Raw genomic sequence first — 115,343 nt, forward strand, 5'->3', positions numbered from 1 at the left:
CCATGCAGCTCTGTGCGCTTATGCGGTATTAGCAGCCGTTTCCAGCTGTTATCCCCCGGTATGGGGCAGGTCACCCACGCGTTACTCACCCGTCCGCCGCTCAGTCAGTTAAAAATCATCCGAAGAATCTTCTTAACTGCTTCGCTCGACTTGCATGTGTTAAGCACGCCGCCAGCGTTCATCCTGAGCCAGGATCAAACTCTCTGATAAAATGTTTGTTCCAAGTTCAAAATCAACATACTAGCTAATTTATCCTTTTTACTGTTTTAAAGGATCTTTCGATCGTTTTGAATTACTTATTCAGAACTTTCGAGGATGTGTTTCATTGTTTAATTATCAAGGATCTTTGCTGTTCTCTCGATCAGCAACTCGTTTATTTTATCAAACTCATTTGCATTTGTCAAGAACTTTTTTCAACTTTTTTTCAAAGCCGAGCGGAGAAGGAGGGATTTGAACCCTCGCGCCGCTATTAACGACCTACTCCCTTTCCAGGGGAGCCCCTTCAGCCAGCTTGGGTACTTCTCCATAGTTTGCCTGATTCATAATCAGATATTCAATTAACTGAGTTTTGAGCGGAGAGGGTGGGATTCGAACCCACGCGCCCTTTCGGACAAACGGTTTTCAAGACCGCCTCGTTATGACCGCTTCGATACCTCTCCGTGTGTGAATTCAAATCTCGGTAACTCCCGAAATCATCTCAGTTTTTAGCTTGTCAGCTTTGCGTTTTTATCTCTCTCGCTCAGCGACATTCGTTATTATATCAGCAGTGTTTCAGAATGTCAACCACTTTTTTGAATTTTTTTACATTTTTTTCAATTTCTTTTTCGTTTTCGCTGTTTTTCCCTGTTTTGCAATTCACACATTTGTTTTTATCCATTTATAGTTTGCTTTCTGTATTTTGCTTTTTTCTATTTTTCTGCCAGAAAGCTCTCTGCAACGAGCAGATCCTCCGGTGTTGTGATTTTTATATTTTCATAGCCGCCTTTTACCATCACTGATGCGATTCCCATCTCCTGCTCCACAACCATGGCATCGTCGGTGATTCCTTCTGTGGAATGCTGCATCAGTTTTTCGAATGCCGGAAACAGAAGCTCTGCTGCAAAGGCCTGCGGGGTCTGTGCCTGCCATACGAGATCTCTTCGCGGGCTTTCCCTGATTTTTCCGTTTTCATCGGTAAACTTGATGGTATCCTTGACCGGCATGCCAAGGACACAGGCTTTTTCTTCTTTTACACATGCGCAGAGACGTTCCAGCATTTCCTGGTTTAAAAACGGGCGGGCGCCATCGTGAATCAGAACGTAATCGGTCTTCTGATCCTGTTCGCTTTCCAGGCTTTTCAGCGTCTGCAATGCTTTCCAGACAGATTCATACCGTTCCCTTCCGCCTGCGCATACGGAAACAGTTTTCTTAATTCCATATTTTTCGATAATCTCTTTCTGACAGTATTCTATTTTATCCGCACCTGTCACAAGAATGATCTGGTCAATCTCCGGCGAATGTTCAAAAACCTCCAGCGCGTAAACCACGACTGGTTTTCCTCCGATTTCCAGAAACTGTTTTGCTACGCTTCCGCCCATCCGGGTTCCCTTTCCGGCTGCCAGGACAACCGCAGTGTATTTTTCTTTCTTCTCGCTCATCTTTTCCTCCGTTTTCTACAAATACAAAAACTCCGCAGCAGATCTCTCTTCTCCGTTCTGCTGCGGAAGTTTCTTTTTCTTATCGTTCTCCAAGCTTCAGGTTCGGTACGGCATTCAGGTCCCAGCCGTGGCGGGTTCCCTTCTGGTACTCGTAGTAAGCTGCCACACCGATCATGGCCGCATTGTCGGTACAGAAGATCGGGGACGGACGGTAAAAGCGGATGCCCTCTTTTTCACATGCTGCTTCCATCGCCGCGCGGAGTGCCCCGTTCGATGCAACGCCGCCGGCGATCGCCAGACGGTCCATATGGTAATCTTTGGCCGCACGGATGGCATTATCCACCAGAACATCCACAACGGCCTGCTGGAAGGACGCAGCGATGTCTGCTTCGACAATTGGTTCGCCTGTCATCCGGCATTTGTTCAGATGGTTTAAAACGGCAGATTTTACGCCGCTGAAGCTGAAGTCATACGGCGCATCCTCCATGTGGGCACGCGGGAAGTCGATGGCGTGCGGGTTTCCTTCTTTTGCCAGCTTGTCGATCTTCGGTCCGCCCGGATAGCCGAGTCCGATGGCACGGGCTACCTTGTCAAAGGCTTCTCCGGCTGCATCGTCTCTCGTTCTTCCGAGGATTTCGAAAGAACCGTAATCTTTTACAATGACAAGATGGGTATGGCCTCCGGAGATGATTTCACACAGGAACGGCGGCTCCAGATCCGGGTGTTCGATATAGTTCGCCGAGACGTGGCCTTCAATATGGTGAACGCCGACCAGCGGTTTCTTTTTTGCATAGGCGATCGCTTTTGCCTCTGCCACGCCGACGAGAAGTGCGCCGACAAGACCAGGGCCGTACGTAACACCGATCGCATCGATATCATCCAGAGTGACATCGGCTTCTTTTAAGGCCGCTTCTACAACCTGGTTGATTTTTTCGATATGTTTTCTGGATGCAATTTCCGGCACAACACCGCCATACAGGGTATGGATGGCGATCTGGGATGAAATAATGTTAGACAGCACACATCTTCCGTTTTTCACGACGGAGGCTGCGGTTTCATCGCAGGAGCTCTCAATTGCAAGAATCAGGGTATCTTTTTCACTCATTTTTCGTTTCCTCTTCAAATAACAGTTCTACTGATCTTCCGTCTTTTCCAAGCTCTGCGGCCGGGAAAATCTTCTGTACCTCATCCATGTACCGCTGCGGGCCGACGAGCGACGGGGAAAAGTGGGTCAGCCACATTTCGGCAGCCTCGGCATCTTTTGCCAGTTTTGCCGCCTCGTAGAAGGTCATATGCTTAAATTCTTTTGCTTTTGCCTGTTTTTCCGGCTCGCCGTACATTCCCTCGCAGATGAAAAGGTCGGAGCCTTTCGCATGTTCGGAGATCGACGGAATCGGGCGGGTATCGGTGCAGTAGGTCACCTTCAGTCCCTTTCTGGCAGGGCCGAGGACCATGTCCGGCGTATACGTCTTTCCATCCAGGGTGACAGTCTCGCCTTTCTGCAGCGGATTCCAGCATTTAATCGGAATTTCCTGTGCTTTAGCGCGCTCCACATCGAATTTTCCCTTGCGGGAGATTTCCAGCGAATAGCCGTAGCAGGTGATATTGTGCTGCACGCGGAAGGCTGTGATTTTGTAGCCGTTCATCTCGATCACTTCCTCCGGCGCTGTCACCTCGTGAAATACAATCGGGAACGGCAGCTCCGGGCAGATGACGCGCAGCGAATTGACGACGCGCTCCAGGCCTTTTGGGCCGATCATGGTCAACGGTTCTCTCCGGTCAGTGTTTCCCATCGTCAGGAGAAGTCCTGGAAGGCCGCTGATGTGGTCTGCGTGGTAATGGGTGAAGCAGATGGCATCAATCGGCTTAAAGGTCCAGCCTTTTTCCTTGATGGCAACCTGGGTTCCCTCGCCGCAGTCGATCAGAAGGCTGCTTCCGTTGTATCGGGTCATCAGGGCGGTCAGGCGTCTGCCTGGCAGAGGCATCATACCGCCTGTTCCCAGTAAACATACATCTAACACGTTTTTCCTCCATATTCTATCCGGCTTTTTTGAAAGCCGGTCAGGTATTTTACGTTGAAAAAGCGTGTCCAAAACGGTTTGTTTCAGACACGCTCTCATCTTAACACAGTTTTTTCAAACACGCAATGACGCGGGTTTTATTTATTTGCTGTCATGACAGCTTCCTTCATCATGCGGACATACGTATAGATGTGCTGCTCCGCATGAGTGCCGTACTTCGCAATCATTTTGACGATAGCGCTTCCTACGATGACACCGTCCGCAATTTTTGCAATGTTGGCCGCCTGATCGGTCGTGTTGATGCCGAAGCCTACAGCTACCGGAATATCGGTTACTTTGCGGATTGCGGCGATCATGGAATCGAGGTCTGTCTTGATCTCGCTTCTGACACCGGTAACGCCCAGAGACGATACGAGGTAGATAAAACCTTCGGCATCTGCGGCAATTTTCTGGATGCGCTGCTCAGATGTCGGCGCAATCAGGGAAATGACATCTACCTGATGGCTGCGCGCAATATCGTTTAATTCGCCTTTTTCCTCATACGGCATATCCGGGATGATGATGCCGTTGATGCCGACTTCCTCGCATTTTGTAAAGAACGGCTCGTATCCGTAATGGAACACCGGGTTTAAGTAGGTCATAAACACCAGCGGAATGTCTGTTTTTTTGCGCACGGAGGCTACCATATCGAAAATTTTATCGGTGGTGGTTCCGGCTTTTAAGGAACGGAGGTCTGCCTCCTGGATGACAACGCCCTCGGCGATCGGATCGGAAAACGGGATGCCGATCTCGATCAGGTCTGCGCCTGCTTTTTCGAGCTCCAGAATATAATTCTCTGTTTTTTCAATGTTCGGATCTCCGGCTGTCAGAAACGGAATGAATGCTTTGCCGTTTGAAAATGCTTCTGTTACTTTACTCATGAAGGTCCCTCCCTCTGTATCTTGCAATGGCTGCTACGTCTTTGTCTCCGCGTCCGGACAGACAGATGATGATGGAGTCTTCCGGATCAAATTCTTTTGCGATCTTCATCGCATGGGCTACTGCATGGGCACTCTCGATCGCACAGATGATACCCTCGGTTCTTGCGAGGTATTCAAAAGCTTCTACTGCCTCATCGTCCGTTACCGGAACGTATTCGGCGCGGCCGATGTCATGCAGATATGCATGCTCCGGTCCAATGCCCGGGTAGTCAAGGCCTGCGGAAATCGAGTAAACCGGTGCGATCTGACCGTATTTATCCTGGCAGAAGTAGGATTTCATACCGTGGAAGACGCCGAGTGTTCCGGTTGCAATGGTTGCTGCAGTCTCTGCGGTGTTGACGCCGCGTCCTGCTGCCTCGCATCCAATCAGGCGGACATTTTTGTCATTGATAAAGTTATAGAACATACCCATCGCATTGCTTCCGCCGCCGACGCATGCCATGACGGCTTTCGGGAGTTTTCCTTCTTTTTCGAGGATCTGCTCTCTTGCCTCTTTGCTGATGACAGCCTGGAAATCGCGGACGATGGTCGGGAACGGATGCGGGCCCATAACGGAACCGAGAACGTAGTGGGTGTCATCGACACGTGATACCCACTCGCGCATCGCCTCATTGACGGCATCTTTTAAGGTCATAGTTCCGGTAGTAACGGCATTTACTTTTGCACCGAGAAGCTCCATCCGGTATACATTGAGGGCCTGACGGTCGGTGTCTTCTTTTCCCATGAAGATCTCACACTCAAGTCCCATCAGCGCTGCTGCCGTTGCGGTTGCCACACCGTGCTGGCCGGCTCCGGTCTCTGCGATGACACGGGTTTTTCCCATTCTTTTTGCGAGGAGGCACTGTCCGAGCACGTTGTTGATTTTGTGGGCTCCGGTGTGGTTCAGATCCTCTCGTTTGAGGTAAATTTTTGCTCCGCCGAGATCCTTTGTCATTTTCTCTGCGTAGTAGAGAAGGGACGGGCGGCCCGCGTAATTTTTCAGCAGGTCATCGAGTTCCTGGCAGAACTCCGGATCGTTTTTATAATAATTGTACTGTTTTTCCAAATTGATAATTTCATTCATCAGAGTTTCCGGTATGTACTGGCCTCCGTGAATACCAAATCTTCCGTCAGACATGTCTTATCCTCCTTATGCATTCTGTGATTTTTTTCGGGTCCTTTACGCCGTCTGTCTCGACACCGCTGCTGATGTCGACGGCGAAGGGATGTGTCTGTAAAATCGCCTGTTCCACATTTTCGGCGTTCAGGCCTCCCGCAAGGAAATACGGGCGGTCCATGTTTCTGATCAGTGACCAGTCGAACGATTCGCCGGTACCGCCTTTTCCGTGGTCGAGAAGGATGTAATCGGCGCTGCTTTTTTTCGCCTTTTCGACGTCCTCCCTGGTTTTGATGGAAAATGCCTTGATCAGTTCCCCGCCGGTGCGGAACCGGAGCGAATGGATATATTCTTCACTCTCATTTCCGTGGAGCTGTGCCAGATCGATGACGCCCTCTTCGAGGTATCCTGCGACAATCGCCGGAAGCTCGTTCACAAAGACGCCGACCGCCTGGATTTCGGGATCCAGATAGCACCGCAGCGTCACGGCATGTTCTTTTGTAATCTGTCTGCGGCTTTTTGCAAAGACAAAGCCGACATATTCGGGCTTCAGCTCATTCACCGCATCGATGTCTTCCAGCCGTGTGAGCCCGCAGATTTTGATTCTGGTCTGTTCTTCCATAACGTTTGACTCCCCGTGCGCTCTGTTTTGTTTCGCGCACTTACGTTACCACTTTAACACATTGAAGAGAGTTTTTCAAGCTCTGCTTTTTTGTTGCTGCTCCGCATCAGCGTTTCGCCGATCAGAACGGCATCGGTTTTATTCTGATACAGTCTTCCGACATCCTCCGGCGTTTTGATGCCGCTCTCGGATACGAAAACAATGTTTTCCGGGACAAGCTCCCGCAGCCGCTCACTGTTGTGGATATCGACCGTGAAATCTTTTAAGTTGCGGTTGTTGACGCCGATGATCCTTGCTCCGGCGCGCATGGCCTGTGCAACCTCCGCCTCATCGTGGGCTTCCACAAGAGCGGAAAGGCCGAGGGAATGCGCTGTTTCCAGATATTCTTTTAAGGTTTCCTCCGGCAGCAGCGCACAGATCAGAAGGACAGCGGTGGCTCCGAGCACCTTTGCCTCGTAGATCATATAGGGATCCACGGTAAAATCTTTCCGCAGAACCGGGATGGATACGGTTTCTGCAATTTTTTTTAAGTAACGCTTGTCGCCTTTGAAGTATTCCGGCTCGGTCAGGCAGGAAATGGCGGAGGCACCGGCCGCTTCATATTCCTTTGCGATCTCCAGATAGGGGAAATCTTCTGCGATGATGCCCTTCGATGGGGAGGCTTTTTTTACCTCGCAGATAAAGGACATGCCCGGCTTTTTCAGCGTCTGTTCAAACGGGAATCCAGTATCCGGGTTCATCGCCGTTGCTTTTTCTTTCATTTCTGCAAGAGAACACTTCTCTTTTTCTGCAGCGACACGTTTTCTTGTGGCTTCTGCAATCGTTTCCAGTATCATATGTTTATTCCTCTTCTGCCAATCTGTTGGCGAGTGACACAAACTCTTCGAGTTTTTTCTGTGCTTTTCCGCTGTCGATCAGCTCCTCTGCCAGTTTCACAGCGTCCTGCATCGGGATTTCTTTTGCTACATGAAGGGCTGCGGCGGCATTCAGGACAACAGCGTCTCTTGCCGGGCCTTTCTTTCCTGCAAGAATTTCTTTCGTAATTTCAGCATTCTCCTGCGGGGTTCCGCCGACCAGCTCTTCTTTGGTACAGCGGGTCATGCCGAACTCTTCCGGTGTGATGACGTATTCCTCAAACGTTCCGTCCTTGATCTCGCAGACGCTTGTCGGTGCGCTTAAGGAAATTTCATCGAGGCAGTCCTGGCCGTAGACAACCATGCCGCGTTTGACACCAAGATTGGAGAGAACTTCTGCCATCGGGCGGACAAGTGCTTCCTCGTAGACACCCATCACCTGCATCGTGGCTGCTGCCGGGTTGGTCAGCGGTCCGAGGATGTTGAAAATGGTTCGGATGCCGAGCACCTTGCGGACCGGTGCCACGTATTTCATGGACATGTGGTATTTCTGTGCGAACAGGAAACAGATTCCAAGTTTTTCCAGAACTTCTTTGTTTTTCTCCGGCTCCAGGTCGATTTTGACGCCGAGCGCTTCGAGACAGTCGGCTGCGCCGGATCTGCTCGATGCGGCGCGGTTTCCGTGTTTTGCAACTGCGACGCCGCCTGCAGAGATCACAAGGGATGCTGTTGTGGAGATGTTGAAGGAATTGGATTTATCTCCGCCGGTTCCGACGATTTCCAGAACATCCTTGTCATGTTCCATGGGAACACCGTGCTTTCTCATGCCGTTGGCACATGCGGTGATCTCTTCGATTGTCTCGCCTTTCATCGTCATGGCAGTTAAAAATGCGCTGATCTGGATCGGATCGGCTTTTCCTCCCATGATTTCATCCATGGCGCCCTCTGCCATCTCGTAGGTTAAGTTCTCTTTATTTACCAGTTTTACAATCGCTTCCCGAATCATATTCTGTTCCTCTCTTTCTTTGCTGTCCTGTGATCTATCTTGTAATTTTTAAGAAGTTTTCTACCATCTGTCTGCCCTGCGGGGTCAGAATGGATTCCGGATGAAACTGGACTCCGTAGATCTTTTTCTCACTGTCCTCGACTGCCATGACCTCGCCGTCTGCAGTTCTTGCCGTTACCTTTAAGGTTTCCGGCAGTGTCGCTTCATCAGCTGCGAGGGAATGGTATCTTGCAACCGGAACGGTTTCCGGCAGCCCCTGGAATAATTCCGAGGTAAGATCCAGCGTTGTCTCGGACTGTTTGCCGTGCATCAGCTGTTTCGCATAGGTGACGGTCGCGCCGTACGCGGCACAGATTGCCTGATGGCCGAGGCAGACACCGAGGATCGGGATCTCGCCGCCTAATTTTTCTACAATCTCCATGCATCGGCCTGCCTGCTCCGGACGGCCCGGTCCGGGAGATAAAATGATGGATGCCGGTGCCAGTGCGCAGATTTCGTCGATCGTCATCTCGTCGTTCCGGATGACCTTCATGTCCGGATTGATCGAACCGGCAAGCTGATACAGGTTATAGGAAAAACTGTCATAATTATCTACCAGCAGTATCATAAGTTGCTTCCTCCTTCTGCCTCCGCAAGTGCGACCATCACGGCCTTTGCTTTGTTGATGCATTCCTGATGCTCTTTTTCCGGTACGCTGTCGGCTACAATGCCGGCACCGGAGCGGACGAACACTTTTCCGTTTTTCTTAAACGCAAGCCGGATTGCAATGCAGGTGTCCATATTTCCGGTGAAATCCAGATAGCCGATCGCACCGCCGTAAATGCCGCGCTTGTTGTTTTCCAGCTCGTTGATGATCTGACAGGCACGGAGCTTTGGTGCACCGGAGAGGGTTCCGGCCGGGAGAACGGAATCGATGGCATCGACTGCGGTCTTGTCTTTCCGAAGCTGTCCTTTTACAGTGGAACCGATGTGCATGACGTGGGAGTAACGCTCGATTGACATGTATTTTTCTACTTCCACGGTTCCGAAATCACAGATCTTTCCGAGATCGTTTCTTCCCAGATCAACCAGCATGTTGTGCTCGGCACGCTCTTTTTCATCGGCGAGGAGTTCTTTTTCCAGCCGCTGGTCTTCTTCATAGCTCTTTCCTCTCGGCCGCGTTCCGGCAAGCGGGAAGGTCCGGACCTCTCCGTCCTCGACTTTTACGAGAGTTTCCGGGGATGCACCGGCGATCTCGACATCATCACTCGAGAAGTAGAACATGTACGGCGACGGATTCGTCGTGCGGAGAACGCGGTACGTATCGAGGAGGCTTCCCTCAAAATCAGCTTCGAGCCGGTTGGAGAGAACGAGCTGGAAGAGGTCTCCCTCGTGGATATAATGTTTGACCTGCTCGACTTTCTCACAGTACGCTTTCTCATCGAAGAGCGGGCGGAACTCGGATTTCAGGTGGCCGGCTTTCGTCTCGGCCGGTTTTCCGAAGCGGATCAGCTCTTCCATTTTTTCGAGTTCCTGTACGGCTTTTTCGTAATTTTCTTCGAGATTTTCGGTTTCGATATTAATCATCAGTACGATTTTCTGACGGTAATTATCATAGGCGATGACCTTATCGAACAGCATCAGGTCGACATCTTTGAAATGTTCTTGATCTTCTGCGTCCAGCTTTAAGATCGGCTCGCTGTACTTGATGTAATCGTAAGAGAAGTATCCGACGAGGCCGCCAGTGAAGGTCGGCAGTGTCGCGATCTTCGGACTTTTATTTTTCTCAATCAGGGTTTTGATGACGGCTCCCGGATGGGCTGTCTTTGCGGTCAGCCGGATCTGTCCGGTCGGAAGCTGTTCTTTGCGGCTTTCTGGAATATCTTCTACTTTTTCCATCTCTGCCGCATCGGCGGTGATTGTCAGGTTTCCGTTGACACAGGTGAGTTCCAGAGACGGATCGTAGCCGAGGAAGGTGTATCTTCCCCACTGTTTTTTATCCTCCACGCTTTCGAGCATGTAGCAGTGGCTGCTGACGCCCTGCAGGACTTTCAGTGTTTCTACTGGTGTACGGATATCCGAATAAATTTCTCTGCTTACCGGGATTTTCCGAAAAGCTCCCGATGCGGCTGCTTTTGAAATTTCTTCTAACGTCATCTGTTTCATCTTGTTATCTCCTCTCCTTGTGTCTGCAAAGGCTGTCATCAACACTGATCCTCAGAACCAATTTCTGATATACAAAAAACCGCCCCCGGCAAAGAATCACTTTGTTCTTTGCCAAGGGCGGGTATATTTTTATACTCGTGGTGCCACCTTGTTTTGCGATTACTCACACGCTCTGCAGAATACGATCATATTCCTGGCAACTAACGTATGCCTGCACGTTACAGAATACTCAGACGGTTTCCCGCTTTTCCCTGTACCCTCCGTGGTCCATTTGCTGATCCGCTTTCTGTCCGGCTTCCACCTGCCCGGGCTCTCTGTGAGTGCGCTTCCAACGTTATCTCCACTTCATCGGTTTCGAAGTATTTATTTTTTCTTATGGGCTGTATTATAGTTCCATTCTTTTTTGCTGTCAAGTAATTTTTTTGTTCTTTTTGTTCAAAGTCCGGTATTTTTATGATATTCCCGTGTCCACGCCGCAAGAGCTTCGTCCAGATCGCGCGGGAGCTCGACATGCATTGCCTCGGTGATCTGGCGGTCCATCTCCCGTCTCGTCTCGGCATCCACTTTCCGCTCGGTGCACATCTGCTCATAGGCGTCCTGTCCTTTGCTCATGTAGACCGCAAACAGCCAGCTCTTTAACGATGCTTTCGTGTGCAGCTCTTCATTTGCTTTCTGAAAGCACGTAAGTGCTTCATTCATCTGGAACAGACTTGCGTAGGCACAGCCCATGTTGTTGTAAATACTTCCGGTGAACTGGCTTCCCATGTTGTTTTCGTTTTCCTCGGTATCTTTCAGCGTTTCCTGGTAAACCTGGATCGCATTGATATATTTTTCGTGGTCGACAAGGTAATCTCCCTTGATTTTTTTCCGCACAATCTCCGGCTGCTCCTCGAACCGTTTCAGGCGCTCATTCATCTCACGGAACTGATCGTGGGAAAGATAATTGATCTCCTTGAAGATCGGCAGGATAAACTCACCGATGTTCTTTTTCTCCTCCAGAAGGACGTAGAGACGCTGGTACAGTCTTCTTAAGTGGAGTTCTTCTTTCATCCACACCAGCAGCTGCTCGTTAATGATGGTCTCGTCCAGCAGATAGATGTTGTGGTACAGATAATAGCACAGTTCCTCGATGGAATAAATATTTGTGCTGATGTTGGAAATATAATACGGATTTTTCGCCCGTTTGACCTGACATAAAATATAACCGCTCATCGTTTACACCTCCCCCATCGTCTCGTGCCAGATTTTGTGGCTTGCCGGGAACATATCGCCAAAACCTAAATCCTCTGCGGTGATCTGACACGTAACCGGAGAATCATACTCCAGACGCAGACGGATCCGTGTTGTCTTCAGCGGCCGTTTGGGCAGCCCGTCCAGCTTCATGGTATAGCGGTTTCGTTTTCCGCTTTCCATGGAGCTTACAACAAATTCCAGCTCCTCTGTTCCGTCGAGGATCAGCTCACATTCTTTTTCTGCTTCATACCAGTTCACACCGGCTGCAATCAGCGCATAGTATGCCGGAGAACCATTGATCGTCATCTCCATGCCGATGTTGTAGCGCACGAGGTCATTTCCGAGGAAGAGATAGCCCTTTAAGCGGCGCTCCTCCACTTTTTCGCGCGCGGAAAAGCAGGCGCCCTGTGCAAACAGGTTCGTTCCGCCGAAGATTCTTCTCTGGTTTTTCTTTAACTGACGCAGAGAGTTGTCGGCCCAGGCAAGGTCGAACTCCTCGCTCACCAGAAATACGCTGGAATAAATTTCATTCCCCATCGCTTCTCCCATCAGATGGCAGAAATCGCGGTCGCGCTCCATCGGCTCGATCGAAAGTGCGGCTTTTGGCCCCCGTTTTACGGTCACAGTTGCCGGCTTCGTTTTACGGCTGATGGAAAGTTCAGAAAACGATGCTTCCTCATCTTTCAGGAAAAACAGACCGACTTTACGGCTCCAGAGCTCCGGCTTCTGGTTCAGCACATGGCAGTAAAAGCTCTCGTCATGCTCCTGCAGGTAGGCTCTGCCGCGCGGAAGTCCGATTATCTTGTATGCTTCACGCACATTTTCCACAAATGGACGGGTCAGATGGCCGTGGTGATCATCATCGCCTGGATCTGCTGGTCCGGGCGCTCGATGCCGATCATCTTCAGTGCTTCGCGAAGGAACGTGCCAAGGACTTCTCCCGGCGTGTAATCCCGGTTTTCGATCTGGCAGATGCGGGATCCCATGCAGATCTCGTACAGATTGTCCAGCCAGATGCCGTTTTCCGTGTGAGCAGATTTTTCTGCATCCGGTCCTGTTTTCCACGTTTCCTCATTCCGTTTTTTGGCAATGGCGGTCGGAAATTCCACCGCCTCTTCTCCTTCTTTTACCGGGATGGAGACGGCCGTATGGGTTCCCCTGTCATAGCAGCAGAACTGGGAATATTTCTCTCCAAAATCAAATCCTAAAATTAAATTTTTCTGTTCCATGTCGTATCCTCCTGCTGCTTCTTTTCATCCACAAGTGCAAAACAGTTCCGAACCAGAGCCTCCTGCTGCAGATACTTTTGGAATGCTTCTTCTGCTTTTTCCGAATCTCCTGCCGCGCGCGCTGCTTTCATCTGATTCAGAAGCTGGTACCGCGTCTTTCCTGCTTTTGGTTCGCCGGTCATGGAGACGGTTTTCACCTCTGTTTTTCCCTCGCCCTGACGGTTCGTAAAGGTCAGGTAATACTCCATTTTCTCGCCGTAGAACAGCAGAAACTCTTTCACAAAAATGCCCTGATACATATTGCGCATCGGTTCGCTCTTCCATGTTTCTTCGGCGTTTGTCCGGTAATGAATCGTCACCTTTGCCTCCGCTCTCTGGCGCTCCTCGATGAACATGCGGTCGCCGATCTGGAAGCCTTCGGTCAGGTGCTCCGGCAGATCCTTGTAGAAGGCAAAGCGGAGTCCCTGTTTCGTAAACGCCAGAAGCAGGGTATGCGCCTCTTTTTCTTCCTCCTCAGAAAGCTGCGGCTTCGTGGAAAGATGTTTCAGCATCGCAAAACGGCAGATCTCGTCCAGCTCCCAGCCCTGTTTCCAGGCGCGGTCCAAGTAGTCAAACATCTGATCCGAAAGCGGTTTTCCGTCCATAAAATAGCCGATCGCAAGATACGTCAGGTATGCCAGAATGACATGCTCTTTTCCGCTCTGGCGGATGTAGCTCTCCAGCATTTCCTGCTCCCACTTCGGGTGGCTGCGCACAAAGACGGACCAGGTCAGAATGCGCTCCTCCAGCTTGTCGCTCTCCATCTGAAAGCCGCGGATTTTATCCCATAAACTGCACATATCCTCAATAGAACCGGTGAAATAATCTCTCAGATAGCACAATACAATTTCATCGTAAATGCCCTGTTTTACCACGTAGGATGCCAGATAGAGAAGCTCCTCGTCCTCTGTAAACTCTTTTTCCAGAATCATCGCATGCGCCAGACGGAAGAGACACGACACCGGGATCTTTTCGTAGCCGTACCGATCCGTCAGGGCAAAGGCGCGGCTGTAACAGCCGTAGCGTACCAGAAGCTCGATCGTAGAAATACGGTCCACCTTTGCGTAAGCGCTGTCCTCCAGCTCTGCAACAGCTGCCTCGGTCTCACGCTCATCCGGATGGGCAAGATAGTATTCCAGCAGTTTCTGACGCACTGTTTTCCGGTAAGCACTGGAAAATGCGCTCGTGCGCGCTGCCTGCTGATACCAGGCAAGATTTTCTGCGGTAAGCTGCATCTCCTCTTCCTGCTCCCCGCACAGGTGCAGCAGCAGACCCGGATTTTCAATGGCAAAACCGCCGCAGGCACGGGCAAGCTCTTCATCCGTAAACAATGGCTCTATGCGGCAGGTTTCTGTCACCGCATATCTTCTGCGCTGCTCATCTTCGAGAAGAATCCGCGCTTTTTTGCCGTACAGACGGATATAAGCACCCCGTTCCGTCATCGGATAGGACGTTTCGCCCCCCATCGCCGGATGGCAGACGATCACACGCGTGATTTTCGGATTTTCACACGTTACATGATGGGTAAACAGCACATTTGCGATCGCTTTTGCGCTGTCGGGATCTTCCGGTTTTTTCAGAAAAGTCCGGTACAGTGCGGCGTATTCGCGGTTCATGCGGCCTTTCTGGATCTGTCTTGCCGTGAAAACCTCCATCGCCGGGCGGTAGCTCTGGAATGTATGGCGGTCTTTTTCGCGGTTTCTGATCACGTTGGCGTAGATCAGCGCTTTCTTCTGGCCTGCCAGTGTGTTGCTGTAGGAGAAATACATCCGGATGACCTGCGGAAGGACCTCGTCGAACGACGCATCCATCGTTTCGATATAGTACTCGTACAGGCGCGTGATGCGGATGTTCCGCTCCACGGCTTTTGCATACCACGGGAAATATTCCTTCCGCACCGGGCGGCCCTTCATCACCAGTTTGCAGATGGCTTCGAGCACTTCATCGGATGGAAAACGCTCATAGCCCGCAGTCAGAATCTGATAGACATTCTCATCGAACGTTTTCATCGTCTCTGTAAGATAAGCGGCCCGTTTTAACAGTTCCCCGCTTAAAATGCCTTCTTTCTGCGCAAATTTCAGCACCTGAACGGTGAACGGCGAAATCCGGCGGAGCTGTCCCTCCTGGCGGAGATAGAGCTGTGCCGCATCCAGATACAGAAGCGGGCTCTTGCACCCGCACTCATAGCAAAGTTCCATCGCGTAGAGCTGACGGGTCAGCGACTGCTGCCAGGAATCGTCGGCATCAATGGCAAGCTTTAACAGAAAATAGCTTGCACTCTCCTGCCGCATCAGTGTTCCAAGGCGTGATACCAGCTCGGTATGGCCCACTTCCATTTTCAGCTTCCATGCCAGATACAGATACGCTCCTTTTTTCTCCGCGGTGTCCAGCAGTTCCTGATGCTCTTTTACGTAAGAAAGCGTTTCTCTTGCTTTTCCGGTTTCCTCATGGCTCTCGTACAGCCATGCTTTTCCCAGCGTCACCCACGCCATGTCTCCGCCGGCTTTTTCGAACTGCTCGATGGCCTCCCAGGTGTCCTGATACCAGGTACGGTAGTCGCGTTTATGGACTGCCAGATCGAGATAGCCGCGCGCGATGGCAGTTATCTGACGGTCGCGCTCCGTATTTTTCCTGCTGGTCACATGTTTTTCGCTGTTTGTCACTTCCAGTTCAAAGCGAAGCTCCTGTTTTCCCTGACGCACCGTAATTCTGCCGTAATGGCGGCCGTTTCCGATTTTCTCCTGATGGATAATGTATTCCACACCGTAGACGCTTCCGATGAAATCTTCTGAAGTGACGACTTTCTTTTCCACTTCCAGAAAGTCTCCCTGCACCTCGATTTCCATGCGGACGTAGCCCCAGGTATTTTTATACAGATACAGTGTTTCCTTGCGCGGCTGGTCCACGGTAAGTACAGTTTTCTCCGGCTGTTCCGCCGAAAGCATCACCGGCTCTTTCTGACCGAGGGCAACCAGAAATTCCTCCAGGTGCTGAAATGTCACCGGCTTGTGGGACAGTCCCTGATAAAGTGCCATCTGCTCCGGTGCCTCTTTCTGAAGAAGACGTGCAAACTCTTTTTTTACAAAGAAGCGGTACGCTGCGCCGAAATCATGGCTTGCCAGATGCACAAAATCTGCCAGGGAATGAATCTCCTGTCCGGAAATGTTCATTGTCTTTCCTGCAATCGAGACGTGTACCCGCACGCAGCGTTCCTCCAGATTGCTGCTGACGGTGATGTTTCCACAGATTTCATCGCCTGCTTTTAATCCGCTGGTATCCACGCCGTACTCAATCGTACTCGCCGTTCCCTGGAACTGATTTTTCGCCAGAACGATTCTCTGATGATCTGTGGTCACAATTCCTTTTACTCTTCTCCCGTCTTCCGCTCCGATATTCAGCTCTCCGCGGAAATTCTGCCCCTCGTCCAGCGTCAGGGCCACCTCCGTCTCGGACAGCAGCAGATGGGGAACCTCATATTCAAATCTGCCGTTCAGCAGTTGTTCCAATCTTCTTCTCAATGTTTTTCACCTTATTTTATCTAAATCGTTTTCGTTCTTTTCCACAACGTCTGATTATACCCCAAGACGCACGGGATTGCAACGGAAAGGGGACGCTCCTTTTAATAGTCGAACAGCGAAAACTGGTTGCTTTCGGGCAGATCTCCGAAGACACCGAGGTCCGCCATAAAGTCGATAATCGTCTTGCTGACCTTGGTGCGGTCGCGGAAATCATCTTTCGAGAGGAATTTTCCGTTTCGTGCCGCAAGGACAACGGCGTCGGCCGCCTTGTCGCCCAGACCCTCGATCGAGTCGAGCGCCGGCATCAGATGTTTGTCATCGTAGACCTGGAAGCGGTGCGCCTGTGCCTTATAGAGGTCCACCGGCACGAAATCGAAGCCGCGGGCGTACATTTCCTGGACAATCTTCATATCCTTGACAGTTGCCTGCTCCTTCTGAGTCAGCGTGTCTTTCCGTTTTTCGTAATCTTTCATATAATATTCCAGCCGGTCGCGTCCCATGCACATGAGCTCGTAGGAGAATGCGGACGCACGAATGGAGAAGTACGCCGCATAGTACGCCAGCGGATAGAAAATTTTATAGTAAGCGATGCGGTACGCCATCATGACGTACGCCGCCGCGTGGGCTTTCGGGAACATGTACTTGATCTTTTTACATGACCAGATGTACCAGTCCGGCACATCGTGGGCCTTCATCTCCTCTTCCCACTCCGGTTTTAGCCCTTTCCTTTTCGCACACTCTCCATGATCGTAAAGGAAAGCTCACTTTCGAGTCCCTTGTCGATCAGGTAGATCATGATATCGTCCCGGGTACAGATGGCGGTGGAAATCGTCGCCTTGCCCTCCTCGATCAATGTCTGCGCATTGCCGAGCCATACGTCGGTTCCGTGCGACAGACCGGAGATACGGATCAGGTCAGAGAACGACTGCGGCTTCGTGTCCAGAAGCATCTGGATAACGAAATCGGTACCGAACTCCGGCACGCCAAGGCATCCAAGCGGGCAGCCGCCGATGTCCTCCGGCTTGATGCCGAGCGCCTCGGTGCTCTTGAACAGCGACATGACCTCCGGGTTATCGAGCGGAATCGTCTGCGCATCAAGGTGCGTGATATCCTCGAGCATACGGATCATGGTCGGATCATCGTGTCCGAGAATGTCGAGCTTTAAGAGGTTGGCATCAATGGAGTGGTAATCGAAATGGGTCGTAATAATGTCGGTTGTCATATCGTTCGCCGGATGCTGCACCGGGGTGAAGGAGTTGATATCCTCACCGAACGGCAGAACGATGATACCGCCCGGGTGCTGGCCGGTGGTACGGCGGATGCCGGTGCATCCTTCCACGATACGGTCGATCTCGCAGTTCCGTTTGTGCTGGCCACGCTCTTCGTAATAGTTCTTCACGTAACCGAACGCTGTTTTATCCGCCAGCGTACCGATGGTTCCCGCACGGAACGTCTGACCGGCGCCGAAAATAACCTCTGTGTATTTGTGCGCCTTACTCTGGTAATCACCGGAAAAGTTCAGGTCGATATCCGGCTCTTTGTTTCCCTTGAATCCAAGGAACGTCTCGAACGGAATGTCAAATCCGGCTTTTTTCAGCGGCTTGCCGCAGTTCGGGCAGACGGCGTCCGGCATATCGCATCCGGCACGGCCGACGTACTCTTTGACGCGCGGCGAATCGAACTCGCTGTAATGGCACGATTCACAGTAGTAATGCGGGCTCAACGGGTTTACCTCCGTGATTCCCGCCATCGTCGCAACGAACGAGGAACCGACGGAACCACGCGATCCTACGAGGTAGCCGTCCTCGTTCGACTTCCACACTAGTTTCTGTGCGATGATGTACATAACGGCATATCCGTTGGAAATAATGGAGTTCAGCTCCCGTTCGAGGCGCGCGGAAACGATCTCCGGCAGCTCCTCGCCGTAGATTTCATGCGCGCGGTCGTAACAGATTCTCCGCAGTGTCTTGTCGGAATCCTCGATGACCGGCGGAAATTTTCCGGCACGGATCGGGGAGATTTTCTCGACAAGGTCGGAGATTTTGCGCGGATTGGTGATGACGACCTCCTCCGCTTTCTCACTTCCGAGATACGAAAACTCTTCAAGCATCTCCTCGGTAGTGCGCAGGAACAGCGGTGCCTGCTCATCCGCGTCGTCAAAACCTTTTCCGGTCATGATGATGCGGCGGTAGATCTCGTCCTGCGGATCCATGAAGTGGACGTCGCACGTTGCCACAACAGGCTTATGGAACTGCTCGCCAAGTTTGACGATGCGCCTGTTGATCTCCTTTAAATCCTCCTCGCTCTCTACGGCAGAAACGTCCTCTTTTTTGATCATGAACGCGTTGTTGCCGATCGGCTGGATTTCCAGATAATCGTAGAAGTCCACGAGACGCGCAATCGCCGCATCCGGTTCACCGCGCAGGATTGCCTGGTAGAGTTCGCCCGCCTCGCAGGCAGATCCGATCATCAGACCGTCCTGGTATTTCAGGTAGACGCTCTTTGGCAGCTTCGGCCGGCGGTTGTAGTATTTCAGGTGGGATTCCGACACGAGGCGGTACAGATTGACACGTCCCGTCTCGTTCTTTGCCAGAATGATCGCATGGTACGATGGAAGCTTGCGCACAGCCTCCTCCGATACTTTTCCCTGCGCATTCAGGTCATCCAGAGTCAGAATATTGCGCTCCTCCAGCATTTTTACGAATTTCACGAAAATTTCCGCCGTACAGCCGGCATCGTCCACCGCACGGTGATGGTTTTCCAACGATACGCCGACCGCCTTCGCAACGGTATCCAGCTTGAAACGGTTCAGGCCCGGCAGCAGGAAACGCGCCATGGCGACGGTGTCCGCCGTTGTAAATTCCCGCTCGATCCCCTGCAGGACGCAGTTGTGCTCGATAAAGCTCATATCAAACGAAGCATTGTGGGCAACCATAACGGCTCCCTCACTGAACTCCAGGAATTTCGGCAGCACCGTTTCGATGTCCGGCGCGTCAAGAACCATGTTGTCGTTGATGCCGGTCAGGTTCTCAATCCGGAACGGGATCGGGACTTTCGGGTTAACGAAAGTGGAAAACTTATCGACAATCGCTCCGTTTTCCACACGGACGGCGCCGATCTCGATGATTTTGTTGACAACCGGGGAAAATCCCGTCGTCTCGATATCAAACACAACGTAGCTTCCGTGGATGTCCTGTCCTTTGCTGTTGACAACGATATCTTTCAAGTCGTCGACGAGATAAGCCTCCATGCCGTAGATGACCTTGAACGGAGCCGAAACTTTTTTCAGCTCATCTTTTGTCGCATCCGGGTGCTCTGCCTGGTATTTTTTCCGGTAAGCGCCGTCGATCGCCTCGATCGCATGGTTTGCCTCCGGGAAGGACTGCACCACGCCGTGGTCAGTGATCGCGATCGCCGGATGGCCCCACTCGTAGGCACGCTGTACCAGACGGGCAGCATCGGTGACACCGTCCATATCGCTCATCTTTGTATGACAGTGCAGCTCCACACGCTTCACCGGACTCGTATCCTGACGGCCGGTACGGAAATCGGTGATCTTCTTGATGCCCCAGACAGACATAACCGTCAGATCGTGGTCAAATGCATCAACCGTCGTTTTTCCTTTTACTTTAATGAACGCGCCTTTTTTGATCGCATCCTTTAATTCCGGCACTTCCGCGTTCTGGACGAAAATCTTGACGCCGATGGTATCCGTAAAGTCGGTGATCGTGAACATGAAAATCGTACGCTCATTCCGGATCTCGCGCATATCCACACTCTGGACTCTTCCTCGGATGACAACATCACCGATCTCATCGCCGATTTTCAGAATCTCCACGCTCTCATCCTCGAAATCTCTTCCGTACAGCACATCCGGATTGGAGGATTTGCGCGGCTGATTGTCCGCATTCCGGCTGAAACTGCCCTTGCCTTTCTTGAAGGAACCGCGTCCGCCGCCGGAAAAACCTTTTCCCCTTCCGCCGTCTGCTGCTTTTTCTTTTTTCGCCTCGCCGCCCTTGGCTGCTGCGGCTGCTTTTGGCTGTTCGCCTGCTGCTTCCGCCTGCTCTTCCATCCGGTTCTGCTCTTTTTCGCCGAGCATCTCACCGTAATGGGTATGCGCCAGAACGTGGCGCACTTCCTCCCGGATGCGGAGCTCGGAATTTCTCATGGCGCGGCTCTCGCCCTCCGGCTTTCTCATCTCGGTTTCCACGATCAGGTCGAAGCCGCACCGCTCACAGAAGATTTTCTCGATAATGTGGACCAGCTCCTCCTCGCGCTCCTTTGCCACAACGGAATCCACGAGCACCAGGTGCATTTTGTTCGTCTCCGGGAAGGTAATCTCGGCAGTCGAAAACAGATGATTCAGAAAGACACTGTGGTTTTTCAGCTCGAGCAGGATACTCGGACGGTACACCTCCAGAAAGTTTTCCGGCGTATACTGGCGCGACAAATAGAACCGCTCAATAATCTTCACGCGCAGCGGCACGTTGGAAAAGAGCTGCTCCTCGATCTGGCGCTCCAGCTGATAAATATATTTTTTGTGAATCCACTGATGGCTGACCACATAGATCCGCAGCAGATCTTTTTTCTTATTGATCGATACCCGCGAAACCTCCACGGTATCGAGAAGCTCTGCCATGCCCCCTTCGATTCTCAAATCCGGAAATACTTCCTGAAACTGTTTTTCCATTCCTATTCCTGCTTTCTTTTCTACTTGCCCCAGTGATCCAGCTCGTCCTTTAAGACGGACAGCAGCTCGCTCTCCGGTACTTTTTTCACGATTTCACCTTTTTTAATTAAAATGCCGACGCCTTTTCCGCCTGCAACACCAAGATCCGCCTCTTTTGCCTCGCCCGGTCCGTTGACCACGCAGCCCATGACGGCAACCTTGATATCAAGATCGTAGCCCTGCACAAGTGTTTCCACCTGGTTTGCCAGTCCGATCAGGTCAATCTGGGTCCGTCCGCAGGTCGGACACGATACGACCTCAATGCCGCCTTTTCGAAGTCCCAGGGTCTTTAAGATCCGTTTTGCGGATTTGATTTCCTCGAGCGGATCGCCGGTCAGGGAAACACGGATCGTATCTCCGATGCCTGATATAAAATAATACCGAGCCCCACTGCCGATTTGATGTTGCCGGAATACAGCGTTCCTGCCTCCGTAATGCCGACATGAAGCGGATGATCCGTCTGGTTCGTGATCAGCTCATGCGCTTTTGCACACATCATCACATCAGACGATTTGATACTGATGACGAGATTGTCATAGCCCATCTCCTCAATGATCCGCACTTTGTCGAGCGCGCTCTCCACCAGGCCCTCTGCCGTTACGCCGTTGTATTTTTCCACCAGCTCTTTTTCGAGTGAACCGCTGTTGACGCCGACGCGGATCGGAATCTGGCGTTCTTTTGCTGCATCTACAACCGCCTGGATCCGGTCGCGGCTGCCGATGTTGCCCGGGTTGATGCGGATTTTATCGGCTCCGTTTTCGATCGCGGCAATCGCCAATCGATAGTCAAAATGAATATCTGCTACAAGCGGAATCGAGATCTGCTTTTTGATCTCGGACAGCGCCTTGGCTGCCTCCATGGTCGGGACGGCGCATCGGATAATGTCACATCCGGCTTCCGTGAGCGCCTGGATCTGCTTTACGGTTGCCTCCACATCTTCTGTTTTGGTATTCGTCATGGACTGGATCAGAATCGGATTTCCGCCTCCGATGACCCGGTCGCCGATTTTCACAACTCGTGTATTTGCTCTGCTCATTGTCTTTCCTCCATTTATTTTCTCCGTGATGGCATAAAAATCTTATTTTATTATAAGACAATTTTTTCTCCGGCACAACCGTCTTTTCTCTTGCAATTTTTTCCCAAATTTTCTATAATGCTAGGAGTGATTTTTTTTGATTCAACTGGAAAGGAAGACATACAAACGATGAAAAAGATGATCCTCGTAACCTCGCCGCCGGCGTGCGGAAAGACATACATTTCAAAACAGCTCGCCAAGGAGCTGAAACACGTTGTTTATCTCGACAAGGATACGGTCATTCCGCTGTCGAACCGCGTTTTCAAAGCGGGCGGACAGGAAATCAACCGCAGTTCTGATTTCTTCGAGGAGAATATCCGCGATTATGAATATGAAGTAACGGTCAATTTCGGACTGGAAGCACTCGAGTATGACGATATTGTGCTGATCAACGCACCATTCACACGCGAAGTGCATGATGAGAAGTTCCTGAAAGACTTCTCCAAAAAGCTCGCTGACCATGGGGCAAAGCTTGTTGTGATCTGGGTTGTCACAAAACCGGAGATCTGCCACCAGCGCATGATCGACCGCAACTCCGTGCGCGATACGTGGAAGCTGGAGCACTGGGATGAATATGTGAAAACGATCGACTACTCCATCCCGGAAGCACTGAAGAAAATGAGCAGCTGCCTCGATCTGATGCTGTTCTACAATTCTTCGGATGAAGAATATCAGAAATCCATGGAGATGGTTATCTCCCGTCTCGAAGACGAATAACGACTAAACGAAAAAAGAGAATTTTGCCGGACCTCATTTTTACAGTCTGCAAAATTCTCTTTTTATTTATAGAAACTATTTTCACATCCGATACAAAAGATAATCCGCCGCTGCCGCCCACAGCACCCAGGAAACGCAGAGAACTGCGAACACACTCTTATATCCGAGCACGGCAAAGTGGACGCGCCATTTTTCCTTCTGCGTGAATTTCTCCGGGTTTTTGCCTTTTACCATCAGCATTCCGGCGATCACGAACATGCCGAGGGCCGCGATCAGCAGCAGGCCGTCTTTCGCCGCCTCAAGGGCAGCGCGGAACGTGAATCCCCCAAAGAGGAATCCTCCCAGCAGCAGCACAGCTGCCGCAGCGCCGCCGGAGAGCAGGCCGATTGTAAATGCTTTGCCGAGATCACGGCAGATGTTCTTTATCTTTTCCATGTTTTATAATTCCTTATTTTCTTCTAACGCATCGCAGAAATGACATGCCACAAAGTGATTGTTGCCCACGTCTTTTAATTCCGGCATCTGCTGGCGGCAGATGTCTTTTGCGTACTTACATCTTCCCTGGAATTTACAGCCCGGCTTCGTGTTGATCGGGCTCGGCACCTCGCCTTCGAGGCGGATTTTTTTGCGGTCGCGCTCTGCCTCTACTTTCGGGTCCGGAATCGGAATCGCGGAGAGCAGTGCCTGTGTGTACGGGTGGCGCGGGTTGGCGTACAGCTCCTCGGATGTCGTCAGCTCGACGAGCGTTCCCAGATACAGAACCGCCACACGGTCGGAAATATGTTTGACCATCGACAGATCATGCGCAACGAAAAGATAGGTCAGACCCATCTTCTTCTGTAAGTCCACAAGCAGGTTGACGATCTGCGCCTGAATCGAAACGTCGAGTGCGGAGATCGGCTCATCGAGAACGATGAATTCCGGCTGCACGGCAAGCGCACGCGCGATACCGATTCGCTGGCGCTGTCCGCCGGAAAACTCGTGCACAAAACGGTTCGCATGCTCGCGGTTCAGTCCGACCAGTTCCAGATATTTGTAGATCATCTCCTGGCGCTCTTTTTTATTCTTCGCCAGATGATGGATATCGATTCCCTCGCCGATGATATCGGCAACTGTCATACGCGGGTCAAGCGATCCATACGGATCCTGAAAGACCATCTGTACCTGTTTTTTGAAGGCAAACCGCTCTTTTCCGTTTAACGCATGGACATCGGTTCCCTTGTAGAGCACCTGTCCGTCGGTCTTGTCATACAGGCCGATGCAGGTACGGCCGCACGTTGTCTTTCCACATCCGGACTCTCCAACCATTCCAAGTGTCTCACCCTTGTAAATTTCGAAGGAGACATCATCCACGGCCTTTAAGGTCGCATGGTTTCCGACCTGAAAATATTTTTTCAGATGGGAAACGGAAAAAAGCACTTCTTTTTCGTTATTTTCCATTACAATTCTCCTCCTTCCAGATTTGGCATTTCTACTTTTGGTGCCATCGGGTGATGGAGCCAGCAGGCAGCTTTATGCTCGCCGCCGAATTCCGTTGCCTCCGGCATCTCTTCCTTACAGATCGGCATACAATAGCTGCACCGCGTGCAGAACGGACATCCGACCGGCGGGTTTAAAAGATCCGGCGGAGTTCCCGGAATTGTCGCGAGTTCCTGCTTGTTTTTCAAATCCAGACGCGGTACGGAACGGATCAGCGCCCAGGTATACGGGTGACGCGGACGATAGAAAATATCCTCACACGTTCCGCTTTCCACGATAATACCGGAATACATGACAGCAATCTTCTGTGCGATATTCGCCACAACACCAAGATCATGTGTGATCATGATAACGGACGTCTGGTTTTTCTTCTGCAGATTCTTGATAATATCGAGAATCTGTCCCTGAATTGTCACATCGAGTGCGGTCGTCGGCTCGTCACAGATCAGAATTTTCGGATCACAGGCAAATGCAATCGCGATCATAACACGCTGACGCATACCGCCGGAAAATTCGTGCGGATACTGTCTGACACGTTTTTCCGGCTCCGGGATGCCGACCATGCGCAGCATCTCGACAGCCTCCTTTGCCGCTTCCTGTTTTGTCATGTTTTTGTGGCCCATCAGATTTTCCATAATCTGTTTTCCGACACGCATCGTCGGATTTAAGGAAGCCAGCGCATCCTGGAAAATGATTGCACACTCGCCGCCTTTGTAATGCTGCCACTGTTTTTTGTTGTATTTCAGAATATTCTCTCCATTGTAGAGAATTTCACTGTTCTCTTTCATCTCACCCTGCGGCGCCTTGATGAGGCCCATGATGGATTTCGCCGTTACAGATTTTCCGCAGCCGGATTCGCCCACAATTGCGAGCGCCTGACCTTTCTCGAGAGAAAACTGTACACCGCGGACTGCCTTTACTTCACCGGCATAGGTGTGATAAGAGACTCTTAAGTTTTTTACTTCCAGAATCGGATTGTTTTGTTCGTTCATATCGTTATCTCCCACTTATTACTGGCGAAGTCTCGGATCCAGGGCATCGCGCAGGCCGTCTCCCAGAAGGTTGAATGCCATAACGATGATACAGAGCACGAGACATGGGAACAGAAGCTGTGACGGATAGAAATCCATGTTCTGCTGTCCCATCGAAATCAGGACACCAAGGCTGATCGACGGTGCCTTGAGGCCGATGCCGAGGAAGCTAAGACCTGCCTCCGTAAAAATAAACATCGGGATTGCCGTCGCCGTATCCAGAATCAGGATACCCAGCATATTCGGTACATAGTGTTTTAAGATGATGCGGAGCGGTTTTGCACCGAGCACCTCCGCCGCGTAAACGTATTCCGTCTCACGGAGCTGTTTGATCATACCGCGCACCTGACGTGCCGTGTTACACCATGCGGTGACGCTAAGAGCGACCAGGAGTGCAAACAGGTTATTTCCAAGGATCATCATGATCAGAATCGTAAGAAGCAGAGACGGAATCGAGTTGATAACCTCGATGATCCGCATCAGAACCTCATCGACCCAGCCGCCGAAATGTGCCATCAGCGCGCCATACACCGTTCCAATGATGAGTTTGATTGCCGTTGCGACGATCGCGATGATCAGTGATGCCCGTGCGCCGACCCAGACTCTTGAGAAGAGGTCACGTCCCAGGTTGTCGGTTCCAAACCAGTATTTTGACGATACGCCCTGGTTTTTCTCGGCGATATTCATGGATACATAATCATATCCTTTGATATGCGGTCCGATGATGACCATGACAAGCAGAATGCCGAGCACAACAAGAGATCCCATTGCGATCGGATTTTTGCGGAGCCGTCTCCAGGCGTCCTGCCAGTAGGAAATGGTCGGGCGGTCAATCCGGTTCGCATCTTCCTCGGTGTATCCTATTACTTTAAATTTTTCCGGTGTTAATGCTGCCATAATATCCTCCTTATCTGCTCTTTCCTGTCAGACTGATTCTCGGGTCAACGACCACGTACAGCAGGTCCGTGATAAAGAGAACACCGATGTAAAGTGCTGCGATAATAACCGTCTCTCCCATGATAATGGAAAGATCCTGGTTATTGACCGCCGTCACATAATACTGTCCGATTCCCGGGATGGAAAAGATGCTCTCGATGAAGAAGGAGCCTGTGATACACATGGCAACCGACATCGGAAGCTGTGTGATAACCGGGATAAACGAGTTCCGAAGGATATGGCGGCGGATAATCTGTCCGCGGCTTAAGCCCTTCGATTCAGCAGTCAGCACGTAATCCTGATTGATCACATCGAGCATCGAGGTTTTCAGCAGACGCGCATACGTTGCAATATAAGAAAAGCATCCTGTCAGGGTCGGAAGAATCGTGTATTCCCATCCTCCGAACCACAGATCCTTTCCCGCAGGCCAGCCGATCGTCGGCAGAACCTTCAGGTTACCTGCGAAAATTTTCTGAAGCATCAGACCAAAGATCAGGTTCGGAATGGAAATCAAGAGGACCGACAGGGCGATCACCATATAGTCCCAGAAGCTTCCCCTCCTCATTGCCGCAAGAATTCCAAGCAGCAGACCGATCGTGATACCGACCAGCACCTGCTGGATACCAAGGCGGGCGGATACCGGAAGACGGTCATGAATCAGCTTCTGTACCGTCTGTCCCGCATAGACAACAGATTCCCCGAACTCTCCCTTGCAGATTCCCTTCATTGTGATCACATAGCGCTCCATCATCGGCTTGTCGAGGCCGTAGCGCTTATAGAGGTTTTCCTTTACGGTCGGCGAGAGCTTGCTCGCACGCTCCGTCAGCGGATCTCCCGGAACCGCTTCCAGAAGGAAAAACGTGGCCGTTGCAATCAGAAACAGTGTGATCAGCATTTCTGCAAAACGGCGCAGTAAATATTTTGGCATAAAAATCCTCTCCCTGTCCGGTCTTTTCCGACCGGAATTTTATTATGATAGCGAAAGAAGAGCCTATTGTTTCATAAGCCCTTCTTCCCTCATTTCTTCTGTTTTGCTGCTTTTTTATTTCTGTACAGATGCTCTGTAAAGCTCCTGGCTTGCGCCGAAGGAGGATGTGTAGAAATCTTTTACCCAGTTCTGATAATAGTAATGTTTATCAGAGTAGTACAGCGGTGCAACACCACAATCCTGTGCAACCAGCAGATCTTCCAGCTTCTGGTAAATCTCAAGGCGTTTTGCGTTGTCGTTCTCTCCGGTCAGAGAATCGATCAGGCTGTCGTACTCGCTGTTGCTATAGAGGCCGTAGGAATCATAAACGCCTGTCTTCATGACGTTCAGGAAATCCAGCGGATCGTTGTAATCGCTGAACCATCCGCCTACAAAGATATCGTAGTTCTTGTTATCGCGCTCGTTTGCAAACATCTGGTAATCGCCAACGGTGTTCAGCTCTACCTTTACGCCCAGATTCTGGGAAATGGACTGCTGCAGGTACTCTCTCTCGAGCTGATTCTCGGTAGCAGAACCCTGGGACAGCAGTGTAATGGTGATGTCTTCCGGTTTGTCGGTGATACCAAGCTCATCAAGGCCTTTCTGGAACAGTGCTTTTAACTTGTCTGCATCTCCTGCATACTGCTCATATTCCTTTTTCATCGTCTCCGACGCCTGCTTGCGGTAGGAAGTTCCGTCGAGCGTGATCGCCGGGGAAACGAAGCCGTAAGCTGCGGTGTATCTTCCGTAAACAGCTGATACCATCTCCTCACGGTTGATGGAGTAGGAAATTGCCTTGCGGATGTTTACGTTTTTCATCAGACCGGATTTTCCGCCCTCAGACTGCTCGTAGCACAGAACCATAGTTCCCGGGTACTCGGTGGTCATGGTCTGCATATTGCCTGCTTCTACTTCTTTGTCATATTTTGCAATGTAATCGCCTGCTGCATCGAAAACGTCCAGCTGTCCGTTATCGAACATGGTTGCTGCTGTTGCGTTCTCTGCTACACAGTACCAGTTTACCTGATTCAGTTTTACGTTGTCCTTATCCCAGTACTGGTCATTCTTCACCCATGTCATGGAGTTATCTTCTACCAGGTTTGTCATGGCAAACGGTCCGTTGTAGACACATTTTGTCCAGTCTTTTCCCCACTGGTCTCCGGCTGCCTCTGCGACATCCTGACGGGTCGGGTAAAGCGGAGTTGCTACCAGCTTGGACTGGAAGGTCGGATCCGCTACCTTTAAGGTAACCTCGAAGGTGTAATCGTCAACTGCTTTGATTCCGATCTCATCGGCAGAACCCTGTCCGTTATAATACTCCTCTGCTCCTACTACGTTAAACAGGAAGAAAGAATAGGAATATCCGTATTCCGGATTTAACAGACGTTTCCAGCCGTACTCATAATCTGCTGCGGTAACCGGCTGTCCGTCGGACCATTTTGCATCCTTTCTCAGATGGAAGGTATAAACCAGTCCGTCGTCGGATACGTCCATGGATTCTGCACCGGCGTACTCGAAACGGTCTCCGTTCTCATCTGCTACGTCACGCATCAGTCCTTCGTAGCACTCTGCCATCATCCAGCGCCATCCCATATCCTGTACATCGAAGTTGTTTCCAAAGGATACCGCGCGAAGATTGATCTGTCCGTCCACTTCACCTGCAGTCTCCGGTGCTGCTGAATCCGCTGCTCCAGTACTGGTTGATGCCGCTGTAGCATTGTCAGCAGTTGCTACCTGTGCCTCTCCGCTGCTTCCGCATCCGGCCAGAAGACCGGCTGCCATGCATCCTGCCAAAAGCAGAGAAACGACTTTGTTTCTTTTTCTCATTGGTGTTCCTCCTTTGTTTTCCGCAGACCCTCCCCGGCTGATCCGGCTATGTCTGCACACGGGCCATTGTTTTTCATATAATTATCCTGAATTTTTTCTCTTATTCGGACAATAGCACGAAATAATACCTTGTTTTTTCAATCTTTTCACGTGATTTTAGCCCAACTTTTATCAGAATATCGAAAAATATCTTTTTTGTCAATCTTTTTTCCTACACATTTTGTATTTTTTAAGTGCGCAACAATTCGGTATCAAAAGGAAAAGAAGGAGGCTGCCGTCGCACACAGCATTCTCCTTCTTCTTTTTCTTTCTTTTTCTTGCTTTTTCTTGCTTCTTCTTTTTCTTTGCTTTTTCTCTTTTATTCCGCTTTTGCATCCATCTGCCGCAGGCTGTGGATCAGCTCCTCACAGATCTCCAGCTCGCTCTTTCCGTCCGTCTCGATGATAATGTCGGCTGCGGCCTCATATTTCTCACGGCGCTTGCTCATCAGATCTGCGATAAACGGAACGGTTTTGTTGTTCTCGATCAGCGGTCTGTCGTGGCTGTCTTTGACACGGTCTAAAATCGTCTCCGGCTTTGCAGTCAGAAGAACAACGCGGCCGTTCTTTTTCATCTCCGCAACGTTACACTCACGCATCGGAGTTCCGCCGCCGCACGAAATGACAACGTTTGTTCTCGACTGCATTTCAATCAGAAGATTCGTCTCGCAGTCACGGAAATACTGTTCGCCGTAAGTCTCAAAAATATCGGAGATGCTCATACCGGCACGCTCTGCGATGATCTGATCCATCTCGATGATATCCATGGCAAACACGGTTTTGAGATAATCGGAAATGGTGCTCTTTCCGGCTCCCATGAAGCCAATCAGTACAATATTATAATTGAACAGCTTTCTTGCCTGAATCTTTTTACTGTTTCTTGTGATGCTCTCGAAAACATCCGCCACTTCGTTTTTATGGCGTTTTTCCTGCATCCGGCGTTCCAGCCATTCCTTCTGTTTTGCTTCCTGCTCCGGCTGGAGAATCGGCACGTTATTTGCTTCTTTATATACCATAATGTCCTCGACAATACGGTTTCTCATAAGCAGTGCATCCAGAATAATCTCATCGCACTGTCCAAGACTCTCTCGTAATACTTCCAACTGATTCATGATATTTATCCTTTCCAGACTTGTGTGTACTTGTTCGCACAGCCCTCTTCCGGTATTTTTGTCGTATTTTTTGACATTTTCTGTTATTATAGCAGTTGTCCTCCGGAATCACAACAAAAATTTGCACAAAAGTGCGAAAAGCCCATGGAATCTTTTCAGGAATCCATGGGTTTTGGTATATTTTTATTTAAAATCGTCTTTCGAATCCGCATGATACCTGTTCTCCCAGGCATCTTCTGTGGATAACTTCTCATCAGAGTTCAGAAAACTCAGCTCTGCCCCCCCCGATTTCAGATTCTTTTTCAGCTTTTCAATCTGAATCGAAGTCTGTTTTTCTTCGGATATGGTGTTCAGCTCCTCGCAGATGGCATCTTTGATATCGAGCAGACACTCGAGCATCAGCGGGCTGAAGGCACCGCACTCGCCGTTCAGGATCATCTCGATGGCTTTCTCGTGCGTGTATGCCGATTTGTAGACACGCTCGCTTGTCAGCGCATCGTAAACATCGGCAATCGATACAACCTGGGCTGCAATCGGGATCTCCTCACCTTTTAAGCCGTCCGGGTAACCCTTTCCGTCGTACCGCTCATGATGCCAGCGACAGATCTGGTACGCAATCTGTACCAGCTTCTCGTCCTGATACAGTTCCAGGCTCTTCAGCATGGACGCTCCGATCAGGGTATGTTTCTTCATCTCCTCGAACTCTTCTTTCGTCAGCCTTCCCGGCTTATTTAAAATGTTCTCGTCAATGCCCATCTTTCCGATATCGTGCAGCGCGGATGCCGTTGTGATCATCAGCTGATCGGACCAGCTTAAGTGGTAGCGGTCTGTCTTCTGTACCAGACGCTCGAGGAGCATACTGGTCAGAACGTTGATGTGGTGGACATGAAGTCCGCTCTCGCCATTCCGGAATTCCATGATATGGCTCAGGATACTGATCATCATCTGATTGTTTTTCTCTTTTTCGTAAATCTGCTCGGTGACGAGCGTCACGAGACGGCGCTGTTTTGCATATAATTTGATCGTGTTGAAGACACGCTGGTAAACAACTTTTGCATCAAACGGACGACTGATATAATCGGATACGCCCTGCTCATACGCACGGCGCACAAATGTGGTGGAATCCTCGCTCGATATCATGATGACCGGAACCTCTTCGATCCAGTGGTTGCGGTTCATGTAGTCAAGCACTCCGAAACCGTCCATGCCCGGCATGACGATATCCAGAAGGATCAGCGCAAGGCCTGTTCCGTATTCTTCCAGCAGACGCAGGCACTCTTCGCCGGTGGAAGCCTCGATGATATCGTATTCATCCTGCAGAATCTCCGAGAGGATGATACGGTTCATCTCGGAATCATCCACGATCAGGATGCGCTGTTTTTCTCTGCGGTTTTCCTGACGGACAACATCGTCCTGACAACCCAGGATCTGGTCTTTCTCGGTGACAACCATGTTTTTCCGTTGTTTCGCAAGATACATCAGCTGGTCGGCACGCATCGCAGCTTCGCCGATCGTCTCATCTCTTGTCAGAACACCTCCTACGCTGACGGAAAGACGCATCTTCGAGTAGCCTGGCACCTGTGCCTCATGGATCTGTGACTGAATCTGTTTTAATTTCTGTACAAAGTTTTCCTCATCCATCTCCGGCAGAACCAGCAGAAATTCGTCTCCTCCTAAGCGGATCAGACGGTCGGTACGTCGGGTGCAGCGGTTGACGGTCTTTACAATGGTGTCAAGCGCCATATCTCCGGCATTGTGGCCGTATGTATCGTTGTATAATTTGAAATCATCGAGATCGATCATGGCTACGCCGCAGCAAAAGCTGGCGTCCCGGATCTGGTCTTCGAAGTAGCGGCGGTTGAATACTCCGGTCAGCGCGTCACGATACAGCTCTTCGCTGTAGCTGTTCAGCTTGCTTACCAGATTCTGGCGTCCTTCGGAGTCCATCAGTGTTTCATCGTCGAGACGGTTGATCATCTCGATCACGCATGGTTCTCCTTCGATCTCCACGTATCTTGCAATGACCTGATACACATTCGACGCAATGCATTCCAGTTTTGATTTCTGCGATTTCTCCCGCAGGGCTTTTTCGGAAATACAGTTAAGACACGGCATCGCTTTGTTCCATACTGTATAGCATTCACACAGCTTGCCATTCTCTTCATCGATAATAAAATCTCCGATCTCATCCGGACGGAGAACCCGCACATACATGAAAATATTCTTCAGATGTTCCACCAGACTGTCTGCCTGTTCCTGTGTCATCTGAACATCCTTAGAAGGCTCTTTCTTACTTATTTTTTCACATTCCGGCAATTCGGTCTGATTCATCTGTTTCCCTCTCTTCTCCCCGGTACACACAAAACTTCATTACCCCTTTGTGTGCTTCCGCGTTTTGCTACATTTTCCCATTTTAATTACAGTTATACATAATAGTGTAACGATTGTTTCCCGTTTCGTCAAGAAAAAAGTGTACAAAAACCGTCCTGTAATGGAAATTTATTCAAAAAAACCGACCGGTTTTACGCGGTCGGTTTTTTCTTCTTATCATAGAAGACACGGCTGTATAACTGCGGATAGATGTTGCTGCAGGAGAGCGCCGGTCCTTCAATATAGCGGTAATGATCGAAATCGTAAACACCGTAATCCGGCTCGGAGTTATCCAGCCAGAAAGCATTGATGCCGTAATCGTAGTAGTTCTTCTTGCATACGTTCCAGACATATTTTCTTGTCTCCGGATTGAACACGTCGATCTCAACGCAGTCACCCTGGAAATCGTATGTCTGCTTTTTCGCGCAGACTGTCCCTGTATGTTTTTCATTTTATTAGATTTTTTGTCTGTTTCTTGAAGTTTTTATCCGATTTCTAACACTATTTTGATCTTTTTACCAAATTTGCGGAATGGGCTTTATTTTTAACTGCACAAATTCCATTTCTTATGATAGAATATTTACGAAAAAATAAAGTATCTGATTCACTATACTTTGATTCACAATAAAATGAGGGAGTAATCCATGATTCAAACGAAAGATTCGAACTTAACCTTCCGCCCGCTGACCATCGACGACGCAGAGCAGTACAATGCACTTCTGCGCTACGCCTTTCAGGTTACAGAGCAGGAGCTTTCCGAAAGCGGATGGAAAGACGATGAAATCAAGCAGTCCAAATTCCCGGTTCTCGTCCGTGCCGATGTGCTCGGCTGTTTCTGCGAGGAGGATCTGGTATCACAGTTCGCGGTTTATCCGCTGGACATGAATATCTACGGTGTCCGCTATCCCGTTGGTTTTGTCACCAGCGTCTGCACCTACCCGGAATACACCGGCCAGGGCATCATGAAAAAGCTGATGATCCGGAGTCTCACGCGCATGCGGGAAAACCACCGTTCCTTTGCGCTTCTCTATCCCTACTCCATTCCGCTCTACCGGAATCTCGGATGGGAAATCATTTCCAATAAGATGACGTACACCATCAAGGACACGCAGGTGCCGCGGAAACTCAAAGCCCCTGGCTATGTGCGCCGCGTGGCATGGGATGACAAGGATTTCAAGGAACTACATACCAAATTTGCTTCGAAGACGCACGGCTGCCTCTACCGCAACAATCTGGCGTGGGAAGAATATTTCCGCTGGGATGAGGATGATACCGTCGTTGCGATCTACTATTCCGCTGATGATGTGCCGTACGGCTACATGGTCTATCTGATCAGCTCCGATATCATGCATATCAAAGAGATGATCTATCTGAACCGCGAAGCGCAGCTGGGACTCTGGGAGTATATTCATGCGCACGATTCCATGATCGATGAGGTCAAAGGAAATAACTACTACAGTGAACCCATCGCGTTCGAGCTTGAGGACAGCGATATCAAAGAAACGATTCGCCCATACTCGATGGGGCGTATCATCGATGTCGTGCAGTTTATGGAACATTACGCCTGCGACCCGGACGAGCCGGATGTGTGTATCCGTTTTGAGATCGAGGATGAGCTGCTTCCGTGGAACAATGACAGCTTCACATTCTTCTTTGAAAAAGGACACTGTGTGCCGACCGACCGCGAGCCGGACCATGTGATGAAAATGACGATCGCATCGCTCACGACACTGCTGCTCGGCTACAAGACGGCTTCCAAGCTGTATGAGATGGCGCGCATCGAAACGACGCCACAGACTGTGGAATGCCTGGATGACCTGCTCTTCCACCATATTCCATATGTTTCGGACTATATTTAATTTATTTTACGCATTGCAAAAGAGGGACTCCCGTGAAAGGAATCCCTCTTTTTCTATGTAACATTTTTTAGTTTTCTTCCAGTTTGATTTTCTCCTGCAGCACAACGCAGCCTGCCATATCGCCGATGACGTTGACGCATGTGGCACCCATGTCACACAGTGTATTGATACTGATGTAAACGCCCATGACGCCGGCCGGAAGACCTGCCATCGTGGCGAGTGCTGCGAACGATGCGATCGCACCGCCCGGGATACCCGGTGTTCCGACAGAAAGCAGGACGTTGGCAAGCAGAATGATCACCATCATCGAAATGCTGACGCTGATGCCGCAGGCATTTGCGAAGAACATGATCATAAACGACATCAGGATCGATACCGCATCCATGTTGACGGTGGCACCGAGCGGGATTGCAATACTGCTGATCTGGTTCGAAACGCCGAGTTCTTTCTCGACACAGCGCTTGCTGATTGGGATCGTCGCGGAACTGGAACATGTTCCGAATGCATTCAGGGCTGCCGGCATGATCGCCTTAAAGAACTTGACCGGACTCGTCTTTCCGATGAGTTTTACAGCGCCGCCGTAGACGACGATCGCAAATCCATAGAATGCCACATACAGAATGATGAGCTGGGTTGCCAGGGAAACGATGGTTTTGGTTCCGTTTGCCTCGACAACCGGCACGATCGTACAGAAGACACCGATCGGGGTGAAGTACATAACGGTGCTGATGACTTTTAAGCAGACCTCATTCAGGGAGTCGATCACGTTTAAGAGCGGCTGTCCCTTCTCTCCGACCGCAATCAGCGTAAAGCCGACAACGACAGCGAACACGAGTACCTGGAGCATGTTGCCCTCCGCAAATGCTTTCACCGGGTTGGACGGGATCAGGTTTTTGATCGTGTCGAGGATGCTGGTCATCTCGGTCGCCTGGATATCGGAAGTTGCCATCTCAAAATGGACTCCCTTTCCGAGGCGGATCAGTCTTGGAATGATAATGCCGACTGCACTTGCAATCGCGGTGGTGCACAGGAAGAAAATCATCGAGTAGCCGGTGATCTTACCTGTCGTTTTTGCATTTCCGATGCTGCAGATGCCCATGACAATTGAGCAGAATACCATCGGGAAAATCATCATATTCAAGGCGTTCATGTAGATGCCGCCGATGACGCCGGTTACGGTCAGAATCGGCGTAAAGCGGTCCGCCAGAAGAAGTCCGGTTAAAATACCGAGAAGCAGTCCGGTAAAGATCGCACCTGTAATATGCTTCTGATACCATGCATAAAACTTTTTCATATGTTCTCTCTTCTCTCCTTTTTCACAGAGTAAGAGGCAGGTGTCCCTGTATCTTCTACCTGCCTCTTCGCATACAGCCATCTTATCACACAACCGCGGATAATTCCACCTAAAAATGGATTTATCCGCGGTTTTTCTGGCTTTTTGTCTTTTTTCTCTTTTTTATACGGCTGCTGCCCGGCTGTGGACTTTCTTCCGCACAATCAGATAGCAGATCACCTGCAGGATAATCGTGATGATCCACGATCCCGGATACGAAATGAACAGCACATACAGCGAGCGGTGCTGCGGGAAAATGCCGAAGATCCACACGATTCGCGTTCCGACCGTTCCGATGACGGACAGAATCATCGGCACCGCCGAGCATCCCATACCGCGCAGGGCTCCCGGGAAGAGGTCCATGATGCCGCAGAGGAAATACGGAACCGTCGTGATCGACAGAATTTCCATACCGCAGCGGATAACCTCCGGGTCCCCGGTGTAAATCTGCAGGATTTCCGTACCGAACAGATACGCGCCGCCACCCATCACCAGTGCGATGCCGCTGGAGAGAATCAGGCAGTCGATCAGCACCTTATCCATTCGTTTGTATTTTCCGACACCGTAGTTCTGGCTTGTGAAGCTCATGCACGCCTGGGTGACGGAGTTGACTGAGGTGTATAAAAATCCCAGCACATTGTTGGCCGCCGTGTAGCCTGCCATTGCAATCGAACCGAGGAATTGACGGATGACTGCAGCAGCACGTTCGAGAAGTTGATAACGGTACTCTGAATACCCGCCGGGATGCCGACCTGGAAAATCGGGATGATGTAATCCTTTTTCAGGCACAGCTTCGAGAACCGGAGCTGATAACTTCCCTCGCTCTTATAGAGGCACCGCAGAACCAGCAAGCAGGAGATCGCCTGCGAAACCACCGTTGCAATCGCCACACCTGCCACGCCGAGACTGAACACAATCACGAGGAACATATTCAGACCAGCGTTGATCACACCCGATACAATCAGGAAATACAGCGGCCGCTTCGTGTCGCCGACGGCACGCAGAATCGCCGCACCGTAGTTGTACAGCATGAAAAACGGCATTCCCATAAAGTAAATTCTCATATACAATGCCGACTGATCAATGACATCCGCCGGTGTATCCATCAGCTCCAGCGCGCCTTTTGCAAAAAATACGCCCACAAACGCCATCACAACGCCGCTGATCAGCGCCAGCATGATCGATGTATGTACCGTTTCCGACATCTCCCGGTCGCGCCCCGCCGCATAATACCGCGCCGCCAGTACATTCGCACCGAGTGAAATTCCCATAAACAGGTTGATGAACACGTTGATGAGTGCCGTTGTCGATCCGACAGCCGCAAGCGCCTGGCTTCCGCTGAACCGTCCGACGACGATGATATCCACCGCGTTGAACATCAGCTGCAGAATGCCGGACACCATCAGCGGCAGCGAAAAGGAAATCAGCTTGTCCATAATCGTGCCGTTGCACATGTCGATTTCATATTTGTTCTTTTTCAAAAATACTCCTCCTTCTTTTGTAGCAGATATGCAGTCTTACACCGCAGACATATACAGAAATGATACCACTTTTTTCCGGTTCTGCACAGAGACTTTCCATAATTTATTGACTTCTGTAAAGTCCACAGGTAAAATAAATACAATTACAGTTTTTCTGTATATAAATCAAGGACAGGAGAAAACCTATGAAAAAAATATGGATTACAGGTGCCGAAGGCCACATCGGTACTGCCCTTCTGGAACTGCTGGAGGGTGTGGAATATCAGCTTCTTCCGACGGATATTCACGAGGTTGATATTACCAAAATCGATGAAGTCACACAGTTTGTTTATGTCAACCGTCCCGACGTTATCATCAACTGCGCCGGTATGACCGACGTTGCCGAGTGTGAAAAAAACCTCGACGAAGCCTATCGTGTCAATGCCATCGGTGTGCGCAACGTAGCGCTTGCCGCCAATGATATCGACGCAAAGGTTATTCAGATCTCAACGGATGATGTTTTCGACAAGGAATCCCGCATCCCGTACAACGAGTTTGATACCGTGCATCCGCGTACGATCTACGGAAAATCAAAAGAGGCCGGAGAGAAAATCCTGACACAGCTTTTGAACCGCTTTGTCATCATCCGAAGCTCCTGGATTTACGGGATCGGCCGCGATTTTGTGGATGAAGTACTCCGCAATGCGGCAAAAGGCGGCACGATGGAGGTTCCAAACAACCAGTATGCGGCTCCAACCAGTGCTTTTGAGCTTGCGCGCGTGATCTGCCACTTTATCGACAGCGAGGAGTATGGTCTGTACCACGTTGTCTGCCCCGGAAGCTGCAGCCGCTATGAGTTTGCAAGAACCATCCTCGAGTATACCGGAAAAACCGGTGACCTTGATCTCTACCCGGTTGTCGCACGCGATGATGTCCGCCCGACCTATTCTGTTCTGGACAACATGATGCTCCGCCTGACCGGTATTCCTGAGCCGCTCGACTGGAAAACGGCACTGAAAGAATATCTCGAAGAAACCGGAGGAATCGAATAATGGTCCGAAACAGAAAAGAAACAACGGAAAAGTCAAAAAAGAAGCCCGGGCTTTCCACCCAGATTTTTATTGCCCTGCTGGCCGGTGCGCTGCTCGGCGTGGTGATTCACTATTGGATCCCGTCCAGCTATATCAAGGACACCGTCATCGTAGAAGGTGTGCTGTATGTCATCGGACAGGGCTTTATCCGCCTGATGCAGATGCTTGTCGTACCGCTTGTCTTCTGCTCCCTCGTCTGCGGAAGTATGTCCATCGGAGACAGCAAAACCCTCGGAAAGGTCGGCGTAAAAACGATCGGCTTTTACCTTGTTACCACAGCACTTGCCGTCTGCATCGCACTTGGAACCGCCCTGCTCATTCACCCGGGTCTCGGACTTAACATGAGTGCGGTTCAGAAAGCCGACCTGTCCTCGACAGCAGCAGATTCCAGCGTCAGCCTGGTGGATACACTGCTCAACATCATCCCGAAGAACCCGATTGGTTCCATGGCAAACGGCGATATGCTTCCCATCATCGTATTCGCCCTGTTTGTCGGTGTAATGCTGGCAAAGCTCGGAAACCGTGCTTCGGTCGTTTCCAACTTTATCAGCCAGTTTAACGATGTCATGATGGAAATGACCATGACGGTCATGAAGGTGGCCCCGGTCGGCGTTTTCTGTCTGATTGCACGTACCTTTGCAACGGTCGGCTTTTCTGCGTTCGCACCGATGCTGAAATACATGGGAAATGTAACACTGGCGCTGGCACTGCAGTGCTTCATCATTTATCAGGTTCTTCTGTTCGTATTCACACGGCTGAATCCGATTAAATTCGTGAAGAAATTCCTTCCGGTTATGGGATTTGCATTTTCCACCGCAACCTCCAACGCGACAATCCCGATGTCGATTGATACCCTGAACAAAAAGATGGGTGTCTCGAAGCAGATTTCTTCGTTCACCATTCCGCTCGGCGCAACCATCAACATGGATGGTACCTCCATTATGCAGGGTGTCGCTGTCATCTTCATCGCAGAGGCATACGGTATTCATCTGACTCCGGCAAACCTCGCAACGGTTGTTGTTACCGCAACACTGGCTTCCATCGGTACCGCCGGTATCCCAAGCGTCGGACTTGTTACCCTGGCTATGGTACTGAATTCCGTCGGACTGCCAACGGAGGGTATCGCTCTTATCATGGGTATCGACCGTATTCTCGATATGCTGCGTACCGCCGTCAACATCACAGGCGATGCTGTCTGCACAACGATTGTCAGCCATCAGGAAAAGGCGCTCAACCGCGAAGTGTTCAATCGCGATTAACCGCAATGAACCGCTTACGCGCTTACGAAAAGCCCTTTTCAGGCATGCCTACGGCAAGAAAGAATCCTGTAAATTACAAAAACGCGTTCCCGTTTTCGGAAACTCCTGTGGTTTCCGGCGGGAACGCGTTTTTCTTATCTCATTTCTCTGTTACAGTTCAAATGCCTGGCGGATGCTGTCGTAATGCAGGAATTTTCCTTCTGCGGCGTATCCTTTGATTTCGTCCAGCGTAGCAAAACGGTAGCCGTCCGTTTCTTCCTCCTGAAGGTGAAGATCCTCGTCTTTGACATCCATCACGAAGCGATAGACATCGACAAAGTAGTTGTCTCCCTCATCCGGGTTGATACGCCGGTAAGTGAAGAGGTAGCCGCCGTCTGCCTTGCTCACATCGAGTCCGGTTTCCTCTCTGACCTCACGGCGCACGGCCTCCCAGGAGCTCTCTCCTGCCTGTGCCGCGCCGCCGGAAACCTCCCACCAGCCCGGTGCCCAGGCTTTCGTCATGACACGTTTTGTGATAAGAAAGGTCCCATCCGGTCTTGCGATTACGCCGAGTACGGTCAGGTGAAACTCGCCCGGCTTCATATGCCAGTCATTCCGTTTCATCGTGCGGCCGGTCGGCTGTTTGTTTTCATCATAGATATCCCAGAGTTCCATATCGTGTTTTCTCCTGTCGAACTTCTTCCGAGCCCCATCTCGATTTTTCTTCCCTTTCGCATGGTTCTGAATCATTACAGATACTGTTTAATCTCTTCCATCACATTTTCCAGCGGAATCTGTGTTTTCAGAGTCTTATCGCGGGATGCAACCTCGACAACGCCCTGTTTCATGTTTTTCGGGCTTACGATGATGCGCAGCGGAATGCCGAGCAGATCGGCATCGGCAAACATTACGCCGGCTCTGACGCTTCTGTCGTCGTAGATCACTTCGATGCCTGCATTCTGCAGATCCTCGTACAGCTTGTCCGCATATGCTCTGACTTCCTCGTCATCGACGCGGACTGCACAGAGGTGTACCTGCCACGGAGCGATAGCTTTCGGCCAGATCGGGCCGTACTCATCGTGATGTGCCTCGCAGACCGATGCTGCCAGACGGCCGACACCGATACCGTAGCATCCCATGATCGGGGTCTTGCTCTCGCCGTTTGCATCGACATAGGTCATATTCATGGATTTTGTATATTTGGTTCCAAGCTGGAAGATATTTCCGACCTCGATACCTCTGGAGATCTTCACGGTCTTTTTGCCGCATTTCGGGCAGATGCCGCCCTCCTGGATTTTTGCAAAATCGTGATACTCGGCATTCGGAACGTCGCGCTCCATGTCGAGTCCTTTGTAATGATGCTCTGCCTCGTTGGCTCCGCAGGAAAGGTTATTTCTTCCCTCGAGGGATTTATCGTAGAGAACAACGGCATCTCCGTTCACCTTCAGGTTCACAGGTCCGATATAGCCTGCGTTCAGTCCGCATTCTTCGGTGATCACGGCTGCGTGAACCTGCTCGCCGAGGAAGTTGACCAGCTTCGTCTCGTTGACTTCGAGATCGCCGCGGATGAAAAGGACAACGTATTTATCATCAACATTCTGCTGATAAACAACGGCTTTGCAGGAGTTCTTTGTCTCGTCTCCGAAGAAATTGCAGACGTCTTCAATGGTGTGGACGTTCGGTGTATAAACCTTTTCGAGTGCAGCGGATTCTGCATCTCTTGCGATGTCGGAAATGTTCTCAGCTGCCTCCATGTTGGCTCTGTAATCGCAGGAATCACACAGAACGATGGAATCCTCTCCGACCGGAGTCAGAAGCATGAACTCGTGGGAGATATTTCCGCCCATCATACCGGAATCGGATTTGACAGATACCACCTCCGGCACGCCGACACGCTCGAAGATGCGCTCGTATGCTGCGTGGCATTTCTCGTAATACTGCTCCAGATCTTCCTGGCTGGTATGGAAGGAGTAAGCATCCTTCATCGTAAACTCACGCACACGGATCAGTCCGGCTCTCGGACGGGCCTCATCACGGAATTTTGTCTGGATCTGATAGATCATAAACGGATATTTGGTGTAGCTCTGTGCATACTCGCGTACAAGGTGTACGGCTGCCTCCTCGTGGGTCATGCCGAGTACCATTTTGGCATTGTTGCGGTCGGTGAAGCGCAGCAGCTCATCGCCGATGCTATCGTAACGGCCGGACTCATCCCACAGAGAAGCAGGCATGACAACCGGAAACTGCACCTCCTGGCCGTCGATTTTGTCCATCTCCTCGCGCAGGATCTGCTCGATTTTGCGCACAATGCGGCGCAGCGGCAGATAGGAAGAATAGATTCCGTTTGCCATATATTTGATGTATCCGCCTTTTACCATAATAGCATGGCTGTCGATGACACAGTCAGCAGGTCTTTCTTTGAAGCGCTCTCCTACTAATTTTTCAAGTTTCATTTTCTGATTTCCTCCTTATTCTTTGGGTTTTCAACATCTGAAATCTTCCAGACGCGAGAACATTCCAGCCTGTCCGATTTTAAGCTTTTATACAACATTTTACGCATCTAACTCATCACTGAAGTAACGAGTTAGATGCTTCGTTTTCAAACAGAAAAAAGCCCTAAACCGCAAGCTGCAGTTTAGGGCGAATTTTTTTATCCGCGGTACCACCTAAATTCAGGAAAACTCCTGCACTCTGACACAAAGCATTTGTACCCCACGATTTTTGTATTTTGTAATACGCGTGATCTCTGCTCTCTGTACCTTCTCTGTAACGGGAGATCCCGGTGCAGCCTACGAAATAAATTTTTCCTGATGGATTTTCTTCTCTTCGGTGCACAGCTCCAAGACCGGTTCACGATAGATTCTGCAAAAAGCTTTCACCTGCCGCTTTCTCTCTGAATGCGCTCTGTCGCTACTGTTTCTTTTCGTCGCTTTTTCACTGCACTGATTGTAGCAGAAACCGGAAAAGAATGCAAGCCCGTTCCTTCTGCTTTTTCTGCATAAACGCCCGCCCAGGTTACAGGCCTTCCCGATACATTCTGCTGATTGCCGCCTGGGCTTCCTCAGACTGTTTTTTCTCAATCCATGCTTTGCGGTCACTCAGGATAGCCAGCATCTCATCGACAACGTCCTCGGCGCGCGGGCTTGTGACGCGGTAGAGATAGCCGAGCATCCGCGTGGCGGTAAAATCGGTGTTCATCTGGCGGTATGCAATTTCCCGGCAGAAGTCGTCCGGGTAACCGTTGTGTTTTAACGCACGGTACAATTCGTCATTTCTCGTTTCTGGCATTGCCTGTCTCCCTTTTTCCTTTAAACATTTACGTTTCCGCTGTTCAGACCTTCCGTCTTTTCCTCAAGTGGCAGCCAGTCCAGTGCCTTTTTGATCCACTCATCCCAGAAATCCCATTCATGGCCACCCTTGCTCTCATAGTAGACAATGTCCATGCCGCTCTCTTCCATCCGTTTATGGTAGAGACGGTTTACTTCCAGAAGTCCGTCCTCTGTTCCGCACGCCTGGAATACGGTCGGCACATTGACAGACGGATCTTTTTTCCGTGCTTCCTTTAACTGCTCGATAAGAACAGCCGGGTTTTTGTCACTCTTTGCTGCTTCGACCAGATTTCCGAAATAACCTTCTTCATGTGCAAAGCTGTCCGCTCTGCTCTCTTCCGGATTTTCCAGCACATGAAGTGCACCGGACAGGCAGATCACAGCCCCGAAGGTATCGTGATATTTCAGGCCATTTCTGAGTGCGCCAAAACCACCCATGGAAAGGCCTCCGATAAAGGTGTCTTCTCTTTTTCTGGACAGCGGAAACATTTTTCTTGTAATCTCAACCAGTTCTTCTCCGATAAACTGTCCGTGCATGGCACCGATGGACGGCTGATCCACATAAAACGCATTCTCGCCGGCCGGCATGACAACGGCAAGGTTTTTCTCCTCTGCCCATCTTTGGATTCTGGTTCCATGAACCCAGTCTGTCTCATTCCCAAAAATGCCATGCAGCAAATACAGCGTTTTAAACGGTTTTTCCTCGCGCTCCGGCTGCCCAAAGGTAAATTTGTCGACCGGCAGAATAACCTGCAGCGGTACGGTGCGCATTAAAGTTTTTGACATGAAGCTTACCTGAATAAATGCCATAATAAAAATCCCCCTGTGGATATATATTTTTCTTTATTTTACGCCTTATTTCCGCATTTCGTCAACGTGGAGTTTTGCGTTCCTCCGGTTCCGGCTTGCACCCCGAAGCAATTCACGATATAATCATGTTTATAGCAATCCCAGAAAATAATGCAAAAAATTCAGCACTGCAGAACGTGAATTACTGCGTCACGGATTTTCGTCGTACCCCGGTACGCCTTCAAATCCGTTCCTTGTAATTCGCGCCCTGCAGCACTGTCTTTTTTGCGTTATTTTCTGGTCTTGCTATAGTTTGAATTTTTTCTGTGACAAGATAAGGAGATTTTCTATTATGATAAAGTTGATTGCAACCGATGTCGATGGAACGCTCGTCAAAGACGGCACACTTCTGATCGACCCGGAATATATGACTGTTGTTTCCAGGCTTGTCGACCAGGGCATCCATTTTGTTGTCTGTTCCGGCCGCCAGTTTTCCAGTGAACAGAAGCTTTTCGCTCCGATCAAGGACCGCCTGCTCTACATCTCCGATGGCGGAACTGTCGTGCGCACACCGGAAAAGATTCTGAAAACATATCCGATGGAAACGGCACTCTGGAAATCCATGTGCCGCATGGTACACGACGAACTTCCGTCCTGCGACTGCTTTGCCGCCACCCCGGACTACTGCCTCGCCGAAGATGCCGGAAGCCGCATGTTTCACTGGCTCCGCGACTCCTACGGCTTCGATGTCCGCGAAGTACCGGATCTATCGAAGGTAGAAAACGAGGACATTATCAAATTCACAATCTACCATCCAACCTCCTGTGAAGAGCTTTGCTCCCCAAATTTCATCCCGGCGTGGAATCATCAGGCAAAACTCGCTGTCGCCGGTAAGGAATGGTTGGACTGCAACGCCCGCGGCGTCAGCAAATGGACCGGTCTCTCATTTCTGATGAACTACTTTGGCCTTACCCCAGACGAAGTCTGCTGCTTCGGCGACAACCTGAACGACATCGAGATGCTTCAGAACGCCGGCGAAAGCTACGCCGTCTCCAACGCCCGAGCGGAAGTCATCGCCTCAGCAAAACACACCTGCCCGCCGTACTGGGAGAACGGGGTGCTGCAGGTTTTGAAAACGTTTTTGAAGGAAACGACAAACCCGTTTTGAATCAAAAAATCCAGGCATCCTATACGGATGCCTGGATTTTTAATTCTCTGTTTCTTTACAGTACCCCATGCGGCGCAATGCCGATCGCAAATTCGACTGCAATCGCTACCAGGACTACCAGCAGCGAAATGATGAATCCGTGCAGCATCGGCTTTGCGCCGGAGCGGCAGAGGGATTTGAAATCGGTGTTCAGGCCGATGGCCGCAAGGGCGGCCACCATCAGAAATTTGCTGATGGTTTTTAATGCGGCTGCTGTGCCTGCCGGGATAAGACCTAAGGAGGTCAGTGCTGACATGGCGAGAAAACCTAAGATAAACCATGGAAAAATGGATTTGATGCTTACCTTTACGGCGGTTCCTTCTGCTGCCTGCGCCTTCCGTTTCAGATGTACGTTGATGGCGGCGAATGCCAGAACAGCCGGAATGATGGCGAGGGTCCGTGTCAGTTTTACCATGGTGGCGAAATCACCGGCAGCCTCGCTGAATGCGTAACCGGTGGCAACGACGCTTGAGGTATCGTTGACCGCAGTTCCGGCCCAGAGGCCAAACGCGGCATCCGAAAGGCCCATCCAGTGACCGAGGATCGGGAATACGACAATCATGACCGTATCAAATAAAAACGTTGCGGAGAGGCCATAGGCAATGTCCATATCGGTTGCCTCGATGACCGGCGCGATTGCCGCGATCGCGGAACCGCCGCAGATACCCGTGCCGGCGTTGATGAGGCTGCTCGTCTTCCAGTTCAGTCCCATTGCTTTTCCGATCAGTGCGCCAAGGCCGAAGCACGTTGCCAGGGTAAATACCATAACCGTCAGGGAAAATCTTCCGACCGTCAGCACCGTGCGGATATTCAGGCTCGCACCGAGCAGAATAATCGCAAATTTCAGGATCTTCTTCGATGTAAATTTAATTCCCGGCGCCGTCACGCTGTTCGGCTTGTAAAAGGCGTTCACAATCATACCGATAAACATGGCGATGACCGATGCCCCGATAAAGTGCAGTCCGGCGCTCTCCTCCAGGCTTTCCAGGAATTTCGCCGCAGCGGCAATCACCAGCGCAATCGCCGCTCCGGGAATCAGTTTCTTTGCGTTTTTCATAATAATAACTTCCTCCAGATGTATCGTTTTTTCTTTCTCTCTCCCCAAAACATTCCGTATTTTTCATCACGTCTGATGCTGCCACTTCCCGCTTCGATAGCGAAGGACAAAGAAAATGGCACGAACAACCCAGTCCATCGTCATGGCGACCCAGACACCGAAGACGCCGAATCCCATACGCACACCGAGCACATAGCTCATGCCGATTCTGCAGATCCACATGGAAAGAATCGAGAGAATCATGCAAAATGCCACATCATTGGACGCGCGGAGTACATTCGGCAGATTGAAGGCAATTGGCCAGATTATCATACAGCAGATGCCGTGGTAAACGATGATATCTTCCGTCATGGCTGTTGCCTCCGCAGACAGACTGTAAACGTGAAGCACCGCCGGAAGTGCCGCGATGACACCGAGACAGCAGACGATCATCAGGCCATAAATGATGATGTGCAGCTTTTTCGCATAGTATTTTACCTGCTCATAGTCTCCCGCTCCCGCGCACTGTGCGCTTACGGTCAGCACTGCATTTCCGATCGCCATACCGGGCAGTGTCTGGAAGACAGCAATCGTGTTGGACACCGCATTTGCCGCGATCGACGCTGTTCCGAACTGTGTGATCATACTTAAGACCATAATTTTGCCGAGCTGGAACATACTGTTCTCGAGGCCGTTCGGAATGCCGATGCCAAGGATTTTTTTCAGCATATGGAAATCCGGTTTTAATTTCACCGGATAAGAGCACCGCACTGGATACCGCTTATTATGTACGAGAACAAATGCTGCCGCAGCCGCGTACATACGTGAAAGCAGCGTCGGAATCGCAACGCCGTCCACGCCGAATTTCAGCGCATAGACCAGAAGCGCATTTCCCGAAATATTGATCAGGTTCATGACGATGGATATTTTCATCGGCGTTTTCGAATCACCCTGCGCACGGAAAATGGCCGCACAGCCGTTGTAAACCGCCAGAAACGGAATGGAGGCCGCTACGATCATCAGATAAATATTGCAGTTTCTTTCTACCTCTGCCGTAATGTTTCCAAACACAACATGCAGAATAAACGGCTTTAAAAGATAGACCGCCGCCATGATCACAACTGACAGCGCCGTTGTCACCAGCAGAAGCTGGTCAGCTGCCTCACATGCTTTGTGTGGCCGCTTCTTTCCGATATACTGGCCGCACACGACGGCTCCGCCGGTTGCAATCGCGGTGAACATGTTGATCAGCAGAATAAAGATTGTATCAATCAGCGACACACTCGACACCGCCGCCTCGCCGACACTGGATACCATAATTGAATCCGCCATGCCGACTGCGATGGCAAGAAGCTGTTCAATCAGAAGCGGCACAATCAGCCGTTTCAGATCCGCATTGGAGAACAGGTCACCATCCCGTTCCTTCAGATAATTCATCTTTTGTTTCCTCCATTTTCATACCTTCTCTGTTGATGATTTTTCACGCATGTGTATTACACTCATGCTGTTTTTATCTTACCTGCATTTTTACTTAAAAGCAAGAAGAACCGGCATCATTTCTTTACCGGTTCTCCATTGATTGCCTGTACCAGGACTTTGTCAAATCTTGCGTATTTTTTTACTTCTTTCATCAGCGTATCGAGGTCTTTCACAATCTGCTCGCGCTTTCCTGTCGGTCCTATGAAATATTCTCTGCTGCCCATTTCCAGCAGATTTCCTGTCGTTCTTGTCCGTACGCCGAAGGTAAGTCTTCTGCTTCCCCGCCGGTAATAAATCGTATAGGTACGCGGCACATAGTTAAACAGGGAACTTTCTATTTCAGAAACCGTATAAAATTCACCGCTCTCCTTCGCCGCCGCATACCGCCTGTCCTTCAGGCAGTCCATTTCGGCTACAGAAATAAAGCAGATCAGATAGTCCAGAAACGAAAACACAACCAGAATCAGTGCTTCCACGATTCGCCCCGTCTTTGTTTTATCCAAAATGTGAACATAGATATCTCCGTAAAATACCGCAAAGAAAAGAATAATACTCAAAATAATCTTAATCCACGGCCAGAGACGGGATTTAATTTTCCGGTTTACTTTAAAAACATTGATCCAGTCAAGCAACTGTTTTTCCTCCAAAGCTGTAATTATACATGTATTATACTACTCTCTTTCCCCCGTAAAAACAACAGAAATCCGATCACTTCCACTCTTCTCATGCTTTATTTTCCTTATACTTGACACCGTATGAAGTGAGGAGATCACAAAATTCGTCGGCACTGATTGGCATAGTACGGACACAACTAAATTGTGACTTATCAAATATCACAAAGCTAGTAAATGGATGATATGTTGAAAAAAACAGACCACTATCTTTTTGTTTTGATACGTTAAAGAAAAAATGATTTTTATATCTTTGTATAACGGAAAAATCCTCCCATACAATTTTTTTCTTATATCCCAAAAAGGCAAGTTCCATTCCCCACTTATGGATGTAAATACGTGTTAAAGCATCTACACTTCCCCATGACACTATCCCACAAATAAACATTATTCCAAATATTACCCAAAGCTTTTGAGGCAAATTATATAATTCACATTGTTTTTTTGCATCTTCCCAAAATCTTGTCATAAGATACCCGATGCCTATTAATGTAGCAACTTGTGCAAACATAAAAAACTTACGATATCCTGCTCTCATATTTTCTCTTTAATTCCTTCGATCTTTATTTTCTTTCCGTGTACTGAACACCATATGAAGTGAGCAGTTCACAAAATTCGTCGGCGTTAAGCGGCATGGTATGAACAGAACGATTTCGCGAATTATCGAATATTACAAAACTGGTAAAGGGATGAAACATTGCCCAATACGGACCTGCATCTTTTTGTTTTGACATATTGAAGAAAAAATGATTATGATATCTTCGTATAACAGAAAATTCTTCCCATTCGATTTTTTTCTTATATTTCAAAAATGAGATCTGCATTCCCCATTCATAAATGTAAATACTGGTTAAAGTATTTATAATTCCAGCAGCCGTACCAAAAGTATAAATCATAAACCACAATATCATAAGTGCTTTATCTTGCATGTTATAAGAACTAATTTGACCTTTTCCCTCTTCCCAAAAATTCAGCATAAGGTATCCGCAGCCCATAAATACCAATATACTAAAATATTTATAAAATTTACGATATCCTGCCTTCATATTTGCCACCTACTAATTTAACTTTTTGAACATTTCCGCTTTTACAACATCAAAGTTGTCTGCGCAAAGGAATCTGCACAATTCCAGATCGTAATAGCGGCTGGCGGTGACATAGAGCTTGGTGTCGTCATCGTAGCAGTAAGCACGATAGCGGAATGGATTGAGCTTTCCGATATTTTCTCCGCTGGTATCGGTCAGACCGGTCTGTTTTCCCCATATTTAAAACGAGCATTACCTCTATTAGAAATATAATACTTGTTTTTAATGAATATGCATGGAACTCATCTTTTCCATTTACCCATATACTCACCACATAGTAATTAATAATAACACACAGAATCAAATCTACACCTGTACCAAATTTTCCCCATATTACTTTCATACAATTTTCTCCTCGTTATTTCTTTCGACTGTGCAATATTCGCACCACTTGTATCCATGGTATTTACCAGTTCTCCCCCTGCATCGTAAGAATAGTTTACTCCCTGCTTTCCATCGCTGTCAATCCGTCCGATGACATCGTTTTGCAAAGATGGGATTTTATACTCTTCCCCCGTAAAAACAATATGCTTTATGGCAGTTGATCCATCCCGCTCCCGACAGCAGTCTGCCCCAGCTTTTGTTTCTGATTTCTGTGATCGTATAGCTTCCCTGGTCTTTGATGACTCCCACCACCGGGTATTCTACTCCGGGACCTGTGCGGATGTTGAGCGCCGGGTCTGTTACACGGTAGATGCCGGGATTGTATTCACTTTTCTCACTGCCGTCTTCTGTTTCCCGAATCAGACGCTGGAACCGCTCCCAGTCTCCCCGCTTCTGAATCTGGGACGGGCAGTTTTTGCTGCAGATGTCGTAATGCCGGTAAACTGCATCTGATGGAATCCCCGTCTCGTTCATCAGGTTTTTCACCAGCTCCACCGTATGTAAAAATGCGGTTTCGTAATCATATCCTTTCTGCACGCACATCTCAACCGCGATGCTGTTCCGGTTTCCATATCTGCCGAATAGATTTTTACTTCCATAATTTCTCCCGACATGCCAGCATCCTCTGCTGTGCGGCGCAGCCTGATAAGCGATCTCCCCGTCATCTACGTAATAATGCGCCGACATAATCTGAAAATTTCCCTGGTACTGCGCTCTTGCATGCGCGCGGGCATCGGCTCCGGCGGCAAAATTGTCTGTATTGTGTACCACAATACACTGCGGATGATTTTCCGACCATGTATTCTGGTTGCTACAATAGCTTCTGTCAACCCTCATTTACTCTGCTCCTCCTTTCTCAGCACATCAATCCTTGACCGCAGAACCTCAGGGATTTTCACACCCATCAGCCCTGCATTTTCCAAGATCGAAACCGCTTCATTTAAAATAAATCCAATGCAGACGGCATCCCGCAGGTAATTCGTCTGTGTGAGCTGATCCAGTTTTTCCGCGACCAGCACAAAGAACAGCATCATCCCTTTTCTGCAAAGCCCTTTCCATCCCGCACGGCTCTCCAACGTTCCGTTTTCAGATTTCGGACTCTTTTTAAAAACAACAGGAAGCAGAACACCTCCTGTGATCCAGTCAATTGCCATGAAGCAGACCAGCGTTTCCAGCGCAGCATCCCAGCCTCCAAACTGTGCCGCAAGGAAGCTGCCTGCTACGGCAAGGATCGTGCGATAAATTGATTTCATTGGCATTTCCTTCTTTCTTTTTCTAAATTTGCATATAAAAAGGGAAGTGGCTGGTAATTCGTGGATCTTACGGCCACTTCCACTCTTTTTGTATGTTATTTACTTTCCGTATACTTGACACCGTATGAAGTGAGGAGTTCACAAAATTCGTCGGCGCTGAGCGGTATGATTCCCCAGCCCGGTCCGCGGAACTTGTCGAATATCATGATACTGGTAAATGGGTGATAGGTACACCAGAACAAACTGTCATCTTTCTGTTTCGATATGTTGAAGAAAAAATGATCATTGTATCTTTGTATCACAGTAAAATCTTCCCATTCTATCTTTTTTTCATAGCCCCAAAAAGATAACATTATTCCCCATTCATAAATATAAATTCGTTTTAGTAGAAATGTCACAGTTCCATAAGCTGCTATGCTTAAAAAGAACATTATTCCTAGAAACACTATGATACTTGTTTTTAATGAATAGGCGTGGAACGCATCTTTTTCATTTACCCACAGGCTCACCCACCAATAACTACTAATAGCACACACAATCAGGTCTACGCCGGTACCAAATTTTCCCCATACTACTTTCATACAATCTTCTCCTCGTTATTTCTTACGCTTTGCCTTTGTACAAAACTATTTTTCTTCGCGCAAAGGCATCTTAAAACTTTTCTATCTAAGCGCTGGAAGTCCTATATTTTGCATTTTTCTGGAAATTGCAGGCTTATTACTCTGCCAGTTCTTCTTTTTCCCCCCAACTTTTTTTGTACTAAAGTTGATGTTGCTGTTTTTCTTAAGTGTTGATCCATTTTTATTTGCCTGTTTCTTGGGTTTTCCAAACACTCCATCCAAAACACCGCTTTTGGGATAGCTCAGTAATGGAGACTGAAAAAAGTCTGTAAAAGCACCCAATGCATTCTCAATAGTTTCATTTTTTACATATGCGTTATACGTTTTAGGTTCTAACAAGGTCATTATAGCATCGTAAAATCCTGCCCCCATTGCTCTTGCCATATCTCCTGATTCCTGATACTCTAAATATCCTCCTTTCAAACCACTTACTACTACTGAAAAGATAATTCCTTGGCTATCTCCCAAAACACTACTGATTGCACTTTCTATGGCCACCTCTGCAATTCCTTCTAAGGTTACTTTCTCATTCGCCATTCCGCACTGTACCGCATATACAAATACATCTTTTAAGATATTCCATGCTACTTTTCTGGGATCGATTCCTGGGAATGCCAGCATTAAAATTCCAAAATCACCATCATCATCTACCGCATTCACCGGATTGTTGCAACAGTACACATAAAGGTTCTTTCCATTCATGCTAAACATTTTCGCTTTTACAGCATCAAAGTTGTCCGCACAAAGGAATCTGCACAATTCCGGATCATAATAACGGCTGGCGGTGACATAGAGTTTGGTATCGTCATCGTAGCAGTAAGCACGATAACGGAATGGGTTTAGTTTTCCGATATTTTCTCCGCTGATATCGGTCAGACCAGTCTGTTTTCCCCATGCATCGTAAGAATAGTTTACTACCTGTTTTCCATCGCTGTCAATCAGTCCTATGACATCATTCTGGCTGTTGTACAAGTAATAATACTCTTTTTCTCCCTTTTTCAGCATCAGCGGGGATTTATCCGCACCGTAAACAAACTGAACCAGTACATCTCCATACTTCGTTCCCATCAGTTTGTTTCCGCACCAGTAGTTCTTATGGCTGATTCCGTTCAGGTCTTTCCACTGGACTCTGTGTCCTTCGCTGTCGTAATGGTAAACTGCTTTCTTTCCGTTTAAGGTCAGACTCTGCAGCAGGCTTCCTCTGTACCAGGTCAGTGTTCTTCCCTGATAAGCTGTAATGTTGCCGACCGCATCATAGGAAATGCTGCTGCCATTATAGGAAATAAGCTGATCTTTCCATCCTGAAGCACGGTAGGTAAACAGATCTGTCTTTACCGCATTGCCCAGTGTTCCCGTTGTATAGGAATACTCTTTTCTGGACGTCATATTCATTCCGGCATCGTAGGTATACGTAATACTCTTATTTTCCCATGCAGAATCCACACGGGTCAGTTCACTCAAAGCATTATACGTATATTTTACTTTCTGAACACCATTCTCGGAAATCGTAACAATATTTCCCACAGCATCATAAACAAAGGACAGTTTCTTTCCGTTATTGTTGATTTCTTTGAGAAGCAAGGTTGTAATTCCCGCTTTTCTTCCCGGCACAAAAGTGTACCTGTTCTTTCTGCAATGCAGATCGGCATGGAACTCGCAAAAAGACAGCCTGCTGCCTGATGGATTAACTCCATTCTTAAGGCAGTAGGCTGTCTTTTCCGCTATACCCGCTCCACTAATAACTGCTGCATCGGTGTGAGTGTTTCGGTTTTCAGTTCATTTAATTCCCTGATCTTATCCGTTGTCGTATAAAATTTCTTTGCGATATCCCACAGGGTATCCCCCGGCTTGACGAAGTAGCAGGTGATGCCCGGGAGGCTCTGCAGTTCTTCCGGATCTCGGTCTTTTTCTTCGACGTACTGCATTACCATCTCTTTTCTGCGGCGGAAGACGAGGGCGTTCAGGTTCAGTACGACTTTGGCTTCGATGTCGCTGCTGTCCGGCATGGTTGTGGAGAGCTGGTCAATGGAGGACTGGAGTTCGTAGCGGCAGTCCGGTCCGATTCCCGGGACTTCGATGGTGTGGCGGAAGGGTATGGCGGTTTCGGCGGCGTAGAACGGCATTTCGTCGTCACTGACCACGTAGAGCGCCCTGAGTTCCACCACACCGGTTACTTCGATGCCGTTTTCTACGTTTCTTTCCTCGTCGATCTTGATTTTGCCGTCGCTGTGGCAGATCTGCAGAATTTTATTTTTCGGCACGCGCATCTGCAGTTTGTCGGTCAGGCGGCATTTGGAGGAATTGCGGATCAGAAGGCTCTCCAAAGTCTCCTCCTGCACCTTTGGAATGCATTCTCGGTGCGGATGGTAAACGTCCTGCAGAAGTGATACGGTTTCTTCCTGATACAGACAGATGTCAAGTTCGAGTACGGCCTCCGCCTGCAGGACCCGCTCCTCGCCGTCGGAATCGGGCTGGATTTCGAGTGTGGTCTGGCCGAGTGTGCTTTCGATCCGCGGGATCATCTCGGAGATGCAGCCCTGGCATTCCACTTCTGCCTGGAACGGGAGCGCCTGCTCCACCCACTGCAGCGGGTGATCCTCCTCGCCGTCGCTGTACAGACAGAAGACAAAGAGTTCTCCCTGCGCACTGACCCGCCCCTCCTCAGAGCGGAGATCGAGACCGCGCACTTCCAGATCCTGCCAGAGAATCTCGTGCAATTCCGGCTTGCCGGACGGAATCGTAAGCTCCTTTTTGACACGCAGCACATCTTTTTTCTGCACTGCAAGCTCAACCACGCGGTATTCCTGCCTTTTTACCGCGACGTCGCTCTCCCCGCGGATTTCCATCGGCACGGCAAGGTCGCACAGTTCCTCGATCCACGCGTGCAGCGTGACGATCGCGCGCACGCCCAGCTTCCGCGAGTTGATGAGATGCAGGTTCAGATCTTCCACTTCCCAGGTGATGCAGACCTTGTCGCCCCCTGTCAGACCATCGAGATGGATCGTCTCGTCGATCGGAAGCTCGCCGGAGAGCTGGCAGATCCGGCGCCGTTCGCCGTCAGAGACGTACAGCAGATGAAAGGTGAGGCCGCCGAATACACGCGCTTTTCCTTCCGAAATCTGCACATCCCCGATCGTCACCTCGCCTTTTTTCTGAATCATCCGCCCCACATCGGGCCGTGCGTCCGGCACATTGTAGTCCTCGTCAAACGTAATCTGTGACACCGCTTCGCTTTTTCTGCTGATCTGATGCAGAATCTTTTTTACAAAATCCATAAGGCTCCTCCCACTCTAATCCTCAAATACGACTGAGATTCCCGCCGCCGCTTTCGTTTTCAGCACGACGTAAGGGCAGGAGGCGGCGCCTTTCTGCTCCTCCTTTGCGGCAGGTCCGACGAGTTTTGTCCGCACGAAAACGGCGTTTTCCGATTTCGATACTTCTTCGATCTGTATGGAAAAGCCTCCGCTTTTCTGCTTTCCGTAGCCGCGCAGTATGTAGAGATCGTCCCCGCTCTCGTACGCCATCTGGAACGCGGATTCTTTTTTCCTGCGCAAAATCTGATCGATTTCCGGCGGAAAATCGCCCGGCTTTACAATCGCATACGACAGTTCTTTCCGCTCGCCCTCGCTCACATCTGTGATCCGGCACGATGCCAGGAGCATCAGAATCACCGCCGCCAGAAGAACTCTTCCCCGTCTCTTTTTCTTCATCATTCCAAACGCCGCTTCCTGCTCTTTCTATCCATTGTATGACGGGCCACAGTCTTCTATGACGCAAAATCTTTTTCCGAAAAAGACGAAAGTTATTGCAACCCGCCCCATATATGACGTATACTGAAAAGTACGCAATAACTGAATATCACTATTTTTACCAAGAGGAGAAAAAGATTCATGATTCGTTTTATTCTGGTCATTCTGACCGCTTTTCTGTATCTGATTCTGTCGATCCCGGTGCTTCTTGTTCTGCTTCTGATCCGGAAGAAAAAGCCGGAGGTCTGTGACAAGGTAAGCCGTGCGCTGATCCGCTGGATTTTCCGCGTGATTCTGTTTTTTTCCGGCACGAAGGTCACCGTAAAAGGTCAGGAAAATATTCCGAAGGACCGGGCTGTTCTATACATCGGCAATCACCGCAGCTATTTTGATATCCTTGTAACCTACACAACGGTTCCGGGCTCCTGCGGATTTGTCGCAAAAAAAGAGCTTTCACGCATTCCGCTGTTAAAGAACTGGATGGAACTCATCCACTGCCTGTTTCTCGACCGTTCCGACATCAAGCAGGGTCTGCAGATGATTCTCTCCGGATGTGAGGAGATCAAGAGCGGCACTTCCATCTGTATCTTCCCGGATACCCGCGGCAAGACGGAGAGCGAGCTGGAGCTCGGCGAGTTCCACAACGGTTCATTCAAGATGGCAACGAAAACCGGCTGCCCGATCATTCCGCTTTCGATTTCCGGATCCAGAGAAATTCTGGAAGCACATTTCCCGAAGATCCGCGGTACCCACGTTACCGTAACGTACGGCAAGCCGATCATTCCGGGCGAGCTTACGAAGGAAGAGAAAAAAGAGATTGGAAATTATACGAAAAACATTCTATTAGAACAATTGAAAGAAAATGCTTGAAAATGCCAGACCCCTGCGATATAATAAATATATAAAAAGAAAGCACCCACTCCAAAGTGGATGCTCTCGAGAAAAGGGTTAAATGTTCTTACGAACACCGCCTATCCCGTTTGCCGACGGGGTAGGCATTTTTATTTTCGCTTATTTCTCTTATCGAGAAAGGTAAGCAACGCAATGATGAAGCCTCCGAAGGAAATCAGTAAAGCTAAGATTCCCAGAAAAACCATAATAATTTCGTATGCTGTCATTTACGCCACCTCCCTTCCTATGTATTCATTAGCTCGGGAGGCTACCACCCTGTCATGGGTACTTTCCAGTTTAAAATTTTATCATAATTTCTGTGCTGTTTCAAGCATCTCCACAATCTTTCCATACTCCATAAAGTGCGATGCCTTTACCAGAATCTGATCCCCGTCCTGTAAGAGTTTCGGCAGTTCTGCCATCAGGCTTTCGCGGTCTGCGAAGTGGCGGATTTCCAGTTTCGGGTCTGCCTCTTTTGCCGCTTTTGCAAGATGCTCGCAGAGCGGTCCCGCACAGTAGAGGGCGTCAATGCCGCAGGTTCCGGCATGTGTGCCGACTTCGGCGTGGAGTGCTGTCTCATCGGTTCCGAGCTCGCCCATATCGCCGAGCACGGCCACTTTTCTTCCCTTCGCCTCTTTCAGAACATCGAGAGATGCCTTCATCGAAACCGGGTTTGCGTTGTAGCAGTCATCGACAACGGTGTATTTTCCTGTCTCGATGATGTGGAATCTTCCGCTCACCGACTGCAGTGTCTCGATTCCCTGTTTGATCTGCTCCAGCGTCAGCCCGTACGTGCATCCGACTGCGGTTCCGGCCAGCGCATTGTAAACCATATGGCGTCCCGGAATCGGAATCAGTGCAGAAAAGCTCCCCTGCGGGGTATGAATCCGGCAGGAAATGCCGCGGAAGCCCTGGCTCTCGATCTCATCGGCATAATATTCGTTCTTTTCATCCAATCCGAAATGAACCGGCTTGATGCCGTGAACCGTTCCAACAGTAGACAGCTTATCATCGTCCCCATTGATGATAATGTGCCCGTTCTCACGCAGATGATCAAAGATCTCGGTTTTTGCCTGTAAAATACCGTCTCGCGTCTTCAGATTTTCCAGATGGCACCAGCCGATATTCGTAATGACTGCGGTCTCCGGGCGTGCGATCTTCGCCAGACGGTGCATCTGGCCGAAATCGTCGATTCCCATCTCGAGAACCGCCATCTCATCTTCCTCACGCAGACGGAAAACAGTGAGCGACAAGCCCAGCTCATTGTTGAAGTTCGCATCCGTTTTCAGCACACGGTATTTCTGCGCCAGCACCGACGCGATCGTCTCTTTCGTACTGGTCTTTCCAACGCTTCCCGTAATGCCGACAACCGGAATATTGAGCTGCTGCATATAGTATTCTGCCATTGCTTTAATGGCCTCCATGGAATCCTTCACGAGGATATACGGGCATGGCGGTGTTTCAAGTTTCTGCTCGGAAATGACAGCAAGTGCGCCCTGGGAAGCCACGTTCGGGATAAATTTATGGCCGTCCACACGCTCACCCGGAATTGCAACGAAGAGGCTTCCCTCTCCCGCTTTCCGGCTGTCCGTCACGATATCCGTGACTTCCGCTGTTTTCTTTTCTTCCGATCCGAAGTAGATTCCGCCGCACACCTCTGTGATGTGCGCAAGTGTCATATTTTTCATGCGTTGTTACCTCTTTTTCTGAGAGAAAGCTGGATCAGCAGCTCGCAGAGTTCCGGATAGGAAATGCCGAGTACCTGTGCCTCCTGCGGCAGAAGGCTGGTCGGGGTCATGCCCGGAAGGGTGTTTGCCTCGAGGCAGTACATTCTTCCGTCCTTGCGCATCATAAAGTCGAGACGGCAGTAGTTTTCGATACCGAGAGCGGCAGCGCCGTCCTCTGCGTGCTTCTGCATTTCTTTCGTCTGCTCCTCCGTCAGTACGGCCGGGCAGGTATCAACAGTAGCTCCGGCTTTGTATTTGTTCGTGTAATCATAGAAGCCTTCGATCGGTGCAATCTCGATGATCGGGTAAGCCTTTCCGTCTACCACGCCAACGGAGAACTCTCTTCCCTCGATATACTCCTCAACGACAACCTCCGGTTCGTAGGAGAAAGCATCCTTCATAGCCTGCCAGTATTCTTCGTTCGTGTGTGCAATATAGACACCGACACTGGAACCGCCGCAGCACGGTTTTACGACAACCGGAAGCTCCAGGCCAAAGCCGGACAAAGGCTCGCTCTCCTGGCCTTTTTTCAGGGTCACGCCGTTCGGGGTCGGCACATGGTGTGCACGGAAGAACTGTTTTGTGATGGATTTGTCCATTGCGAGGGCGCTGCTTAAATAGCCCGTTCCGGTATACGGAATGCCGAGCAGATCGAACGTAGCCTGTACCTTTCCGTCCTCTCCGTTTGCGCCATGCAGGGCAAGGAAAACAACATCCGCTGCCTCGCAGAGTTCCAGTACGTTCGGTCCGAAAAATCTGCGGCGGGATTCGATCATTTCGTTTAATCCTGCATCAAGCTGTGCATATATTCTGCTGCTTTGTCTATATCGTACGCCTCCTCTGCAAATACATCTTCCAGGTTCCCCTTCACATCGATACCGCAGAAAACGTCTACCAGAACTGCCTGATGGTTTTTCTCGCGGAGTGCCTTGCAGACCATAGTTCCCGATGTAATGGATACCGAACGTTCCGTGCTGGTTCCTCCAGCTAATACTACTATTTTCATCTATCAAAATCTCCTTTATTTGATGTGCTTCTGCTGTGATGCTTAAGCGTTTTTCCTACAGGCTGTTTTTCTGTGTAGGCTGCGGCCCGGTTACATCATCCAGGCTATAGTATACGATAACCGGGTCACCAATTTCAATAGCATTGAACACTTTTTCTGCTTCTGTGTATGGGGTATTCACACATCCGTGGGATCCGTTCGTCAGATAGATGTCCCCGCCGTACTCGGTACGCCAGCTCGCATCGTGGATTCCGACGTCGCCGTTAAACGGAAGCCAGAACATGACATGGCTCGGATAGAGCTTGAAATCACAGTCACTTTTTTTCGCATCCACCGCCCAGACACTGCCTGCCGGAGTGTCATAGCCCGTCGCATGATTGCCCGTTGTGACCGGTGTTTCCGTCACCAGAACGCCATCCTTGTAGCACCACATTTTCTGCTGGGAAATGCACACCTCGACGTATGTATTTCCGATATCATTGGCCGAGCGGTCATTGGCCGTATAGAGGTAAACCGGGTCGAGATTTCCCTGTGTTTCGTCCTCGATCGCCTGCAGAAGTGCCTGCGTCGTCTCCTCCTTGTCGATGCACCAGCCGTAATCGCCGCCCGCATTCAGGTTAATGGTCGCGCCAAGACTCGTTTTGAAGGTATGCGCCAGCCCGAAGGTGTCCGTCTCATACGCCATATGGCGCACAAAAGCTGCCGCTTCGTCCTGCGAAATCGTGTAGGTTCCATCCTCCCCCTGTACGAGCCAGCTCTGTAAGGTCGCCCGGTCTATGGCATAGCTGTTTTCACCGATTGCATACGTGATCCGCGCCGCTGTCAGGTGGTTCAGTTCCGCCATTTTCCCATTCAGTGCTTCATCATCCTGCGTAATGTCCGGTTTCCGGTAAACATCTTTTTCTTCCAGATCCACGCTCGCCGCTCCGGCATCCAGCGCCTCGATGACAGCCTGCTCCGCCTTCTCATAGTCCACCTGCTCGCCCTCTGTTTCCGGCACAATGACGTACGAGGTTCCGTCATCCGTCAGATACGCATCCGTCGGCGCTTCCTGCTGTTCTTCCTGAAACCCTTCCATCGTCTGCAGTTTTTCCTGCACCATTTCTTTGTCATAGACAGAGTCCGCCGCCACCTGGTTTTCTTTCTCTTTCCAATAGAATGCAGGCCATGCAAGAGTATTCTGGGACTCCAGCAGTTTTTCCACCGCGTGGTCGTCCACATACGTGAGGCCGATCTCCGTGCCGCTTAATGTCTCTGTTTTTCCACCGCGCTCGGTAATGCTGAGTGTATAATCCACAATGTGCTTCTGAATTTCCTCTTTGACCTGCTCTGCGGTCAGCCCTGCGCAGTTCAGTCCGTTGATCGCGGTTTTCGGGAAAAAGTGGGATGCATAGTAATGCCCCACGCCCGCGTAACCGCCTGCGGCCGCAAGGAGTATGATTCCTGCGGCAATTCCTATTACTTTCTTTTTCATGTTTTTCCTTTCTGTCCCATAGAAAATTTCTTTTTAACTTTCTGATAGAAAAAAGCCGGAACTCCCACACCAGAGTTCACAAAAACTGTGTCCCCCGGGAGAATCCGGCTTTTGTATTTTTACTTATCTGTTATTTGCTTTCCAGAATCTTATCCACGCTGACCAGTTTGACACTCAGCACGAATACCTGACCTGCGATTTCCAGCTCTTCCGGTGTCGGGAAGGACGGTGCAATACGGATGTTGGAATCCTGCGGATCGTTGTGATATGGATACGTTGCGCCCGCGCCTGTCATGGTAAGACCGGCCTCTTTTGCCTTTGCAACGATCTTCTTTGCGCATCCCTCCATCGCATCGAAGGAGATGAAGTATCCACCGTTCGGTTTTGTCCAGGAAGCGATGCCAAGGCGCTCAGCTCCTGATCCATTACCTGCAGAATTGCCTCGAATTTCGGTCCTAAGATCTCAGCATGCTTTTCATCTGATTCATCACGCCGTCCAGGTTCTGGAAGAATTTTACATGGCGCAGCTGATTCAGTTTATCATGACCGATGATCTGGAAGTTCATGTACTCCTGTGCCTCTTTGAGGTTTGCCTCAGAAGAAATGAGAGCTGCAATTCCGGCTCCCGGATAGCTTACTTTCGAAGTGGATACGAACTCATAGACCATATCCGGATTTCCGGCTTTCTCGCACTCCTCGATGATGTTCAGCAGGTGATCCTGTCTGTCATCATACAGGTGATGGATAATGTATGCATTATCCCAGAAAATACGGAAGTCTTTGGCTGCCGGTTTCAGGTTTGCAAATCTTCTGACGGTCTCATCGGAGTAGGTGTAGCCCTGCGGGTTGGAGTATTTCGGTACACACCAGATTCCCTTGATGGCGTCATCTTCTGCAACGAGTTTTTCTACCATGTCCATGTCCGGTCCTTCCGGCGTCATCTGAACATTGATCATCTCAACGCCGAAGTACTCGGTTACACCGAAGTGACGGTCATAGCCCGGTACCGGACAGAGGAATTTTACTTTGTCCAGCTTGTTCCACGGAGTGCAGCCTGCAACGCCCTTCAGGAACGAACGTGCTACGGTATCAAACATAATGGTAAGGCTGGCGTTTCCGTAAACGATGACGTTTTCCGCCGGAACCTCACAGATATCTCCGATCAGTTTTCTTGCTTCCGGAATACCGGTCAGCACGCCGTAGTTCCGGCAGTCGGTTCCATCTTCTGCGAAGGTGTCTTCATTTTTCGAGAGAACGGTAAGCATTCCTTCCGTGAGATCTAACTGGGCTGCTGCAGGTTTTCCTCTGGAAATATTCAGATTGAGGCCTTTTGCTTTTACCTCTGCAAATTCCTGCTCCAGTCTGGCTTTCTCGGCAACTAATTCTTCTTTGGTCCATTCGATATACGGTTTCATGAAACGTCCTCCCTTGTACTTTCCTTACCCGTTTTTCAGGTTTCTTGCTCAACTAAAGACCATTTTACCAGATCATGAGTTTCTGTCAAGGAGAACTTGCATGTTTTATACACTTTTCAGCATTTTATCCCACTTTTTGCAGTTTTATACTTCATTTCCTGCAATTTCAGCCAAATGTTTTTCGTATGACGGACATACGTCCGCTGCCAAAAGATGTTTTAAACGTTGTCAGACTGCCATCTTCCCGATGCACCGCACGGCAGAACAAGGCCGGTCGACTTGACCGGAAGGCCGATTTCCTGTGCTTCTACGTGGCCTTTGTACTGTTTTAATTCCAGGGAAATCATGTACGTCAGGACAGCCGGTGCAAGTCCTGTCGTGTAAGAATTCACAAGGAAGAACAGCGGGTCATCGCTTAAGAGCTGCGTGCAGAGCTTGATGAACGGATGAATCGACTCCTCGATTTTCCAGATCTCGCCCTTTGGTCCTCTTCCGTAGGACGGCGGGTCCATGATGATCGCGTCGTAGTGGTTGCCTCTGCGGATCTCGCGCTCGACAAATTTGGTGCAGTCATCCACAAGCCAGCGGATCGGCTTGTCCGAAAGGCCGGACACGGCAGCGTTCTCTTTTGCCCAGTTGACCATGCCTTTGGATGCATCGACATGTGTGACGCTTGCGCCTGCTGCGGCCGCTGCGAGCGTTGCGCCTCCCGTGTAGGCGAACAGGTTCAGCACTTTAATCGGGCGGTTGGCACGGCGGATCAGATCGCCGAACCAGTCCCAGTTCGTTGCCTGCTCCGGGAAAAGGCCGGTGTGTTTGAAGCTGAACGGTTTCAGGCGGAAGGTCAGGTCTTTATAGTTGATCTCCCACTGCTCCGGCAGATGGAAAAACTCCCATTCTCCGCCGCCCTTGCTGCTTCTGTGATAATGACCGTTTTTCTTTTTCCAGCCCGGATTTTCTTTTTTCGTGTTCCAGATGACCTGCGGGTCTGGTCTTACCAGAAGGTAATCTCCCCACCGCTCCAGTTTTTCTCCGCCGGACGTATCCAGCACTTCATAATCTTTCCATCCATCTGCTATCCACATTTTATTGGTTTCCTTTCTCTTTTATCTCAAAATTTATCGTGTTCTGAATTGTACGTTCCTATGATACCATAAAAGTATTGTTTTTCCAAAACATTTCTTATATCATAGTTCTGGGCATCCGCGCATTTGATCCGGAAATCTGCCCGTGGAAAGGATTTTTCTCATGGAAACCGTACTCTTATATCAGATCAAAGGAACGAAAACAGCTGTGCTTTTAAAGCCGGTTCTCTTAAAGCTCGGTATCCGCGTGCGCATTGTGGAACCGGAACAGTATCTCCAGTCGATCGGATTTCTTGCCGGAAATAAAGCATTTGCAGAATCCCCCGAAGCCTATGACGGCGCCGGATTTGATGAACCAATGATGGTCATGGCCGGCTTTTCCGAGCGGAAACTTGATCTTTTTCTCACCGAAATGCGCCGGAAAAAAGTGCCGCCGATCGCCCTCAAAGCCATCGTCACAACGCAGAACCAGGCGTGGAATTCGCTGCAGCTCTACAGAGAATTAAAAGAAGAACACGAAAAAATGAAATCGTACCGGAAATAACTGGTCTGGTCAAAAAATCCGGAATTGGAACTTTTTCTTCATGCCACCACTCCCTATAATAGGGTGCAATCAAGGAACGAAAGTTCCAGATACCAAAGGAGTGCGTTGTTATGAAAAATGAAAAAGTCTGGAAAATCGCAATGACAGGTGTCTTTGCAGCCCTTTCCTACGTTGTCTTCACCTTCCTGCAGTTCAAAATCTGGCTGCCAGGCGGAGATGCCACCTCAATCCATTTCGGAAACGCTGTCTGTGTGCTCGGTGCGCTAATTCTCGGCGGTGTTTACGGCGGAATCGGCGGTGCGATCGGCATGACCATCGGAGATCTTCTCGATCCGGTCTATGTGGTATACGCACCAAAGACCTTCATCTTAAAATTCTGCATCGGCCTCATCGCAGGACTGATCGCACACAAAATCGGTAAAATCAACGAGCAGACCGATCAGAAACAGATCTTCAAATGGGCACTGCTTGCAGCCATCGGCGGACTTCTGTTCAATGTGATCTTCGATCCGCTCATCGGTTACTTCTACAAACTGGTTCTTCTTGGAAAACCGGCAGCAGAGGTTACCTTAAGCTGGAACGTAGCGGCAACTTCCATCAACGCCGTACTTTCCACCATCGCTTCCGTTGTCATCTACATGGCACTGCGTCCGGCTCTTCAGAAATCCGGACTGTTTAGCCAGGTAAAGGCAGCAGCGAAATAAAAAAATAAATTTCATTTACGCGATATCCAAAAAAGTCACCATGTTCTATTTCGAACCGGTGACTTTTTTCATGCATTTCTTTTTATTTTTCAGCGGTGGCTGCTGCCTCTTCTTCCTCGTGCTTCGGGGTCAGCTTCTCGTTGATGAATCCATTTTCTTTCATCTTCTCTTACTCCTCATCTTTTGTTTTTTCTCCGGCGAACCACGCTTTTTCAATCATTTCCAGTTCCCGGATATCAATACAGTTGGGAATGCTTCCTTCTCTTACCGCCTTCTGGCACTCTTTGAGATCCATCCAGCGGACTGCTTCTACTTCCGACTCCTGTAGATGCAGTTTTTCCGCCTCGACCGGCTTCGTGTAAAGATACACGGCGCTGACCTCATGATCGTGGAACGGTTTTCCGTAAAAAACACCGTGTGATACTTTTTCCAGCAGGCCAAGATCCCTCAGCTCCTCTGCCTCTGCGTGGATGCCGAGCTCCTCGCCGATTTCCCGCAGAGCCCCTTCCAAATATGTATCGCCCGCCGAAAGATGGCCGGCGCTTGAAATATCGTAGCAGCCCGGATTCGAATCTTTCCAGGCACTCCTTTTCTGCAGCAGTACCTCACAGCCGCTCTTCTCATTCGCCCGTGCAATCCAGATATGTGCCGTTCCGTGACACCGTCCCTCACTGTGCGCCACGCCGCGTTCTACGATGGTTCCGGTCGGCGTGCCGTCGCCTGAGCGCTCCTCAAAAAGTTCCATCTGTTTTCCGTTCAGCACCGCTTCTGCGAGCGTGTCGCCCACATACCGCAGCTTCAGGGAGAAAAACGGCTCGTCTTCATTCAGAAGGCGGAAAAAGATTTTGTCTCCCTCCCACAGATTCAGGTGCAGGACGTCCTCTTTTTTCACCCAGCGAGTTCGCCCTCATCACATGCAATCGGTTCTCCCGTAAATCCGTCTGCCGTGTAGAGACACATATACTCCATGTACTCCACCGTTTTGCTGTTTTCTGCCTCTGTCACAAAGGTAACGAGACCGCGGAAACGCCAGCTCGTCAGCGTGTAGCCGGTTTCCTCTTTTACTTCACGCAGCAGGCATTCCTCCGGCTTTCGCCAAGTTCCGCATGGCCGCCGACGCCGATCCACTTGTCCTTGTTGACATCGTTCTTTTTCACCGTGCGGTGCATCATCAGATAGCTGTCATCCTTTTCGATGTAGCACAGCGTTGTCATGCAGCCTCTGCCTCTTTCTTCTGTTTTTTCCTCCATCTTTGACTCCCTCCGTCGTGTGCCGGACTTCTTTCCGCTTCTTTTGTTTTTCAGGAAAAATGTATTTCTGCACACACCTTTTTCTCGTTTTCTATTCTACCATACTTTTTCAGAATTCCAGCAACAAATTTCTATCTTTTTGCAGATCTTTCACGAAAAATGTAACGACCATTCCGCATCTTCTTGACTCTCACACAGTACTGTGTTAAAGTGTCTGTAATTGATGTTTTGTCACCCGTAAACAACGTTTCTTATCATTTCTTACATTTGAGGTTTTCATGATGGAAAAACAGACGATAGTTGTGAAAGTCGGCACCAGCTCCCTGACACTCTCAGACGGAACCATGGATGCTGAAAAAATACGGAACATTACGACCCAGCTTGCCGCGCTGCAGACGGCAGGCCACCATGTGATTCTCGTTTCCTCCGGTGCGATCGCCGCAGGCTTTTCCCGTCTCGGCTTTAAAAAACGGCCGACGAAAATTGCCGATAAACAGGCTGCCGCTGCTGTCGGCCAGGGCCTTCTGATGGAGGAATACACGAAAAATCTGATGGCGTACCAGATTCCGTGTGCGCAGATTCTTTTGAACCGCAGTGACTTTGAGGACCGCCGCCGCTATAAAAACATCTTCGGCTCCCTCTCCGTCCTGCTCGGGCGCGGTGCGATTCCGATCATCAATGAGAACGATACGATCGCGATTGAGGAGCTGAAGGTCGGCGACAACGACACGCTCTCCGCCCAGGTGGCTGCGATGCTGCATGCATCGCTTCTGATTCTGCTGACCGATATCGACGGGCTCTACACTGCCAATCCAAAGAGTGACCCGAATGCGCGCCATATCGACGTGGTAAATGAGATCACGCCGGAGCTCACTGCTGCGGCAGGCGGTGCGGGATCGGGCAACGGAACGGGAGGCATGACAACGAAGCTCTCCGCCGCTTCGCTTGCCACAAGAGCCGGTGTGCCGGTTCTGATCTGCTCCTCGGCGGAGGAAAACAACATTGTGCGTGCGGTGAAAGGAACCGCAAAAGGAACGTACTTTACCGCCAGCGGCCACAACATGAAAACGCGTCTGCAGTGGATGGCATTCTATGCGCCGAGTGCGGGCAACCTCTACGTCGATGAGGGTGCCGCAGAAGCACTTGCTGTTCAGGCAAAGAGCCTGCTTCCCAAAGGCATCGTGGCAGTCGAAGGCGATTTTAAGAAAGGCGATGTCGTCAGCGTCTTCCGGCGCGGCAGCCATGAATATCTCGGAAAGGGCATTGTCAACTATGACCGGCCGGATCTGCAGAAAATCATGAACGAAAGCACCAGCCACACGGAAGCAATCAACCGCGATAACTGGATCGGCGCGGAATAAATGGTGCCGAATAAAGCATTCTTTTGTTTACGAAAATTCCCCTCCGTGTTATAATATTTGTATTCAGCCGGCTGCAGGTTTTTCTTTCAGCGAGGAAAGGAAGCTGCATCCGGTTTTCCATGTGCTTTTGGTTTTACTTCGAGAGCACAGCAAACACAAAGGAGGGTTTTTACCAATGAAATACGATTTTACATCTCTGATGAACCGCAGCGGCCACGATTCGATCGCTGTCGATCAGATCCCGATTCCGGGTGCGGAAGTCAAAGAGGGCTTCTCCCGCATCCCGATGTGGGTGGCCGACATGAACTTCCCGTCTCTTCCGACCATTCAGGAAGCAATTCACGCGAGAGTCAACGAACCGCATTTTGGCTACTTTAATCTGCCGGATGCATATTTTGACAGCATCATCCGCTGGCAGAAAGAGCGCAACGGTGTGGAAGATCTGCCGCGTGAGGCGATCGGCTATGAGAACGGCGTGCTCGGCTGTGTTGCTTCGGCTGCTGCCGCTTTTACATCCCCGGGCGAATCCATTCTTCTGCATTCCCCGACATACATCGGTTTTACCGGTGTTCTTGAGAACTGCGGACGCAATATCGTTCTCTCCGATCTTGTTCAGGATGAGAACGGCGTATGGCGTATGGACTACGCCGATATGGACCGCAAGTTAAAAGAACACAACATTCATTTCGCGATTTTCTGCTCTCCGCACAACCCGACAGGCCGTGTCTGGGAGCGCGAGGAAATTGAAAAGGCGATGGAAATTTACAAAGCAAATGAATGCGTTGTCATCTCCGATGAGATCTGGTCTGACCTGACACTGCCGGGCTTCAAACATATCCCAACGCAGTCCGTTTCGAAGGATGCACGCGAGCGCACCATCGCACTTTATGCACCGTCCAAGACCTTTAACCTGGCTGGCCTTGTAGGCTCCTACCACATCATCTACAACCGCATGCTGCGCGACCGTGTGGAGAAGGCTTCGTCCCTTTCTCACTACAATTCTCCGAACGTACTCTCTGTTCATGCGCTGATCGGCGCTTACCGTCCGGAGGGATACCAGTGGGTGGATGAACTGCGCGAAGTGCTGAAATCGAATGCGGATTATGCGTACAACTACATTCTCGAGCATTTCAAGGGCGTGAAGCTTTCCAAACCAGAAGGAACGTACATGCTGTACCTCGACTGCGAGGAGTGGTGCAAGGAGCATGATACCGATATGGATACACTGCTGAAAGCCGGTGTTGCTGTCGGCGTGATCTGGCAGGACGGACGGCCGTTCCACAGACCGTATGCGATCCGCCTGAATCTGGCACTGCCGCATGTGCTTGTGAAAGAGGCATTTGACCGTATGGATAAGTATGTATTCAATGCGAAATAATTGTATTTTCTAATTTTATAAGCCAAACATAATGAAAGACCGAAACGGACATTTTCCTCTGCCGTTCCGGTCTTTCGCTGTTTTGTGCATCCTGTTTTTTCAGTTTTGCTCCAGCTCCCGCTGTGCCAGCATCTCTTCCACGTTGATGCCGTACTTCTTTAAATTGACGCGGCCGTTTTCCAGCACAATGCCGTCTGCCTCCAGCATATCCGCCTGTTTCCCGGCGCCGCCGAAGACAAATTCCGCGGCCAGTTCGCCTTTGGAGTTTACCACACGGTAGCATGGAATGTGCTCCGGATCTGTGTTTTTATGTAAGGCGTTTCCCACGGCACGCGCCATCTTCGGCTCGCCTGCAAGCGCTGCTATCTGGCCGTATGTCGCCACTTTTCCGCGCGGAATCTGCTTTACCGCCTCATAGATTCTTTTGGTCGGGCTGTCCGTGATGATGTCGTAGCTCTCGGCGATCATGGTACGCACAGCGTCATCGGGTACGGTTCCGTCGAGGAGAATCGTGTTCCAATGTTCTTTGTTCTGATGATATCCCGGGATAACTGACGCGAATGCATCGCGCCAGTAGTCCCGCCATTCCGGGTTTGCTTTTACATTCAGCTGAATGATTCCGTCCTTTTCATAGACCCACAGAAATGCCTTTTTGCTTCCTTTCACGCGGATGAGCTGCCAGTTGTCATCGTGGAACGGTGCTTCCTGATATGTGTCCGGGAAGGAAAGGCCATAGGATAGCGCTTCTTCTCTTGTCTTCATTGCAGACTTCCTTTCTTCCTGTCGCGGGTGTTTTGATGTTTTTTCCGCAAAACACCCGCTTTTTTCTGTATTCGTCCTGCCGCTGCGATTCTGCTTTTTTCTGCGGCATTTTTCTTTATTATATCAGTCCGCCTGCTTCTGCGCAATTTTTCACCTGCTATTTTTTCATCTTCGGCTGGAAAATCCAGCTTGCAAGATACGCGAAAATCAACGCCGCTGATGTTCCGACAGCCCCCGCCTTTAATCCGCCCTGGAACACTCCTAAAAATCCGCTTTCTTTTACGGCATCTTTTACTCCCTGAAACAAAAGATGCCCGAACCCGAGCAGCGGCACCGACGCGCCTGCCCCGGCGTATTCTGCAAATGGATCGTAGAGTCCCAGAAAGCTCAACACCGCGCCCGTGCACACAAGCGTTACCATAATTCTTCCCGGCAGCATTTTCGTGCGGTCGAGCAGAATCTGGCACAGGGCACAAATGAGGCCGCCGACCCAGAAGGCATTGAAATATTCCATGAACGTTCCCATTTTACACATCCTCCTCCCTCTCGATTACAACCGCCTGTGCAATACCAGGCACGCTGCTGCCCTCCTGAAAGCTGACCTTCGACATCAGCGCACCAGTCGGTACAAACAGAATCCTCTTCCACTCTCCGTTTTCCAGCTTCGGCAGCAGATACTCCGCCAGCACCGATGCCGCACAGCCGCAGCCGCTTCCGCCCGCACCGGTGTCCTGTTTTGCCGGATCGAAGATCAGCATGCCGCAGTCACTGTGCTGTTCCGAGATATCGTATCCTTTTTTCTTCAGCAGCTCCAGCAGAATTTCCCGCCCCACAACGCCGAGATCTCCCGTCACAATGCGGTCGTAATCGGCCGGTTCCCGGTTGAAATCGACGAGGTTCTGTGCAATCGTATCGCACGCAGCGGGGGCCATGCAGGCGCCCATGTTCTGGTTGTCTTTCAGCCCGTAATCAATGATTTTTCCCGTCGTAGCGCCCGTGATTTTCACTCTGCTCTTCGTTTTCCCAAGCACACACGCGCCGCTTCCCGTCACCGTCCAGCTCGCGGACGGCGGGCGCTGGTTTCCGTAGGCGAGCGGAAAACGGAACTCCTTCTCCGCCGTTCCAAAATGGCTCGATGTCACCGCCAGCACCCGGTCACCGTATCCTCCTGCGACTGCCATCGCGCCAAGCGAAAGCGCCTCTCCCATCGTCGAGCAGGCACCGAACAGGCCGTAGAGCGGGCAGTTCAGATCCACCAGGCCGAACGATGATGCGATTGACTGTGCCAGAAGATCGCCCGCAAAAATCATGCGGATCTGCTCTGGCCTCACATTGGCTTTCTGCATTGCCAGCTTCGCGGTGGCAAGCTGCAGTTCACTCTCGCCCTCCTCCCAGCTCTCCTGCCCGCACATCGGGTCCGAAAGCGTGTGCGAAAAGTATTCGCCCAGCGGTCCATCCTTTTCCTTTTCTCCTACAATCGCCGCGCTGCCCTCGATATAGACGGCTTTGGCAAACGAGATGCTCTGCTTTCCTGTCATCTGTCTCATCGGCAAATTCCTCCGTTTTCTTATTTTGCGTCTTACCATTTCTGACCTTCAGTATTTCCGTTTTTTCCATTCTTACGCATGATTTTCCTGTTTTAGGGAACTCTGTACGCTGTAGCACAAAAATCCTGTTTCAGAAACTTTTAGAGGAATGTTTTTCATGAGTGAAATGCTGTATCTTCAGACGGAGCGGAATATCAAAATCACCAGTCCCGTCGTGACGCTCGGCGATGTGGCGCAGCTTTCCTGTTCAGACGGCGCTGTCCTTGCCCGCAATCAGGTCCGCCGCGTGGCGCATCTTCCCGATGACGGATACGGACGCTACGTCTGCTCCGCCTCCACCCTCGTCCGCCTCGTCACGGAGGCCGAGGAGCACGTCGATGTCACCCACATCGGCGAGCCGAATTTTATTTTAACGTACGAGGATCCGCGTCAGAAAAACACCTGGATCAGCTGGTGCAAAACGATTCTGGTCGGCATCCTTACGTTTATCGGAACTGCGTTTTCCATTATGACCTTCCACACCGACATCGGCATCCGCGAGCTGTTTTTGGATGTTTACACCCGTTTTCTCCCGCAGATGACGCCCGGATTTTCGGTGCTGGAAATTTCATATTCCATCGGCATCGGCCTTGGCGTCGTGCTCTATTTCAACCATTTCGGACGGCGGAAATTCACGCAGGACCCGACGCCGCTCGAGGTGGAAATGCGGGTCTACGAGGATGATATCGATACGACCATTCTCGAACAGAACGACCGCTCCGGTAAAGGAAAGGAGGCTTTTCATGCGAATCCTGCCAGAGATCCTGCTGATCACAGCCGGTCTTAGCCTTGGCTTTTTCATCGCGAGCGGCCTTGTCGCGCTTGTGATCGGCCTTGGCATCGTGACACGGTACGCCGGCATCACAAAGACAGCAGAGAGCCTGCGTTTTTACGAATGCTGCTGTATGGCCGGGGCGCTGTTCGGCGATCTTTTCTCGCTTGGCACCTTCTCGTTTTCCCTGCCCTCCTGGACGGCCGGTGTGTTCTGGCTTTTTGCGGGCATTTATCTGGGAAGCTGGATCATCGCGCTCGGCGAAGTCGTCAACCTGTTTTCGATCCTCTGCCGCCGGATCGGACTGACGCGCGGACTGCCGTTTGTAATTCTCTGCATGGCGGCAGGGAAAATCGCGGGCTCTCTCTATTATTTTGCAAGTGGATTTCAATAAGAACTGGAGGTAAGATGTGATGCAGAGTTTAAAAAATGAACGGGCAAAAAAAGAATACGAACAGTTTGTCAAAGAGGTGACGCCAAAGCAGAATCTCTTCTGCAATATGGCAAAAGCCTTTATCGTCGGCGGTCTGATCTGTGTCGTGGGGCAGATTCTGCTCCATATCGGCAAAACGCAGTTCTCACTCAGCAAAGATGACGCCGGCTCCTGGTGCTCGCTGATTCTGATCCTTAGCAGTGTGATTTTAACCGGCCTCAACATCTATCAGAAAATCGTCACCTTTGCCGGCTGCGGTGCGCTCGTCCCGATCACCGGCTTTGCCAACTCGGTTGCAGCTCCTGCGATTGAATATAAAAAAGAAGGACAGGTCTTCGGCATCGGTGCGAAAATTTTCACCATCGCCGGACCTGTCATTCTGTACGGTGTCTTTGCAAGCTGGCTGCTCGGCTTTCTCTATTGGCTGTGGACTGCTGCCGGGAACTGGTTTTAAATCAGTTCCGCAGCGCTTCCGCCTCTTCTTTTGTGCAGCCCTCGCGGCTGTAACGGGCTTTTTCATAGCCGTCGTGCAGCCGTCTCATGCCGTCGCCGGAAAGCTCGTTTCTCTCTTCCAGCTCCGCCGGGGTTTCGGCTCCGGTCGGCTGGTATTTTCCGGCTTTTTTGATCGTTTTTTTATACTTCCGGCGGATACGCATATTCGGGGAGAGATAGCCCTCTTTCTTTTCCCGCCGCCACGGCAGATTTTCCCGTTCGTCGTTTCCCTGATGCAGGAAGAGAACTTCGTCCTCCTCATCCTCTGAGAAGGCTTTTCCCGCATTTTTTACGCTCTGGTAAATCGCCCGCAGAACCGCGATTCCGACGGCAACCATCACAAGATACATGACCGCCGTAAAAAGATTCTGGATCCACTGCGGCATCGGTTTGTACTCTTTGTCCCCCAGCATATCGGACAGATCGGCCTGCTCCATGCCCTGCGGCGCCTCGGCCTCCGGTGTTTCGATCGTAAGATCGCTTTCCAGCTCTTTCGGCTCATATCCTGCGATCGCTCCGCAATCGGATCCTTTCCGTAGAGCGCCGATGGGAGCACGAACAGTACCAGAAGGAGTACTGCAATTTTCAGGATCAGTTTTCCCGTCCGCTGCATCGTCTCCACCGGGAGATTGGCGATTTTCTGATGGTCACGGATGAACCCGTGCATGCCGTCGAGGTACTGGCAGAAGAAGCACAGGAATACATCTGCAAAGAAAAACCAGTAGATCAGATGCCAGTAGAACGGCATTTTCATCAGCACACCGATCACATACTGTATCATAAACCAGAGAAAATGAAGGGGCTTTGGCTCATCGAGGAGCGTCGGGATCTCCCACGCTTCCATATCCGCCAGCGGCATTGAGCCGGCCGGCAGTTCCTGCGCTGCTTTCTTTAACTGGCCTTTGCGGATTCTGACATAGCCGCGGATCAGGAAAATCACAGCGGCCATAAGACCCGTCATCACGCCGGAAAGGCTCTCCAGAAATGCAGGAGAAATACCGTTCTCAAACTTGTTTTTTCCATCGTTTGCCGCCGCAGCCGCTTCAATTACCGCTGCCGCCTGCACACTGAACAGGGAACAGAAAAATTTCGCTGCCAGATACGTCACCGCGCAGACCGCAATTCCGCCAAGCAGAAACTGCCAGAGTGCTTTCGTTTTCCGGATCAGAATCCAGCTTGCAGCGGCCGGAATCAGCAGCAATAAGGATATGGCGCAGAAATACAGCGCCTCCCTTCCCGTCAGCCCCAGAAAACCGGCGGCAAAGCCATAGATGCCGGCGAATAAAAGCCAGACATGAAGCCAGGTCAGCGGGATCTGTACCGGTGTCTTTTTTATTTCCATGGTTTCACCTCCCAGCCGATTGCGGTGTACGCACGGTTCTGCTCCGACGGAACTTCTTCGCCCGGCAGATACGGAATCACCCACAGCACCTGGTTCTGCGCACCGGAGAGCAGATGAAGCGCCTCACGGACCTCATCGGTTCTGTTTTTGGATACGACAACGTAGGTGTGGCCGGTGAGCTCTTTTTCCGCCTCTTTGTGCAGAAACTCCGCGCTGCCTGTGAGATTGCCCCCAAGCTGCACGCACGCCAGTTTCCGGTTCAGCTCCGCTGTTTTTCCGGCGCCCGCTGCCAGATGGACACGCAGCTCCTCGCCGGTCTCCTCATCTTTCGCATTGCTCTTCACCCACAGATTCATCTTGTTTTTCACCATCCGCGCCGCAAGCGAAGACGTGATGCGGATGCTCTCCTCGACCTGCGCTTCCTCGCGCAGAATGTTGGCGTCCTCGATATCGAGAAGCACCGTAACTTCCACGCTCGTCGTCGCGTCAAACTGATTGACCATCAGATCTCCCATCCGTGCCGACGATTTCCAGTTGATGCGGTTCATCGGGTCTTCTTTCCGGTAATCGCGGATACCGGAAAATTCAAACGGGTCCTCGTACAGGCGATTCCGTGACAGAACCATGCCCGACACGGCACGGCAGATCATCTGAATCCGTGCAGTATCGACCTGGCGCGGGTAAACGTACATCTGTGTCTGCTGCGGGTAATCGCTGTAAAGACCCTCCCGGAAAAAAAGATCGTACGCTACGGCATGCGCACCGGTGATCTCGTAGAATCCTCGTTTTTTCGCCTGAAACGGCAGTGTTCTCGTGACCTGCTGATGAAACAGGAACGAAAAGACATCGCGTTTGTAGCTCTGGTCGGTGATGCTCGCGTTTGCTTTTGCCTCGCGGTCGAATTCCAGATTGCGGCTCATCGAAATGCCAAGCTCGAGTGCCGGAATCGGCAGCAGTTTGTCGTTTACGACGACCTCTTTTAACGTACTCTCCTCGCCCTCATAGATCGCAGAATCCTGGAAGCTGACCTGGATTTTCAGATTTTTCTGCCAGTTTTTCTGGTACAGCTTTTTCTGCAGAAACCAGGCAAGCGCCATTCCAAATAGTAATAAAAGAAGCATAGTCCGTTACCTTCCTGACCAGTTTTCGGTCGGCAGATCGATGCGGTTTAAAATTTCCTCGATCACCGATTCTGCGGCTCTTCCGTCGTCTGCGCCGATCTGCATGGTGAGACGGTGTGCGAGTACCGGAACAGCCACGGTCTTGAAGTCCTCCGGCACAACGTAGTTTCGTCCCTGCACCAGCGCGTGGCCCTGTACGGCACGTAAAAATGCGAGTGTTCCACGCGGGCTCACACCGCTTGCAATCTTGCTGTTGACTCTCGTCTCCTGTACGATGCGGACGAGATACTGTACCAGTTCCGGATGCAGGTAGACTTCTTTACACGCCTCCTGCAGGGTACGGATTTCTTCTTTTGGGCAGACAGACGACAGCTCGGCGAGCGGCTCCTCGGTCAGGAAACGGGCGATCATCTGCGTCTCTTCCGCCGGGCTTAATGCTTCCATCGAAAGTTTCATTAAAAAACGGTCCATCTGCGCCTCCGGCAGCGGGAAGGTTCCGAGCGTCTCGAGCGGGTTCTGCGTGGCGATGACGAGGAACGGCTCCTCGAGCGGCCGTGTCACACCGTCCACGGTGATCTGGCGCTCAGCCATGCACTCGAGAAGGCTGCTCTGCGTCTTCGGCGTTGCACGGTTGATCTCATCGGCAAGCAGAATGTTGCAGAAGGCAGGGCCTTTCGAAAAGACGAACTCTCCGCTTTTGGCATCAAAATAATTGAGACCGGTGACATCGGACGGCAGTAAGTCCGGTGTGAACTGGATGCGGCCGAACTCTGCCTCGACGGATTTCGCAAGGGATTTCGCCATGACCGTTTTTCCTGTTCCCGGGACATCCTCGAGCAGGATATGACCTTTGGCAACAAGGCAGGTCAGGACAAGCTCGATCGTGCGCTCGTTTCCGATCATGACCTTTGCGATATTTTCTTTTAATTGCTGTAATCCATTGTTTTCCATGTTTTTGCTTCCTCCCGATGTAAATTTGCGTGCTGCGATTCTCCTCGTTTCTTTCTCATGGCTCTGAATCGTTACAAATAGCGGAAAACAGCTCCCCCTCGATGCTCTGTTTGTCAACACGGATATTCGCAATCCGCTTCGCTACTTGCCTGACTCGGTCAAAAAGAACACGATAAAAATATTTTACAGCACATAAATTCAGAACACAAGAAAAAAGAACGATGCTGTGTCTCCTTTTTTGGGGGATCCTTTTCACCATCGTTCTTTTCCTTTTCGTTCCGGCTCTTTTCTTGTCTTACTACAGGTGGCAACCAGGAAGCTTTGCTGCATTTTTTCTTTTACACAAAAGACAGCTTCTCAGCTGTTTTCCATCCGCATCTGCCGCAGAATCTTCTTTTCCATCCGCGACACCTGCACCTGCGAAATCCCCAGTTTTCCGGCGATCTGCGCCTGCGTCATGTCCTGAAAATAGCGCATGTAGATGAGCTGCCGCTCCTTCGCGGGCAGTCGTCCCAACAGCTCTTCCAAGAAAATCCGGTTCAGCAGCTTTTCCTGCCCGTTCTCTTTTTCCGGAATGCGGTCCATCAGAGAAATATCGTGGTTTTCCCCCTGATAGATGGTCTTCTGCAGCGATTCCACCTCCGCGCCGGACTCCATCGCCTCCACGATTTCCTCCACGGTAACATCAAGCTCCCCCGCTATCTCCGCCAGCGTCGGATCGCGCCCGTTCTCCCGCTCCAGCCGCTCCCGCACCGCATACGCTTTCCACGCCAGTTCCCGGATCGGGCGGCTCACCTTCACCATCCCCTCCGACCGCAGAAACCGCCGGATCTCCCCCGCAATCATCGGAACCGCATACGTCGAAAAACAGACTTCAAACGAAGGATCAAATTTATCAATCGCCTTCAACAGCCCAATGCTCCCGATCTGGCACAGATCCTCCATCTCCACCCCGCGGTTTGCAACGCCTCACCATGCTCCAGACCAGTCCCATATTTTCCTCTGCCAGTGTATCCCTTGCCGCTTTATCCCCTTCGTGTGCCTTTTCGATCAGGGCAAGCGTATGTTCCATGCATTCTGACTCCTATGACTTCCGATCCGGCCCTTACATTTCCGGATGCACACCGATTTTCCGTTTCATCACCACTTCCGTCCCCCATCCCGGATGCGACCTTACTTCCAGCTCATCCATAAACGCCTCCATAAACGAAAACCCCATCCCCGACCGCTCCAGCTCCGGGCAGGTCGTAAACATCGGCTCCATCGCCTTCTCCACATTTTCGATCCCGACGCCGGTATCTTTTACCGTCACCTGAAACACCTTCTCCTCCAGATCCAGCACACACTTCATCTGAATTTTCCCTTTTTCCTGCCGGTATCCGTGAATCATCGCATTCGTAACCGCCTCCGAAATCGCCGTCTTGACATCCGCCACTTCCTCCACCGTCGGATTCAGCTGCGCCAGAAACGCCGCCGCAGACACCCGCGCAAAACTCTCATTGCAGGGACGGCTCTCAAATTCCAGCGTCATCGTATTCCACCGCATCTTCTCTTCTGTTTTCATCCTTTCTCGCATCATCCCATTCCCCTTTCTGCCCACTCCCCGTCCAAAACCTACTTCCACGTCTTCTCCTCTTCCACCTCAATCACCCGCGTCACCCCCGACATCACCAGAATCCTCCGCATCCGCTCTCCCACATGCACCGCTCTCACCTTCCCGCCAATCAGCTCCATCTCCCGAAACCTCCCCATCACCAGTCCAATCCCCGAACTGTCCATAAACACCGTCTTCCGAAAATCAAACACCACCTCCCTCACATTCCTCTCCACCAAAATCTCCCCCGCCTCCTCCCGAAGCCGGTCAGCCACAAAATGATCCACCTCTTCCGGAAGCCGAATCGTCATCACCGCATCCTTCACCCAAACACGATTATCCATTTCCTATCCTCCCTCTTTCCTGTCATAAAATAAAAAACACAAAAGATTTTTCGCCGTAAAGCGAATTTCATCTTTTGTGTTTTATCTGCTCACTTTTATACTTTTTTGCCCTTCGTCCCACGCAACCTCCGCGTAGTCAGTGGTATCAGCCCGACGAAACAGCGCCGCATCTCCTGCGGCATTCTGCCCCGTGGGCATCCGTCCTCACTATTCCTCCGTCTTCACAGTCCCCCCCAGCGCCTCAATCTGCTGCTCGGCCTTAGTAGCCTTCTGGGTTCCCGGGAACTTATCGATGATCTCCTGGAACACCGAAATCGCATTATCGGTATCCCCACTCAGCCGATACGCATGCGCCAGATAGTTAAGCACCGTATAGTCACTGTCGTTGATATTCTTAGCCTTCGAAAGCTTATCAATCGCCTCAGTGTAATTCGCATCGTCAAATGCATTCACACCCGACTGCGAAAGCTCCTGGAACATAGACGACTGCATGCTCTTGTAAATAGTGTCATACACAGCCTTTGCGTCCACAGAAAGCACCTCCGGGTTGACCTCGGTCAGTGCGTTTGTTGCGTTGCTCGTGTTGCCCTGCTGCTGCGCTTCCACAGCCTTTAAAAGGTTCTCGTAGGAAGCCGCCGTATCCTGTGCCGTCTGGATCTGCTGCTGCGCAGAAGCCGTCGTTTCGTTCAGAGAATCCACCTGGCTCTGGAGCTGGTTCAGCTGGGCCTCCTGGCTCGCCATCTTGCCGCTGTATTCCACAACCTTCTCGTCCGCCTGCCGGTTAATTCGCTGCGTATTCGCAGGCCCGATCAGGAACCACACAACCAGTGCGCCAAGCACCAGCCCAATACCGATATTCAGCATCGTTGCCGCTGTAGACGTCTCGCGGAACGTCGGCGGAATAATCACCGTATCCCCGCTTACCACACGCTCACGCTCGTCCTCGCGCTGCTCCTCCGTACGCTCCCTGCGGCCGAACCGCCGCGGCTCCAGCGACGTCTGCGTACCCGTCTGGAAATCAACCTCCTTCAGGAAACGAAGCGTCGTCGAGTTCGTCTTGTCAATTTTCGCCGCCTTTTTCAGAATCTTCCGCGCTTTCTCATACTCACCCTTGTGAATATAAATCAGCGCCAGCAGATGATATCCCTTGATCAGCTTCGGATTCTGGTTCAGAATCTTGCGCAGCTGGATCGCAGCCACATCCTCATTGTTCTCGCGGCAGCATTTCAGCGCACTGTTGTATTTCTTGATCGTCTGATTGATCATATCCAGCTTCGCCTGCTCCGCCTGCAGCGTCGCAATATACTCCGTCGCCACATTATTCTCCGGCATAATATTCTTGCTGATGATCCACTCACTTAACGCCGCAACCGCTTCACCCGTCTCAAAATAGACAAGGCCTAACAAGTTCCGCGCATGGATATTGTATTTGTTAAACTTCAGGCTCCGCCGCAGCATATCGATCGCTCCGGAAAGATCCCGGATCTCTGCCTTGTCGAGGCCCAGATTGTAGTACATATTCGAAAGAGAAAAACATTTTCTCTGTACTCTCAGGTTAAAACCACAGTTGGGACAGATCTCCATTCCGACGTCCACAACCGATTTACAATTCATACAGTTCATTCCGGCACCTTACTCTTCCTTTTCCGCTTCTGTCTCGTTTTCCTGTTCCGGCTTGTCGTTTTTCATCATTTCTTTCAAAATGTCGATCACATCCGTCAGATCACGGCTGTAAATCGCATCCTCCACCTCGTCCACATCGAGACATGGTTTAAACTTCTTCAGTTCTTCTTCGTAATTTAACATAAACAAAAAATTCCTTCCTGTATTCGCTAACCATTCCGCTTTGCAAGATATGCTTTCAGTTCGCCCGCCAGATACAGAGAACCCACGCAGAACAGCATGCCGCTGCCCTTTTTGCCCAGTGCCTTCTCATACGCTGCCCCGATCTCCGGTTCCGCGCAGACATCCGTGCATCCTGCTTTTCTGAAGTCCTCTGCAAGCACTTCCGCCGGTACGACGCGGCTTCCGTCGATCTGCGTTGCAACAACATGGGACGGATGAATTCCCTCGCAGATTTCACCGATCATCTCATGATAGTGCTTGTCTGCAACTGCCGTGAACAGAATCGTGATCTCGTTTTCTTTCGCAAAATAGCCTGCCGTGCTGACAAACTGTGCAATGCCGTCCTCGTTGTGCGCGCCGTCGATGATGACGCCCGGCGCAGCCATTTCCATACGGCACGGCCATTTGATCTTCGAAAGGCCTTCCGCAAGCACGTTCTTAGGAATGTCGTGCACGTCCTGCAGAATATGCATCATGTAGAACGCAAGGCTTGCATTCATCATCTGGTATTTTGCCACATACGGAATCGCAAGCTCTGCTTTTTCGCCGCCCGGATATGCAAAGGTAAAGGTGATACCCTCGCGGCTCTGTGTTTTCATCTCATAGAACGACGGCTCCATCGGCCATGCCGGGCTTCCCATCTCTTTCGCCTTTGCGGCAATGACAGAAGCCGGACCTGGCTGGCTGGCGTCGTAGATTACCGGGACACCGGCTTTGATGATGCCGGCTTTCTCTCCCGCAATCGCCTCGAGGGTGTCGCCGAGATACTCGGTGTGGTCGCGGCTGATGGACGTGATGATGCATGCCAGCGGCTTTTCGACCACATTTGTCGCATCCAGCCGTCCGCCAAGGCCGGTCTCCATGACCAGGTATTCCACGCCGGCTTCTTTGAAAATCAGCATTCCCATCAGGAACAGCGTCTCAAAATAGCTCGGATGGCCTTCGCCCTCCGCCTCGTATTCTTTGGCTGCTTTTTCCACTTTGAGAAATGCGTCGAGAAACTGCTCATCCGACACATCTTCCCCGTTGATCTGGAACCGCTCGTTGATGCGTACAAGGTGCGGGGAGGTAAAAAGTCCTGTCTTTTTGCCGCCTGCAAGCAGCATCGCATTCAAGTACGCGCAGACGCTTCCCTTTCCGTTCGTGCCCGCCACATGGATAATTTTGATCCCTTCCTGCGGATTCCCAAGGCGCGAAAGAAGCTCCCTCGTATGTTCCGGCGGATGCTTCACCGTAAATTTCGGTATTGTTTCGATATAATCAACTGCTTCTGTATAATTCACTTTATTTCACCATTCTTCAGTATTTTAGGGCTGCTTTCAAACCCTAGTATCATTATAATCGAGTGACCGGATATGTCCATAGCAATTTTCAAAATTTTGTCCCGACTTTTCGACTTTCCCCGTAAAAAGATACAGTGGGACGTCAAAATCCGCCCCACTGTATGATCTTTCGGACACTCTTTTTAATTCTGCAGACCGCCGTCTTCGGCCGGTTTATCGCTGTTTTCTGTTTTTGACGGCTCAATCTTGTCGCCTTCGCCCTCCGGCGCACCGGACGGCGCTGCCGTCAGTTCATCCTGCGGCGCAGTGCTCGTATTGGCATTTTCCTGCGTCACATCTGTTTTCGTGCTGTCCGGGTTCGGCGTCGGCGTCGGTGTAGATACCGTTTTTGGCTCTTCATACATCATCGGCTCTGTCCTTGTCAGCACCTTCTTCGTCGAGCTGTTGCTCTGCTGCGCGATTGTAATCTGATCACCGTCTTCCAGGGTCAGACTATGCACCATCAGAATCGACGGGCTGACATAAACGGTATCCTGTATCTCCTCGTTGACTTCCACACGGCTCGATGCCGTAAAGTTTTCTCCGTAAAAATACCAGGTATCTTCTCCGGATTTTTCGATTCGTTCCAGTGTTACCGGCAGAGCACCCATCTGCAGCTTCACACGCTCATACGGTGTCTCTCCGTCTTCTCCGTAAACGTACCGTTTTCCATACAGCATATCATACTGCAGCACCTCGAGATCCACCTGATAATTCTTCGTATTCCGTCTCGTCTGATGATACCGGAAAATGGTTCCGTCATGAATTCCCACACGGTTCATAACCTCTGCTGCAATCTGGTAGGAAGCAATGTTTTCCTGTTTTCTTTTCAGTCCCATATTATCCCAGATTACGTATTCGGTCTGATACAGATAGCGGTTCTCCAGATCTTCTACTTTCAGTCCCATCGTTGGCAGATGGTCCCCGTACATCACAAGTACCACCGGCTCCGGATAATCCGCAAGCTTTGTCGTCAGCTCTTTGACAAATTTGTCCATCTCATGGATCTGATTTACATAATATTCCCAGGAGTAATTATTTTTTTCCCGGTCTTCCGCGCCTGTCACTGTAATCTCCGGATCGTCAAGCACCGGCTCTGTCGGATAATCACCGTGGCCCTGTACCGAAATCGTATAGATATAATCCGGTTCGTCTGTCGCATCGAGCGTTTTTATGATCTCTTTTGTCAGAATATGGTCTTTTACCCATCCTGTCGCCGTCACATCCGAGATATCCGGCATATATTCCTCCGAGGTAAAGGTATCAAAACCAAGACGTGAGAATACACTTCTTCTGGAATAGAAGTTTGCTTCATTGTTGTGGATCGCATGGGTCGCATAGCCAAGATTCTTTAAAACATACGGCGCACTCTCACAGGTCTCCTCTGAAAGCACCGATTTGTACGGATACTCACCCGCTCCGAAATACCGGAGGCTCATGCCGGAAATAGTTTCAAACTCTGTGTTTGCTGTTCCGGCTCCCACCACCGGCACGCGGAGATAACCGGAAGAATAATCCTTCATCAGCTGCCGGTAATACGGGATCGGATCCTCGGAAATGTTGAGGAAATTAACCAGCTCCGGATCGAAAAAGGACTCCAGCTGCAAAAAGATAATATTCGGTTTTACCGTATCATCCTCTTTTTGTTCGCCTTCACTCGTCTCAATCTGTTTCACGAGCTGTTCGGAATAGCCGTTCGGCTCTGAAATTCCCGTATCAAACAGGGTGACTGCCAGACAGTACGGATAGCCGTAATCCTGGTAGGCAAATGCGATGTTGACGAAATAGCTGGAAAGCACACGCTTTGCAAGCGCCAGATTTGTTGCTCCCGTAAAGAGTACAATTACCAGAGCAATCAACGGCACATTCAGATACCAGCGGATTTTCCCCTGAAATTTCGGTCCTTTGATCCAGACCCATACAAAAAATGCCAATAATGCCACAAGGGCTGCTACGACGAGGATCATGGTACCTTTCGACAGATACTTCGTCACGACCTTTGCGCCGTCACTTAAATTCCGCAAGTCCGGTCCGGTAAACGGCGTGACGCGGTTTGCCAGAATCACACCGTTAATGATGCCGAGCAGCAGCCAGAAACAGCTCATCACCAGCCGTACCAGCACACGTCTGCGGAACAGATAAACTACCATAAAAGTAGTGAAGATCAAAAATGCATTGTACAAAAAGACCCATGGGCTTTCCACCATGTAGCTCCATGCAGATGCCAGCGAATGGCGGGAAAATGCTTCAATCACCAGATACAGAATACAGCATCCCAGGGCCTGCAGCGGCAAAGAGAGCCAGTTGCAGACTTTCACTACGGTTTCCTTGTTTCCATGCAGTTTTTTTCCTTTTTTCATTTATTTTTTCAGCTGCTCCAATCTTGTCTGAACCTGCTCCATCATCTGCTGATAGTTCGCCAGTTTTTCTTTCTCTGCCTGACTTTTGCTTCCGGAGCTTTGTTGATAAAGTTCGGGTTGCCAAGCATGCCGTTGGAACGTGCGATCTCTTTTGTCAGACGCTCTTCCTCTTTCGTAAGGCGGGCGATCTCTTTTTCCAGGTCAACCAGCTCGGCAAACGGAATGTAGATCGTTGCCTGCGGGATCACTGCGGATACCGCATCGTCTGCGATGCCGGCTTTGTCTGCCTGTACGTGAACTTCGCTTGCTCCTGCCAGAGTTCCGAAGAATACAGCACCGTTTTTGAAGGTTTCCTGTACAGCAGCATCTTCCGTTACAACGAATACGCTTGCTTTCTTTGACGGCGGTACGTTCATACTGGTGCGGACACCACGGATGCTTCTTACCGCCTCTTTCATCATCTCAACGGCTGCCTCATCCTCTGCGTATGCAAAGTCTTCGGTCTCTTTCGGCCATGCGGCGATCATGATGGAATCCTCGTCCGGATTCAGTGTGCAGTAGATTTCCTCTGTGATGAACGGCATAAACGGATGCAGCAGCTTTAATGCATTGCCAAGAACGGTTTTTAAGGTCCACAGTGCAGCGCCCTTCGTCTCGTCGGTCTCGCTGTACAGACGCGGTTTTACCATCTCGATGTACCAGTCGCAGAACTCCTCCCAGATAAAGTCGTAAACCTTCTGTACGGCGATACCGAGCTCGTAGCGGTCCATGTTGTCCGTTACTTCCGTTGCCAGCGTGTTTACCTTAGAAAGAATCCATTTATCTGCCAGTGTCAGTTTGTCTTTTGGCATTTCAGACGGAACTTCTGCTTTTTCCAGGTTCATCATGATGAACCTGGAAGCGTTCCATACTTTGTTTGCGAAGTTACGGCTGGCTTCTACACGCTCCCAGTAGAAACGCATATCGTTTCCAGGTGCATTACCGGTCATCAAAGTCAGACGGAGAGCATCTGCACCGTATTTGTCAATGACTTCGAGCGGATCGATACCGTTTCCGAGGGATTTACTCATCTTGCGTCCCTGGGAATCACGAACGAGTCCGTGGATCAGTACGTGGTGGAACGGAACCTGTTTGGTCTGCTCCAGTGCGGAGAATACCATACGGATAACCCAGAAGAAGATGATGTCGTATCCGGTTACGAGTACGTCGGTCGGATAGAAGTAATCAAATTCCGGTGTTTTCTCCGGCCATCCTAACGTGGAGAACGGCCACAGAGCAGAACTGAACCAGGTGTCCAGGGTATCCGGGTCCTGGGTGAGATGGGTGCTGCCGCATTTCGGGCATTTTTCCGGCATTCCGCCTCTTACAACGGTGATCTCGCCGCAGTCATCACAGGTGTAAGCCGGGATGCGGTGGCCCCACCAGAGCTGACGGGAAATACACCAGTCATGGATGTTATTCAGCCAGTTCTGATAAATTTTGCTGAAGCGGTCCGGGATGAAGTTTACTTCGCCGTTCTTCTCTGCTTCGCTGGCAGCGGCAGCCATATCCGCCATTTTTACAAACCACTGCGGTTTGATCATCGGCTCTACGGTTGTCTTACATCTGTCGTGAGTTCCTACGTTATGAACGTGATCCTGAACCTTTACCAGAAGACCAAGCTTTTCGAGATCCTCTACCATGGCTTTTCTTGCCTCGTAGCGGTCCATGCCGGCGTATTTGCCGCACTTGTTGTTCATGGTTCCGTCATCGTTTAAGATGTTGATCTCTTCGAGGTTGTGGCGTTTTCCTACCTCAAAATCGTTCGGGTCGTGTGCCGGTGTAATTTTAACGCATCCGGTTCCGAACTCTTTGTCTACGTAAGCATCTGCGATAACCGGGATTTCACGGTCGGTCAGCGGCAGTTTCAGCATTTTTCCTACAATATCGGTGTATCTTTCATCCTCCGGATTGACAGCTACGGCAGTATCGCCGAGCAGAGTCTCCGGACGGGTCGTTGCGATTTCTACGAAGCGGCCTTCTTCTCCAACTACCGGGTAGTTGATGTGCCAGAAGTGGCCTGCCTGCTCCTGATATTCAACCTCTGCATCGGAGATGGAAGTCTGGCATACCGGGCACCAGTTGATGATGCGGCTTCCTTTGTAGATCCATCCTTTTTCATACAGACGGCAGAATACTTCTTCTACGGCTTTGGAGCATCCCTCGTCCATGGTGAAGCGTTCTCTCTCCCAGTCTGCGGAGGAGCCGATCTTTCTTAACTGGCTGTTGATGCGTCCGCCGTACTCTTTCTTCCACTCCCAGCAGTGCTCCAGGAATTTTTCGCGTCCGATTTCATCTTTGTCGATGCCCTGCTCTTTGAGCATATTGGTAACTTTTACCTCGGTTGCAATCGCCGCATGGTCGGTTCCCGGCTGCCAGAGGACTTCATATCCCTCCATCCGTTTGAAACGGCAGAGAATATCCTGCATGGTGTTGTCGAGTGCATGGCCCATGTGAAGCTGTCCGGTTACGTTCGGAGGCGGCATCATAATGGTAAACGGTTTTTTGTTCGGGTTTACAGTGGCGTGGAAATATCCTTTATCCAGCCATTTCTGATACAGTCTGTCCTCGAGTCCCTTCGGATCGTAGGTCTTTGCGAGTTCTTTGCTCATGAGATCCTCCTTTTATGTTTGGTGTATTGTGGTATTTATTCCCGCAGAGGCTTGTCTTAAATCAAAAACGCCCTTCACATACACATAACATGCATGCAAAGGGCGAAAATTCCGCGGTACCACCTTAATTTGTATCTCGTTTCGGAGTCTGTAACGTGACTCATGCGTGAGAACCTAATCATCACATCTTCTGTGCTTTTCAGCTCTCCGGTTCAGAAGCTACCTTCCATGACCACCTTCCCGGACAGCCTTTCAGCCGGTGAACCATCCTCTCTTTTGGGGCCTGCCATGTACTCCTCTTCCTCATAACCTTTTCTTTTTCTGTTGGAATAGAAACTGCATTTATCATAATCGCGTTTTTTTATTTTGTCAAGCCGCCGCGGGCAAAAACCTTTCTTCTTATGAAAGTTTTAAGATTTCACGCGCTTATTTTCGGTGAATCCGCGATGCACAGTACTGCATTTCTGCGCGGCCGTACGACGCGTAGCGGACCTGTTCTTTCGAAAACGGCTTCGCATTGCTTGGCCGTCCTAGGTTTTCGCCGTGGATCACCTGATCCACAAGGTCGATGAGATCTGCGAGAACACCGAGGCTGAGCGGATTGTAAACCGGATGCGCCGTCGATTCAAACACCTGCGTGTGATGACCGCCGAAGAATTTCATGCGGCCGCCCTTTTTCACCAGCCACGCCATCAGACCAACCAGACCATCGTAATACTCTTCCAGGCTCGTTCCGCCCGGCACCTGCATCCAGACACCGCAGCCGCTTCCGATCGCATCTCCGGTGAACAGGTAATTCTGTTTCGTCTCCAGCACGACAACACTGCCCGGCGTATGGCCCGGAGCCTGACAGATGGTAAGTTCTGTGCTGCCAAGCGAAATGACCGAATCCGTACGGATATCATGAATCTCTTCCCACGGTTTTAGTTTTCCCGCCGTCAGCATCACGAGCGTCTCCGGGTCCATTTTCTTTTCCTCGTGGCACATGTAAATTTCGTCGAACTCATCGATGTGATACATGTGATCCGGGTGCGCATGCGTGATAACCAGCAGCAGAGGCTTATCTGTCAGCTCCCTTATCACCGGCAGAATCTTTGCGCCTGCTGTGATGCCGGTATCAATCACAGCCGCTTTCTCTTCTCCTTCTACCACATAGAACGACGAATTTCCCGCGTCAAGAATACAGTAAATTTTTTCTCCGATTTCTGTTACCTGAAAACCTTCCATGATGTAAAACCTCCTTAAAATAATAATGTACCTTCGGAGTCTTTCTGTGCTTGCTTTTTTCCTTTCGGCAATTCAGTGCCCCGCGTTCTCTTCCCCGATGATAATCGAAAGCAGCGTATGATCCAGCATGATCGTGCGGTTCCACGGATTGAAAATCACACCGCTGATCTCCTTTGTTTCGGATGCCATGTGGATCAGCTGTTCCAGACTCACGAGAAACGTAGATTTCACGCTGCTGCTCCCCTTTAATTCCTCATCAAAGCTCGTAAACGCGGCCCACCAGACTTTTCCGTCTGCGCTCTTTACCGTTCCGATCCGGATCTGATCGTCGCCGGATGGCGGTTCCACGGAAAGAATCGCCTGTCCGCCCTCTTTCATTCTGCGGCGGATTACCGTCATCACGTGTGCCAGCAGTTCCGGCGTCGGCTCCTTTTGCAGTCCCAGAATTGCTTCCTCTATCGTTTCATTCCCCTGCAGCCCTTCGTCCTTTGGAGTTTCCATTTCTTTTGCCATTGCTCTTGTCCTTTCTTTTTCGTTTTTCCCACACAGAATCTGTGTACCATCATCCCCGGCAGCTTCGGCACTTCCGATGACATTTACTCTGCGCCTACCCAGATGCCGTCTTCCCCGCAGAATCTGCACTCTTTTGATAAATCCAAAACGTTTTCCATCCGCTTTAAGATCTGATCGTACTTCCCTTCCCGCATCAATGCAATCGTCACCTGATCCGTTCCGATCTGCAGATGGCGGAAGCCGCGTTTTCCTTCCTCCGTCCACGGCAGAGTCAGCTCCAGTTCAAAGCCGCCGCTGCTTCCGTACAGCTTACCCGGCTGTTCGTCCGCAAACAGCTCGAAAAACGGCTGATAATATGCCTTGAAATAATTCTCCTCTGGAAACCAAAGTGTCCCGTCCCCGGTCCGCTCCGGCTCTTTTACAACGGCATTCAGATAGCCTCTCTCGTAATACGTCATGCACGCCGCGCTCTTCGCCAGCGGATTTTCATTGATCTTCTCGATCTCCGACGCCGCCCGGCATCCGTTTCCAAAGGCCGCCTGGCTGTTCTCGCTCCTGCCGACCGGCTCCCAGACGCTCCATGCGTTCTGCTTTCCGTATCCGATCAGATCCTGGCGGTATGCACCGTTGTATTTTACAAATTTTTTCTCCCCCGGCTGCTCGATCAGGTTCAGCGGTACCATACAGTCAATTCCGTACAGCTTCTGCGCAATCAGCCGCGTGTAGATGATGCCGAGATAATGACAGATTGCACTGCGCTCCGCCGTGTCGAGATACATAATCTGCTCCGCTTTTGCCAGCTGGTCGCCGCGTGTTTCGAGCACACTCTCCACCATCGCAATCCGTGACTGCAGCTCCGCCTTCCGTTTTCCGCGGTAGCGCGCCGACAGACGGCCGTACGGCATCGTGCTTGCAAGAACCGCGTGCAGCAGCTCCAGATTCGTGTATTTGATCATAATATCTTTCTTATTTAAACCGAGCTCTGCGTCGGTATCGACTTCCGTCACATTGATGATATATGTTTTTTCTTCGGTCAGTATCATTTGTTTTGCCTCTCTTTTTCAGTACTCTCTTCCATGCTCCTTCAGCCAGCTCTGCCACACTTTGTAATCGGGCATCTGCTGTGCCACCACCGCGTAAAACCGCGCGGAATGGTTCATCTCTTTCCGATGCGCCAGCTCGTGGATAACGACGTAATCCATCACGCGCCCCGGCATCAGCACCAGTTTCCAGTTGTAGTTCAGGTTTCCGGCGCTGCTGCAGCTGCCCCAGCGGGTTTTCTGCTCACGAATTGTGATTCTGCCATACGTTACGCCCATCTCTTTTGCAAAATGTGCCGTCTTTTCCACCAGCATCTGCGCCGCACGTTTAACCGCCGCTTTTCGTTCTGCTTCCGTCAGACGGTTCGCTGCTTTCTGCTCTGCGGCCGCCAACGCTTTTTCCCGGTGTGTGTGAATCCAATCCTGTTTTTCTTTTAAGAATGCTTCGATTTTGTATTTTGCCATCCGTTTCGGTGCGCGCACCACCACGCTTCCATCCGCTTTGACCTGAACGGCGAGCGTTTTGCGGACGGAATACACGATCTCATAGGGAATCTGTTTTAAAATCCGTTCTGCGCTGTCTTTCTGTTCCATTTATTTTTCCTCAAAAGCTGTCTGTTTTACCATTTCTTTGCCTGTTTTTCATTATACCTTTTTCCCGGCGGAAACGCAATCGGATTGCTCACAGAAAAAAACGCGAGCAGAATCACCGTTTTTCTTCCGGCAATTCTGCTCGCATTTTTCTTTCTCTTATTTCAGCTCAATTTTTTTCTGCTTTCTTCGGATGCACAGCCTCACAAATAAAATCGCCGCCTGCACACAGAGAATCATCACCAAAATTCCAATCATGGACAGCGCTGTTGCCCCCAGTCTGATCAGTTTTCCCATTCTTTTTTCCTCACTTTTCTTTCTATCGTGCCAGAACCGGATCGGCTGCCGCATCCCACAGCAGGCTGTCCGTCTCACTTTGTTCCAGGTATCCATATTTTACCATTGCCGCCAGCACCTGCTTTTCCCGCTGCAGCGCCAGATCCGCGTGGCGCGACGGTGCGTAGGCGGACGGTGCATTCGGGATTCCGGCGAGGAGAACGGCTTCGCTGTCGGTCAGCTCCTGCGGTTCTTTCCCGAAGTAGCCAAGCGATGCTTCTTTCAGTCCATAGTAGCCATCCCCGAAATAGATGGTATTGATGTACAATTCCAGAATTTCTTCTTTCGAAAGCTGCCGTTCCACATAGAGTGCCGTCCACGCCTCTGCCGCTTTCCTGGCAAATGTCTTATTCTGATCGTAATACATGTTTTTTACCAGCTGCTGTGTGATGGTACTGCCTCCCTGCTCCGGTTTCATCACGCGGATATCATGTACAACGGCCCGCGCCATGCTGATCCAGTCTATCCCGTGATGTGTGTAATACCGATGATCCTCAACAGCAAGCACCGCTTTTTTGTACAGATCCGGCACCTGTTCAAGAGAAGCCCACTGTGCTCCGCTTCTGGCTTCCTCTACTGCCTGCGCGAGCGACTTTTCCTTCACTGCCTTCTGATAGGAAACATATCCCTGGATTGCCCAGAACATTCCGGCCGTCAGCAGGATCAGGCAGAAAAATGCCAGAAAACCTCCAACCATTTTTCCCGCTGTTCCCCGGTGTTTTCGTGTTCTTTTTCTCATGGTTTCAAACCCCTTTGTTGTTCTTTCCTGCTTTCTATCCTACCATATCTCCCTTAACGCCTTCTTGCCTCTTTCTTAGGAATTCATTAAAATTTTGAAACTGTATGAAATGCATTTTGCACGTTTTCAAATAACCGCTGCTGCTGCGGAATACTTTAACCGAATCAGGCAAGTAGCGAAGCGGATTGCGAATATCCGCTTGACAAAACAGAAAAAGACAGACACCTGGCAGATTGTCAGGATGCCTGTCTCTTGTTTTTATCTTTTGGTTTTTCAGAAACGCTCTGTGATTATGCTGCGGTTCCGTAGTTCATTACATGAGCTGCTGACAGTGCTTTTCGAACGGCTGCACCGAGAATTTCAGCTACTACAACGGAAATCACATCTTTTACGATGTACGGAACGGAAACTGCCAGGAAGGAAGCCGGGATCGTGTTTCCTGTTACAATAGAAAACTGTACCACACCGAATGCGTGACATACCGCAAGACCTGCGATTCCAAGAACGAATGGTTTGCCCGGGAAGCCTTTTTTAATTCCGGCACCGCAGAGCATTGCCATCGGAATAAATCCGAAAATAAAGCCGCCGGCCGGTCCGAGAAGAGCGCCGAATCCACCGCTCATGCCGGCATAAACCGGAACGCCGATTGCGCCGAGGATCAGATAAAGAGCGGACGATGCACCTCCCAATTTCCAGCCAAGCACGTAGCCGCAAAATGCCATTGCAAAGGTCTGCAGCGTCACCGGAACGCCGGTCGGAAGCGGAATCGTCACAATGGACAGTACCGCAAGCACTGCCGTCATCATGCCGGTCAGTACAATCTGTTTTGTTGTAAGTTTTGATTTTTTCATGAATGTAAATCCTCCTCGCAGGTTCTTGTATCCAATTCTTTCTGCTTTCGAATTGTTAACCTTGTTTCAATATAGGTTAATATTTCATTTTTGTCAATCCCTTTTTTAAAAATGCAGAGAGTTCTGCTACGATTCTGTTACACTTCCTGAAAATAGCGGTCACCCTCTTGTTTTCTGTTTTCTTTCTATGGTATACTATATAGTCTCGGAGTTTTTCCGGGAATGTTCACCCGATACAAACGATGAACTTTTACCTCATTTGAAAGGAGATACCCTCTATGAAACCTTCCGAAAATCCTCTCGGCTCGGAACCGGTCAGCTCTCTTTTGCGGCGTTTTGCGATTCCGAGCGTCATCGCGATGCTCGTCAGCGCCCTCTATAACATGGTAGACCAGCTCTTTATCGGTCACAGCATCGGCGTGCTCGGAAACGCAGCGACCAACGTAGCGTTCCCACTCAGCATGGTCTGCACATCCATCGGTCTGCTCTGCGGCATCGGCGGTGCTGCAAACTTCAATCTCTGCATGGGCAGACGAGAGCCGGAGCACGCGAAATCTTATGTTGGAAGTGCCATCTCCATGCTGGCAATCCTCGGTGTGATTCTCTGCGTTGCCGTTCAGCTTTTTCTGCGCCCGATGATGCTTCTCTTTGGTGCAACACCGGACGTCATTGATTACGCCTGTACTTACACCAGAATCACCTCCATCGGCTTCCCGTTTCTGATCGTCACAATCGGCGGCTCCAACCTGATCCGCGCGATGGCAGCCCGAAATTTTCCATGCTGTGCAACCTGGTCGGCGCGATCGTCAACACGATTCTCGACCCGCTGTTCATCTTCGTTTTCCACATGGGCATGGCAGGTGCAGCGCTCGCCACGATCACCGGACAGATTTTATCGTTCGCGCTCGTTGTCTTCTATCTGCGCGGTTTTAAGACGCTGCCGCTCTCTCTTTCCGATCTGAAACCGAACATGGCCTGCTGGACACGGATTGCTGCGCTTGGTGCAACTCCTGCGTTCAACCAGGTGGCAATGATGGTCGTTCAGATCGTTATGAACAACACACTGACCCACTACGGTTCCAATTCCGTCTATGGAAGCGACATTCCGCTTGCATGCGCCGGCATTATTTCAAAGGTGAATATGCTGTTCTTCTCCTTTGTCATCGGCATTTCCCAGGGACTTCAGCCGATTGTCAGCTTCAACTTCGGTGCGCAGAAATATGACCGCGTGAAGGACGCCTATAAAAAAGCAGTTTTTGCGGCGACTGCCATTTCCATCGTCGCCTTCCTCTGCTTCCAGTTCTTTCCGCGCCAGATTATCGGCATTTTTGGTTCCGGTTCAGAAGAGTACCTGCATTTTGCAGAGCGGTACTTCCGCATTTTCCTGTTTTTCACATTCCTGAACGGTATCCAGCCGGTCAGCTCGAATTTCTTTACCTCAATCGGAGCACCGAAGAAGGGTATTTTTCTTTCGCTGACGAGACAGATTATTTTCCTGCTTCCGCTGCTGCTGATTTTTCCGTATCTCTTCGGCATTGACGGCGTGATGTACACTGCACCGATTGCAGACCTTGCAGCCGCATCAGTCAGCATCGTTATGGTCGTGCGGGAATTTAAGATCATGGCAGAGCTACAGAAGGCTACTGCCTGAAAACAGGTTTCTTTCCCGGAGCGTTTCTGCAAAAGACTTTTCGTGAGCTGCGGTTGCCAGGGTCCTGTTAAAATACGGATCTTAGATCATTGCCGTGTAAGTAAAAAAATCGTATGCTGTTGCTTTTTCCACAACAGCATACGATTTTTTATGCGTTATCCACACTTTTCTTTATTTATTCACATGCATCCACATCAGTCCATGCGAAGAATCATGGTCAGGATTCGTTTTGCACAAAGAGCGATTTCGTCGCGGGTGATGTATCCCTTCTCAAATGCCTCCTGTACGCGCTCCTCGTATCCGTTTGCCATCTTGATATCATTTCCGGCTTTTGTCTCGCGGTAATGCTCGCCGTGGGTCCACCAGTCGGTCGTTACCATTCCCTTAAAGTCCCACTCACCGCGCAGAATACCGGTCAAAAGATCCTTGTTCTCAGATGCCTGAACGCCGTTGATCAGGTTGTAGGACGACATGATTGTGTATGGATCTGCCTCTTTTACGATGATTTCGAAGGCTTTCAGGTAAATCTCACGCAGCGCACGCTCGGAAACGCGGGAATCGCTGTCTTTTCGGTTTGTTTCTTTGTTGTTGCAGCAGAAGTGTTTCACACTTGCCCCGATATGCTCGGACTGCATACCGCGTACCATTGCCGCACCGGATTTTCCGGCTACAAGCGGATCCTCGGAATAATACTCAAAGTTTCTTCCGCAGAGCGGGCTTCTGTGAATGTTGACAGCCGGGGTCAGCCAGATGCCGATATTGTTTTCTTTGACTTCCTCTCCGCCGGCTTTACCGATCTCTTCGATCAGCTCCGGATCCCAGGTGCAGGCAAGCAATGTTGCACACGGCCATGCGGTCGTGTTGACGCCACACTGCGGCTGAATGCGAAGGCCTGCCGGTCCGTCTGCGGTCATGATATTCGGGATGCCGTACTCAGGCAGATTTCCCATGCCAAACGTGTTGGCAACTCCTGTGTTCGGCTGACCGCCGAGCAGATGAATGAGTGCTTCTGTCGGAAGCTTATCTACAAACTCGTCGAGCGTTTCTTTTCCTTCGACCACATTCATCAGGTTCGGATTCGTCTTTGCTGCTTCCATAAGCTCGCCAAAGCTCTTTCTCTCCTGTGCTTTGACTGCCGGGAGGAAGCCTTCCAGAGTCAGCTTATCCTGACGCTCCAGTCCTTCTTCCTCGACAGGGCCGTTATCGGTCGGAAGCGCTTCGTAGGTTCCATCCGCAAGGAGACGTTTTTCCAGCTTATGCGGAGCGGCAAGGCTGGTGTACTGTGCAGTCACTTCTGCCTCTGCCAGATCGTAGGTGAAGTCCAGTTTCTTCGCATCTCTTACATTGTTTCCAACGTAGAAGACGTAGCTTCCTGCCTCAAGAACATAGGCAGATTTTGCAACCTTTCCAAGGTCATCAAAAGATGCCATATCTTCCACTGTAAAGGAAAGAACGACTCTCTGTGTCTCGCCTGGCTGCAGCAGTCTTGTTTTCCGGTAAGCGCCAAGCTCTTTGGCCGGCTTGCCAAGCTTGCCCTGCGGTGCGCCATAGTAGAGCTGTACAACTTCTTTTCCGGCACGTTTTCCGGTGTTGGTAACAGCTGCTTTTACAACAATCTTTCCATCCTTCTCTTCTGCCCCCAGAACTTCTGTCTCAAAGCTGGTGTAGGAAAGACCGAAGCCGAACGGATAATTGACCTTCTCCGCTGCGCCCGGAATCGTCTCGAAATAACGGTAACCAACGTAGATATCCTCGTTGTAATCCACGTAATAAACGGATTTATGGAAGTTCTCGGTGGATGGATAATCCTCGAGGGTTGCTGCGTAGGTATCAACCAGTTTACCGGATGGGTTGACGTCGCCTGTTACAACGTCCGCTGCCGCGAGGCCGCCTTCCATGCCGCCCTGCCATGCCATCAGCACCGCCGGAATCTCTTTGCAGTCTTTGAACCAGCTGGTATCAACCATACCGCCGACGTTCATGACAACGATGACATTTTTAAAGTTTGCTTTTACTTTTTCTACCATGGCTGCTTCGCCGTTTGTCAGGCAGAAGTCGCCGTTTTCGAAGATGCTGGCGCTCAGCTCGATCTGTTTTTTCTCATCCTCAAACAGCTCATAGCCTTCCTCGGTGATCTGGCATTTGCGGTCCCAGCCCTCGCCGGAGAAGCGGCAGATGGTGATGATTGCGGTATCGGTATATGCTTTTGCTTTCTGTACCAGCTCGTCCGGTACTTCCGGCTCTCTTGTCATGCCCGGTACAGCACCTGCAGCATACTGTTCTTTTACATTTTTCTCATAGAATTCCGGAAGTTCATGGAACAGAGAAACCTCCCCCTCGGCTTCTTTGATCTTCATGCCTTCGTAGAAGTTGCGGATATACTCGACCGTAACGTCACCGCTTCCGCCGCCTTTTACGTAATCAATCGTTCCTTTTCCGAATAAGGCTACCTTTGTGCCTTTTGCGAGCGGCAGTGTGTCGTTCTCGTTTTTTACCAGAACCATACCCTCGCCTGCTGCTTTTCTGGAAAGTGCGATATGTTCAGCGCTTCCTGTTACCCTTTTTCCGTCTTTTCCCAGCGGCAGAACCGGCTGGTAAAGACTTCTCTGCCATTTACCCATTTTAAGCTTACCTCCTGTATTTTCCGGTGCGCAGATCGCTTTCCGAACGCGCCCCATTCTGTCTTTATGATACGAAGTTTTGGAGTGGATGTCAATTGATTTTTCAGCATTTTATCCTGTTTTTCGTTTCTTTTTCTTTTGATTTTATTCTATTTTGCCAATTTTTCAGGCATTCGTCGTTTCTTTCCTTTCTCTCAATATCTTGATCCGTAGGTGGATGCTCCCTCTGCGTCTCCCCGGTGTTTCTGCTGTCTGTCGCTTTTCTGTTATATCAGACACTTTTCTCATTTTGTGGATTGTCCGAAAAATAACAGCGTTCTATACTAAAGCGTGTCTGAAAACAAATCATCGGCATCCCCTTTTTCAGGTTCTCTTTGGGATACAACAAAAGAATGGAGTTTTCTTATGAAGGTACTGATTTTATCCTGCAATACTGGCGGTGGCCACAATGCTGCGGCCTCTGCATTAAAAGAAAGTCTGAATTTTTATCACCACGAAGCCGAGGTTCTGGATCTGATGAGCCTCGGGCGAAAGCATACCTCCGCACTGGTCGGCGGAGCTTATGTGAAGCTCGTCTCCGTTTTTCCGGCCGGCTTCGGCGCACTCTATCAGCTTGGTGAGCTGGTACGGAAATTTCCCTGGAAATCCCCCGTTTACTATGCAAATGCGCGGCTTGGAAATGCGCTTGCAGATTATATTGATCAAAACCATTTTAATGCCGTTGTCACCACACATCTTTATCCGGCGGAAACACTGACCTGGATGAAACAGAAAGGACGGCTGACGATTCCCTGCGTTGCCGTTGCCACCGATTACGCGTGCATTCCGTTCTGGGAAGAGACGAACTGCGATTACTATGTGGTTCCGCACAAGGATCTGATCCCGGAGTTTGCATCCTGCGGTATCCCGGAAGAAAAACTGCTTCCTCTCGGTATTCCGGTGCGGCCCGCATTTGCGCGCCCTGCATCCAAAGAGGATGTGCGCCGCCATCTCGGTCTTCCCGAGAATCCTCCGCTGTTTCTCGTCATGAGCGGCAGTATGGGATTCGGCAAAGTGCATCTGCTCGCACATGAACTCGTTTCCCGGCTGGAAAACGGCGAACAGGCTGTGATCATCTGCGGAAATAATAAAAAACGGATGCGTTCGCTCCGGCTGCAGTTCCATAAGAACCCAAATGTACATATCATCGGTTTTACACGCCACGTTGCGGAATATATGGCCGCTGCCGATGTGCTGTTTACAAAGCCCGGGGGCTTAAGCAGTACCGAGGCCGCTGTGCGGCGCGTTCCGCTCGTCCACACTGATCCGATTCCGGGTTGCGAAACAAAAAACCGTGCTTTTTTTGTCTCACGCGGAATGTCCGTGACCGGCGCACATCAGAAAGAGCTGGCAGAGGCCGGTATTTCGCTTGCCTGCGATGATGCACGTCAGATTGCGATGCGCGATGCCCAGCGAAAAAACAGCCATCCGCAGGCGGGAACGTCAATTACACACCTTTTGGAAAAATTAGTTTCGGAGTAACTGCTTATGATGCTTACTGCTTATTTGTTTTATAGTTTCTTCGGGTACCTCTCGGGCAGCGTACTGTATTCGTACCTGATTCCAAAATACTTCTGCCACGTGGATGTCCGAACTGTGAATGAAGATCAGAATCCCGGTGCCTTCAACGCCTTTTCAGTGGCCGGACCGCGGATTGGACTGCTCTGCGTCCTGTGCGATATCGGGAAGGGATTTCTGCCGGTGTTTCTGGCGGCGCACAGTTCCGCTGTTTCGATGGGTTCCTGGATTTTCGCCCTGATTCTGCTCGCCCCGGTGGCCGGACACGCATGGCCGTTTCTGCAGCCTGCGAAAGGCGGAAAGGCGATCTCTGTCTCGTTCGGCGTGCTGCTCGGCCTCCTGCCGGATCTGCGGCCGGCGCTTCTTCTGGCGGCGTTTTATCTGACGTTTTCGTTGATTCTCATTATCCAGCCACACAGTCTGCGCTCGATCGTTTCGTTCTCCGGGTTTGCCGTTGCCGCACAAATTTCCCGCTTTCTTCCGTCCGTGCGGCTCGGCAGTCTGCTGGTATCACTCGTGGTGTGCTTCCGCCATCTTTTCAGCCTGCGGGAGCATGAGACCGAAAATGCTGCATTTACAATTCAGTCTTTGTCTGCTAAAATAAGGAAAAAGCAGAAAAAAGAATAATATTTACAGTTCATTTAAAACAGCGGCAAACAATTTACTTCAGGAGGATTGACACATGATTTCAGAAAAAATGGTAACTCTCGGCACAAAAAAATCGGTAATCCGCGAAATTTTCGAATACAGTAAAAAACGCGCTGCCGAGATCGGCTCAGAAAACGTCTTTGATTTCAGTATCGGAAACCCAAACGTGCCGGCTCCGGCCTCCGTTCATGAGACCATCAAGGAGCTGCTCGATTCCAAAGACGATTACTATCTCTTCGGCTACACCTCCGCGCAGGGCGATGCCGATACCCGCGCCGCCGTTGCAGCCGACCTGAACAAACGCTTTGGTACCACGTTCCACGCCGACAACTTCTATATGACCTGCGGTGCAGCCGCTTCGCTCCGCATCGTCCTTGGCGCTTTAACCGTTCCGGGCGACGAGTATATCGTATTTACCCCGTACTTTCCGGAATACCGTGTTTTCATCGAATCTGCAGGCGCAGCCATGATCGAAACGCCGACTGATTCTTCCACGTTCCAGATCGACTTTGACCGCCTCTCGGCCGCTGTCACAGCGCACACCAAAGGTGTTTTCGTCAATTCCCCGAACAATCCGTCCGGCGTTGTCTACACAGAAGAAAGCATTCAGAAGCTCGCTGCTTTTCTGGAAGCAAAATCTGCCGAATACGGCCATCCGATTTATCTGATCGTTGATGAACCGTACCGCGAGCTTGTCTACGGAGACGTGGAAGTTCCGTATCTGACAAAATATTACAAAAACACGCTGGTCTGCTACTCCTACAGCAAATCCCTCTCCCTGCCGGGCGAGCGTATCGGCTACGTTCTCGTTCCGGATGAGGTCGATGATGCAAGAACCATCTACGCAGCCGTCTGCGGTGCCGGACGCGCCCTCGGCTTCGTCTGCGCACCAAGCCTGATCCAACACGTCATCGCCAAATGCGCAGGACAGGTTTCGGATCTTTCGGTCTACAAGAAAAACCGCGATCTGCTGTATGATTCATTAACCGCCTACGGCTTCACCTGCGTTCACCCGGACGGCGCTTTCTATCTCTTCATGAAAACTCCGGAACCGGATGCGTATGCGTTCTGTGAGAAAGCGAAAAAGTACGAACTTCTTCTTGTACCCGGCGATGACTTCGGTGCACCGGGATTCGTGCGGATTGCTTACTGCGTTACTACTGCGCAGATTAAGCGGGCACTGCCGGCGTTTAAGGAACTGGCGGGAGAGTATTTTGGATAATTTTTCAACTGTCAACTTTTCTTAAATAGATGTTGGGGTCAAAAGGCTTTTTGACCCCTTTGACCCCGGTATCTTACATATAGTAAAAAACAGACACTGCTTCATCTTTGAAACGCAGCGTCCGTTTTTCTTTTATTCTCCTACATCCTGTTTTCCAATCACAACTTTACATCTTTTCTTCCACATCCCTGTTCTGACACACGCATACCGCTCGCTTTCGATGATCTGTTCCATCGCTGCCGCTCCTTTCTTTTGAGCTATCTCAATCGCATAAGGCGGGCAGGACTTGAACCTGCATTCTGTGCCTTATCCTCTACGAAAAATTTGCTGTACGTTCCACAAACATGAAACATTTTTCTGCACAGGTTTTGCCCGTTAAACTACCGCCTTATTTTCAGCCACATTTTTTGTGGATACTGATGTGTATCAAATGCTGTTCCACTCTGACTTGCTTTATATCATCGGTGGAGATGCTATTTTCCTGCCTCAGCCTTCTCTCTAAAGCTCAGGATTTCCTTCAGAGACCTTGGTTCATAATTCATCCATGGCTTCATACATCCCACATTGTATGCCTGCGGTCTGCACTCATAAATGTGTCTGCTGCATTCCTGCTTTCTGCACGTCTCTGTTCTTTTTGTGAATGTCCGTGCTTTGTTCTGTATATACTATATTACATATTTTCGATTTTTGCATTTAACTTCTGGTTTAATTTTTCATGTGATATGTTTTCTGGTTTTTCCCAGCTCCACACAGTACTGTCCAGACCTGATTTCCCTTTGGACAGTGCCTTTAGCTCTTCCACGCAGAATTCCGTCGCGCGTACGATGTACTCGTTGGCCATTTGTCTGGTAAGGATGGACAATTTCTCTTCTTTTCTCTGGACGAATTCCCCGCGGACTTCTTTTATAAGACCTTTCACATCGAATTCAGCAAGCTGTGCCAATGGCTCTTCTGTAAGATCCAGCTCCTGGATCATTTCCTGGAAAAGTCCATATTTTTTCGAAACATATTCATTTAATATCTCGTAGTCCCGATGCAGTTTTTCTACATTTCCAGGAACGCTCGAATTCCAGCCATGCTCCCCATACATAAATCTCCGATATAGCATATCCTGGATCAGATGAAGATAATAGCCGAGATATAAATCATCCTTCTCCATGTATTTCCCGTATCTGTCGCGGAAAAATTCGAGATCGTATGTGTATCTGGTATTTTCGCAGATTTTCTTCTTTAAATGGCTATTTCCCGCCACCGCCCCATCCGGCAGAATCACCCCAAGGAACAGGCGTTGATATCTCGAAACGAGACTTTCTTTCTCATCTCCTGTACAATTGCCAAGTGAATCATGCTTGATGCCATAGTGTCCTCTTTTCCTTTATTCTTCTACATTCTATTTTCCAATATCAGCTTTACATCTTTTGAAAGCTTTCTATCCATACTGCTAACTTTAACATTTTCATGCCGCATTTCCAGTTCTGACGCATGCGTACCGCTCGCTCTCAATCACTTTTTCCATCGATTTGACCGGTGTGCTGTCAATATTGTTCAGGAGATTCTGGAATGTCGTAACCGACTGGCCGCTGTATAGCTGGACACCTTTTCTCCGACTGTCGGCATGGAAAATATCGTTTCGGCTGTCTACATTCCAGAAAATAATATTCGGCAATTGGTAGCCGCAATACTCGTACTTTTCTTTCATATGATCATAAAACATCCAATTGCGGTCTCCGCATCTGTCGATCTCCATGTCAGATACAACGATCAGCGCTTTCGGCATTTCTTCCGGCGGTACATCGTGATCCATCGCTGTTTCCAGAACCCGCTCAAATGCAGCCTGAAGATTAGTATTCATCCCCCATTCCGTACGCTCGACGTATTTGATTTTCTGCAACAGGGTTTCCCCTCTCAGAGAAACAAATTCCGGCTTCTGGCTGAACGTCATGAAAAGATTGTGGTAAGCGCCCCGGTTCCGCTCTGCAAAGTAAATAGCAAGACCAATGGATGTCGCCAAGGGTCTTCCACTCATGGAACCGGAAACATCTGCAATGACAATTGCATTCGTTTCCTGCGCCACATAATCCGGCAGCTGCCTCCACTGCGCCTCCAATACCTGATTCCATTGACGTCCATACAGAACTTTTTCCACGAGATCGTACGGGTACAGCGTCTCCGCATGAATCTTTTCTTTTCCATCCAGTGCCTTCGCCAGATACTGGTTAAAACGCTTTTCATCATGTTTTCGAAATGCGTTCCTGTAAATCATCATGGCTCTTCCGGAGACCTCCGGGTAAACGATCTCCTCCCACTTTCCTTCTGACATTTTCACTTCCAGCACACCGATATATTTCCGCAGGGAACGGACGATTCTTTTGAAGTTGTAAACCGGATAGCCGAGTTTCTGCGCCGTCAGAATGCCGAGTTTTCTCGTCTCCGTATTTTTAGAGTCTGCCGTTTTGATCCATTTAGCAAGCAGGGAAACGCTTTTTCCCTCCTGGAAGTTTTTCAGATCTGCTTCCAGCTGCTGCTTCATGGCACTCCACATCTCGTCCTCAACGCCAGTCCGATCAGGCAGTACCAGTCGTCAAAACGGCCGAAAACACCAATCAGGTCAAGGTTGGCAATGACTGCCTGCGGATGGTACTCGGCAAGATACTGTAGTAGAATCCGAAAGACACGTCTCTCGCCGAGACCTTCCCGGATATCACGCGCATAAAACAGGATTTTCAACGCGAACAGCGGGTCTGCCTGATATGCTTCCGCAAACAGAAGCTCAATTCTTTCCGGATCCGCTCTGCGCAGGGATCCAATTGTCGCAAACAGATCCAGCCGCGCATCACCGGTTGTGTTCCGTGCTGCTGCTCCATTTTCTGTATAAGTTTTTGTCGCCTGCTCCCGTATCCATTCTGCAAAATCCATCGCTGCCGCTCCTTTCCTTCCACTGTTTTCTCCATACATCCTTTTCTGGATCTGTGGACTCCATTCTTTCTCGTTTGCTCTTCTGTTTTTTTCTGAGTGAGGGCCGGATTTGAACCGGCATCTTCGCCATTACCACTGGAAAAAAGTTTGCCGTTACGGTCACGCACATGACCGTTTTTTCGCGCTCTTTCTTTTAAGCTACCTCACTCGCGTAAGGCGGGCAGGACTTGAACCTGCATTCTGTGCCTCCCTATTCTCCTCAAAAAGTTGCTGTGTGTTCCACAAACATGAACCCTTTTTTTCTGCACAGGTTTTGCCCGTTAAACTACCGCCTTATTCTGTTATTTTAGTGTTTCTGTCTTCTGTCCCCAGCTCAGGATTTCCTTTCGGGATCTTGATTCATAATTCATCCATGGTTTCATGCATCTTTTCCAGATCATTTTCTGTAATAGCATTTTCCCCAGTGATTTTTTTCTTCCCGATTCGGATTTCAGGGTCTCTCACCGTAAAATTTCCAGTCGCAGATATCCCATGTCTCAGAAATTTTTCGAAATGCTTTTGATTTTCCCCACAGTGTTTTCGCCCGTCGAACCCTCTTATTTGCCGCGCGCTTTGCCCAACGGAAATTTTTGCATCGGCCTTTGCTGACGGGCGTTTTTTTACAGCTTCGGCTCATCAGCCTACTCCCCATCCAGAATTTTCTGATAGAGAAGTCTGCCTTCCTCCCCGGCAAGCCGTCCGCAGATTTCTGCCCGTTCGGCGATAACAGGGATCTGGATATGTGCTTTGGCATCTGCCAGCTGTAGCAGCATCAGGTTTTGAAACATCGCAAAGCTGGCCATTTTCGTATGGCGTCTGACGTGCTTTAATTTCACACTGACGTGGTCATCATGATACTTCACATAATACAGGAGCTCCTGTACATCGAAACACGGAATCACATACCCCTGCCGGTCCAGCTCCGGGACCACGACGTCGCGCACGATTTCCATGCTTTTTTCGGGATGACCGTAGTAATGCATGTCCGGATCACCCTCGCGTTTTCCCCTGCACTGCGCTTCCGGCTTTCCGATATCGTGCAGCAGCGCCGCCAGATAGACCATGTCATTTTCCATCCTCCGCGGAAGATTGCAGACCACATGGAGGGAATGCATCCATAAGTCATACTGATGTGCACTGTTCTTCTGATCATAGCCAAACATGGTTCGTACGGCCGGAATCAGCGCTGCGATTTCTTCTCGTCTCACATCCATCTCTTCCGCAGTTTCTGCTGTTTTCAACACATTCAACAGCTCGCTTAACTTCATGTGTTCACTCCCCCTTTCTGGTCTTTTTGTGAATATCTGTGTTTTGTTATATATAGACGTTGGGGGCAAAAGGTTTTTTGACCCCTTTGATACCAGATTGCTACGTGCTTTGCACTCCCGCAATCTTCATGTATATACTGTATCACATGCTTTCGTTTTCTGCACTTAACCGCTGGTTTAATTTTTTTTGCTGATTTTTTATGCTGTTCACCCGGCACAAAATCCGATCTGCCGGCTCTGCGGTTTCTTTTTCAGGCCGATCATCTCGAAATCGTCCGCCGTCAGAAGACAGGCCTCCTCTTTTTCCAGCGTACCATTCTGATGTTCCCGAATGAGGCGGTCTGCCTGGCGCATGATAGCGTGGTCCAGCAGGTTTCTGACAAACCGTCCATTGCCGTAATTTTCTTCCCGACAGGCATCGGCGCAGATGGAAAAGCATTTTTCCCTTGTTCTTTCGTCCATCCGGTATTCCGATTTTTCCAGCATCAGATCCAGAATCTGCGTCAGTTCTACCGGTGAGTAATCCGGGAAATTCAGGTGAAAGGCAATGCGGCTTGCAAGACCTTCATTCTGCTCCAGAAACTCCTTCATCTTCTCCGGATATCCTGCAAAAATGACAATGACCTCATCCCGGTAATTCTCCATCTCCTGCACAATGGTATTGATCGCCTCGGCGCCATACGTGCGGTTGTCTTCTACAAGAGAATACGCCTCATCGATAAACAGAATGCCGCCACGCGCCGCCTGAAATTTACTCTCAACAATCTGTGCCGTCCAGCCGACATATTTTCCGACCAGATCCTGTCTGCCGCACTCTACAATGTGGCCATATTTCAGCACTTCCTCTTCCTTCAAGACCTGGGATAGCAGACGCGCCACGGTTGTCTTTGCTGTCCCTGGATTTCCGGAAAACAGCATATGCATGGATGACTGAACTCCCGAAAGACCCATCTGTTTCCGCATTTTCTGCATCTTGGCCGCCGCCAGAATCTCGTCTGTCACTTTCTTTACCTCCGACAGGCCTACCATTTTCTGCAGCTCCAGGTAAGGCTTATCTGTCTTCTTTTTCAGCTCAATTTTGATCAGGTCTTTTTCCTTATAGGCCTTGTAGATATGGGTTTTCAATCCGCGGCCATACCAGCGGTTGTAAGCGTTATAAATATCCGAAACCGAATACAGCTTCTTCTCTTTCGGGAGATACTGCGTCAGCTCGTCTATCGTGTAATCGTGATACTCCGTTTTCTCCGCCAGACGTTTCAGATAAGCAGACGCCCGCTTCAGATCTCCCTGGCCTTCCTGAATTTGAATCAGATCCGCATTGGAAAGAATTTCCGCTATCGTATCATCCGATACACTGCGGTTTCCGGAAATATCTACAAAGATAAATAAGGTAGAATTTCCATACTCATTCAGCTTATTCCCAAGTGCTTTCGCCAGATCATAATTGCCGGTGGCATACATTCCGGTACTCTTTTCACCTTCCAGACTTAAGATCACCGTACCACCTTTGGCACCGGAGAAAATATTTTCAAAATTTCCTTCCTGTTCTGCTTTATGTGTCATCTTCTGTACATCATAAGCCCTGCCACTCAGCAGTCTCTGATTCTCCAGAAGGGCTGGAATCAGAATATCAATCATATCATCCGCAGCCGCTTTGTCCCCGGCTGTGATCAGATAATGCACGGGATGCCCAACAAAACGTTTTTCATTTTCCAGAGCATAAATCCGCTCCATCTCTTCATAGAAACTCTCCGATGCCATAATTTCCTGCATCTGTTCTGACTGCTTTTGTCTGTTCATATCTTGGGACGTGTAAATCCGTTCACTTACCTGATACGCAACAGGTTCATAATAGCTGTGCTCCGGTTCCGTAGCAAGCTTTAAGTCCTCTTTCATTGACCGGATATAGCACTCCGTCCAGTTATTCCGTTCTGTCCGGACCATTTCTTTGTAAAACTCATCACTTGTGATTTCCTCACATGCAAGCAGCTCCATTTCCGGCAGTATCTTCCGAATATAATCCACACATTCCCGAGGATCCACTTCCATTTCAAGTTCAGCTACAATCGTCATCTTATCCTTCCGAATATCACTGATCATAATGAAAAACTTCTTTTCTGTACGGTAGGCTGTGTAAAATTTACTGTTCCATTCCGCAATGTCACTTCGCCGGGGATAGAGGCCCTCATATCCTTCCTTCGTTGTACCTTCCTGGTCCAGATTCAGTTTTGAACAGTCTGCCGTGTATTTGTAAAGAATCATTCGATGATACCTCCCTGGTCCTGTCCGGTTTTTTTGTATTCCTTGAGTATCTTATCTGCAAGTATTTTCTTACTGTTTCGTTTCCTGTTTTTCAGTCTCTGTCTTTTCCGTGTTCGGCTTTTCCAGCAGAAAATAATGCAATACCAGTGCACCGTCATATAATAATGCCGTTCCAATATAACCATCACGTGACAGAACATGCCCCCAGTCATGCCCTGTTCCGATCGCCATTACCAAAAATGAGTTCTTTTTCCCGCTGATCAAGCATTGTTCCTCCGCATCTGCCTGATACCACATACACGGAGTGCCATACTGCATGTCTATTTTTAAAACTGCTTTTCTTGCTGCTTCCACCGTTGAAAACGGCAGTTCCAGCAGCCGGACATCCATGGTATCTTCTGGTAATTGTTCTTTGTAAATCAGCATTTGCTTTCCTCCATCCCTACGAACTCCTATTGTTCCGATTCACTGTTTTTTGAAACCGGAACCTTTTATTATCTTTTTCTATCTGTCATCTTACCACCAGCCGTATTCCGTATGTGGACAGGTTCTTGTCTATACGAAAACCAGACAATTTTCTGGTTTTTCTATTTCTCCATAACAGGTACTCACTTCTTTTTTCTTCTGCATTTCTGTACAGTATTTCGATACCGGAATAACAGCTACAATCACAACACGTTCTTTTTTCTCACATTTTTTCAGCAGACCAATCATATACCGCAGCTCTTCTTTTCTGTCGGTAAAGTTTTTCCTGCTCGTCATCATCGACACTTCATCAATCACAAAAACAGAAATTGCTCCATTCTCTGCTTTCTGCGCTATGATTTCTGCCATTCTCTCCACCATTATCGCTGGTGTATCATCAATTTCTATCTTGGAAAGCTCCTCCTGCCCGTACATGCTCTGCAGAATCTTCCACATCTCCTTCTTTTCATGCTACAGTGAAAAAAGAGAACTCCATCCTCGCTGGTTTTTCGCTCTTTCCAGCCATATGCAAACGCTTTTTTCGTTTTTCCGCTCGCCTCAGATCCCGCCAGGAAAATCATCCTTCTTTTCCTCCATCCTTTTTCTCTTATCTATGCTTCCGGATATAGTTCTCACTGAACTGCTTTTCCCGTTCAATCCATTCCTGCGTTCTCTTCTCGAGCACAAATGGAAGTTCTCTCCAGATTATCCTGAGCTGTTCTTCTGTGATTTCCGGTACTTTCTTTAAAATTGCATCCCGCAGATACACACCGCCTCCGCTGCAGGAATCCGGGAAACAGTTTTCTTCGCTGATAGCATCCAGAATTTCTTTATAATGCTTTCGATACATCTGATATGCCTCGTAATGCGCAATGCGGTTTGCATGGTCTTCCATTCTGGATTCCTCTTCCTGTTTCAGAATTGTTTTCCTGTTGATTCCGCCGCTGTTCACGTTGGCATAATACATCGCGTATTCTTTGGCTTCTTCCAGACTCTGGAATGTGCGGAGAAATCTGCCGAAACTGTGAATATCACCATCCGAAAACGTGATCCAGTCATAATATGCCAGCTCTGGTGGGAAATGATTTTCTTTTCCGTAAAGCTCTGCACATTCCTGTCTGCTGACGGAATGATAGTCCCACGGACCGATGATATCATCGTAATCCTCACAGAAAAGAATATACGCTTCTATCTCTGCATCACTGTCAAACAGCATAGGACTGCTTTCCTCGTACTGATACAGAATTGAGTATTTTACACCCTTGATTTTTTCGTCATCCCTTCTCATCAGCAGTGCGTAAACACCCATCTCGGGATTGTCCGGAATATTGTTCATATGCATCGGTTTCCAGTCAAATTCGTTCTCCGTCAGCTTGTCTTTTTCCCATGTTTTCTGATGCTCCGCCATTTCCTGTTCTATTTTTTCCATGTAAAGAACGCTTCCAATATAATCATACCGTTCCAGATGATCCACACCAATTGCCAATCCTGCCAGCTTGGGTCCATACAAATACCAGAACTTTTCATTTGTCTGTTTCTCCTCTGCAGCCGCTTTGCTGTAAGCATCCAGAATATCTTCCCGGATCAGTGCATTTTCTTTCTCCAGATATTTCCATCCGTGATCTTCTGCTTTGTATTTGTAATGCCAGCCAATTCTTTCATCGGTCGTCTCAAAGATCGGAAAAAGCTCGTCGCATTTGTAAAATGGTGTCTCTTCAAAACCGAAAAAGTATACTTTGCCGTCTTCGCTGACCAGCCATACACAGCCCGGGCCTCCCATTCCAGAAGGATGTTCCTTCTGTGCAAACACAACTGTTTTCCAGAAATCTTCTGTTAAATCCGGTAAATCAAAAGTATGATCTCTATCCATATGTCTAGCCTTCTTTCCTTTTTGTTGAATGAAAAATATTTGACTACTCTGTTCCCAGCTCGTCCCAGTTCACTCGGCCCCAGCGAACTGGAACATTCACAGCTCTCATTTAAAATTTTGCTTCGCAAAGGGAGGGTTGCTCACATTTGAATCACATTCTTACGCATCGAAACAGTAAGTGTTTCACTGCTGTGTGAACAGTGACCTGAGATCTTCTCTCAGCTGATTAGAAAGCACAATTACCATCTGCTTTCTGCGAATAGTTTCATACTGAACATCCATCCACGTTTTTTCAGCATGCGGACACTCTTCCATTCCGATGCCGTACACATACATATCATCGTATTTCTCCGGTATCTCACTCCGATATTCATAGTATTCAGATGACCAGTCATTTCGATTTACGATAGAAAAATGTCTGCCGATCTGCAGATACGGTTTTAAGTCACGGAACAAAAGCTTCTGTTCCACACTCCGTTTGATATCCCGCGGTTCTTCCGAAATCATAAGTTCCATCGCAGGTTTCATTGTATCATCTTTGCTGCACCAGCATTCTCCTTCCGGTTCCGGCAAAGCCATATAGACATCTCTGGAAAATTCCACATCCACCATTCCGACTCCATAGATGTAAAAGCCAGCATATTTCTGTTCCGGAATGTCTGACATCATCAGATAATCGTGGTAATAACCATCCTCAAAACAGATGGATAAGCGGACATTGCGTGCAACATATTTTCTCAGTTCTTCAAATTTAATTGCCATCAGAAAACTCTTCCTTTGTCAGTACCAGTTTTACTACTTCGTGTGCGAAAAAATTATCTTCTTTTTCGAAAATGTTACCCAGCACAACCATGATCGGGCCGTCCTCTACTTCTCTGAATCCCAGCTTCCGCAGCAGGCTGATCGTTGGTTCATTTTCTGTCTGGGTCGTCACATACAGCTTATCGACGAAAAGATTCTTTCCGTTTGCAGAAACCCCATCACCAAAGAGCTGATTAATCAGCTCTCGGCTGGCTTCTTCACAGTAGCCGTTTCTTCGGTATTCTCTGGCGATATAAAATTCAATTTCGTATTCGTCTTCCATTTCTCTATGTACGCCTACGTAGCCGATAAACTTGTCTTTCTGCTGTTTGGGAAAAATGGAATAGGTGCAAAGCTCATGATCGGTTCTCTCAAAGTAGTTGGCAAACCCCATCACATGTTTTTCGGATGGGCTGACTCCGCAGAATATGTAGAAGTCGCCATCATCCCGCAGCATTTGTAAAAATGCCTCGGAGTCTCTGTCCGTCCGGCTTGGGAGAAGGAATAATCTTTCAGTTTCGATTGCAGATCCTGTGTTCATTTGTGATCTCGTCTCCATTCTTTTGTACGTTGACTGTGAGTTTTCATGTTTCAGGAGTGAGGGCTGGAATCGAACCAGCGACAATAGATCTTTTGCTGTACCGACCACACCCATGATCGGCTTGGTTTCTCTGCTCTACCATGGCTGAGCTACCTCACTCATATTTCTCTTTTAACTTTTGTATTCCTTATGTGATTCCACTCTGTCAGGAACCAGCCTGCTCCGCCGGAATATCTCCGCCGGTTCTTCTGCGATCTCACTCCAGCCGGCTTTCAACAGGAATTCTTTTGTTACGTCTGCTTCCTGAATTGCGAAAAGTTCGTTCAACGTCATATCGAGTTGTTCCTCCTGATCTGTTCGGTATTCGAATGCATTCGCCGGTGTTCTGATGTACTCCTATTATTCCACTTTTTCCCGGCGGTTGCATTGAACTTGTGGTTTACTTTCCGGGTATGCCTTATCTTATCATGGAACCGTTCCTGCATGTGGACACTCTTTTGGCCTTTTATACACTCAGTCCCACCATAATGTAATCCTCCCTGTTCTGCTGATTGTCTCGATCTGCTGATTTTCTTTTCCGTTTACAATTTCTGCACAAAGCTCCACCGTTTCTTCTGTAATCTCGGCCGCCTCCTTTTTCGAAATCCGACGATCACTTTGAAAGGTCAACGTATCATGTGAAAGTTCCACCAGCTTTAATCCATATTTTTCTTCCCATCTTTTTGCCACCCGTCCCATGGTTTCGCTGTCCGGGCAAGAATTGAAATCGCCCCAATACCTGCCCAGACATTCAAAGATCTCATAGGCATGCTCCACATCAAAGTTCACCCGTATACCTTCCGGTTCTTTTTCCTTCTCCCGGAAAATCCATTCATCTCCGCTGCATACCCTTTGCAGATGCTTTTCCTTCCAGACACACAACTCCATAGAATCCATCTCACAGATAATCGTCGTCATATCTTTCGCCTCCACCATATTTTTATTTGCATGTCCTTTTCTTATGCTTTTCGGCTCTGCATGCTCTTATTTCCTTCTTTTCCACCTTCCCACCGCTGTTCGCATTCTGGCGCACAGCCTCTTTCAGGATTGCCGCTTTAAAGGCTTTCGGTGTGCTTCCCATCCATTTGCTCATCTCTAATACGCAGTTATATTTTTTGTAATCCACTTTTTTAGCCATTTTTCTTTCTCCATTCTTTGTACTCATTTATTTCGCTGCATTTCCAAAACAGCTCTCAAATCACGCATCCGGAAACAGATCGTATTTTTCATTTTCGACGAAACCATTTTCTCTGAGTTCTTTGATAAACCGAATGGCTGTTTCAGCTCCCCATTTTCCCTGCAGAAGCATCATAAGCGGAATGTGAATATCCCGGAACTGTCCAAGCGGCCATTCGAACATATGCCGTTCTAATACATTCATCCCACTAAGCTGCAGCATTTCTTCTTCAAAACGCTCTTCATACGCAAAATCAAAATACTCCGTATCTACCCAGAAACGGCCGCCGTTGCCAAGCTCTCTGTTTACTTCATTGGCAAACAAAATGCAGTTCTCCATATTCCACTCATTGATCATGATGGGATGAATGAACCACAGCAGGCGGATCTGATCATTTTTCAGCACCTCCATCGTGCCTTGGATTTCCAGCGGCGGAACCAGATTATTTTCATTCTCTAACAAGTAAAACATGTGCCATGCTTCCGGGTACATCTGACGCACTTTTGATGTGTTGTCCTTTTTTATTACACGAATGCCAAATAGCTCCCTCTCGCGTTTTACAATTCTTCCTACGACTTCCATGCTCTCTTTTTTCATATGTTCTTCCTCCTGTATTGATACTACATGTAGGTTCAGATACTGCACAGACTGAAGTTCTGTGCAGTATCGTATCATGACTCACTGTCCTTCTGGTGTCAGATTTTTGTCCGAACTGCCGCACTCTGAAATTTATGGCTCTTACATTGCCAGATATTGCTCTGCCATGCAGCACAGACTTTCCTCGTCAATGACCTCCAGGAAGGCATCTTCATCCCCGTATAACGCCTTGCCAATATGTTTGATCGCCTGAATTCCAACCATAAGCTCCTCTTCCTCCGGGTATTGACAATAGTTTAACAATCTCCGTATTGTCTTGAGGCTCACTGATTCATCCTCTTCAATATATTCTGATAATTCTATATCCCGCAGGATGCTGGAGGCTACAAAATTATATCTTCTTGCCGTTGTCATGAATCTTTCTGTATTGAACCAGAAACTGATACCATCCTTATTATCCCGCAGGACATTCGAGAATTTCTTCAGCAGATGGGCTTTCTGAATGGTTGTGACTTTGATCCGCTCCCGTTTTTCCTTGACTGGGTTACGATAAGCATCTTCCTTAGTAAATTGAATTTGATTTCCCATTTTGTCCCTCCAATTTTTTCTTCTGATCTGGTCTTTGTTTGTGAGAGATATCCCGACCCGAATCGACAATATCTCTCCGCCCTGTTTCACAGCCTTATCCTTCGAGATAAGGCTTTAACTCACGCTCTGCAAACGCTTCGATCTTCTCATCCAGCTCTGACAGCTTTTCCATAAATCGAACCATCAGCTTTTGAAATGCCTGCTCCGACTTTATTTCCACAATGCCTTTCTCATTGCGCTTTGCTTCCTCTTCGGAAAAGATTTCCGTCGTGTCTTCAAACACATACGGTTCAACGTCATGATCCATGAAGTTCAGCATTGCCTCATATACTGCTATCGGCAATGCGATTTTCTTCACTTCAATCATATTGCGAATGTCGTAATATACGTTTTCATCCTCAATATCCATGTCGCTGACAAATTTTCTGAGTCTTTCATAGCACTCCATAATCTGCTGTTTCTGAAAATCAGTTGTTGTATTCATGATCTTTCTCTCCTCTTCATTAGTTTTAATTGGTTCACTTGTTCCTTTCCGCAGTCCACCCTTCGGTAATTCCAAATACGCCTCCAGCCCATCCAGCAAACCTGGAATTCTCGGGTCTGGACCATTCGAGTTTTCTCTCTCCCAGCCTTTTACCGTTTCTGGTGATATTCCAAGTGCCTCGCCTATCATCACATGAAGCCAGGACTTGCTTCGTACTGCCTGCCCTTTGAATTCGCCTGTTTTCTTAATCAGATTGAGTACGGTTCTGTATTTTGCACTATCAAATTTCATCATTTTGATTTCTCCTTTTCTTTAATTCGTGATTTCATCATACAATATTTGCTCCTTACAAAAAGGGTAGGAACAGTGTGAGCAAAAAGGTAAGCGGTTTTTCTGACATTTTCATTCTCCTCCTTTCTTTTTGCCCCATAAAAAGTGTGACCGCTGCATCAGCAAACATCTTGCTACACAACGGTCACACTTTTCCGGGGGTGTTATCTTTATAGTCTACAGCTTCATCAGATTTACTTTTTCTGATCTTTCTCTGTACTAAGATATCCCTTTACGATCGCATGGTCCGGAAATCCAGGTTCCACGGATACTCTTCGGCTGTGTTCTTTATCATAGGTTTGAAAATCTTTCCCCCACGGATACGCAATCCGATCGCGCCTTACAAATTCTCTGTCATAATCTCCAAGCTCAACTACAATATCGCGTGTAATCAAATGATCTTCTGCAAATTCATATGCATATCCTCTTTCTGCGTGTTCCTCAAAGATGCTTTGACCGCATGGCGTGTGTCTCTCGAATCCACCCTTGGACAGAATATGGTCAACCACATATAGATTCCAGCTTGTCTCCGTCGTCGCCCGCCGGAGGTTATTGCAGTCTGCAATCATAAGCACTGGATTTTTCTTTTCCTTTGCCTTATTCACAACAATTTCCAGTTCTTCGGCACGCTGGCTGTAATCCACCATTCGAATCCGAAATCCGGCAACGGTAAGAAGCTGTCCGTTCTGGTCTTCCAGATCCACCAGCAAGAAGTTCGGATGATTGTTTTTCATCGTCGTAACCACCGAATCATCCACTGCAAGAAAAGTGTATACGTCCTTCTTCCAAAGAATTCCAACTTCATTTGTTCCATCATTCTGCGTGACTGCATGCTGATATCCGGCTCGCTCCATCTCAGCCCAGAAATAACCAATCGTGCTGTGCTGAAACAGTTCTGTTAACACAATAATGTCTGCATTCTGGTCGATCAGTTCATCGATCACAAACTGTGGAATCCCCTTTCCCATACCACTGCGCTGATTGATGTTCCATCCAATTACTTTGCTCTTCATTTGCTTTTCCTCCATTTGGTTAAAATAATTTTACATAATCCAAAAATACCATCGTCTCCACAGCCGGCGTTCCGGCTGCGAACCGAGCATGCTCTATCCCCTCGGTAAGCAGCAGCCGCTCCCAAAGTTTTGGATAACTCTGGAAATCAAATCTGCAATCATCCAGAATCACATATTCTTTGATCTCTGGATGTTCTTCCAGGTATGCTGCAATTCCGGCACCTCTTTTGTACATCCTGTCCTGCGTGTGTCCCGATATAATCAGGCCATATCGGGCGAGCTGGAAACCAGATATCTGTAATCTTCACCTGTGGGTTCTAGTTCCTTCCAGTCAGATGACAGAACGATATCCGCTCCGCCAAACTTGCTGATTGTCTTTGCCAGAACCTCCACGCGCGCATCGTCAATTCCCTGATATCCTTTTGGGGTTTGCTGGACGGTGGTCCTGGTATTCAGGACGCCATCGACATCCAGAAATACTACAAAGTTTTTATGTTTTTTGCCCATTTGTGTTCCCCTTTCCCTGCCCTTGCAAAAAAGCAGCCGAATAGATCAAATATATCCGACTGCTTCTGACAAAATTCCGGGGGTGTTATTTTTATTGTCTTGTATTGTTCTTGTCTTCTTTTTCACACTAGACAGACAGTACACTGGCTGTATTCTGTTGTCTTTGCTTCTATTCTATTTTTCTACTGTCCACAATCATTTTCATGCACCTCTCTTTCCTGTAAGATTTTCAAAATAATACTCCATTGTGCGCTGCGTTAAATAGAAATGGTTGAATTCAGATATTCCTAGACGCGCACGATCAGAATGCATACAAGTTTAAATTCGACAAGTTCTTATTTTGCTGAAAAATATTCGACAAATTTTGATTGTCGTCTTGTAATATTACTTTTCCGGGGGTATTATTTTTATAGATGTTCCTGTAATAAAAAGACTTTGCAACTTTCAAAACTAAAACTGAGCAATGGCATATCCCTCTTATCACTAAAAATGCCTTGCTCACAATGCTAATTGTGTCAGAAATCTGATTAGCCATCTTAACTTGGCAGAATGGAGATCAACATGGAGATTAACATGAATATTGAATTTACAGTAAAAGATTATTTTGAGGAATTACAATTAATGGATAAACAATATGCCCAAGAGGAAGCTTATATCCTTGGGTATATATGTTATTACAAATGATTGAATGCTCCAAAAAAGAAGAAGACTATAAGCTTTCCTTAAAATTAATTGCAAGCGCACGCAAGGCAAACTCTATTCCTGGAAGACAGCTCTTAGGCGGTTACAAAAAAGAATCCGACATTGATTTACCTTTTCCAGATATAGCAATTTTAGATAAGCGCTTTGATTCAACTAATGGTTCTGAGGATAATCAACTTGAATTTCTTTATGGATGCGTCGAATGTAAAAAAAAGGATGAAACATTGCCTAATCTTAAATCCGGAACATATAATATCACTAACAACATTTTAAAAATCATCCCAATCAAGCCAACCACTCATTATTATTTCCAGAAAGTTTTAAAAAATATTTGCTCAGACGCAAAGGTCAAGATTAAGGATGAAGAAAAACTTTTGAACGATATTTCTCCTAATACTACAGTCGAACTAATGGATCCCAAAAACGCACTCCCCTCGCTGGTCGACACGAAACAATGGTCCCCTATTTTTACACACAATGCAAAAAATATCAAAATAAATATGGAAGAATATTTAAAAGAAAATTCTACCATTTTTGTTCAAAAAAAAGTTAATCGTTTTTTCATCAAAGAAGCTAAAACTAATTCGGATTATTCTCCTTTTGATGCAGATCTCTCCGAATTATTAGGTGAACTTTTATGGTACGGTAGAGTTCTTTATACAAACGGACTAATATGGACATGTTTTAAAATAACAAAATTGAACTATTCTTCAGACGATGAATCGAACAATCTAAATCTTATTGAGTTAAGGAAAAAACTATTGCATGACAAAAGTTTTGTTTTTGAAAATTTAGCTTTTGAAATTGATGTCGCTGAAATTGCTGATTTCACTGACAAATACCCTAACTCCGAAGTTGCATCCACCGAATGGAATAAATTAATTGATGCACTTGCCAAGATTGACTGGCGTCAAGATCCAACCGTCACTATTAATTGAAATTACAAAATTCTCAATTGTGGGAGATAATATATGACAAATACCAAGCAAATAATCATAACCCTCAACGCCAAGGCTCTTTTTGATTATTTTCCCAAAAAGCCCACTGAAAACAATCAATGTTTCAAACTGGATTTTTCCGACCCCGTTCACAAC

General features: G+C 49.4%; 101 protein-coding genes, 5 tRNA genes, 1 rRNA gene, 10 pseudogenes and 1 other annotated feature (1 of these 118 running past the window's edge). Of the genes and pseudogenes, 19 read left to right on the forward strand and 98 right to left on the reverse strand.

Translation table 11 applies throughout. The annotated features are described in order from the left end of the window. The 19 genes and pseudogenes from DWZ60_RS03295 to ispG all read right to left on the reverse strand — a co-directional run. Positions 1 to 210, reverse strand: a 16S ribosomal RNA gene (locus DWZ60_RS03295); the annotation flags it as partial. 225 nt (positions 211 to 435) lie between these two features. Further along, positions 436 to 525, reverse strand: a tRNA-Ser gene (locus DWZ60_RS03300). A gap of 48 nt (positions 526 to 573) precedes the next feature. After that, positions 574 to 659, reverse strand: a tRNA-Ser gene (locus tag DWZ60_RS03305). A 249-nt stretch (positions 660 to 908) separates the two neighbouring features. Next, a complete protein-coding gene (ispD, locus tag DWZ60_RS03310) occupies positions 909 to 1,637 on the reverse strand; it encodes a 2-C-methyl-D-erythritol 4-phosphate cytidylyltransferase (protein WP_119221236.1) in 729 nt (242 codons plus the stop codon). A gap of 79 nt (positions 1,638 to 1,716) precedes the next feature. Continuing rightward, complete coding sequence (tsaD, locus tag DWZ60_RS03315) at positions 1,717 to 2,742, reverse strand: tRNA (adenosine(37)-N6)-threonylcarbamoyltransferase complex transferase subunit TsaD (protein ID WP_022462650.1); 1,026 nt, start codon at positions 2,740 to 2,742, stop codon at positions 1,717 to 1,719. After that, entirely contained in the window at positions 2,735 to 3,658 is a 924-nt protein-coding gene (locus DWZ60_RS03320; RefSeq protein ID WP_022462651.1) for a ribonuclease Z, read from the reverse strand. The genes tsaD and DWZ60_RS03320 overlap by 8 nt, the downstream gene beginning before the upstream one ends. Before the next feature lie 137 nt (positions 3,659 to 3,795). After that, positions 3,796 to 4,578, reverse strand: coding sequence for a tryptophan synthase subunit alpha (gene trpA / locus DWZ60_RS03325; RefSeq protein WP_117804941.1), 783 nt, complete (start codon positions 4,576 to 4,578; stop codon positions 3,796 to 3,798). Next, positions 4,571 to 5,755, reverse strand: coding sequence for a tryptophan synthase subunit beta (trpB, locus tag DWZ60_RS03330; RefSeq protein WP_022462653.1), 1,185 nt, complete (start codon positions 5,753 to 5,755; stop codon positions 4,571 to 4,573). Before trpB ends, trpA begins: the two co-directional genes overlap by 8 nt. Beyond that, positions 5,748 to 6,356, reverse strand: a complete 609-nt coding sequence (locus tag DWZ60_RS03335) for a phosphoribosylanthranilate isomerase (RefSeq protein ID WP_118640487.1) — start codon at positions 6,354 to 6,356, stop codon at positions 5,748 to 5,750. The genes trpB and DWZ60_RS03335 overlap by 8 nt, the downstream gene beginning before the upstream one ends. A gap of 53 nt (positions 6,357 to 6,409) precedes the next feature. Further along, entirely contained in the window at positions 6,410 to 7,192 is a 783-nt protein-coding gene (trpC, locus tag DWZ60_RS03340) for an indole-3-glycerol phosphate synthase TrpC (protein ID WP_055219907.1), read from the reverse strand. Between the two features lie 4 nt (positions 7,193 to 7,196). Continuing rightward, positions 7,197 to 8,216: an anthranilate phosphoribosyltransferase gene (trpD, locus tag DWZ60_RS03345; RefSeq protein WP_117761645.1), complete on the reverse strand. Its 1,020-nt coding sequence runs from the start codon at positions 8,214 to 8,216 to the stop codon at positions 7,197 to 7,199. Between the two features lie 34 nt (positions 8,217 to 8,250). Then, positions 8,251 to 8,823: an anthranilate synthase component II gene (locus tag DWZ60_RS03350; protein WP_022462657.1), complete on the reverse strand. Its 573-nt coding sequence runs from the start codon at positions 8,821 to 8,823 to the stop codon at positions 8,251 to 8,253. Further along, complete coding sequence (gene trpE / locus DWZ60_RS03355; RefSeq protein WP_119221237.1) at positions 8,820 to 10,361, reverse strand: anthranilate synthase component I; 1,542 nt, start codon at positions 10,359 to 10,361, stop codon at positions 8,820 to 8,822. Before trpE ends, DWZ60_RS03350 begins: the two co-directional genes overlap by 4 nt. 435 nt (positions 10,362 to 10,796) lie before the next feature. Further along, positions 10,797 to 11,573, reverse strand: coding sequence for a hypothetical protein (locus DWZ60_RS03360; protein ID WP_119221238.1), 777 nt, complete (start codon positions 11,571 to 11,573; stop codon positions 10,797 to 10,799). A 3-nt stretch (positions 11,574 to 11,576) separates the two neighbouring features. Next, positions 11,577 to 12,413: a DUF5716 family protein gene (locus DWZ60_RS03365; RefSeq protein ID WP_147397713.1), complete on the reverse strand. Its 837-nt coding sequence runs from the start codon at positions 12,411 to 12,413 to the stop codon at positions 11,577 to 11,579. A 20-nt stretch (positions 12,414 to 12,433) separates the two neighbouring features. Continuing rightward, complete coding sequence (locus tag DWZ60_RS03370; protein ID WP_119221240.1) at positions 12,434 to 12,823, reverse strand: hypothetical protein; 390 nt, start codon at positions 12,821 to 12,823, stop codon at positions 12,434 to 12,436. After that, complete coding sequence (locus DWZ60_RS03375; protein WP_147397714.1) at positions 12,805 to 16,380, reverse strand: DUF5717 family protein; 3,576 nt, start codon at positions 16,378 to 16,380, stop codon at positions 12,805 to 12,807. Before DWZ60_RS03375 ends, DWZ60_RS03370 begins: the two co-directional genes overlap by 19 nt. 101 nt (positions 16,381 to 16,481) lie before the next feature. Further along, positions 16,482 to 21,070: pseudogene (locus DWZ60_RS03380) on the reverse strand (PolC-type DNA polymerase III). Between the two features lie 20 nt (positions 21,071 to 21,090). After that, positions 21,091 to 22,145 (reverse strand): annotated as a pseudogene (ispG, locus tag DWZ60_RS03385) (flavodoxin-dependent (E)-4-hydroxy-3-methylbut-2-enyl-diphosphate synthase). A 168-nt stretch (positions 22,146 to 22,313) separates the two neighbouring features. Between ispG and DWZ60_RS03390 the strand changes: the two are divergent. Next, the gene (locus DWZ60_RS03390; protein WP_117509871.1) at positions 22,314 to 22,901 is read left to right on the forward strand and encodes an AAA family ATPase; all 588 of its coding nucleotides are present in this window, start codon (positions 22,314 to 22,316) and stop codon (positions 22,899 to 22,901) included. Positions 22,902 to 22,982: 81 nt separating this feature from the next. Here DWZ60_RS03390 and DWZ60_RS03395 read toward each other — a convergent pair whose 3' ends face one another. From DWZ60_RS03395 to DWZ60_RS03435, 9 genes and pseudogenes are all read right to left on the reverse strand, one after another. Beyond that, positions 22,983 to 23,336, reverse strand: a complete 354-nt coding sequence (locus tag DWZ60_RS03395) for a hypothetical protein (protein ID WP_055219923.1) — start codon at positions 23,334 to 23,336, stop codon at positions 22,983 to 22,985. 3 nt (positions 23,337 to 23,339) lie between these two features. Continuing rightward, positions 23,340 to 24,341 carry an ABC transporter ATP-binding protein gene (locus tag DWZ60_RS03400; protein WP_022462666.1) on the reverse strand — a complete coding sequence of 334 codons (1,002 nt, stop codon included), beginning with the start codon at positions 24,339 to 24,341 and terminating at the stop codon, positions 23,340 to 23,342. Next, a complete protein-coding gene (locus tag DWZ60_RS03405; RefSeq protein ID WP_118659408.1) occupies positions 24,341 to 25,372 on the reverse strand; it encodes an ABC transporter ATP-binding protein in 1,032 nt (343 codons plus the stop codon). Before DWZ60_RS03405 ends, DWZ60_RS03400 begins: the two co-directional genes overlap by 1 nt. A gap of 18 nt (positions 25,373 to 25,390) precedes the next feature. Beyond that, positions 25,391 to 26,308 carry an ABC transporter permease gene (locus tag DWZ60_RS03410; protein WP_022462668.1) on the reverse strand — a complete coding sequence of 306 codons (918 nt, stop codon included), beginning with the start codon at positions 26,306 to 26,308 and terminating at the stop codon, positions 25,391 to 25,393. Between the two features lie 10 nt (positions 26,309 to 26,318). Next, positions 26,319 to 27,275 (reverse strand): ABC transporter permease, encoded by a 957-nt coding sequence (locus DWZ60_RS03415; protein WP_022462669.1) that lies wholly within the window; start codon positions 27,273 to 27,275, stop codon positions 26,319 to 26,321. A 114-nt stretch (positions 27,276 to 27,389) separates the two neighbouring features. Next, positions 27,390 to 29,141 (reverse strand): peptide ABC transporter substrate-binding protein, encoded by a 1,752-nt coding sequence (locus DWZ60_RS03420; protein ID WP_119221242.1) that lies wholly within the window; start codon positions 29,139 to 29,141, stop codon positions 27,390 to 27,392. 358 nt (positions 29,142 to 29,499) lie between these two features. Continuing rightward, positions 29,500 to 30,291 carry a shikimate kinase gene (locus tag DWZ60_RS03425; RefSeq protein ID WP_117761637.1) on the reverse strand — a complete coding sequence of 264 codons (792 nt, stop codon included), beginning with the start codon at positions 30,289 to 30,291 and terminating at the stop codon, positions 29,500 to 29,502. 183 nt (positions 30,292 to 30,474) lie between these two features. After that, positions 30,475 to 32,622 carry a diguanylate cyclase gene (locus DWZ60_RS03430; protein ID WP_330422079.1) on the reverse strand — a complete coding sequence of 716 codons (2,148 nt, stop codon included), beginning with the start codon at positions 32,620 to 32,622 and terminating at the stop codon, positions 30,475 to 30,477. Positions 32,623 to 32,813: 191 nt separating this feature from the next. Continuing rightward, positions 32,814 to 33,065, reverse strand: a pseudogene (locus DWZ60_RS03435) (TIM-barrel domain-containing protein); the annotation flags it as partial. Between the two features lie 240 nt (positions 33,066 to 33,305). Here DWZ60_RS03435 and DWZ60_RS03440 point away from each other — a divergent pair. Then, entirely contained in the window at positions 33,306 to 34,520 is a 1,215-nt protein-coding gene (locus DWZ60_RS03440) for a GNAT family N-acetyltransferase (protein WP_022462381.1), read from the forward strand. 67 nt (positions 34,521 to 34,587) lie between these two features. Here DWZ60_RS03440 and DWZ60_RS03445 read toward each other — a convergent pair whose 3' ends face one another. Then, positions 34,588 to 35,814 (reverse strand): dicarboxylate/amino acid:cation symporter, encoded by a 1,227-nt coding sequence (locus tag DWZ60_RS03445; RefSeq protein ID WP_117802377.1) that lies wholly within the window; start codon positions 35,812 to 35,814, stop codon positions 34,588 to 34,590. A gap of 162 nt (positions 35,815 to 35,976) precedes the next feature. Beyond that, positions 35,977 to 37,307, reverse strand: a pseudogene (locus DWZ60_RS20610) (MATE family efflux transporter). 212 nt (positions 37,308 to 37,519) lie between these two features. Between DWZ60_RS20610 and rfbD the strand changes: the two are divergent. Together rfbD and DWZ60_RS03460 are read left to right on the forward strand one after the other, a co-directional pair. Beyond that, positions 37,520 to 38,365: a dTDP-4-dehydrorhamnose reductase gene (rfbD, locus tag DWZ60_RS03455; protein WP_117802376.1), complete on the forward strand. Its 846-nt coding sequence runs from the start codon at positions 37,520 to 37,522 to the stop codon at positions 38,363 to 38,365. Continuing rightward, entirely contained in the window at positions 38,365 to 39,663 is a 1,299-nt protein-coding gene (locus DWZ60_RS03460) for a dicarboxylate/amino acid:cation symporter (RefSeq protein WP_117802375.1), read from the forward strand. The genes rfbD and DWZ60_RS03460 overlap by 1 nt, the downstream gene beginning before the upstream one ends. Before the next feature lie 150 nt (positions 39,664 to 39,813). Here the strand turns inward: DWZ60_RS03460 and DWZ60_RS03465 are convergent, their stop codons facing one another. The 4 genes from DWZ60_RS03465 to DWZ60_RS03480 all read right to left on the reverse strand — a co-directional run bounded on the left by DWZ60_RS03465 (position 39,814) and on the right by DWZ60_RS03480 (position 43,781). Beyond that, positions 39,814 to 40,317, reverse strand: a complete 504-nt coding sequence (locus tag DWZ60_RS03465; protein WP_118741998.1) for an NUDIX hydrolase — start codon at positions 40,315 to 40,317, stop codon at positions 39,814 to 39,816. Positions 40,318 to 40,391: 74 nt separating this feature from the next. Then, positions 40,392 to 42,095, reverse strand: a complete 1,704-nt coding sequence (locus DWZ60_RS03470) for a proline--tRNA ligase (protein WP_022462387.1) — start codon at positions 42,093 to 42,095, stop codon at positions 40,392 to 40,394. Between the two features lie 180 nt (positions 42,096 to 42,275). After that, positions 42,276 to 42,578, reverse strand: a binding site (T-box leader). Between the two features lie 79 nt (positions 42,579 to 42,657). After that, on the reverse strand, positions 42,658 to 42,930 hold the full coding sequence (locus DWZ60_RS03475; protein WP_022461797.1) for a hypothetical protein: 273 nt from the start codon (positions 42,928 to 42,930) through the stop codon (positions 42,658 to 42,660). Positions 42,931 to 42,950: 20 nt separating this feature from the next. After that, complete coding sequence (locus DWZ60_RS03480) at positions 42,951 to 43,781, reverse strand: alpha/beta hydrolase (RefSeq protein WP_055219937.1); 831 nt, start codon at positions 43,779 to 43,781, stop codon at positions 42,951 to 42,953. A 331-nt stretch (positions 43,782 to 44,112) separates the two neighbouring features. On the opposite strand from DWZ60_RS03480, the gene DWZ60_RS03485 reads away from it, so the two are divergent. Next, positions 44,113 to 44,928, forward strand: a complete 816-nt coding sequence (locus DWZ60_RS03485) for a Cof-type HAD-IIB family hydrolase (protein WP_117509860.1) — start codon at positions 44,113 to 44,115, stop codon at positions 44,926 to 44,928. A 55-nt stretch (positions 44,929 to 44,983) separates the two neighbouring features. Here DWZ60_RS03485 and DWZ60_RS03490 read toward each other — a convergent pair whose 3' ends face one another. The 11 genes from DWZ60_RS03490 to DWZ60_RS03545 form a co-directional block, all read right to left on the reverse strand. Then, entirely contained in the window at positions 44,984 to 46,024 is a 1,041-nt protein-coding gene (locus DWZ60_RS03490) for a YeiH family protein (RefSeq protein ID WP_118697605.1), read from the reverse strand. A gap of 66 nt (positions 46,025 to 46,090) precedes the next feature. Next, positions 46,091 to 47,440 (reverse strand): MATE family efflux transporter, encoded by a 1,350-nt coding sequence (locus DWZ60_RS03495; RefSeq protein ID WP_117802371.1) that lies wholly within the window; start codon positions 47,438 to 47,440, stop codon positions 46,091 to 46,093. A gap of 116 nt (positions 47,441 to 47,556) precedes the next feature. Continuing rightward, positions 47,557 to 48,114, reverse strand: coding sequence for a hypothetical protein (locus DWZ60_RS03500; protein ID WP_119221243.1), 558 nt, complete (start codon positions 48,112 to 48,114; stop codon positions 47,557 to 47,559). Positions 48,115 to 48,205: 91 nt separating this feature from the next. Continuing rightward, positions 48,206 to 48,691: a hypothetical protein gene (locus tag DWZ60_RS03505; RefSeq protein WP_117804928.1), complete on the reverse strand. Its 486-nt coding sequence runs from the start codon at positions 48,689 to 48,691 to the stop codon at positions 48,206 to 48,208. A gap of 25 nt (positions 48,692 to 48,716) precedes the next feature. Continuing rightward, a complete protein-coding gene (locus DWZ60_RS03510) occupies positions 48,717 to 49,199 on the reverse strand; it encodes a hypothetical protein (protein ID WP_117761627.1) in 483 nt (160 codons plus the stop codon). 540 nt (positions 49,200 to 49,739) lie between these two features. Next, positions 49,740 to 50,459, reverse strand: a complete 720-nt coding sequence (locus DWZ60_RS03520; protein WP_055219951.1) for an N-acetylmuramoyl-L-alanine amidase — start codon at positions 50,457 to 50,459, stop codon at positions 49,740 to 49,742. Further along, the gene (locus DWZ60_RS03525; protein ID WP_118640481.1) at positions 50,456 to 50,875 is read right to left on the reverse strand and encodes a phage holin family protein; all 420 of its coding nucleotides are present in this window, start codon (positions 50,873 to 50,875) and stop codon (positions 50,456 to 50,458) included. The genes DWZ60_RS03520 and DWZ60_RS03525 overlap by 4 nt, the downstream gene beginning before the upstream one ends. A gap of 95 nt (positions 50,876 to 50,970) precedes the next feature. Beyond that, positions 50,971 to 51,456 carry a hypothetical protein gene (locus tag DWZ60_RS03530; protein ID WP_055219954.1) on the reverse strand — a complete coding sequence of 162 codons (486 nt, stop codon included), beginning with the start codon at positions 51,454 to 51,456 and terminating at the stop codon, positions 50,971 to 50,973. A gap of 81 nt (positions 51,457 to 51,537) precedes the next feature. Continuing rightward, positions 51,538 to 53,106: an RHS repeat domain-containing protein gene (locus tag DWZ60_RS03535; protein ID WP_119221244.1), complete on the reverse strand. Its 1,569-nt coding sequence runs from the start codon at positions 53,104 to 53,106 to the stop codon at positions 51,538 to 51,540. Between the two features lie 110 nt (positions 53,107 to 53,216). Continuing rightward, complete coding sequence (locus DWZ60_RS03540) at positions 53,217 to 54,770, reverse strand: DUF3794 and LysM peptidoglycan-binding domain-containing protein (protein ID WP_117804926.1); 1,554 nt, start codon at positions 54,768 to 54,770, stop codon at positions 53,217 to 53,219. Between the two features lie 15 nt (positions 54,771 to 54,785). Then, positions 54,786 to 55,208, reverse strand: coding sequence for a protease complex subunit PrcB family protein (locus DWZ60_RS03545; RefSeq protein WP_022461788.1), 423 nt, complete (start codon positions 55,206 to 55,208; stop codon positions 54,786 to 54,788). 177 nt (positions 55,209 to 55,385) lie between these two features. Between DWZ60_RS03545 and DWZ60_RS03550 the strand changes: the two genes are divergently transcribed. Next, a complete protein-coding gene (locus DWZ60_RS03550) occupies positions 55,386 to 56,114 on the forward strand; it encodes a lysophospholipid acyltransferase family protein (RefSeq protein WP_119221245.1) in 729 nt (242 codons plus the stop codon). Between the two features lie 131 nt (positions 56,115 to 56,245). On the opposite strand, the gene DWZ60_RS17795 is transcribed toward DWZ60_RS03550, so the two are convergent. From DWZ60_RS17795 to DWZ60_RS03575, 6 genes and pseudogenes are all read right to left on the reverse strand, one after another. Beyond that, a complete protein-coding gene (locus DWZ60_RS17795) occupies positions 56,246 to 56,362 on the reverse strand; it encodes a putative holin-like toxin (RefSeq protein ID WP_226906323.1) in 117 nt (38 codons plus the stop codon). 81 nt (positions 56,363 to 56,443) lie between these two features. Then, a complete protein-coding gene (locus DWZ60_RS03555) occupies positions 56,444 to 57,823 on the reverse strand; it encodes a UDP-N-acetylmuramoyl-tripeptide--D-alanyl-D-alanine ligase (RefSeq protein WP_117804924.1) in 1,380 nt (459 codons plus the stop codon). Continuing rightward, positions 57,820 to 58,868 (reverse strand): annotated as a pseudogene (locus tag DWZ60_RS03560) (D-alanine--D-alanine ligase family protein). Before DWZ60_RS03560 ends, DWZ60_RS03555 begins: the two are co-directional and overlap by 4 nt. Positions 58,869 to 58,923: 55 nt before the next feature. Then, entirely contained in the window at positions 58,924 to 60,342 is a 1,419-nt protein-coding gene (locus DWZ60_RS03565) for a L,D-transpeptidase family protein (RefSeq protein ID WP_117802359.1), read from the reverse strand. A gap of 130 nt (positions 60,343 to 60,472) precedes the next feature. Further along, positions 60,473 to 61,757: pseudogene (locus DWZ60_RS03570) on the reverse strand (aminotransferase). A gap of 218 nt (positions 61,758 to 61,975) precedes the next feature. Further along, positions 61,976 to 62,842: a class I SAM-dependent methyltransferase gene (locus DWZ60_RS03575; RefSeq protein WP_022461781.1), complete on the reverse strand. Its 867-nt coding sequence runs from the start codon at positions 62,840 to 62,842 to the stop codon at positions 61,976 to 61,978. 163 nt (positions 62,843 to 63,005) lie between these two features. On the opposite strand from DWZ60_RS03575, the gene DWZ60_RS03580 reads away from it, so the two are divergent. Together DWZ60_RS03580 and DWZ60_RS03585 are read left to right on the forward strand one after the other, a co-directional pair. After that, a complete protein-coding gene (locus DWZ60_RS03580; protein WP_055219975.1) occupies positions 63,006 to 63,386 on the forward strand; it encodes a DUF3783 domain-containing protein in 381 nt (126 codons plus the stop codon). A 110-nt stretch (positions 63,387 to 63,496) separates the two neighbouring features. Then, complete coding sequence (locus DWZ60_RS03585; RefSeq protein ID WP_022461779.1) at positions 63,497 to 64,090, forward strand: ECF transporter S component; 594 nt, start codon at positions 63,497 to 63,499, stop codon at positions 64,088 to 64,090. A 169-nt stretch (positions 64,091 to 64,259) separates the two neighbouring features. Here the strand turns inward: DWZ60_RS03585 and DWZ60_RS17805 are convergent, their stop codons facing one another. Next, positions 64,260 to 64,835 (reverse strand): NUDIX hydrolase, encoded by a 576-nt coding sequence (locus DWZ60_RS17805; protein ID WP_243038203.1) that lies wholly within the window; start codon positions 64,833 to 64,835, stop codon positions 64,260 to 64,262. Then, positions 64,827 to 65,304: pseudogene (locus DWZ60_RS20615) on the reverse strand (NUDIX hydrolase); the annotation flags it as partial. The pseudogene DWZ60_RS20615 and the gene DWZ60_RS17805, both read right to left, overlap by 9 nt. A gap of 314 nt (positions 65,305 to 65,618) precedes the next feature. Here DWZ60_RS20615 and proB point away from each other — a divergent pair. Beyond that, positions 65,619 to 66,701, forward strand: a complete 1,083-nt coding sequence (gene proB, locus DWZ60_RS03595) for a glutamate 5-kinase (RefSeq protein WP_226906324.1) — start codon at positions 65,619 to 65,621, stop codon at positions 66,699 to 66,701. A 175-nt stretch (positions 66,702 to 66,876) separates the two neighbouring features. Continuing rightward, positions 66,877 to 68,079 (forward strand): MalY/PatB family protein, encoded by a 1,203-nt coding sequence (locus DWZ60_RS03600; protein ID WP_055219980.1) that lies wholly within the window; start codon positions 66,877 to 66,879, stop codon positions 68,077 to 68,079. A gap of 99 nt (positions 68,080 to 68,178) precedes the next feature. Here DWZ60_RS03600 and DWZ60_RS03605 read toward each other — a convergent pair whose 3' ends face one another. The 3 genes from DWZ60_RS03605 to spoVAD form a co-directional block, all read right to left on the reverse strand. Beyond that, positions 68,179 to 68,841, reverse strand: coding sequence for a methylated-DNA--[protein]-cysteine S-methyltransferase (locus DWZ60_RS03605; protein WP_055220159.1), 663 nt, complete (start codon positions 68,839 to 68,841; stop codon positions 68,179 to 68,181). Positions 68,842 to 68,998: 157 nt separating this feature from the next. After that, positions 68,999 to 69,355, reverse strand: a complete 357-nt coding sequence (locus tag DWZ60_RS03610) for a SpoVA/SpoVAEb family sporulation membrane protein (protein ID WP_117509897.1) — start codon at positions 69,353 to 69,355, stop codon at positions 68,999 to 69,001. A gap of 13 nt (positions 69,356 to 69,368) precedes the next feature. Continuing rightward, positions 69,369 to 70,388 carry a stage V sporulation protein AD gene (gene spoVAD, locus DWZ60_RS03615; protein WP_055219982.1) on the reverse strand — a complete coding sequence of 340 codons (1,020 nt, stop codon included), beginning with the start codon at positions 70,386 to 70,388 and terminating at the stop codon, positions 69,369 to 69,371. 157 nt (positions 70,389 to 70,545) lie between these two features. Here spoVAD and DWZ60_RS03620 point away from each other — a divergent pair, with 157 nt between their 5' ends. From DWZ60_RS03620 to spoVAC, 3 genes are read left to right on the forward strand one after another with little or no spacing between them, the layout of a single operon-like run. Next, positions 70,546 to 71,214: a stage V sporulation protein AA gene (locus tag DWZ60_RS03620; protein ID WP_117509838.1), complete on the forward strand. Its 669-nt coding sequence runs from the start codon at positions 70,546 to 70,548 to the stop codon at positions 71,212 to 71,214. Continuing rightward, on the forward strand, positions 71,171 to 71,593 hold the full coding sequence (locus tag DWZ60_RS03625) for a stage V sporulation protein AB (RefSeq protein WP_055219986.1): 423 nt from the start codon (positions 71,171 to 71,173) through the stop codon (positions 71,591 to 71,593). The genes DWZ60_RS03620 and DWZ60_RS03625 overlap by 44 nt, the downstream gene beginning before the upstream one ends. A 19-nt stretch (positions 71,594 to 71,612) precedes the next feature. Continuing rightward, the gene (gene spoVAC / locus DWZ60_RS03630) at positions 71,613 to 72,086 is read left to right on the forward strand and encodes a stage V sporulation protein AC (RefSeq protein WP_055219988.1); all 474 of its coding nucleotides are present in this window, start codon (positions 71,613 to 71,615) and stop codon (positions 72,084 to 72,086) included. Position 72,087: 1 nt separating this feature from the next. Here the strand turns inward: spoVAC and DWZ60_RS03635 are convergent, their stop codons facing one another. From DWZ60_RS03635 to DWZ60_RS03720, 19 genes and pseudogenes are all read right to left on the reverse strand, one after another. After that, positions 72,088 to 72,510 (reverse strand): hypothetical protein, encoded by a 423-nt coding sequence (locus tag DWZ60_RS03635; RefSeq protein ID WP_119206789.1) that lies wholly within the window; start codon positions 72,508 to 72,510, stop codon positions 72,088 to 72,090. Then, a complete protein-coding gene (locus DWZ60_RS03640) occupies positions 72,462 to 73,466 on the reverse strand; it encodes a hypothetical protein (RefSeq protein WP_119206791.1) in 1,005 nt (334 codons plus the stop codon). The genes DWZ60_RS03635 and DWZ60_RS03640 overlap by 49 nt, the downstream gene beginning before the upstream one ends. Then, positions 73,457 to 74,587 carry a DUF58 domain-containing protein gene (locus DWZ60_RS03645; protein WP_022461768.1) on the reverse strand — a complete coding sequence of 377 codons (1,131 nt, stop codon included), beginning with the start codon at positions 74,585 to 74,587 and terminating at the stop codon, positions 73,457 to 73,459. The genes DWZ60_RS03640 and DWZ60_RS03645 overlap by 10 nt, the downstream gene beginning before the upstream one ends. Positions 74,588 to 74,593: 6 nt before the next feature. Further along, positions 74,594 to 75,538, reverse strand: a complete 945-nt coding sequence (locus DWZ60_RS03650; RefSeq protein WP_118742013.1) for an AAA family ATPase — start codon at positions 75,536 to 75,538, stop codon at positions 74,594 to 74,596. 357 nt (positions 75,539 to 75,895) lie between these two features. Beyond that, positions 75,896 to 76,610 (reverse strand): annotated as a pseudogene (locus DWZ60_RS03660) (SigB/SigF/SigG family RNA polymerase sigma factor). Between the two features lie 33 nt (positions 76,611 to 76,643). After that, positions 76,644 to 77,114 carry an anti-sigma F factor gene (gene spoIIAB, locus DWZ60_RS03665; RefSeq protein WP_270423031.1) on the reverse strand — a complete coding sequence of 157 codons (471 nt, stop codon included), beginning with the start codon at positions 77,112 to 77,114 and terminating at the stop codon, positions 76,644 to 76,646. 38 nt (positions 77,115 to 77,152) lie between these two features. Further along, positions 77,153 to 77,476, reverse strand: coding sequence for an anti-sigma factor antagonist (locus DWZ60_RS03670; RefSeq protein WP_022461763.1), 324 nt, complete (start codon positions 77,474 to 77,476; stop codon positions 77,153 to 77,155). A gap of 207 nt (positions 77,477 to 77,683) precedes the next feature. Then, positions 77,684 to 79,099 carry a tetratricopeptide repeat protein gene (locus tag DWZ60_RS03675; protein WP_022461762.1) on the reverse strand — a complete coding sequence of 472 codons (1,416 nt, stop codon included), beginning with the start codon at positions 79,097 to 79,099 and terminating at the stop codon, positions 77,684 to 77,686. A 9-nt stretch (positions 79,100 to 79,108) separates the two neighbouring features. Further along, a complete protein-coding gene (locus DWZ60_RS17425; RefSeq protein WP_022461761.1) occupies positions 79,109 to 79,282 on the reverse strand; it encodes a hypothetical protein in 174 nt (57 codons plus the stop codon). A gap of 26 nt (positions 79,283 to 79,308) precedes the next feature. Then, positions 79,309 to 80,604 (reverse strand): bifunctional folylpolyglutamate synthase/dihydrofolate synthase, encoded by a 1,296-nt coding sequence (locus tag DWZ60_RS03680; RefSeq protein ID WP_055220006.1) that lies wholly within the window; start codon positions 80,602 to 80,604, stop codon positions 79,309 to 79,311. A gap of 182 nt (positions 80,605 to 80,786) precedes the next feature. After that, positions 80,787 to 83,003 carry an LTA synthase family protein gene (locus DWZ60_RS03685; RefSeq protein ID WP_070100823.1) on the reverse strand — a complete coding sequence of 739 codons (2,217 nt, stop codon included), beginning with the start codon at positions 83,001 to 83,003 and terminating at the stop codon, positions 80,787 to 80,789. Beyond that, a pseudogene (locus DWZ60_RS03690) lies at positions 83,004 to 85,654 on the reverse strand (valine--tRNA ligase). Between the two features lie 426 nt (positions 85,655 to 86,080). Next, positions 86,081 to 86,881, reverse strand: a complete 801-nt coding sequence (locus tag DWZ60_RS03695) for an MBL fold metallo-hydrolase (RefSeq protein WP_119221246.1) — start codon at positions 86,879 to 86,881, stop codon at positions 86,081 to 86,083. Between the two features lie 72 nt (positions 86,882 to 86,953). Beyond that, positions 86,954 to 87,394, reverse strand: a complete 441-nt coding sequence (locus DWZ60_RS03700) for an SseB family protein (RefSeq protein WP_243038192.1) — start codon at positions 87,392 to 87,394, stop codon at positions 86,954 to 86,956. An 83-nt stretch (positions 87,395 to 87,477) separates the two neighbouring features. Then, positions 87,478 to 88,437, reverse strand: a complete 960-nt coding sequence (locus DWZ60_RS03705) for a hypothetical protein (RefSeq protein ID WP_119221247.1) — start codon at positions 88,435 to 88,437, stop codon at positions 87,478 to 87,480. 18 nt (positions 88,438 to 88,455) lie between these two features. Next, positions 88,456 to 89,028: a M48 family metallopeptidase gene (locus tag DWZ60_RS03710; protein WP_119221248.1), complete on the reverse strand. Its 573-nt coding sequence runs from the start codon at positions 89,026 to 89,028 to the stop codon at positions 88,456 to 88,458. 156 nt (positions 89,029 to 89,184) lie between these two features. Then, complete coding sequence (locus tag DWZ60_RS17200; protein ID WP_156327580.1) at positions 89,185 to 89,322, reverse strand: hypothetical protein; 138 nt, start codon at positions 89,320 to 89,322, stop codon at positions 89,185 to 89,187. A gap of 22 nt (positions 89,323 to 89,344) precedes the next feature. Next, entirely contained in the window at positions 89,345 to 90,100 is a 756-nt protein-coding gene (locus tag DWZ60_RS03715; RefSeq protein ID WP_243038193.1) for a transglycosylase domain-containing protein, read from the reverse strand. A 290-nt stretch (positions 90,101 to 90,390) separates the two neighbouring features. Further along, positions 90,391 to 90,951, reverse strand: coding sequence for a biotin transporter BioY (locus DWZ60_RS03720; protein WP_119221249.1), 561 nt, complete (start codon positions 90,949 to 90,951; stop codon positions 90,391 to 90,393). A gap of 278 nt (positions 90,952 to 91,229) precedes the next feature. On the opposite strand from DWZ60_RS03720, the pseudogene DWZ60_RS20620 reads away from it, so the two are divergent. After that, positions 91,230 to 92,602: pseudogene (locus tag DWZ60_RS20620) on the forward strand (MATE family efflux transporter). Between the two features lie 194 nt (positions 92,603 to 92,796). Here the strand turns inward: DWZ60_RS20620 and DWZ60_RS03730 are convergent. After that, entirely contained in the window at positions 92,797 to 95,223 is a 2,427-nt protein-coding gene (locus DWZ60_RS03730; RefSeq protein ID WP_119221250.1) for a glycoside hydrolase family 3 protein, read from the reverse strand. A 405-nt stretch (positions 95,224 to 95,628) separates the two neighbouring features. On the opposite strand from DWZ60_RS03730, the gene DWZ60_RS03735 reads away from it, so the two are divergent. Genes DWZ60_RS03735 through DWZ60_RS03745 form a run of 3 tightly spaced genes read left to right on the forward strand, consistent with a single transcriptional unit; the run spans position 95,629 to position 98,650 of the window. Beyond that, positions 95,629 to 96,744 (forward strand): MGDG synthase family glycosyltransferase, encoded by a 1,116-nt coding sequence (locus DWZ60_RS03735; RefSeq protein WP_119221251.1) that lies wholly within the window; start codon positions 95,629 to 95,631, stop codon positions 96,742 to 96,744. Positions 96,745 to 96,753: 9 nt separating this feature from the next. Further along, on the forward strand, positions 96,754 to 97,407 hold the full coding sequence (locus DWZ60_RS03740; RefSeq protein ID WP_055228116.1) for a glycerol-3-phosphate acyltransferase: 654 nt from the start codon (positions 96,754 to 96,756) through the stop codon (positions 97,405 to 97,407). A 55-nt stretch (positions 97,408 to 97,462) separates the two neighbouring features. Further along, on the forward strand, positions 97,463 to 98,650 hold the full coding sequence (locus DWZ60_RS03745) for a pyridoxal phosphate-dependent aminotransferase (protein ID WP_119221252.1): 1,188 nt from the start codon (positions 97,463 to 97,465) through the stop codon (positions 98,648 to 98,650). 271 nt (positions 98,651 to 98,921) lie between these two features. On the opposite strand, the gene DWZ60_RS17205 is transcribed toward DWZ60_RS03745, so the two are convergent. The 22 genes from DWZ60_RS17205 to DWZ60_RS17825 all read right to left on the reverse strand — a co-directional run bounded on the left by DWZ60_RS17205 (position 98,922) and on the right by DWZ60_RS17825 (position 113,547). After that, positions 98,922 to 99,040, reverse strand: a tRNA-Phe gene (locus DWZ60_RS17205). Positions 99,041 to 99,320: 280 nt separating this feature from the next. Continuing rightward, complete coding sequence (locus DWZ60_RS03750) at positions 99,321 to 99,902, reverse strand: hypothetical protein (RefSeq protein ID WP_147397716.1); 582 nt, start codon at positions 99,900 to 99,902, stop codon at positions 99,321 to 99,323. Positions 99,903 to 100,106: 204 nt separating this feature from the next. Beyond that, a complete protein-coding gene (locus DWZ60_RS03755) occupies positions 100,107 to 101,180 on the reverse strand; it encodes a DUF2828 family protein (RefSeq protein ID WP_243038194.1) in 1,074 nt (357 codons plus the stop codon). Next, positions 101,177 to 101,566, reverse strand: a complete 390-nt coding sequence (locus DWZ60_RS17815; protein ID WP_243038195.1) for a DUF2828 family protein — start codon at positions 101,564 to 101,566, stop codon at positions 101,177 to 101,179. Before DWZ60_RS17815 ends, DWZ60_RS03755 begins: the two co-directional genes overlap by 4 nt. Before the next feature lie 212 nt (positions 101,567 to 101,778). Further along, positions 101,779 to 101,901: transfer RNA gene (locus DWZ60_RS17210), tRNA-Phe, on the reverse strand. A 345-nt stretch (positions 101,902 to 102,246) separates the two neighbouring features. Next, the gene (locus tag DWZ60_RS03760) at positions 102,247 to 102,873 is read right to left on the reverse strand and encodes an HD domain-containing protein (protein WP_119221254.1); all 627 of its coding nucleotides are present in this window, start codon (positions 102,871 to 102,873) and stop codon (positions 102,247 to 102,249) included. Between the two features lie 207 nt (positions 102,874 to 103,080). Continuing rightward, complete coding sequence (locus DWZ60_RS03765; RefSeq protein WP_119221255.1) at positions 103,081 to 105,135, reverse strand: AAA family ATPase; 2,055 nt, start codon at positions 105,133 to 105,135, stop codon at positions 103,081 to 103,083. 69 nt (positions 105,136 to 105,204) lie between these two features. Further along, positions 105,205 to 105,561 (reverse strand): DUF7352 domain-containing protein, encoded by a 357-nt coding sequence (locus tag DWZ60_RS03770; protein ID WP_055220036.1) that lies wholly within the window; start codon positions 105,559 to 105,561, stop codon positions 105,205 to 105,207. Between the two features lie 129 nt (positions 105,562 to 105,690). Next, a complete protein-coding gene (locus DWZ60_RS03775; protein WP_118666536.1) occupies positions 105,691 to 106,056 on the reverse strand; it encodes a DnaB-like helicase C-terminal domain-containing protein in 366 nt (121 codons plus the stop codon). Between the two features lie 151 nt (positions 106,057 to 106,207). After that, positions 106,208 to 107,470, reverse strand: a complete 1,263-nt coding sequence (locus tag DWZ60_RS03780) for a hypothetical protein (RefSeq protein WP_118666535.1) — start codon at positions 107,468 to 107,470, stop codon at positions 106,208 to 106,210. Between the two features lie 183 nt (positions 107,471 to 107,653). After that, positions 107,654 to 108,232: a hypothetical protein gene (locus DWZ60_RS03785; RefSeq protein WP_118666534.1), complete on the reverse strand. Its 579-nt coding sequence runs from the start codon at positions 108,230 to 108,232 to the stop codon at positions 107,654 to 107,656. Continuing rightward, positions 108,222 to 108,812, reverse strand: coding sequence for a GNAT family N-acetyltransferase (locus DWZ60_RS03790; protein ID WP_158576296.1), 591 nt, complete (start codon positions 108,810 to 108,812; stop codon positions 108,222 to 108,224). Before DWZ60_RS03790 ends, DWZ60_RS03785 begins: the two co-directional genes overlap by 11 nt. Before the next feature lie 54 nt (positions 108,813 to 108,866). Continuing rightward, positions 108,867 to 108,971: transfer RNA gene (locus DWZ60_RS17215), tRNA-OTHER, on the reverse strand. 12 nt (positions 108,972 to 108,983) lie between these two features. Next, positions 108,984 to 109,145: a hypothetical protein gene (locus DWZ60_RS17220; protein ID WP_156327583.1), complete on the reverse strand. Its 162-nt coding sequence runs from the start codon at positions 109,143 to 109,145 to the stop codon at positions 108,984 to 108,986. A 180-nt stretch (positions 109,146 to 109,325) separates the two neighbouring features. Further along, the gene (locus tag DWZ60_RS03795; protein ID WP_158576298.1) at positions 109,326 to 109,769 is read right to left on the reverse strand and encodes a DUF4253 domain-containing protein; all 444 of its coding nucleotides are present in this window, start codon (positions 109,767 to 109,769) and stop codon (positions 109,326 to 109,328) included. A gap of 22 nt (positions 109,770 to 109,791) precedes the next feature. Next, positions 109,792 to 109,989, reverse strand: coding sequence for a hypothetical protein (locus DWZ60_RS03800; RefSeq protein ID WP_055228065.1), 198 nt, complete (start codon positions 109,987 to 109,989; stop codon positions 109,792 to 109,794). A gap of 60 nt (positions 109,990 to 110,049) precedes the next feature. After that, positions 110,050 to 110,625 carry a hypothetical protein gene (locus tag DWZ60_RS03805; RefSeq protein WP_055228066.1) on the reverse strand — a complete coding sequence of 192 codons (576 nt, stop codon included), beginning with the start codon at positions 110,623 to 110,625 and terminating at the stop codon, positions 110,050 to 110,052. A 141-nt stretch (positions 110,626 to 110,766) separates the two neighbouring features. Further along, entirely contained in the window at positions 110,767 to 111,213 is a 447-nt protein-coding gene (locus DWZ60_RS03810) for a hypothetical protein (protein ID WP_119221256.1), read from the reverse strand. Between the two features lie 94 nt (positions 111,214 to 111,307). Next, positions 111,308 to 111,991 (reverse strand): hypothetical protein, encoded by a 684-nt coding sequence (locus DWZ60_RS03815; protein WP_119221257.1) that lies wholly within the window; start codon positions 111,989 to 111,991, stop codon positions 111,308 to 111,310. Between the two features lie 230 nt (positions 111,992 to 112,221). Further along, positions 112,222 to 113,040: an endonuclease/exonuclease/phosphatase family protein gene (locus DWZ60_RS03820; protein WP_119221258.1), complete on the reverse strand. Its 819-nt coding sequence runs from the start codon at positions 113,038 to 113,040 to the stop codon at positions 112,222 to 112,224. Between the two features lie 19 nt (positions 113,041 to 113,059). After that, on the reverse strand, positions 113,060 to 113,275 hold the full coding sequence (locus DWZ60_RS17820) for a hypothetical protein (RefSeq protein ID WP_243038196.1): 216 nt from the start codon (positions 113,273 to 113,275) through the stop codon (positions 113,060 to 113,062). 26 nt (positions 113,276 to 113,301) lie between these two features. Continuing rightward, positions 113,302 to 113,547: an HAD domain-containing protein gene (locus DWZ60_RS17825; RefSeq protein ID WP_243038197.1), complete on the reverse strand. Its 246-nt coding sequence runs from the start codon at positions 113,545 to 113,547 to the stop codon at positions 113,302 to 113,304. A gap of 668 nt (positions 113,548 to 114,215) precedes the next feature. On the opposite strand from DWZ60_RS17825, the gene DWZ60_RS03830 reads away from it, so the two are divergent. Then, entirely contained in the window at positions 114,216 to 115,187 is a 972-nt protein-coding gene (locus tag DWZ60_RS03830) for a hypothetical protein (protein WP_147397717.1), read from the forward strand. 33 nt (positions 115,188 to 115,220) lie between these two features. Next, a protein-coding gene (locus DWZ60_RS03835; RefSeq protein ID WP_119221260.1) for an RNA dependent RNA polymerase crosses the window boundary here: on the forward strand, positions 115,221 to 115,343 show its beginning. Its footprint extends 3,354 nt past the window's final position; only the first 123 of its 3,477 coding nucleotides appear in the window; its start codon is at positions 115,221 to 115,223; its stop codon lies off the right edge, out of view.

The organism is Blautia sp. AF34-10 (assembly GCF_003477865.1).
In the GTDB taxonomy this organism is placed as follows: domain Bacteria; phylum Bacillota; class Clostridia; order Lachnospirales; family Lachnospiraceae; genus Fusicatenibacter; species Fusicatenibacter saccharivorans.

Excerpts from the sequence above, each read along its gene's own strand:
- DWZ60_RS17815 (WP_243038195.1), bottom strand. The coding sequence starts at position 101,566 with ATGGATTTTGCAGAATGGATACGGGAGCAGGCGACAAAAACTTATACA.
- DWZ60_RS17200 (WP_156327580.1), bottom strand. The coding sequence starts at position 89,322 with ATGGGAAAACTGATCAGACTGGGGGCAACAGCGCTGTCCATGATTGGA.
- DWZ60_RS03575 (WP_022461781.1), bottom strand. The coding sequence starts at position 62,842 with ATGTGGATAGCAGATGGATGGAAAGATTATGAAGTGCTGGATACGTCC.
- DWZ60_RS03780 (WP_118666535.1), bottom strand. The coding sequence starts at position 107,470 with ATGGATAGAGATCATACTTTTGATTTACCGGATTTAACAGAAGATTTC.
- DWZ60_RS03350 (WP_022462657.1), bottom strand. The coding sequence starts at position 8,823 with ATGATACTGCTGGTAGATAATTATGACAGTTTTTCCTATAACCTGTAT.
- DWZ60_RS03600 (WP_055219980.1), top strand. The coding sequence starts at position 66,877 with ATGAAATACGATTTTACATCTCTGATGAACCGCAGCGGCCACGATTCG.
- DWZ60_RS03490 (WP_118697605.1), bottom strand. The coding sequence starts at position 46,024 with ATGAAAAACGCAAAGAAACTGATTCCCGGAGCGGCGATTGCGCTGGTG.
- DWZ60_RS03830 (WP_147397717.1), top strand. The coding sequence starts at position 114,216 with ATGTTATTACAAATGATTGAATGCTCCAAAAAAGAAGAAGACTATAAG.
- DWZ60_RS03740 (WP_055228116.1), top strand. The coding sequence starts at position 96,754 with ATGCTTACTGCTTATTTGTTTTATAGTTTCTTCGGGTACCTCTCGGGC.
- DWZ60_RS03650 (WP_118742013.1), bottom strand. The coding sequence starts at position 75,538 with ATGGAAAACAATGGATTACAGCAATTAAAAGAAAATATCGCAAAGGTC.
- DWZ60_RS03485 (WP_117509860.1), top strand. The coding sequence starts at position 44,113 with ATGATAAAGTTGATTGCAACCGATGTCGATGGAACGCTCGTCAAAGAC.
- DWZ60_RS03815 (WP_119221257.1), bottom strand. The coding sequence starts at position 111,991 with ATGATGAAATTTGATAGTGCAAAATACAGAACCGTACTCAATCTGATT.
- trpB (WP_022462653.1), bottom strand. The coding sequence starts at position 5,755 with ATGTCTGACGGAAGATTTGGTATTCACGGAGGCCAGTACATACCGGAA.
- DWZ60_RS03430 (WP_330422079.1), bottom strand. The coding sequence starts at position 32,622 with ATGAATCAGACCGAATTGCCGGAATGTGAAAAAATAAGTAAGAAAGAG.
- DWZ60_RS03705 (WP_119221247.1), bottom strand. The coding sequence starts at position 88,437 with ATGATACTGACCGAAGAAAAAACATATATCATCAATGTGACGGAAGTC.
- tsaD (WP_022462650.1), bottom strand. The coding sequence starts at position 2,742 with ATGAGTGAAAAAGATACCCTGATTCTTGCAATTGAGAGCTCCTGCGAT.
- DWZ60_RS03545 (WP_022461788.1), bottom strand. The coding sequence starts at position 55,208 with ATGATGAAGAAAAAGAGACGGGGAAGAGTTCTTCTGGCGGCGGTGATT.
- DWZ60_RS03670 (WP_022461763.1), bottom strand. The coding sequence starts at position 77,476 with ATGGATAATCGTGTTTGGGTGAAGGATGCGGTGATGACGATTCGGCTT.
- trpE (WP_119221237.1), bottom strand. The coding sequence starts at position 10,361 with ATGAAACAGATGACGTTAGAAGAAATTTCAAAAGCAGCCGCATCGGGA.
- ispD (WP_119221236.1), bottom strand. The coding sequence starts at position 1,637 with ATGAGCGAGAAGAAAGAAAAATACACTGCGGTTGTCCTGGCAGCCGGA.
- DWZ60_RS03625 (WP_055219986.1), top strand. The coding sequence starts at position 71,171 with ATGCGAATCCTGCCAGAGATCCTGCTGATCACAGCCGGTCTTAGCCTT.
- DWZ60_RS03565 (WP_117802359.1), bottom strand. The coding sequence starts at position 60,342 with ATGAAAAAGAAAGTAATAGGAATTGCCGCAGGAATCATACTCCTTGCG.
- DWZ60_RS03790 (WP_158576296.1), bottom strand. The coding sequence starts at position 108,812 with ATGAACACAGGATCTGCAATCGAAACTGAAAGATTATTCCTTCTCCCA.
- DWZ60_RS03540 (WP_117804926.1), bottom strand. The coding sequence starts at position 54,770 with ATGGATTTTGTAAAAAAGATTCTGCATCAGATCAGCAGAAAAAGCGAA.
- DWZ60_RS03645 (WP_022461768.1), bottom strand. The coding sequence starts at position 74,587 with ATGCTTCTTTTATTACTATTTGGAATGGCGCTTGCCTGGTTTCTGCAG.
- DWZ60_RS03470 (WP_022462387.1), bottom strand. The coding sequence starts at position 42,095 with ATGAAACTTGAAAAATTAGTAGGAGAGCGCTTCAAAGAAAGACCTGCT.
- DWZ60_RS03775 (WP_118666536.1), bottom strand. The coding sequence starts at position 106,056 with ATGTGGAAGATTCTGCAGAGCATGTACGGGCAGGAGGAGCTTTCCAAG.
- DWZ60_RS03580 (WP_055219975.1), top strand. The coding sequence starts at position 63,006 with ATGGAAACCGTACTCTTATATCAGATCAAAGGAACGAAAACAGCTGTG.
- DWZ60_RS03675 (WP_022461762.1), bottom strand. The coding sequence starts at position 79,099 with ATGAACTGTATGAATTGTAAATCGGTTGTGGACGTCGGAATGGAGATC.
- DWZ60_RS03395 (WP_055219923.1), bottom strand. The coding sequence starts at position 23,336 with ATGGAAAAGATAAAGAACATCTGCCGTGATCTCGGCAAAGCATTTACA.
- DWZ60_RS03420 (WP_119221242.1), bottom strand. The coding sequence starts at position 29,141 with ATGAGAAAAAGAAACAAAGTCGTTTCTCTGCTTTTGGCAGGATGCATG.
- DWZ60_RS03730 (WP_119221250.1), bottom strand. The coding sequence starts at position 95,223 with ATGGGTAAATGGCAGAGAAGTCTTTACCAGCCGGTTCTGCCGCTGGGA.
- rfbD (WP_117802376.1), top strand. The coding sequence starts at position 37,520 with ATGAAAAAAATATGGATTACAGGTGCCGAAGGCCACATCGGTACTGCC.
- DWZ60_RS03495 (WP_117802371.1), bottom strand. The coding sequence starts at position 47,440 with ATGAATTATCTGAAGGAACGGGATGGTGACCTGTTCTCCAATGCGGAT.
- DWZ60_RS03695 (WP_119221246.1), bottom strand. The coding sequence starts at position 86,881 with ATGGAAGGTTTTCAGGTAACAGAAATCGGAGAAAAAATTTACTGTATT.
- DWZ60_RS03805 (WP_055228066.1), bottom strand. The coding sequence starts at position 110,625 with ATGAAAAAAGAGAGCATGGAAGTCGTAGGAAGAATTGTAAAACGCGAG.
- DWZ60_RS03785 (WP_118666534.1), bottom strand. The coding sequence starts at position 108,232 with ATGGCAATTAAATTTGAAGAACTGAGAAAATATGTTGCACGCAATGTC.
- DWZ60_RS03760 (WP_119221254.1), bottom strand. The coding sequence starts at position 102,873 with ATGAAGTTAAGCGAGCTGTTGAATGTGTTGAAAACAGCAGAAACTGCG.
- DWZ60_RS03635 (WP_119206789.1), bottom strand. The coding sequence starts at position 72,510 with ATGCCGCAGTGGATCCAGAATCTTTTTACGGCGGTCATGTATCTTGTG.
- DWZ60_RS03765 (WP_119221255.1), bottom strand. The coding sequence starts at position 105,135 with ATGATTCTTTACAAATACACGGCAGACTGTTCAAAACTGAATCTGGAC.
- DWZ60_RS03800 (WP_055228065.1), bottom strand. The coding sequence starts at position 109,989 with ATGGCTAAAAAAGTGGATTACAAAAAATATAACTGCGTATTAGAGATG.
- DWZ60_RS03555 (WP_117804924.1), bottom strand. The coding sequence starts at position 57,823 with ATGAAAAATATGACACTTGCGCACATCACAGAGGTGTGCGGCGGAATC.
- DWZ60_RS03415 (WP_022462669.1), bottom strand. The coding sequence starts at position 27,275 with ATGCCAAAATATTTACTGCGCCGTTTTGCAGAAATGCTGATCACACTG.
- DWZ60_RS03735 (WP_119221251.1), top strand. The coding sequence starts at position 95,629 with ATGAAGGTACTGATTTTATCCTGCAATACTGGCGGTGGCCACAATGCT.
- DWZ60_RS17425 (WP_022461761.1), bottom strand. The coding sequence starts at position 79,282 with ATGTTAAATTACGAAGAAGAACTGAAGAAGTTTAAACCATGTCTCGAT.
- DWZ60_RS03505 (WP_117804928.1), bottom strand. The coding sequence starts at position 48,691 with ATGAGAGCAGGATATCGTAAGTTTTTTATGTTTGCACAAGTTGCTACA.
- trpA (WP_117804941.1), bottom strand. The coding sequence starts at position 4,578 with ATGAGTAAAGTAACAGAAGCATTTTCAAACGGCAAAGCATTCATTCCG.
- DWZ60_RS03755 (WP_243038194.1), bottom strand. The coding sequence starts at position 101,180 with ATGAAGCAGCAGCTGGAAGCAGATCTGAAAAACTTCCAGGAGGGAAAA.
- DWZ60_RS03770 (WP_055220036.1), bottom strand. The coding sequence starts at position 105,561 with ATGCTGATTTACAAAGAACAATTACCAGAAGATACCATGGATGTCCGG.
- spoIIAB (WP_270423031.1), bottom strand. The coding sequence starts at position 77,114 with ATGCGAGAAAGGATGAAAACAGAAGAGAAGATGCGGTGGAATACGATG.
- DWZ60_RS17795 (WP_226906323.1), bottom strand. The coding sequence starts at position 56,362 with ATGACAGCATACGAAATTATTATGGTTTTTCTGGGAATCTTAGCTTTA.
- DWZ60_RS03480 (WP_055219937.1), bottom strand. The coding sequence starts at position 43,781 with ATGGCATTTATTCAGGTAAGCTTCATGTCAAAAACTTTAATGCGCACC.
- DWZ60_RS03525 (WP_118640481.1), bottom strand. The coding sequence starts at position 50,875 with ATGAAATCAATTTATCGCACGATCCTTGCCGTAGCAGGCAGCTTCCTT.
- DWZ60_RS03745 (WP_119221252.1), top strand. The coding sequence starts at position 97,463 with ATGATTTCAGAAAAAATGGTAACTCTCGGCACAAAAAAATCGGTAATC.
- DWZ60_RS03605 (WP_055220159.1), bottom strand. The coding sequence starts at position 68,841 with ATGAAGACAAGAGAAGAAGCGCTATCCTATGGCCTTTCCTTCCCGGAC.
- DWZ60_RS03620 (WP_117509838.1), top strand. The coding sequence starts at position 70,546 with ATGAGTGAAATGCTGTATCTTCAGACGGAGCGGAATATCAAAATCACC.
- DWZ60_RS03475 (WP_022461797.1), bottom strand. The coding sequence starts at position 42,930 with ATGCCAGAAACGAGAAATGACGAATTGTACCGTGCGTTAAAACACAAC.
- trpC (WP_055219907.1), bottom strand. The coding sequence starts at position 7,192 with ATGATACTGGAAACGATTGCAGAAGCCACAAGAAAACGTGTCGCTGCA.
- DWZ60_RS03520 (WP_055219951.1), bottom strand. The coding sequence starts at position 50,459 with ATGAGGGTTGACAGAAGCTATTGTAGCAACCAGAATACATGGTCGGAA.
- DWZ60_RS03530 (WP_055219954.1), bottom strand. The coding sequence starts at position 51,456 with ATGAAAGTAGTATGGGGAAAATTTGGTACCGGCGTAGACCTGATTGTG.
- DWZ60_RS03640 (WP_119206791.1), bottom strand. The coding sequence starts at position 73,466 with ATGGAAATAAAAAAGACACCGGTACAGATCCCGCTGACCTGGCTTCAT.
- DWZ60_RS03370 (WP_119221240.1), bottom strand. The coding sequence starts at position 12,823 with ATGGAACAGAAAAATTTAATTTTAGGATTTGATTTTGGAGAGAAATAT.
- spoVAC (WP_055219988.1), top strand. The coding sequence starts at position 71,613 with ATGCAGAGTTTAAAAAATGAACGGGCAAAAAAAGAATACGAACAGTTT.
- DWZ60_RS03720 (WP_119221249.1), bottom strand. The coding sequence starts at position 90,951 with ATGAAAAAATCAAAACTTACAACAAAACAGATTGTACTGACCGGCATG.
- DWZ60_RS03510 (WP_117761627.1), bottom strand. The coding sequence starts at position 49,199 with ATGAAGGCAGGATATCGTAAATTTTATAAATATTTTAGTATATTGGTA.
- DWZ60_RS03585 (WP_022461779.1), top strand. The coding sequence starts at position 63,497 with ATGAAAAATGAAAAAGTCTGGAAAATCGCAATGACAGGTGTCTTTGCA.
- DWZ60_RS03795 (WP_158576298.1), bottom strand. The coding sequence starts at position 109,769 with ATGACGACGATTATCTGTGAGATGGATTCTATGGAGTTGTGTGTCTGG.
- DWZ60_RS03400 (WP_022462666.1), bottom strand. The coding sequence starts at position 24,341 with ATGGAAAATAACGAAAAAGAAGTGCTTTTTTCCGTTTCCCATCTGAAA.
- proB (WP_226906324.1), top strand. The coding sequence starts at position 65,619 with ATGATGGAAAAACAGACGATAGTTGTGAAAGTCGGCACCAGCTCCCTG.
- trpD (WP_117761645.1), bottom strand. The coding sequence starts at position 8,216 with ATGATTCGGGAAGCGATTGTAAAACTGGTAAATAAAGAGAACTTAACC.
- DWZ60_RS03440 (WP_022462381.1), top strand. The coding sequence starts at position 33,306 with ATGATTCAAACGAAAGATTCGAACTTAACCTTCCGCCCGCTGACCATC.
- DWZ60_RS03685 (WP_070100823.1), bottom strand. The coding sequence starts at position 83,003 with ATGAAAAAAGGAAAAAAACTGCATGGAAACAAGGAAACCGTAGTGAAA.
- DWZ60_RS17825 (WP_243038197.1), bottom strand. The coding sequence starts at position 113,547 with ATGGGCAAAAAACATAAAAACTTTGTAGTATTTCTGGATGTCGATGGC.
- DWZ60_RS17820 (WP_243038196.1), bottom strand. The coding sequence starts at position 113,275 with ATGTACAAAAGAGGTGCCGGAATTGCAGCATACCTGGAAGAACATCCA.
- DWZ60_RS03700 (WP_243038192.1), bottom strand. The coding sequence starts at position 87,394 with ATGGCAAAAGAAATGGAAACTCCAAAGGACGAAGGGCTGCAGGGGAAT.
- DWZ60_RS03410 (WP_022462668.1), bottom strand. The coding sequence starts at position 26,308 with ATGGCAGCATTAACACCGGAAAAATTTAAAGTAATAGGATACACCGAG.
- DWZ60_RS03445 (WP_117802377.1), bottom strand. The coding sequence starts at position 35,814 with ATGAAAAAGTTTTATGCATGGTATCAGAAGCATATTACAGGTGCGATC.
- DWZ60_RS03550 (WP_119221245.1), top strand. The coding sequence starts at position 55,386 with ATGATTCGTTTTATTCTGGTCATTCTGACCGCTTTTCTGTATCTGATT.
- DWZ60_RS03610 (WP_117509897.1), bottom strand. The coding sequence starts at position 69,355 with ATGGAATATTTCAATGCCTTCTGGGTCGGCGGCCTCATTTGTGCCCTG.
- DWZ60_RS03335 (WP_118640487.1), bottom strand. The coding sequence starts at position 6,356 with ATGGAAGAACAGACCAGAATCAAAATCTGCGGGCTCACACGGCTGGAA.
- DWZ60_RS03425 (WP_117761637.1), bottom strand. The coding sequence starts at position 30,291 with ATGAATCAGTTGGAAGTATTACGAGAGAGTCTTGGACAGTGCGATGAG.
- DWZ60_RS03710 (WP_119221248.1), bottom strand. The coding sequence starts at position 89,028 with ATGGAACAGAAAGACAGCGCAGAACGGATTTTAAAACAGATTCCCTAT.
- DWZ60_RS03460 (WP_117802375.1), top strand. The coding sequence starts at position 38,365 with ATGGTCCGAAACAGAAAAGAAACAACGGAAAAGTCAAAAAAGAAGCCC.
- DWZ60_RS03820 (WP_119221258.1), bottom strand. The coding sequence starts at position 113,040 with ATGAAGAGCAAAGTAATTGGATGGAACATCAATCAGCGCAGTGGTATG.
- DWZ60_RS03810 (WP_119221256.1), bottom strand. The coding sequence starts at position 111,213 with ATGGGAAATCAAATTCAATTTACTAAGGAAGATGCTTATCGTAACCCA.
- DWZ60_RS03360 (WP_119221238.1), bottom strand. The coding sequence starts at position 11,573 with ATGAGCGGTTATATTTTATGTCAGGTCAAACGGGCGAAAAATCCGTAT.
- DWZ60_RS03390 (WP_117509871.1), top strand. The coding sequence starts at position 22,314 with ATGAAAAAGATGATCCTCGTAACCTCGCCGCCGGCGTGCGGAAAGACA.
- DWZ60_RS17220 (WP_156327583.1), bottom strand. The coding sequence starts at position 109,145 with ATGACGTTGAACGAACTTTTCGCAATTCAGGAAGCAGACGTAACAAAA.
- DWZ60_RS03405 (WP_118659408.1), bottom strand. The coding sequence starts at position 25,372 with ATGAACGAACAAAACAATCCGATTCTGGAAGTAAAAAACTTAAGAGTC.
- DWZ60_RS03465 (WP_118741998.1), bottom strand. The coding sequence starts at position 40,317 with ATGGAACTCTGGGATATCTATGATGAAAACAAACAGCCGACCGGCCGC.
- DWZ60_RS17805 (WP_243038203.1), bottom strand. The coding sequence starts at position 64,835 with ATGGAACTTTTTGAGGAGCGCTCAGGCGACGGCACGCCGACCGGAACC.
- spoVAD (WP_055219982.1), bottom strand. The coding sequence starts at position 70,388 with ATGAGACAGATGACAGGAAAGCAGAGCATCTCGTTTGCCAAAGCCGTC.
- DWZ60_RS03715 (WP_243038193.1), bottom strand. The coding sequence starts at position 90,100 with ATGAGAAAAAGAACACGAAAACACCGGGGAACAGCGGGAAAAATGGTT.